Source organism: Clostridium pasteurianum, assembly GCF_001705235.1.
GTDB classification, from domain to species: domain Bacteria; phylum Bacillota; class Clostridia; order Clostridiales; family Clostridiaceae; genus Clostridium_S; species Clostridium_S pasteurianum_A.
Genome location: NZ_MCGV01000002.1, coordinates 57672 through 173014, shown reverse-complemented (window position 1 = coordinate 173014; position 115343 = coordinate 57672). Strand labels below are relative to the sequence as shown.

At 30.1% G+C, this 115343-nt stretch carries 110 protein-coding genes and 1 riboswitch (1 of these 111 only partly in view); of the genes, 42 read left to right on the top strand and 68 right to left on the bottom strand.

The window, feature by feature from the left end:
• On the bottom strand, nucleotides 1-93 hold the 5' end (the start) of the coding sequence (locus BEE63_RS20930; RefSeq protein WP_242874999.1) for an S-layer protein. It extends 1014 nt beyond the left edge of the window; only the first 93 of its 1107 coding nucleotides appear in the window; it begins with the start codon at nucleotides 91-93; its stop codon lies beyond the left edge, outside the window.
• A complete protein-coding gene (locus tag BEE63_RS21310) occupies nucleotides 74-697 on the bottom strand; it encodes a septal ring lytic transglycosylase RlpA family protein (RefSeq protein WP_081312680.1) in 624 nt (207 codons plus the stop codon). The genes BEE63_RS20930 and BEE63_RS21310 overlap by 20 nt, the downstream gene beginning before the upstream one ends.
• 418 nt (nucleotides 698-1115) lie before the next feature.
• On the opposite strand from BEE63_RS21310, the gene BEE63_RS20920 reads away from it, so the two are divergent.
• Complete coding sequence (locus BEE63_RS20920; RefSeq protein WP_066023443.1) at nucleotides 1116-1829, top strand: hypothetical protein; 714 nt, start codon at nucleotides 1116-1118, stop codon at nucleotides 1827-1829.
• Nucleotides 1830-2249: 420 nt separating this feature from the next.
• Here BEE63_RS20920 and BEE63_RS20915 read toward each other — a convergent pair whose 3' ends face one another.
• From BEE63_RS20915 to BEE63_RS20900, 4 genes are all read right to left on the bottom strand, one after another.
• On the bottom strand, nucleotides 2250-3659 hold the full coding sequence (locus BEE63_RS20915) for a glycoside hydrolase family 1 protein (RefSeq protein WP_066023442.1): 1410 nt from the start codon (nucleotides 3657-3659) through the stop codon (nucleotides 2250-2252).
• Nucleotides 3660-3806: 147 nt separating this feature from the next.
• Nucleotides 3807-4733 (bottom strand): Gfo/Idh/MocA family protein, encoded by a 927-nt coding sequence (locus tag BEE63_RS20910; RefSeq protein WP_066023441.1) that lies wholly within the window; start codon nucleotides 4731-4733, stop codon nucleotides 3807-3809.
• 209 nt (nucleotides 4734-4942) lie between these two features.
• On the bottom strand, nucleotides 4943-5293 hold the full coding sequence (locus tag BEE63_RS20905) for a hypothetical protein (protein ID WP_066023440.1): 351 nt from the start codon (nucleotides 5291-5293) through the stop codon (nucleotides 4943-4945).
• Between the two features lie 320 nt (nucleotides 5294-5613).
• Nucleotides 5614-8490, bottom strand: coding sequence for an Ig-like domain-containing protein (locus tag BEE63_RS20900; RefSeq protein ID WP_066023439.1), 2877 nt, complete (start codon nucleotides 8488-8490; stop codon nucleotides 5614-5616).
• Nucleotides 8491-9198: 708 nt separating this feature from the next.
• Between BEE63_RS20900 and BEE63_RS20895 the strand changes: the two genes are divergently transcribed.
• From BEE63_RS20895 to BEE63_RS20885, 3 genes are all read left to right on the top strand, one after another.
• Nucleotides 9199-9951 (top strand): ParA family protein, encoded by a 753-nt coding sequence (locus BEE63_RS20895; protein WP_066023438.1) that lies wholly within the window; start codon nucleotides 9199-9201, stop codon nucleotides 9949-9951.
• A 160-nt stretch (nucleotides 9952-10111) separates the two neighbouring features.
• Nucleotides 10112-10393: a ribbon-helix-helix protein, CopG family gene (locus BEE63_RS20890; RefSeq protein WP_066023437.1), complete on the top strand. Its 282-nt coding sequence runs from the start codon at nucleotides 10112-10114 to the stop codon at nucleotides 10391-10393.
• A gap of 508 nt (nucleotides 10394-10901) precedes the next feature.
• Complete coding sequence (locus tag BEE63_RS20885; RefSeq protein WP_066023436.1) at nucleotides 10902-11927, top strand: replication initiation protein; 1026 nt, start codon at nucleotides 10902-10904, stop codon at nucleotides 11925-11927.
• 1267 nt (nucleotides 11928-13194) lie between these two features.
• Here the strand turns inward: BEE63_RS20885 and BEE63_RS20880 are convergent.
• The 6 genes from BEE63_RS20880 to BEE63_RS20860 form a co-directional block, all read right to left on the bottom strand.
• The gene (locus BEE63_RS20880) at nucleotides 13195-13818 is read right to left on the bottom strand and encodes a hypothetical protein (RefSeq protein ID WP_066023435.1); all 624 of its coding nucleotides are present in this window, start codon (nucleotides 13816-13818) and stop codon (nucleotides 13195-13197) included.
• Nucleotides 13819-14017: 199 nt separating this feature from the next.
• Nucleotides 14018-14635 carry a hypothetical protein gene (locus tag BEE63_RS20875; protein ID WP_066023434.1) on the bottom strand — a complete coding sequence of 206 codons (618 nt, stop codon included), beginning with the start codon at nucleotides 14633-14635 and terminating at the stop codon, nucleotides 14018-14020.
• A 370-nt stretch (nucleotides 14636-15005) separates the two neighbouring features.
• The gene (locus BEE63_RS20870) at nucleotides 15006-15293 is read right to left on the bottom strand and encodes a hypothetical protein (protein WP_066023433.1); all 288 of its coding nucleotides are present in this window, start codon (nucleotides 15291-15293) and stop codon (nucleotides 15006-15008) included.
• Between the two features lie 88 nt (nucleotides 15294-15381).
• Nucleotides 15382-15999 carry a hypothetical protein gene (locus tag BEE63_RS20865; protein ID WP_066023432.1) on the bottom strand — a complete coding sequence of 206 codons (618 nt, stop codon included), beginning with the start codon at nucleotides 15997-15999 and terminating at the stop codon, nucleotides 15382-15384.
• Between the two features lie 342 nt (nucleotides 16000-16341).
• On the bottom strand, nucleotides 16342-16467 hold the full coding sequence (locus BEE63_RS22375; RefSeq protein ID WP_278286391.1) for a hypothetical protein: 126 nt from the start codon (nucleotides 16465-16467) through the stop codon (nucleotides 16342-16344).
• A gap of 270 nt (nucleotides 16468-16737) precedes the next feature.
• The gene (locus BEE63_RS20860; RefSeq protein ID WP_066023431.1) at nucleotides 16738-17013 is read right to left on the bottom strand and encodes a hypothetical protein; all 276 of its coding nucleotides are present in this window, start codon (nucleotides 17011-17013) and stop codon (nucleotides 16738-16740) included.
• Nucleotides 17014-17579: 566 nt separating this feature from the next.
• On the opposite strand from BEE63_RS20860, the gene BEE63_RS20855 reads away from it, so the two are divergent.
• The gene (locus tag BEE63_RS20855) at nucleotides 17580-18434 is read left to right on the top strand and encodes an alpha/beta hydrolase (RefSeq protein ID WP_066023430.1); all 855 of its coding nucleotides are present in this window, start codon (nucleotides 17580-17582) and stop codon (nucleotides 18432-18434) included.
• A gap of 57 nt (nucleotides 18435-18491) precedes the next feature.
• On the opposite strand, the gene BEE63_RS20850 is transcribed toward BEE63_RS20855, so the two are convergent.
• The 5 genes from BEE63_RS20850 to BEE63_RS20830 form a co-directional block, all read right to left on the bottom strand.
• Nucleotides 18492-18707, bottom strand: a complete 216-nt coding sequence (locus tag BEE63_RS20850) for a DUF2922 domain-containing protein (protein WP_066023429.1) — start codon at nucleotides 18705-18707, stop codon at nucleotides 18492-18494.
• A gap of 21 nt (nucleotides 18708-18728) precedes the next feature.
• Nucleotides 18729-18947, bottom strand: coding sequence for a DUF1659 domain-containing protein (locus BEE63_RS20845; protein ID WP_066023428.1), 219 nt, complete (start codon nucleotides 18945-18947; stop codon nucleotides 18729-18731).
• A gap of 198 nt (nucleotides 18948-19145) precedes the next feature.
• On the bottom strand, nucleotides 19146-21218 hold the full coding sequence (locus tag BEE63_RS20840) for a hypothetical protein (protein ID WP_066023427.1): 2073 nt from the start codon (nucleotides 21216-21218) through the stop codon (nucleotides 19146-19148).
• A gap of 175 nt (nucleotides 21219-21393) precedes the next feature.
• Nucleotides 21394-21963 carry a sigma-70 family RNA polymerase sigma factor gene (locus BEE63_RS20835; protein ID WP_066023426.1) on the bottom strand — a complete coding sequence of 190 codons (570 nt, stop codon included), beginning with the start codon at nucleotides 21961-21963 and terminating at the stop codon, nucleotides 21394-21396.
• Nucleotides 21964-21978: 15 nt separating this feature from the next.
• On the bottom strand, nucleotides 21979-22140 hold the full coding sequence (locus BEE63_RS20830; RefSeq protein WP_066023425.1) for a YvrJ family protein: 162 nt from the start codon (nucleotides 22138-22140) through the stop codon (nucleotides 21979-21981).
• Nucleotides 22141-22533: 393 nt separating this feature from the next.
• Between BEE63_RS20830 and BEE63_RS20825 the strand changes: the two genes are divergently transcribed.
• The 4 genes from BEE63_RS20825 (at nucleotide 22534) to BEE63_RS20810 (ending at nucleotide 30279) form a co-directional block, all read left to right on the top strand.
• Nucleotides 22534-24249: an alpha-amylase family glycosyl hydrolase gene (locus tag BEE63_RS20825; RefSeq protein ID WP_066023424.1), complete on the top strand. Its 1716-nt coding sequence runs from the start codon at nucleotides 22534-22536 to the stop codon at nucleotides 24247-24249.
• Between the two features lie 319 nt (nucleotides 24250-24568).
• The gene (locus BEE63_RS20820) at nucleotides 24569-26920 is read left to right on the top strand and encodes a YfhO family protein (RefSeq protein ID WP_066023423.1); all 2352 of its coding nucleotides are present in this window, start codon (nucleotides 24569-24571) and stop codon (nucleotides 26918-26920) included.
• A complete protein-coding gene (locus BEE63_RS20815; protein ID WP_066023422.1) occupies nucleotides 26920-29253 on the top strand; it encodes a YfhO family protein in 2334 nt (777 codons plus the stop codon). The genes BEE63_RS20820 and BEE63_RS20815 overlap by 1 nt, the downstream gene beginning before the upstream one ends.
• 39 nt (nucleotides 29254-29292) lie before the next feature.
• Nucleotides 29293-30279: a glycosyltransferase family 2 protein gene (locus tag BEE63_RS20810; RefSeq protein WP_081312677.1), complete on the top strand. Its 987-nt coding sequence runs from the start codon at nucleotides 29293-29295 to the stop codon at nucleotides 30277-30279.
• A 135-nt stretch (nucleotides 30280-30414) separates the two neighbouring features.
• On the opposite strand, the gene BEE63_RS20805 is transcribed toward BEE63_RS20810, so the two are convergent.
• The 4 genes from BEE63_RS20805 to BEE63_RS20790 all read right to left on the bottom strand — a co-directional run bounded on the left by BEE63_RS20805 (nucleotide 30415) and on the right by BEE63_RS20790 (nucleotide 36087).
• Nucleotides 30415-32439, bottom strand: a complete 2025-nt coding sequence (locus BEE63_RS20805) for a methyl-accepting chemotaxis protein (RefSeq protein WP_066023420.1) — start codon at nucleotides 32437-32439, stop codon at nucleotides 30415-30417.
• Between the two features lie 197 nt (nucleotides 32440-32636).
• Nucleotides 32637-33311, bottom strand: coding sequence for an SGNH/GDSL hydrolase family protein (locus BEE63_RS20800; protein WP_198507929.1), 675 nt, complete (start codon nucleotides 33309-33311; stop codon nucleotides 32637-32639).
• Between the two features lie 22 nt (nucleotides 33312-33333).
• On the bottom strand, nucleotides 33334-34719 hold the full coding sequence (locus BEE63_RS20795; protein WP_066023418.1) for a sugar porter family MFS transporter: 1386 nt from the start codon (nucleotides 34717-34719) through the stop codon (nucleotides 33334-33336).
• Nucleotides 34720-35031: 312 nt separating this feature from the next.
• On the bottom strand, nucleotides 35032-36087 hold the full coding sequence (locus BEE63_RS20790; protein ID WP_066023417.1) for a substrate-binding domain-containing protein: 1056 nt from the start codon (nucleotides 36085-36087) through the stop codon (nucleotides 35032-35034).
• A gap of 265 nt (nucleotides 36088-36352) precedes the next feature.
• On the opposite strand from BEE63_RS20790, the gene BEE63_RS20785 reads away from it, so the two are divergent.
• On the top strand, nucleotides 36353-37051 hold the full coding sequence (locus BEE63_RS20785) for a hypothetical protein (RefSeq protein WP_066023416.1): 699 nt from the start codon (nucleotides 36353-36355) through the stop codon (nucleotides 37049-37051).
• 91 nt (nucleotides 37052-37142) lie between these two features.
• Here the strand turns inward: BEE63_RS20785 and BEE63_RS20780 are convergent, their stop codons facing one another.
• From BEE63_RS20780 to BEE63_RS20765, 4 genes are read right to left on the bottom strand one after another with little or no spacing between them, the layout of a single operon-like run.
• Nucleotides 37143-38009, bottom strand: a complete 867-nt coding sequence (locus BEE63_RS20780) for a ketose-bisphosphate aldolase (protein WP_066023415.1) — start codon at nucleotides 38007-38009, stop codon at nucleotides 37143-37145.
• A gap of 3 nt (nucleotides 38010-38012) precedes the next feature.
• The gene (locus tag BEE63_RS20775) at nucleotides 38013-39398 is read right to left on the bottom strand and encodes a PTS fructose transporter subunit IIC (protein WP_066023414.1); all 1386 of its coding nucleotides are present in this window, start codon (nucleotides 39396-39398) and stop codon (nucleotides 38013-38015) included.
• Nucleotides 39399-39433: 35 nt separating this feature from the next.
• Entirely contained in the window at nucleotides 39434-39883 is a 450-nt protein-coding gene (locus BEE63_RS20770) for a PTS sugar transporter subunit IIA (RefSeq protein WP_066023413.1), read from the bottom strand.
• A gap of 9 nt (nucleotides 39884-39892) precedes the next feature.
• Entirely contained in the window at nucleotides 39893-41842 is a 1950-nt protein-coding gene (locus tag BEE63_RS20765; protein WP_066023412.1) for a BglG family transcription antiterminator, read from the bottom strand.
• A gap of 321 nt (nucleotides 41843-42163) precedes the next feature.
• Here BEE63_RS20765 and BEE63_RS20760 point away from each other — a divergent pair, with 321 nt between their 5' ends.
• Nucleotides 42164-42778: a manganese efflux pump gene (locus BEE63_RS20760; protein WP_066023411.1), complete on the top strand. Its 615-nt coding sequence runs from the start codon at nucleotides 42164-42166 to the stop codon at nucleotides 42776-42778.
• A gap of 72 nt (nucleotides 42779-42850) precedes the next feature.
• On the opposite strand, the gene BEE63_RS20755 is transcribed toward BEE63_RS20760, so the two are convergent.
• The 3 genes from BEE63_RS20755 to BEE63_RS20745 form a co-directional block, all read right to left on the bottom strand.
• Complete coding sequence (locus BEE63_RS20755) at nucleotides 42851-43762, bottom strand: EamA family transporter (RefSeq protein WP_066023410.1); 912 nt, start codon at nucleotides 43760-43762, stop codon at nucleotides 42851-42853.
• A gap of 165 nt (nucleotides 43763-43927) precedes the next feature.
• A complete protein-coding gene (locus BEE63_RS20750) occupies nucleotides 43928-44530 on the bottom strand; it encodes a hypothetical protein (protein WP_066023409.1) in 603 nt (200 codons plus the stop codon).
• A gap of 590 nt (nucleotides 44531-45120) precedes the next feature.
• The gene (locus BEE63_RS20745) at nucleotides 45121-46449 is read right to left on the bottom strand and encodes a helix-turn-helix transcriptional regulator (protein ID WP_066023408.1); all 1329 of its coding nucleotides are present in this window, start codon (nucleotides 46447-46449) and stop codon (nucleotides 45121-45123) included.
• A 230-nt stretch (nucleotides 46450-46679) separates the two neighbouring features.
• Between BEE63_RS20745 and BEE63_RS20740 the strand changes: the two genes are divergently transcribed.
• The 5 genes from BEE63_RS20740 (at nucleotide 46680) to BEE63_RS20725 (ending at nucleotide 52873) form a co-directional block, all read left to right on the top strand.
• Nucleotides 46680-47456, top strand: coding sequence for a transglycosylase domain-containing protein (locus BEE63_RS20740; RefSeq protein ID WP_066023407.1), 777 nt, complete (start codon nucleotides 46680-46682; stop codon nucleotides 47454-47456).
• A 22-nt stretch (nucleotides 47457-47478) separates the two neighbouring features.
• Entirely contained in the window at nucleotides 47479-48411 is a 933-nt protein-coding gene (locus tag BEE63_RS20735) for a glycerophosphodiester phosphodiesterase family protein (protein ID WP_066023406.1), read from the top strand.
• A gap of 1450 nt (nucleotides 48412-49861) precedes the next feature.
• On the top strand, nucleotides 49862-50017 hold the full coding sequence (locus BEE63_RS21900; protein ID WP_157797079.1) for a hypothetical protein: 156 nt from the start codon (nucleotides 49862-49864) through the stop codon (nucleotides 50015-50017).
• Nucleotides 50018-50234: 217 nt separating this feature from the next.
• Nucleotides 50235-51638 (top strand): radical SAM/SPASM domain-containing protein, encoded by a 1404-nt coding sequence (locus BEE63_RS20730; RefSeq protein ID WP_066023405.1) that lies wholly within the window; start codon nucleotides 50235-50237, stop codon nucleotides 51636-51638.
• Between the two features lie 2 nt (nucleotides 51639-51640).
• Nucleotides 51641-52873 carry a hypothetical protein gene (locus BEE63_RS20725; RefSeq protein WP_066023404.1) on the top strand — a complete coding sequence of 411 codons (1233 nt, stop codon included), beginning with the start codon at nucleotides 51641-51643 and terminating at the stop codon, nucleotides 52871-52873.
• An 83-nt stretch (nucleotides 52874-52956) separates the two neighbouring features.
• Here the strand turns inward: BEE63_RS20725 and BEE63_RS20720 are convergent, their stop codons facing one another.
• From BEE63_RS20720 to BEE63_RS20705, 4 genes are all read right to left on the bottom strand, one after another.
• Nucleotides 52957-53511, bottom strand: coding sequence for a hypothetical protein (locus BEE63_RS20720; RefSeq protein WP_066023403.1), 555 nt, complete (start codon nucleotides 53509-53511; stop codon nucleotides 52957-52959).
• Between the two features lie 14 nt (nucleotides 53512-53525).
• Entirely contained in the window at nucleotides 53526-54017 is a 492-nt protein-coding gene (locus tag BEE63_RS20715) for a hypothetical protein (protein ID WP_066023402.1), read from the bottom strand.
• 341 nt (nucleotides 54018-54358) lie between these two features.
• Nucleotides 54359-55375: a G1 family glutamic endopeptidase gene (locus BEE63_RS20710; RefSeq protein WP_066023401.1), complete on the bottom strand. Its 1017-nt coding sequence runs from the start codon at nucleotides 55373-55375 to the stop codon at nucleotides 54359-54361.
• Nucleotides 55376-55489: 114 nt separating this feature from the next.
• Nucleotides 55490-55933 (bottom strand): hypothetical protein, encoded by a 444-nt coding sequence (locus BEE63_RS20705; RefSeq protein ID WP_066023400.1) that lies wholly within the window; start codon nucleotides 55931-55933, stop codon nucleotides 55490-55492.
• Nucleotides 55934-56393: 460 nt separating this feature from the next.
• Here BEE63_RS20705 and BEE63_RS20700 point away from each other — a divergent pair, with 460 nt between their 5' ends.
• Complete coding sequence (locus BEE63_RS20700; RefSeq protein WP_066023399.1) at nucleotides 56394-58121, top strand: methyl-accepting chemotaxis protein; 1728 nt, start codon at nucleotides 56394-56396, stop codon at nucleotides 58119-58121.
• Nucleotides 58122-59130: 1009 nt separating this feature from the next.
• Here BEE63_RS20700 and BEE63_RS20695 read toward each other — a convergent pair.
• The 4 genes from BEE63_RS20695 to BEE63_RS20680 form a co-directional block, all read right to left on the bottom strand.
• Nucleotides 59131-59976: an alpha/beta fold hydrolase gene (locus tag BEE63_RS20695; protein ID WP_066023398.1), complete on the bottom strand. Its 846-nt coding sequence runs from the start codon at nucleotides 59974-59976 to the stop codon at nucleotides 59131-59133.
• Nucleotides 59977-60032: 56 nt separating this feature from the next.
• On the bottom strand, nucleotides 60033-60458 hold the full coding sequence (locus BEE63_RS20690) for a MarR family winged helix-turn-helix transcriptional regulator (RefSeq protein WP_066023397.1): 426 nt from the start codon (nucleotides 60456-60458) through the stop codon (nucleotides 60033-60035).
• Between the two features lie 624 nt (nucleotides 60459-61082).
• On the bottom strand, nucleotides 61083-61856 hold the full coding sequence (locus tag BEE63_RS20685; protein ID WP_066023396.1) for a polymer-forming cytoskeletal protein: 774 nt from the start codon (nucleotides 61854-61856) through the stop codon (nucleotides 61083-61085).
• Nucleotide 61857: 1 nt separating this feature from the next.
• Nucleotides 61858-62544 carry a YhbD family protein gene (locus BEE63_RS20680; protein WP_242874997.1) on the bottom strand — a complete coding sequence of 229 codons (687 nt, stop codon included), beginning with the start codon at nucleotides 62542-62544 and terminating at the stop codon, nucleotides 61858-61860.
• Nucleotides 62545-62751: 207 nt separating this feature from the next.
• Between BEE63_RS20680 and BEE63_RS20675 the strand changes: the two genes are divergently transcribed.
• Nucleotides 62752-63222, top strand: a complete 471-nt coding sequence (locus BEE63_RS20675) for a hypothetical protein (protein WP_066023394.1) — start codon at nucleotides 62752-62754, stop codon at nucleotides 63220-63222.
• Nucleotides 63223-63780: 558 nt separating this feature from the next.
• Here the strand turns inward: BEE63_RS20675 and BEE63_RS20670 are convergent.
• Nucleotides 63781-65016 (bottom strand): Nramp family divalent metal transporter, encoded by a 1236-nt coding sequence (locus BEE63_RS20670; protein ID WP_066023393.1) that lies wholly within the window; start codon nucleotides 65014-65016, stop codon nucleotides 63781-63783.
• A gap of 197 nt (nucleotides 65017-65213) precedes the next feature.
• Nucleotides 65214-65378: riboswitch (M-box (ykoK) riboswitch) on the bottom strand.
• A 255-nt stretch (nucleotides 65379-65633) separates the two neighbouring features.
• On the opposite strand from BEE63_RS20670, the gene BEE63_RS20665 reads away from it, so the two are divergent.
• Both BEE63_RS20665 and BEE63_RS20660 read left to right on the top strand, forming a co-directional pair.
• Nucleotides 65634-66656 (top strand): amidase domain-containing protein, encoded by a 1023-nt coding sequence (locus BEE63_RS20665; RefSeq protein ID WP_066023392.1) that lies wholly within the window; start codon nucleotides 65634-65636, stop codon nucleotides 66654-66656.
• Between the two features lie 84 nt (nucleotides 66657-66740).
• Nucleotides 66741-67223 (top strand): hypothetical protein, encoded by a 483-nt coding sequence (locus tag BEE63_RS20660; RefSeq protein WP_139111580.1) that lies wholly within the window; start codon nucleotides 66741-66743, stop codon nucleotides 67221-67223.
• Nucleotides 67224-67682: 459 nt separating this feature from the next.
• Here BEE63_RS20660 and BEE63_RS20655 read toward each other — a convergent pair whose 3' ends face one another.
• From BEE63_RS20655 to BEE63_RS20635, 6 genes are all read right to left on the bottom strand, one after another.
• Complete coding sequence (locus BEE63_RS20655; RefSeq protein WP_066023390.1) at nucleotides 67683-69026, bottom strand: 6-phospho-beta-glucosidase; 1344 nt, start codon at nucleotides 69024-69026, stop codon at nucleotides 67683-67685.
• Nucleotides 69027-69548: 522 nt separating this feature from the next.
• Entirely contained in the window at nucleotides 69549-70370 is an 822-nt protein-coding gene (locus tag BEE63_RS20650) for a MurR/RpiR family transcriptional regulator (protein WP_066023389.1), read from the bottom strand.
• Between the two features lie 96 nt (nucleotides 70371-70466).
• Entirely contained in the window at nucleotides 70467-70961 is a 495-nt protein-coding gene (locus tag BEE63_RS20645) for a hypothetical protein (RefSeq protein ID WP_066023388.1), read from the bottom strand.
• Nucleotides 70962-71024: 63 nt separating this feature from the next.
• Nucleotides 71025-71414: a CARDB domain-containing protein gene (locus BEE63_RS20640; protein WP_066023387.1), complete on the bottom strand. Its 390-nt coding sequence runs from the start codon at nucleotides 71412-71414 to the stop codon at nucleotides 71025-71027.
• A gap of 122 nt (nucleotides 71415-71536) precedes the next feature.
• On the bottom strand, nucleotides 71537-71710 hold the full coding sequence (locus BEE63_RS21895; RefSeq protein ID WP_175400901.1) for a hypothetical protein: 174 nt from the start codon (nucleotides 71708-71710) through the stop codon (nucleotides 71537-71539).
• Between the two features lie 7 nt (nucleotides 71711-71717).
• Entirely contained in the window at nucleotides 71718-72545 is an 828-nt protein-coding gene (locus BEE63_RS20635; RefSeq protein WP_066023386.1) for a pentapeptide repeat-containing protein, read from the bottom strand.
• A gap of 266 nt (nucleotides 72546-72811) precedes the next feature.
• Between BEE63_RS20635 and BEE63_RS20630 the strand changes: the two genes are divergently transcribed.
• Complete coding sequence (locus tag BEE63_RS20630; protein WP_242874995.1) at nucleotides 72812-73753, top strand: fused DSP-PTPase phosphatase/NAD kinase-like protein; 942 nt, start codon at nucleotides 72812-72814, stop codon at nucleotides 73751-73753.
• 321 nt (nucleotides 73754-74074) lie between these two features.
• On the top strand, nucleotides 74075-74206 hold the full coding sequence (locus tag BEE63_RS22370) for a hypothetical protein (protein WP_278286389.1): 132 nt from the start codon (nucleotides 74075-74077) through the stop codon (nucleotides 74204-74206).
• 159 nt (nucleotides 74207-74365) lie between these two features.
• Here the strand turns inward: BEE63_RS22370 and BEE63_RS20620 are convergent, their stop codons facing one another.
• Entirely contained in the window at nucleotides 74366-75502 is a 1137-nt protein-coding gene (locus BEE63_RS20620; protein WP_242874993.1) for a zinc dependent phospholipase C family protein, read from the bottom strand.
• Between the two features lie 551 nt (nucleotides 75503-76053).
• Between BEE63_RS20620 and BEE63_RS20615 the strand changes: the two genes are divergently transcribed.
• On the top strand, nucleotides 76054-76788 hold the full coding sequence (locus BEE63_RS20615; RefSeq protein WP_066023384.1) for a TrbC/VirB2 family protein: 735 nt from the start codon (nucleotides 76054-76056) through the stop codon (nucleotides 76786-76788).
• A gap of 198 nt (nucleotides 76789-76986) precedes the next feature.
• Here BEE63_RS20615 and BEE63_RS20610 read toward each other — a convergent pair whose 3' ends face one another.
• Entirely contained in the window at nucleotides 76987-77484 is a 498-nt protein-coding gene (locus BEE63_RS20610; protein WP_066023383.1) for a DUF1259 domain-containing protein, read from the bottom strand.
• A 158-nt stretch (nucleotides 77485-77642) separates the two neighbouring features.
• Between BEE63_RS20610 and BEE63_RS20605 the strand changes: the two genes are divergently transcribed.
• The gene (locus tag BEE63_RS20605; RefSeq protein ID WP_066023382.1) at nucleotides 77643-78320 is read left to right on the top strand and encodes a manganese catalase family protein; all 678 of its coding nucleotides are present in this window, start codon (nucleotides 77643-77645) and stop codon (nucleotides 78318-78320) included.
• Between the two features lie 280 nt (nucleotides 78321-78600).
• On the opposite strand, the gene BEE63_RS20600 is transcribed toward BEE63_RS20605, so the two are convergent.
• The 3 genes from BEE63_RS20600 to BEE63_RS20590 all read right to left on the bottom strand — a co-directional run bounded on the left by BEE63_RS20600 (nucleotide 78601) and on the right by BEE63_RS20590 (nucleotide 80878).
• Nucleotides 78601-79638, bottom strand: a complete 1038-nt coding sequence (locus tag BEE63_RS20600) for an alpha/beta hydrolase (RefSeq protein ID WP_066023381.1) — start codon at nucleotides 79636-79638, stop codon at nucleotides 78601-78603.
• A 117-nt stretch (nucleotides 79639-79755) separates the two neighbouring features.
• On the bottom strand, nucleotides 79756-80241 hold the full coding sequence (locus tag BEE63_RS20595) for a DUF2127 domain-containing protein (RefSeq protein WP_066023380.1): 486 nt from the start codon (nucleotides 80239-80241) through the stop codon (nucleotides 79756-79758).
• A 46-nt stretch (nucleotides 80242-80287) separates the two neighbouring features.
• Nucleotides 80288-80878: an undecaprenyl-diphosphatase gene (locus BEE63_RS20590; RefSeq protein WP_066023379.1), complete on the bottom strand. Its 591-nt coding sequence runs from the start codon at nucleotides 80876-80878 to the stop codon at nucleotides 80288-80290.
• 173 nt (nucleotides 80879-81051) lie between these two features.
• Between BEE63_RS20590 and BEE63_RS20585 the strand changes: the two genes are divergently transcribed.
• Together BEE63_RS20585 and BEE63_RS20580 are read left to right on the top strand one after the other, a co-directional pair.
• Nucleotides 81052-81723, top strand: coding sequence for a response regulator transcription factor (locus tag BEE63_RS20585; RefSeq protein WP_066023378.1), 672 nt, complete (start codon nucleotides 81052-81054; stop codon nucleotides 81721-81723).
• Entirely contained in the window at nucleotides 81704-83110 is a 1407-nt protein-coding gene (locus tag BEE63_RS20580; RefSeq protein ID WP_066023377.1) for a sensor histidine kinase, read from the top strand. The genes BEE63_RS20585 and BEE63_RS20580 overlap by 20 nt, the downstream gene beginning before the upstream one ends.
• Before the next feature lie 150 nt (nucleotides 83111-83260).
• Here the strand turns inward: BEE63_RS20580 and BEE63_RS20575 are convergent, their stop codons facing one another.
• From BEE63_RS20575 to BEE63_RS20540, 8 genes are all read right to left on the bottom strand, one after another.
• Nucleotides 83261-84496 (bottom strand): MFS transporter, encoded by a 1236-nt coding sequence (locus BEE63_RS20575; RefSeq protein ID WP_066023376.1) that lies wholly within the window; start codon nucleotides 84494-84496, stop codon nucleotides 83261-83263.
• Between the two features lie 289 nt (nucleotides 84497-84785).
• Complete coding sequence (locus BEE63_RS20570; protein WP_066023375.1) at nucleotides 84786-85547, bottom strand: EFR1 family ferrodoxin; 762 nt, start codon at nucleotides 85545-85547, stop codon at nucleotides 84786-84788.
• Nucleotides 85548-86198, bottom strand: a complete 651-nt coding sequence (locus BEE63_RS20565) for a TetR/AcrR family transcriptional regulator (RefSeq protein ID WP_066023374.1) — start codon at nucleotides 86196-86198, stop codon at nucleotides 85548-85550. It abuts the gene before it with no gap.
• Nucleotides 86199-86425: 227 nt separating this feature from the next.
• Nucleotides 86426-88177: an arsenical pump-driving ATPase gene (arsA, locus tag BEE63_RS20560; RefSeq protein ID WP_066023373.1), complete on the bottom strand. Its 1752-nt coding sequence runs from the start codon at nucleotides 88175-88177 to the stop codon at nucleotides 86426-86428.
• Between the two features lie 14 nt (nucleotides 88178-88191).
• Nucleotides 88192-88569, bottom strand: a complete 378-nt coding sequence (gene arsD, locus BEE63_RS20555) for an arsenite efflux transporter metallochaperone ArsD (protein WP_066023372.1) — start codon at nucleotides 88567-88569, stop codon at nucleotides 88192-88194.
• A gap of 12 nt (nucleotides 88570-88581) precedes the next feature.
• Entirely contained in the window at nucleotides 88582-88992 is a 411-nt protein-coding gene (locus tag BEE63_RS20550; protein WP_066023371.1) for an arsenate reductase ArsC, read from the bottom strand.
• Between the two features lie 2 nt (nucleotides 88993-88994).
• Entirely contained in the window at nucleotides 88995-90047 is a 1053-nt protein-coding gene (gene arsB / locus BEE63_RS20545) for an ACR3 family arsenite efflux transporter (RefSeq protein WP_066023370.1), read from the bottom strand.
• 12 nt (nucleotides 90048-90059) lie between these two features.
• Nucleotides 90060-90446, bottom strand: a complete 387-nt coding sequence (locus tag BEE63_RS20540; RefSeq protein WP_066023369.1) for an ArsR/SmtB family transcription factor — start codon at nucleotides 90444-90446, stop codon at nucleotides 90060-90062.
• A gap of 718 nt (nucleotides 90447-91164) precedes the next feature.
• On the opposite strand from BEE63_RS20540, the gene BEE63_RS20535 reads away from it, so the two are divergent.
• From BEE63_RS20535 to BEE63_RS20525, 3 genes are all read left to right on the top strand, one after another.
• Nucleotides 91165-91710, top strand: a complete 546-nt coding sequence (locus tag BEE63_RS20535; protein ID WP_066023368.1) for a helix-turn-helix domain-containing protein — start codon at nucleotides 91165-91167, stop codon at nucleotides 91708-91710.
• Between the two features lie 50 nt (nucleotides 91711-91760).
• On the top strand, nucleotides 91761-91982 hold the full coding sequence (locus BEE63_RS20530) for a BhlA/UviB family holin-like peptide (RefSeq protein ID WP_066023367.1): 222 nt from the start codon (nucleotides 91761-91763) through the stop codon (nucleotides 91980-91982).
• 238 nt (nucleotides 91983-92220) lie between these two features.
• Complete coding sequence (locus BEE63_RS20525) at nucleotides 92221-93108, top strand: peptidoglycan-binding domain-containing protein (protein ID WP_066023366.1); 888 nt, start codon at nucleotides 92221-92223, stop codon at nucleotides 93106-93108.
• A 133-nt stretch (nucleotides 93109-93241) separates the two neighbouring features.
• On the opposite strand, the gene BEE63_RS20520 is transcribed toward BEE63_RS20525, so the two are convergent.
• The 3 genes from BEE63_RS20520 to BEE63_RS20510 are packed head-to-tail and all read right to left on the bottom strand — an operon-like array spanning nucleotide 93242 to nucleotide 95026.
• Entirely contained in the window at nucleotides 93242-93739 is a 498-nt protein-coding gene (locus BEE63_RS20520) for a GNAT family N-acetyltransferase (protein ID WP_066023365.1), read from the bottom strand.
• Between the two features lie 19 nt (nucleotides 93740-93758).
• On the bottom strand, nucleotides 93759-94574 hold the full coding sequence (gene arsM / locus BEE63_RS20515) for an arsenite methyltransferase (protein ID WP_081312675.1): 816 nt from the start codon (nucleotides 94572-94574) through the stop codon (nucleotides 93759-93761).
• 11 nt (nucleotides 94575-94585) lie between these two features.
• Nucleotides 94586-95026, bottom strand: coding sequence for a MarR family winged helix-turn-helix transcriptional regulator (locus tag BEE63_RS20510; RefSeq protein ID WP_066023363.1), 441 nt, complete (start codon nucleotides 95024-95026; stop codon nucleotides 94586-94588).
• 150 nt (nucleotides 95027-95176) lie between these two features.
• Between BEE63_RS20510 and BEE63_RS20505 the strand changes: the two genes are divergently transcribed.
• The 5 genes from BEE63_RS20505 to BEE63_RS20485 all read left to right on the top strand — a co-directional run bounded on the left by BEE63_RS20505 (nucleotide 95177) and on the right by BEE63_RS20485 (nucleotide 99331).
• On the top strand, nucleotides 95177-95446 hold the full coding sequence (locus BEE63_RS20505; protein ID WP_081312674.1) for an SHOCT domain-containing protein: 270 nt from the start codon (nucleotides 95177-95179) through the stop codon (nucleotides 95444-95446).
• A gap of 138 nt (nucleotides 95447-95584) precedes the next feature.
• Nucleotides 95585-96280 (top strand): response regulator transcription factor, encoded by a 696-nt coding sequence (locus BEE63_RS20500; protein ID WP_066023362.1) that lies wholly within the window; start codon nucleotides 95585-95587, stop codon nucleotides 96278-96280.
• A 21-nt stretch (nucleotides 96281-96301) separates the two neighbouring features.
• Nucleotides 96302-97690 (top strand): sensor histidine kinase, encoded by a 1389-nt coding sequence (locus BEE63_RS20495; RefSeq protein ID WP_066023361.1) that lies wholly within the window; start codon nucleotides 96302-96304, stop codon nucleotides 97688-97690.
• A gap of 98 nt (nucleotides 97691-97788) precedes the next feature.
• On the top strand, nucleotides 97789-98544 hold the full coding sequence (locus BEE63_RS20490) for a glycosyltransferase (RefSeq protein WP_066023360.1): 756 nt from the start codon (nucleotides 97789-97791) through the stop codon (nucleotides 98542-98544).
• Between the two features lie 64 nt (nucleotides 98545-98608).
• A complete protein-coding gene (locus BEE63_RS20485) occupies nucleotides 98609-99331 on the top strand; it encodes a glycosyltransferase (RefSeq protein ID WP_066023359.1) in 723 nt (240 codons plus the stop codon).
• 105 nt (nucleotides 99332-99436) lie between these two features.
• Here BEE63_RS20485 and BEE63_RS20480 read toward each other — a convergent pair whose 3' ends face one another.
• Nucleotides 99437-100654: a YibE/F family protein gene (locus BEE63_RS20480; RefSeq protein WP_066023358.1), complete on the bottom strand. Its 1218-nt coding sequence runs from the start codon at nucleotides 100652-100654 to the stop codon at nucleotides 99437-99439.
• 385 nt (nucleotides 100655-101039) lie between these two features.
• Between BEE63_RS20480 and BEE63_RS20475 the strand changes: the two genes are divergently transcribed.
• On the top strand, nucleotides 101040-101507 hold the full coding sequence (locus tag BEE63_RS20475; RefSeq protein ID WP_066023357.1) for a MarR family transcriptional regulator: 468 nt from the start codon (nucleotides 101040-101042) through the stop codon (nucleotides 101505-101507).
• A 159-nt stretch (nucleotides 101508-101666) separates the two neighbouring features.
• Nucleotides 101667-102899, top strand: coding sequence for an MFS transporter (locus BEE63_RS20470; protein ID WP_066023356.1), 1233 nt, complete (start codon nucleotides 101667-101669; stop codon nucleotides 102897-102899).
• 183 nt (nucleotides 102900-103082) lie between these two features.
• On the opposite strand, the gene BEE63_RS20465 is transcribed toward BEE63_RS20470, so the two are convergent.
• From BEE63_RS20465 to BEE63_RS20455, 3 genes are all read right to left on the bottom strand, one after another.
• Complete coding sequence (locus tag BEE63_RS20465) at nucleotides 103083-103655, bottom strand: flavin reductase family protein (RefSeq protein WP_066023355.1); 573 nt, start codon at nucleotides 103653-103655, stop codon at nucleotides 103083-103085.
• A gap of 16 nt (nucleotides 103656-103671) precedes the next feature.
• Nucleotides 103672-104202 carry a flavin reductase family protein gene (locus tag BEE63_RS20460; protein WP_242874991.1) on the bottom strand — a complete coding sequence of 177 codons (531 nt, stop codon included), beginning with the start codon at nucleotides 104200-104202 and terminating at the stop codon, nucleotides 103672-103674.
• Nucleotides 104203-104298: 96 nt separating this feature from the next.
• Nucleotides 104299-105480 (bottom strand): iron-containing alcohol dehydrogenase, encoded by a 1182-nt coding sequence (locus BEE63_RS20455; RefSeq protein ID WP_242874989.1) that lies wholly within the window; start codon nucleotides 105478-105480, stop codon nucleotides 104299-104301.
• A gap of 133 nt (nucleotides 105481-105613) precedes the next feature.
• Here BEE63_RS20455 and BEE63_RS20450 point away from each other — a divergent pair, with 133 nt between their 5' ends.
• Nucleotides 105614-106603 (top strand): AraC family transcriptional regulator, encoded by a 990-nt coding sequence (locus BEE63_RS20450; RefSeq protein ID WP_242874987.1) that lies wholly within the window; start codon nucleotides 105614-105616, stop codon nucleotides 106601-106603.
• Between the two features lie 33 nt (nucleotides 106604-106636).
• Here BEE63_RS20450 and BEE63_RS20445 read toward each other — a convergent pair whose 3' ends face one another.
• Nucleotides 106637-107311 (bottom strand): haloacid dehalogenase type II, encoded by a 675-nt coding sequence (locus BEE63_RS20445; RefSeq protein WP_066023353.1) that lies wholly within the window; start codon nucleotides 107309-107311, stop codon nucleotides 106637-106639.
• A 119-nt stretch (nucleotides 107312-107430) separates the two neighbouring features.
• Here BEE63_RS20445 and BEE63_RS20440 point away from each other — a divergent pair, with 119 nt between their 5' ends.
• Entirely contained in the window at nucleotides 107431-108108 is a 678-nt protein-coding gene (locus BEE63_RS20440) for an ArsR/SmtB family transcription factor (protein ID WP_066023352.1), read from the top strand.
• A 22-nt stretch (nucleotides 108109-108130) separates the two neighbouring features.
• Here BEE63_RS20440 and BEE63_RS20435 read toward each other — a convergent pair whose 3' ends face one another.
• Together BEE63_RS20435 and BEE63_RS20430 are read right to left on the bottom strand one after the other, a co-directional pair.
• Complete coding sequence (locus BEE63_RS20435) at nucleotides 108131-108433, bottom strand: bacteriocin immunity protein (protein WP_242874985.1); 303 nt, start codon at nucleotides 108431-108433, stop codon at nucleotides 108131-108133.
• 101 nt (nucleotides 108434-108534) lie between these two features.
• On the bottom strand, nucleotides 108535-109533 hold the full coding sequence (locus tag BEE63_RS20430; protein WP_066023351.1) for a sodium:calcium antiporter: 999 nt from the start codon (nucleotides 109531-109533) through the stop codon (nucleotides 108535-108537).
• Nucleotides 109534-110141: 608 nt separating this feature from the next.
• Between BEE63_RS20430 and BEE63_RS20425 the strand changes: the two genes are divergently transcribed.
• The gene (locus tag BEE63_RS20425; RefSeq protein ID WP_066023350.1) at nucleotides 110142-111098 is read left to right on the top strand and encodes an endo-1,4-beta-xylanase; all 957 of its coding nucleotides are present in this window, start codon (nucleotides 110142-110144) and stop codon (nucleotides 111096-111098) included.
• Nucleotides 111099-111238: 140 nt separating this feature from the next.
• On the opposite strand, the gene BEE63_RS20420 is transcribed toward BEE63_RS20425, so the two are convergent.
• Complete coding sequence (locus tag BEE63_RS20420; RefSeq protein WP_175400900.1) at nucleotides 111239-111406, bottom strand: hypothetical protein; 168 nt, start codon at nucleotides 111404-111406, stop codon at nucleotides 111239-111241.
• A 134-nt stretch (nucleotides 111407-111540) separates the two neighbouring features.
• Nucleotides 111541-113256, bottom strand: coding sequence for a cellulase family glycosylhydrolase (locus BEE63_RS20415; protein ID WP_066023349.1), 1716 nt, complete (start codon nucleotides 113254-113256; stop codon nucleotides 111541-111543).
• Nucleotides 113257-113375: 119 nt separating this feature from the next.
• Between BEE63_RS20415 and BEE63_RS20410 the strand changes: the two genes are divergently transcribed.
• From BEE63_RS20410 to BEE63_RS20400, 3 genes are all read left to right on the top strand, one after another.
• Nucleotides 113376-114140, top strand: coding sequence for a hypothetical protein (locus BEE63_RS20410; protein WP_066023348.1), 765 nt, complete (start codon nucleotides 113376-113378; stop codon nucleotides 114138-114140).
• A gap of 118 nt (nucleotides 114141-114258) precedes the next feature.
• The gene (locus tag BEE63_RS20405; protein WP_066023347.1) at nucleotides 114259-114510 is read left to right on the top strand and encodes a hypothetical protein; all 252 of its coding nucleotides are present in this window, start codon (nucleotides 114259-114261) and stop codon (nucleotides 114508-114510) included.
• Complete coding sequence (locus BEE63_RS20400) at nucleotides 114470-115051, top strand: hypothetical protein (RefSeq protein ID WP_139111579.1); 582 nt, start codon at nucleotides 114470-114472, stop codon at nucleotides 115049-115051. The genes BEE63_RS20405 and BEE63_RS20400 overlap by 41 nt, the downstream gene beginning before the upstream one ends.
• Nucleotides 115052-115343 lie beyond the last annotated feature (292 nt).

The following is a 115343-nucleotide window of genomic DNA, read 5'->3' as shown; positions in this document are numbered from 1 at the left end:
TAAAAGACTTACTACTACAATAAGCCTTTTATGAGTAATTGTAATAGTAAGTTTTTTTAATTTCATATCTATTTTACCAGGTAATTTCACCATAGAATATGCCATCATCTAAGTTTGCAACTTTTGAAAATGATTCCTGTGACATATCTAAAATTCTTCCTCTTACATATGGTCCTCTATCTAATATTCTAACTCTAGTTGAACTCCAACTCCTATTTTCATTATAAACAGTTACTGATGTATAAAATGGAAGAGTTTTATGTGCAGCACCATCAGAAGCTGCTGATCCAGAAGCTGTACCACCTGACCATATATCATACCATGATACATATCCTTGTTGACTACCGGATGACCTATCTTTAAAATTACTTTTAATTCCTTTGCTTTCACTTGATCCGCCAACAACAATTGGTGTACCCAAAGCATCATAAGTCACAGTAGTATTAGCTTCAATATTAGGAAGTTCACTTGATACAGCATTATTATCTTTTATTGCTGCTTTAACATCATTTTTAGTAACACCTTTTTTTAGAACTTTCATGTTCTTATTAGAATCATATTGTATTACTGTTCCTGGATTCATATGTGCCGGTATTTTTTTTGCAGTAACAATATTGCTACTTGCAAAAACTGCAGTGGATTGAGTTACACATAATAAAGTAGCTAAACAAGCAATAGTAGATTTGATTTTTTTCATAAAATCCCTTCTCACCAAAAAAAATTATTAACTTATAAAATTTATAAATTAATTTGATAACATTATAACATTTAATTTCATATATGTAAATACATACCATTTTGTGCATATTTTAATAACTATATTTTTAAAATATAATTCAAAGATTTAACACTTAGTTTTATTTATAGTAGTATGATATAATACTAATACTTGACCCCAATATTATATATAGGGTCAATATTTATATACAGTTTAATCTGTGATATTAATATATAATACTGATACTAAATATTAATACTATATGCTGATTAAAAAGAAAGGGTTACATACAAAACAGTCCTAAATACAATAATTAAAAGTGTTTTTAATAAAATGCATTAATTTTAAAATTAGTTGGTACACTAATTTTAAAATACAGAAAGGAAACAACTTTAATATGAAAAAACTACTAACTAGAGTTTCAATTTTATTAGCAATTTCAATCTTATTAACTGGATATTATAATAACAAAATTACTAAAGCCATATCAGTAAGGGCAAAACAAAATAACTCAGTAAAATATAACATACTGCAAAAAAAATATCAGGTTAACAATAATGGTAAAAATATAACTATAAAATATCCTCAAATTAGCGGTCTAAGCAGTGCAGCTTTGCAGAAATGTGTAAATAATTTAATCAAAAATAGAGCCTTAGAAGTATTGTCCAGATTTTCAGGCAATACAAAATATACTATAACCGTAGAAAACAACATATCTCTAAGTACAGAAAAGATTTTAAGCATTAAGTATACAGGTTTATTTTCTTCGCCAGATACAGCCTACCCAACTAACTTATTCTATACATCAAATATAAACTTAACAAATTGTAAAGAATTATCATTAAAAAGCATTGTACGTTTAGATAAGAATTTTATAGATACTTTAAAGAATTCAGGTACAATCGTAAATAGTTCTTCTGAATCTAAAGAGCTTTTAGCTTCACAAAAATACATATTAAATAACATTAGTATTGATACTTTAAATCTTAAATCCTCATATTTCTACTTAACAAATGATTCTATTGGAATAAGCATAGAAGTACCTCATGCTTTAGGTGATCATATGGAAATTGAAATGACATATAAAAATGCAGAACTAATTAAATTTTAAAATTTAACCCCAATACTAAATATATATTCTAGTATTTATATTTAGTTTAAACTACATGGTTAATATATGGGGTTATGTCTAATTGTAACCCTTAATATTATATTTTAACCCTAATACTAAATATATAATCTAGTACTTATACTTAATATAAATTATAAGTCTAATATATAATACTATTACTATATATTAACCCTATAGTATTACTTTCCATCTAAATTCATGTGGTTATCATACTAAAAATTATTAATTTTTCTTTCTTAATTTTTAATTTCTTTTCTATGTTTTAGTATTGATACTTAGTTAAAACTACAGGGTTTATATATAATATCAATACTAAGTACTAATTTTTAGTGTAACTCTACATATTAAAATAAAAGGAAAGGGTTGTCATCAGCCCTTTCCTTTTATTTTCACAGCTTATTAAAGATCTTTCCCGTTATTTTCAATGGTCTTTTTATACCAATAGAAGCTGTCCTTTTTATATCTCTTTAAATCTTTTAAATCAAATTCATCACGGTTTACATACACAAAACCATATCTCTTTGTTATTCCCTCATGAGTTGAAACAAGATCAATAGCACTCCATGGTGAATATCCGAAAACTTCAACACCATCAGTTAGAGCTTCCTTTATTTGATGTAAGTGTTCCTTATAATATTCAATTCTGTAATCATCATGAACAGTATCATCTTCTAACTTATCGTAAGCTCCAAGACCATTTTCAGTTATTATAACTGGAAGGTGATATCTGTCATAGACTTCTCTTAAAGTTACTCTGAAACCAACAGGATCTATTTCCCAACCAAATTGTGTTTTCTTAAGATTTGGATTTGAAACTCCCTGGAATACTCCTGGATCTTTAACTGCACTCTGCTGATCTCCAGTAGAAGCTTTTACATTTTTATCATCATTATTGGCTTCAACTGTAGCTGTATTGTAATAATTAAAAGCTATAAAATCAGGATTTGCACCTTTAAGAGCCTCCATATCACCCTCCAATATTTCAGGAGTAGCGTTTCTTTCTTCAAGATACGCCCAAGCTGTTGGGTTATACCTTCCAAACACAGCCATATCAAGATAAATCCAGTTTCTTATAGCCGAAAAATTCTGCGCTGCAATATAGTCCTCTGGTTTTGATGAAGCAGGATAAATTGAACATATATTAGGTGCAGGTCCTATTTTACTATTAGGGCACATCTCATGACACAATTTCATTGCCTTCGCCTGTGCAATTAACATATGGTGATTCTCCTGATATATTTCCTTTAAAGCGTTACCAGCATTTCCACTCTTAGTTCCAATAACAGCTCCATGAAGAATCATCATGTTCTGTTCATTGATTGTGAGCCAGTACTTTACCTTTGATCCGTATTCCTTAAAAATTACTTTGCTAAATTTAAGAAAAGCATCTATAGTAGCCCTATTTTTCCAGCCACCTTTTTTCTCTAGTGCCCATGGAAGATCAAAGTGATACATGGTTACAATTGGCTCTATGTTATTTTTAAGGCAGGCATCAATTAATTTATGATAAAATTCCACGCCTTCCTTATTTACTTCTCCATCACCATCAGGAATAATACGTGTCCAAGCAATTGAAAATCTATATGCTTTAAGTCCCATTTCACCTAAAAGACCTATATCTTCTTCAACATGATGATAATGATCACTAGCTACTTTAAAATCAGTGGTACCTTCTGGAAGATCCTCTTTTGTATCCTGAACAGAAGGTCCCTTTCCAGCTTCATTCCATGCTCCCTCAATCTGATAAGCGCTTGTTGATGCACTCCATAAAAAATTCTTTGGAAAATCCTTTAACTTACTGTGTCGCATTTAACATCCCTCCGCAAAATTATTTACTACATTATTTATATCATATAATAATAGGATATCACTCTTATGGAAACCATTTCAACCATGAATTTATTAACTATGGATTTATTTGTATTGTCAAATAAATTCCACACATCACAATTAATTTTATCTATCTATATTATTGTTCCTTATAATTTCATATAAATACCTTTGTGCCTTTAATCCTTCTTCCCCATCAACTTCAGGTTTGGTATCACCTAATACGGAATTTATAAAACTCATAATGGCTCCCTCAAAGCCTTTCCTTTTTATTACGGTATCCCAGGCAGGCATAATGCCCTTTTGAATAACACCATTTTTCTCTATCTCCATAGTATCAATATTTTCCACTCTAACTATAGAATCTTCATTTATGATTTCCAATCTTTCAAGATTAGAGCCTGACTTTCTATGCATACACATAAAAACAGAAGCATCATCTTTTGATTTATAACTATGTTCTGTAAAAATAAGCTCATTTTCATTATTAACTTTAATAGTTCCTTTAAATTTCCCTTCAGGGGCACTAAGCCATATAGCTGTATCAATAACATGTATATAATCATCAAGCAAAGTATCACTAAATTTTACATTTCCTATTCCATTAGCTCTGTGTTTTTCTATCCTTATTAAAGCCGTATTTTTCATACTATTTCTGGCTTTTATGTACATAGGTGCAAAACGCCTATTAAATCCAACCATAAGTTTTCTGTTCGCTTTTATGCTCAGTTCAACTAATTCTTCCGCTTTTTCAAGAGTTTCTGCAAGGGGCTTATCTACATAGACATCCCTTCCTCTTTTTAATGCTTCACTTACAACCTCAAAATGCGAAGCTGTGGAACTGTTTACAAAAACCACATCTGATGCTTCAATAAGATCACTTAACGAGCCAAATGCCTTAACTCTATAGTATTCCGATATTCTATTTCTTTTTGCTTCAGTCGGACTAAAAACCCCAGCAAGATTCCAATCTTCTCCTCGCGATAAAAAAGGCAGATACACCTTATTTGCTATACCTCCAAGACCAACAATACCTATTTTAAGTTTGGACATAAAAATACCTCCTAAAATGCTTTTATTATAATAAAAAAATAGAGTACACTAAAAATGCGACAAAGTATTATATCAAAGGGTTACAATTAATATTATATCTACGCCCTTATATGTGCAACTAATATATAGTATTAGCCTTTAGATTTAATATATAACCCTAATATTAAATTACATACTATATTATTATTAACCGTTGATTTAACTACGTTCTATTTATTTTTGGGATTTTTACTTTCCAAGAATTTTTTACTCATATTTTCAAAAGTTATATCTATTGCTAAATACACACCTATAAAAAACCATATATATTTACTTTTATAATAGTAAACTACCATTGGCGCTATAATTGAAAAAGCAAATATCAGAACTTTATTTCTCATCTCAACAGCAGCTACATATTTATCTTCATCTAATATTTTATAATTTTCCTTTATAGCATTTAGTTTATACATAATTAATCTTTTACCCAAACTAGATTTACTTAAAAAACCCATGAACAAAAATTTAATATCAAAGATTACAATAACTACACTAGCCAAAATATAAATAATTAAACTCAAAATAACATCTCTCCCATTTTTAAATAAAATATACTTATTTAAATAATATCATTGTATACAATTTTTATAAATAAGTATTTTTCGTAGAGAAACGGAGAAAAATATTCCTTGCTATTATTCTAAGAGAAGTAATAGTATTTTGAGAACAATTTAAATAAAACTCAATAAGTTTTGTTCCAAATTATAAAGAGACTTAGAAAGTTTAATTTGTTTGAGCTTTTTTCAGCGAGTTATTAAAATTTCTTAGTATCTTTATAATTCGGAACTTAGACTTATGAGTTTTATTTAATGTTTCAAAATACTATTACTTCTCAACTTCTTTAAAAGCTCATACTACTTAATCCACTTCCATCAAGATTAGATTTGTACCATATATTATTAGCTTCATAATAAATATGATTTATAGCTGCATCAATAAAATCTGAAACACCGTTTAAAATCAATGTAGCACCGCCGCCATTCAAATCAGATCTATAAATGGAAGATGAATTCTTGTAAAATATATAGTTTCCATAAACCTGTAAATTATAATCTGTAACACTCATTAATCTGTTATTCTGAAGGGTTGTAAGATCAACCTTATGAATATACTCATCATCATTTGAACTGTAATAAAGCGAACTTCCACTTACATAAAAATTTGAGCTCCATGAATAACCTATTATAGTATTGTTATTATAACTTCCATCTAAAACAAGCTTATGAATAGAAAAGTCACCAGCATCTAAGTAATATACTGCACCATTATAAAGGTACATTTTAGTTATGTTTTTACCTACAGCTAATTTAACTTTACCTCCACCATTAGGACTTATCATATACATTATACTTTTAGTAACATTATTACTGCTATCAACAGAATCTACAGTATAATATATATACCCATTGTAATAATTTATATTTTGAGCATTATCATATGATATAGTTTTTATATTATCACTAGAATCAACACTGCAAAGGTGTGAATTATAATTTGTAAAAACTACATTTGAGTCATGTGAAACATCTGCAACTGCATAAAATTCACTGCTGTCAATGTTAGCCTGTGGATTATTATAAGTAGCCCATTCACTCTGGCTAATAGGATGATCTGAAAATATCTGCTTGTCGGATAAATTAAAGTATGTATGTTCCACTGAATCACCTGGCACATACAAATTATTTACTGAATCATATTTTACAGGATCGTCCCAGGTAGTATCTACCTGATAATAGTTTCCGTCATCAAGCTTAACCTCATTCCATGCATGATCAAGAGGATTATAATCTGCTATGAACCTACATGGAATACTTTCTAAATCGCACATTATTTTAAAAGCTCTTGCATATCCTTCACATACTGCTTTTCTATCTATTAAAACCCCGTAAGCAGTATAAACATCATCTGATACATTTGTATTATTATTATATACTTCAGTAGCATAATCCGTATTGGCAACTATATAATCATGAATAGCAAGTTCCTTATCTACAGTAGACATTCCAGGCTTTATTATAGATGAAAGAACACTTTTGGCCTTATCTAATGCGGAATTATACTTTGTATCAGTAGCGCTAAGTACACTTACACCACAGGAAGCTGTTTTATTTCCATCCTGAGTAGTAACCGTTATTACCGCTGTACCAGATCCTACTGCAGTTATCTTTCCATTAGCATCTACCTTTACCGATGAATCATCAGAGGTTGTCCATGTTACATTTTTATTTGTAGCATCTGTTGGATTAAAATTCACTGTTAAAGTGTCACTGCCTCCAAAATTTAAAGTATCAGAAGTTTTATTTAATGTTATTGACTGAGCCTGCACTTTTTGTACATTTACATTACATGAAGCTTTTACACTTCCATCTTCCGTTTCTGCTGTTATTACAGCATTTCCATCAGAGACACCTGTAACCTTACCATTTGAATCAACTGATGCAATTGAAGGATTAGAAGATTCCCAAATTAAGTTTGCATCTGAAGCATCTGATGGACTAATTGATGTCGTTAAAGTATCACTATCTCCTACCTTTAAATCATCAGAAGTCTTGTTTAGTACTATTGACTGAACTTTTTTAACTATCCTTATTCTTATAGCTTCAACTCTAAGTGATTTACCATCTGTTCCTGCTTCTGCGCCATCACTTACCCAGTTCTGCCAGCCTACATTCTGTACATGTGCTTGATACTGTACTGAATAATCCGGCATACCTACAAGCTTTATCTTTAATGCTTCAACTCTAAATGACTTTCCGTCTGTTCCTGCTTCTGCACCATCACTTACCCAGCTTTGCCAGCCTACATTCTGTACATGTGCTTCATATGAAATTCCGGCTCCCTCTGGCGCATTTAAAAGTTTTATTCTTAATGCTTCAATTCTAAGTGATTTACCGTCCGTTCCTGCTTCCACGCCATTACTTACCCAATCCTGCCATCCTATATTCTGTACATGAGTTTCATATGAAACTCCTAAATCTCCAGGTGTTACAGTAACGCTGCAAGAAGCCTTTACGTTGCCATCATCTGTGGCTGCCGCTATTACCGTACTTCCGGCAGTAATACCTGTAATCTTGCCACCTGAATCAACTGACGCAACTGAAGTGTTAGAGGATGTCCAATTTAGATTTTGATTTACTGCATCTGTTGGAGCAGTAACTGCTGATAGAGTATCTGTAGTTCCGGCCTTTATGGTATCAGAAGTTTTATTTAGTGTTATTGACTGGATCTTCTTAACAATTCTTATCCTTAATGCCTCAATTCTAAGTGACTTACCATCGGTTCCTGCTTCTGCACCATCACTTACCCAATTCTGCCAACCTATGTTCTGCACATAAGTTTGATACTGTACTGTATAGTCAGGCATATTTGTAAGTTTTATTTTTAATGCTTCAACTCTAAATGACTTACCATCTGTTCCTGCTTCCCCGCCATCACTTATCCAGTTTTGCCAGCCTACATTCTGCACATGGGCTTCATAAGAAATTTGGGCTCCCTCTGGGGCATTTATAAGCTTTATCTTTAATGCCTCAATTCTAAGTGATTGTCCTTCGGTTCCTGCTTCTGCACCATTATTTACCCAATTCTGCCATCCTATATTTTGCACATGGGCTTCATAGGAAACTCCAACTCCATTAGTAGTATCCGCCATTATATTATTTCCTGAAAACACAAGTAACAGAACAATTAAAAAATTTAAAAATCCAATTTTTTTCCTCAAAGCCTATGCCCTCCATGCGACATTATTTATTTTTGTGACAAATTAAAATTTTATATGTACCTCCTTTATAAAAATATTTAATTACTTATATATAGTATAATAATAATTTTGCGACTATGCAAAGAGAATTAACATTGATTTGGAACATAAAAAAAACTCTATAAATCTAAGATTTTTTTATCAAGATTTATTAGAGCTTTTTTAAATTGGTCCTTCATCAATGTTAATTCGCTTTTGAGGTAGAACAAGGAAAAAATTCCTCCGTACCTACGGAATTTTAAGCACAAATTACATAGATTTAACTTAATCCTTATACCACCTGTATTTTCAAATAAATTAATATATCAGTCATCATTAATAAGTTATTAATAAAATCATATACAAATCCAATTATCCTTCTACATTATATTATGTTATTTTTCGTAGGGAATATAAGAGAAATTTGCTTTGCCTTTATTATAATCAAAGCAATAGTCTTTTGTGAACAATTTAAATTAAATATTTAATACTAGTACTTAATATTAGTATCAAATACTAGTATTAAAACAAATATTAATATAAAATATTAAAATATAATACTTATATCATAAAAAATATGTTAAAATAGTAAGGTAGGATTTTCCTATATAATAAGGAAGCTATTTTTTTATAAGTGTAAAAGTTGTTACCTTTAAAAAAATAGACTGATTAAAAAAGGTTGGTGATATTATGGCTGATATAATAAGTATAATTAATGTTAAGGGTGGAGTTGGAAAAACAACCACAGCAATTAATTTAGCCGGTGAAATGGCAAAGAATAAAAAGAAAGTTCTTTTAATAGACAATGATAGCCAAAGTAATGTAACACAAATACTTAATATAAAAAGCGAATTTAATCTCTATGATCTTTATACCAATAATAAAGTTGGCTTTGAAGATTGCATAGAAGCTCATAATCCATATATATATGTACTTTCAAATACTATAGATAGCGCTATTTTAGAAAGTCAACTTACAAATAAAATGAATCGTGAAAGCATACTTAAAAACAAGTTTTTAAAATTTAATAATGACTTTGATTTTATAATAATTGATAATTCGCCCTTCTTAGGAATTACAGTACAAAACAGTTTAGTTATGAGCAACTATTTTATAGAAGTAATAGATAATTCCACAAGTGCTCTCCAGGGATTAAATATGGTAAACAAAGTAGTCGAAGAAATGTCCGAAAGTGATCTCAATGCTAACCTTACTCTTCTTGGTATTTTAAGAAACAAATTTGAAAGAAGAACTGTATTCAATAAACAATTTGATGAAGTTGTACAAGAAGAATTAAAAGGCAACCTATTTAATACTATTATATATAGTAGTGTTAAATATAAAGAAGCAGCTGCACTTCATAGGACTATACAAGAATATGATACAGACCGAAGTATGGTTTACAATGATTTATATAAGGAAATATTAGGTCGCATAAGATAACCTCAATTCTTAATTATGTATGTGATATGAATATATAATATTAGTATTTAGTATTAATACTTAATGTCAAGTTTTAATACTAAAACTATATATTATATAGTATTCTATAGCTAATGCTAATACATAACTCTAATATTAAATGTAAGGGTGGTATATAAAAATGAAAGGTAATTTTAGAGAAAGCATAAAAAACAATATTAAAAGCGAAATAAGTGAAGCTAAAAAAGAAGAGCTTAAAGAACAGCCAAAAATAACTGGCAGCGGTAAATTTAAAATATCTAAAAAAAAGGATGAGAAGGCTGTAAAAAAGACTTTTAATTTATACATGAACGAAAACTTAGTTAAGGAGCTTGATCAAATATGTAAAAAAACGGGTTACAGTAGAAATGAGCTTATTAACAAGATGTGTGATTTTTGCATAAACAATATAGATTTTGAGTAAGCTTAAAAAAATTAAAAATTAATTTATATTTTTTTCATTTCCATGCGTGGAAATGTTTTTTTTATAAAATATAGGTTTTCTAAATCAAAGCAGCAGAAAATCAACATTTTTTCTTTATTAATTTTTTTAGTGTAATAAACTATTACTAAATGAATGTTTAAAAATTGATTTGCATTTTAAAGCAAAAAAATAATTTTAAAAAAAAACAACAACCATCTCTGTTGTTGTAATATATAGTAATACAACAATTAGTAAAGATAGTAGGGTTCCGATAAAGCTAGTTATATCAACGGGCTCACAGGTTTAATTGTTACTAAATGAATGCGTAATTGTTACTAAATGAATGTTAATAACTTTTTTATTGTTACCAAATGAATGCGCAACTGTTACTAAATGAATTGTTACTATTACTTGTATGTAGTAATAGTAACAGTTATAATATATAGAGTGAAATTAGCTGGACTATAAGTTAGTTTCACTCTATATATTGCTAAAAGGTGGTAGTTCTATGAAAAAAAAATTAATAGCAATGCGCCCTGAAAAGCTTATTGAAGCAAGATATAACTTAACTTCAAAAGAGAATGATATCATAGACATGATATTAAATACTATACGTGATGATGGAAAACATGTATATAAAATTGACATTGATAAATATAAAAATTTATTTATTTCAGGCTCAACTAACGTGTATCGAGATATAAAAAAAGCAACTAAAGAGCTTTTTACAAAACACAATAAATTTATAATAAAAGACAAAAATGCAGGTAAGGAATTTTATTTTACCTGGTTTAGTATGCTTAATTATAATGACAAAGATGGATCTATTTATTTTGAAATAGGAGAAACTTTAAAGACAGCTCTTCTTGAAATGAAAAAAAGGATTTATTACGAACTTCAATACACTTTGAATTTTAGAAGTATATATTCTAAAAGAATTTATTATATGCTAAAATCTTTTTCTGATACTGGCTGGAGGATTGATAACATAGATGATTTACAGTATAAATTGAATTGCCCACCAAGTTATAAAAATTATGCTGTTTTCAAAAATAAAGTTTTACTTCAAGCGCAGAAAGAAATAAATGGCAGTGACATATCTTTTGATTTTACGCCAATAAAAACAGGAAAAAAGGTTACAGGAATTAAATTTTACATAAAGGACAGCAATACCAATAAGGGTGAAAAGGAAGTAGCTTGTACAAGTACAACCGAAAGTAAAACTGAAAAAAATAAAGAAAATGATAAGATCAAGGACGTACAAGAAATATTCAAGAACCACAAAATAACAAAAAAAGAAGCTCAAGGTATTTTGAAAGAGAGTAAGGGAGATCTTAAAGTAATAAAGCAGTGCTATGAATATGCTCTTAGCAAAAATGTGAAAAACATAGTTGGATACATAAGAACACTTGTTAAGGACTTTAAAGAACCTAAGGCAAATGTGGCAGTGGATACTTTTAATGATTACAAGCAGCGAAAATATGATTTTTCAAAAATTGAGAAGGGACTTTTAGGCTGGGAAGATGATGATTAATGAAATGTTACTAAATGAATGTTAAAAGGATATTTTGTTTTTTATAAAATAAAATTGTCATATAAGTGCCATTATACGGGGATTTGATGTATTTTTAAAAAATTTATTCTGCGAAAATTGTTACTAAAAGAATGCTATCATACATGAGTTTATAATAACATTCTTTTAGTAACAAAAAATTAAAGATGAATAAAAATTTTTCTAAGATCTACTACAAAAAAATTTAAAATTTATAACTACTAACCATCTCCATTTTTACTAGTGGAAATGGTCTTTTTTTATTATAAGATTTTCCGGAGCAAAGCCGAGAAAAATCCACCATCATTTTTAATTTTTTTCTGCTACTCAAGTGCCGTAAATTGTAGCGTTAATGCGGATTTAATGTGTTTTTAAAGTGAAAAATCTAATATGGGGAAGGAGATTTAAGGCTTATTTAAAGTTTATTGGCGTACTATTATGACCATACTAAATCAATTTTAAGCTCAATATAAGCCTTATATACATCACTTTACCTTTTTGTTGGTATAACACGACATTTAAATTCAAAATGCATTTAAAAGGCTAATAGAGTGGAAATTTTTAATGGAAGTTTTTACTAATAAATATAATTAAAAAGTGTAAGATACGGTAAAAGAAATTAAAAATGAATGAGATTTTTTCTCCGTTCTACTACGAAAATTTTTTAAAATTATAAATGTCTTCATTTCCACCATTATTCTTAATTCTTGATTTTTTACTTTTTTCTATTATCCAAGTACCGAAAATTGTAGTGTTAATGCCGATTTAATGTGGTTTTAAAGTGGATAATTTAATATGGGGAAGGAGCTGTAAGTTTTATTTTAAGTTTATTGCTGTACTATTATGATCGCACTGAATCAATTTTAAGCTCAATATAAGCTTCATATATACGATTTTGCCTTTTGACCAGTATAACATGACATTTAAACTTAAAATGTGTTTAAAAGGCTAATAGGATGGAAATTTTTGATGGTAAATTTTACCTAACGACTATAACAAAAGAAATTAAGAATTAAAAATTTTTCATAGCGAAACGTAGGAAAGGTGTCCGCCATTCTTAATTTCTTTTTTAGGGTTAGTATTAGTTATAATTAGAAAATCACAACTAAGTATTAGATTTGCATTACAGTATATAACCCTAAATCATAATATTAATATTTAATATAAATACATAACGTGGAGACTAAATATTATATTATTCATAAAGTAAGATTACAATATTGCTAGTATAAGGCGCTTATTATAGGCATCAAAAAATTCTTTTTTGTGGCAAATTAAAATCATAGCATATTTGAAATTTTCCTGTGGATGTATTTTCATTTAAGAATATATTAACGTAGCTTTGTCCCATATAATCTATTTTTGTCATAGGTGACAAGGAAGAAGGATTAAAGAAATCCTTATCTATATCAGAGTCACATATAGAAATATAAAGTGAAGGTATTATGGCGAAATTTAGTTCGCTACTAGGTCTTATATAAGCTGAAAAAATGGGATTTGAGTTTTTTAAAGCAATAACTGATACCATAGAGTTTATTGTATTGTAAATATTAACTGTGTTATTTGACGGTTTTATTAAGTTGGATTCATGTAAATCAATACCACTATTATTCATATAAATTTCGTAGCTGTGATTATAAGAAGCAGCTATTAATTTTGTTTTATATATTTCCTTAGTTCCCTTAACTTTTGCCTGAATCTCAAAATTTAAGGGTAAAGCTGTAAAAAATTCTGCACCAGAAGCAATGTAGCCCTTTTTCCATACTCCGGCCTTGAAATTTTTAGTGGTTAAATTTATATTTTGTTGATATAGTATAAAAAAGCTTGTGCTTTTAAGATTGCTAATTATATGAATATTAAGATCTGTGGACATTATTTATTCCTCCTACTATTTAAATTACGTATAGTATTATATATTAGGGTTACGGGTTAATGCGAAATATTAATATTAGAACTGTAATGTTGCATAAATAAATAACTGAGATAAGGTTACTTCTTTTCTTAAAAGAAGAGTATAATAACAAAGAATTACTATACTCTTCTAAATATAAATCAGTTTAAAAGGTTGTAAATTAATCTAAATCAAAAGCATCAAAGTTATAATCCACAGTAAACCTTCCAGTACCAACATTTTCCCCTAATATTATAGTTAAATAAGATTGACCTTCATAATTTATTTTAGTGAGTGGGGATAAAGTAGCTGCATCAAAGAATTCTTGCTGTATAAAATAATCAGAAATAGCAACATAAATAGAAGGCTTTATATTAAAATTTAATTTATTACCCGGTCTTACGGGAGCTGAAAATAGAGGTTTTGAATCTTTTAAAATAATACCATCTACTATTGAGTCAGTTGTATTATAAACATTCATAGTGTTATCTGTGGGTGCTGTTAATGTTGAGGCTTGTATATCAAGACCTTCTTGGTTCATATAAATTTCATAGCTGTGATTATATTCAGTTTCTATTGATTTTGTTTTATAAATAGTGCCATTTTGGGTTACCCTTCCCTGGGTTTGGATACTTAAAGGAAGAAGTGAGGAGAATTGTGCACCAGGAGCAATATGACCTTTTTCCCAGGCTCCAACTTTAAAGTTTTTAACATTTAAATTTATATCCTGCTGATATAACATAAAATATTCTGTGTTTTTAAGATTACTAATTACACGTATATTAAGATCCATAGACATTTGTATTTCCCCCATTTATTCTTTTGTGTTCCAAGGACTTAAAGCTTGTCCTTATAATACAGTATTATTAATACGAAAATTTGTTACAGGTTATTTTTATTGAATATAATATTGCAATTATAACTTAGGGTTATATATTAATATAACATGATAGTATATGACCCTAAAAAATGTTGATTTTTTTATTGTAGTAGTTCCAGTGTATGATAAAGTCAGGCTAAGGATATTATTGTTTGCAGGTATGGTATAGAAATAACTTAATTATATTCTAACTTCAATACCAACATTTAAATTAAACTTAAAAAGTGTCAATAGGATAGTTACTAGGGGTTGGCACGATACAACTTTCTTAAGAATAGCTAACATACATTTAATTTTGGTATTTAGGATATCTAATTTCTTCAACACTCTCAATAATATTAGCATTAGAAAGTGTCAATCTGATAGGGGTATTAGTAGCCTTAGCTTTCTTAATAACATTTGAAATGGATTCACTATTTGGCTTAGATAGATTTAAAAAAAAGTCTTGACCTTTATAAGTCCAATGCTGTTGTATTGCAACACCGTCTGTATTTTTAATATCGCCACCAAGTATAAGATCGGATAGTTCGTAAATATCTTCAGTAGTAGTAGTAGTAGCAGTACGATTTTTTTCCATTTAAGGTTACTTCCTTTCTTGAAAGAAGAGTATAATAACAAAGTATTACTATACTCTTCTAATATAAATCAGTTTAAAATGTTATAAATTAATCTAAATCAAAGGCATCAAAGTTATAATCCACAGTAAACCTTCCAGTGCCAACATTTTCCCCTAATATTATAGTTAAATAAGATTGACCTTCATAATTTATTTTAGTGAGAGGGGATAAAGTAGCTGCATCAAAGAATTCTTGCTCTATAAAATAATCAGAAATAGCAACATAAATAGAAGGCTTTATATTAAAATTTAATTTATTACCCGGTCTTACTGGAGCTGAAAATAGAGGTTTTGAATCTTTTAAAATAACACCATCTACTATTGAGTCAGTTGTATTATAAACATTCATAGTGTTATCTGTGGGTGCTGTTAAGGTTGAGGCTTGTATATCAAGGCCTTCTTGGTTCATATAAATTTCATAGCTGTGATTATATTCAGTTTCTATTGATTTTGTTTTATAAATAGTGCCATTTTGGGTTACCCTTCCCTGAGTTTGAATACTTAAAGGAAGAAGTGTGGAGAATTGTGCACCAGGAGCAATATGACCTTTTTCCCAGGCTCCAACTTTAAAGTTTTTAACATTTAAATTTATATCCTGCTGATATAACATAAAAAATTGTGTGTCTTTAAGATTACTAATCACTCGTATATTAAGATCCATAGACATTTGTATCTCCTCCATTTATTCTTTTGTGTTAAGGGATTTAAAGCTTGTCCCTATATTATAGTATTATTAATGTCAAAATTTGCTACAAATTATTTTTAGTAGATATGATATTGTAATTATAATTCAGGGTTAAATATTAATATATAGCCCTAAATTATACAATAATATTTAAAGGTTTTGTTGATATTCTAAATTATGGCAGCCGAATAGCTGAAATAATATAATTTATTCTTAATTCTGGATATCCAGGAATTGCTTCATTTTCATAGAGTATCTGAAATACGTCATTTGCACTAGCATTAAAAAGGACGTTTATAATTAGACTATTATCTACACCTTGTCTTAAATATAAATCAGGTGATAGTTTGTTATATGGTTTGCTTCGTCAAGAAGAATAACTTCGTAGCCTGGTTCTCCAGTAGCTGGATGGTTTATAATTCTTACTATTGTACAACGAATCATTAGCATATATCCATTCTCCCATTTATAAAAATTAAAGTTTTAATCTAAAAGCCTAATGGGATTATAAAATATAGACTTTTACAAAGCTTCATATGGAAAGAGAACGATTATTCTTTTGTTTAAAATAATGCTTGTCTCTATATTATAGTATTGCCATTGTAAAAATTTGTTACAAACTGTTTTTATTAAATATAATATTGTAATTATAGTTTAGGGTCATATATTAATACATAACCCTAAAAGCACATAATGATTTTTAAAGATTTTATTGATGTTTTAAATTTTATGAGCTCCAGTAATATAATTTATTTTTAATGATGACAGTGCATGATTTCCAGGAAACCTTTCCTTTTGTTCATAATATATGGCAAATAAATCATTTACAGTAGCCGAACTAAGGGTAGCTGCAATTTTCTTATAACTTTTAGTTGAATTATCAGTTTTTAAATATAAATCAAAGCATTTGTTTGTAAGAGTATTAATAACCATGTAACCCAGTTCGGTATTAAATTCAGGTATAAACTTAATTATTTTACAAGGCATCATTAGCATATTTCATTCACTCCATTTAGATAAAAAATTTTATATATTTTTAAATAATGTAAACGATTGCAAGAAGAGCTTGGTTATTTTAAAAAATTCTTTCTTTGAAGTCGTAATATGGAACAGCAACATTAAAAATTAAGTTGTTTTAGTATATTACTACTATAGTTGCCCTTTATATATATTATTTTAAAATAATATAAGTGGTTACAAATTTTCTATGTTCTTTACCTGTAAATAATACTATTTAAAGGATTGAATTTTAAAATTACAATTTACAATGAATTTTAGTATTTATATATGTAATATCACAAATTAACATTTTTCATTAATTAGTATCTATTATTGTGCATATGCATAAATATTTAAGATTATCATTTAAGTACATGCACATTGCACTTTAACGCTTACAATTTTAAAATTATAACTATAGCCATGGTCAATATAATAATATTATTATAAAATAGTAAATAAATATTTTAAACTAAGATTATAAATTCGTATGTGTTTATAAAATAAAAAAAGTAGAAAGTATGAGGAACTGATAAAAAATTAATTTTAGGGAGGATAAGTTAATGAAAAGAAGAATTATCAATTTGTTACTCAGCGGATTAATGGTTATAACATCTTTAGGTGCTGCACCAAGTGTTGCATCAGCAGCGACTACTAATCCAACACTGCCATCATGGGATTTTGATAGATATAAAAATAATATTGCTCATGGTACAGTACAATATATTTATTACCAGTCTTCAGCAACAAGAAGTCAGCGTAGGGCAAAAATTTACTTGCCACCAGGGTATTCAGCTGCTAAAAAGTATAGCGTAATGTATTTATTTCATGGTATTGGTGGCTCAGAAGAAGACTGGACTACTAGAGGAGGCAATGCCAATCTTATTGCGGATAATCTTATTGCTGAAAGAAAAATTAAGCCTTCTATAATGGTAATGCCCAATTGTAATGCAACCGGACCAGGAGTATCAGATGGCTATGAAAATTTTGCTAAAGATTTAACTAACAATTTGAAGCCTTATGTACAAAGTCATTATTCTGTTTACACAGATCGTCTTCACACAGCTATATCTGGTTTATCAATGGGAGGCGGACAAGCATTCAATATTGGTTTAACAAACTTGAATTTGTTTGCATATGTTGGTGCTTACTCTGCAGCTCCAGATACTCATCCAAATTCCGTTTTATTTCCTGATGGAGGAAATGCAGCAAGGCAGAATTTGAAACTATTATTTATTTCCTACGGAACAAACGATAATCTTATGAAGTATGGTACAGGAGTACACAATTTTTGCGATTCTAGGGGGATTGCTAATACCTACTGGCTATATCAAGGACGAGGACATGAATGGAGTGTTTGGAAACCAAGTTTGTGGAGCTTCTTGCAAATGTTAGATAGGGCAGGATATACTAATTAGAAGAAATTAAAAAATGGGGTGCTGAACTAAAAAGTTAGTACAGCACCCCATTTTTTATTACTGAAGCATATCAGTTTTTTCAGTATCTACTATTGCAGCTGAAGAAAGTTTTTTTAAGGCTTCTCCGTTTACTGTAAAAACCCCTTTTGAAATTATGTCTGTTCCTAAGGTTTTAACTTCATCTGCGGTAACTTTGTCACCTATATAAGGGACATTCATACTTAAGCTTTTTCCAGATTCATTTGAAAATTTTAATTTAAGTGTTTTTGACATATTTTAACCCTCCTTTAAGGTTTAAGCAGTTATTTTAGAATTATCTACAGTTGTGATTTCAGAGACAGTTACAGATAGAAGCTTTGCGATTTCGCTTCCAATGGCATATATGTTGTCAAGACTTGCAGCAGGATCTACATTCTTAAATTTTATGCTTTTTACTATCTGTTTGCCTTTGGAATTTACTCCATCGTAATTTAGGGTTAATTGTCTTTTGTAAATAGTTGAAGTTGCAGCCATAAAACATCATCCTTTCATTTTGTTTTCATATATCTATTATGCAGTTCTGGTGAAAAGTGTACAAATGCTTTAAAGATTTGTGAAATTTTTAAACTAATTAATAGTGTAGAAATTACTGAGAAAGTAAAAGCACCTTCCATTATCCGGAAGGTGCTAGAATATTTATATTTTGATTCATCTAGAGTTTAATAAATAGTATTAAATTTGAGTGGCAATCCCATTGGCATCAAGCTTATATTTAATAGTTGAATTTCCAACTTTTCTGCTTAAAATTATATTTTTAGCAGCATAACCAGTAGGGTAAAAGTAATATAGATTTCCATCTACCACTTGCCATCCAATTAAAGCGCTTCCATCTGGAGAAAAATAATAGGTTAAATTATTTATTGTATTCCAGCCATATAACTGAACTCCATTTTTAGAGAAACCATAATACTTACCGCTGATTTTAACAACTCCAGTAGACATTCTACCCAAATTATCAAAATAGTAATTATTTGAATCATTTGTATACCAACAGCTTGTATATCTTTTTCCATTATCTCCAAGATAGTAGGTATACCCATTAACAGAAAGCCATCCTGTTTGCATAATATGATCACTGTTGAAGTAATAGGTATTCCCGTTAAGTGCCTGCCAGCCAGTAAGTGCAGCACCTGAAGCATTAAAGTAGTAAGTATTTTCACCTATGGTTTTCCATCCTTTTGCAATCACACCATCATCATTTGCATAGTATGCGCATCCGTTAAGAGATAACCATCCTTTATACATAACTCCGGAGGTTCCTAAATAATAAATATTACCATAAATAGTTTGGAAACCTTTTAACATTACTCCAGTTGTAGATGAATAGTAGGTTTGATCATTATAATCAAAAAAGCCAGTTTGAGCAGAACCATCATCATTAAAATAGTAAGAATTAGCACCTATTGTTTGCCAGCCTGTAAGCATTATGCCGTTTGTATTAAAGCCATAATAGTTACCATATATAAGATTAACGTTAGTTGCCATTATACCGTTTGATTTAAAGAAGTAGGTATTATTAGAAATTGTAGTCCACCCTATTGCAGCAGCTCCATTTGAGTTAAAGTAATAAGTAGAATTGTTTATTTTCTGCCAACCGGTTTGCATAACACCATCAGCATCAAAGTAATAGTATAGACCACCTATATTTTGCAGGCCTTTTAATATTCTACCGTAAATGTTAGAGTAGTATGTTTTATTTGCTTCAGTAAAAAAACCAATTGCAGCAGATCCATCTGAAGAAAAGTAGTAAGAGTAAAGACCTATCTTTTGCATTCCCTTTAGCATTATACCAGTAGTACTAAAACCATAATATTTACCATTTATGCAGGCGATATTAGTTGCCATTATCCCGCTTGTACTAAAATAATAAGTATTACCAGAAATAGTAGTCCATCCAGTTGCAGCAGTTCCATCTGAGTTAAAGTAATAAAGAGAATTATTTATTTTCTGCCAACCAGTTTGCATAACACCGTTAACATCAAAATAGTAATAATGTCCGCAAATATTTTGTAGGCCCTTTAAAATTTGACCATAAGAGTTAGAATAATAGGTGTTATTATCAATGCTAAAAAAACCAATCTTTGCAGCTCCATTTAATGCAAAGTAGTAATTAAAATTTCCTATACGTTGAAATCCAGTTTGCATAATGCCATTTGGGTCAAAATAAAAATATTGACCATTGATATTTTGTAAACCAGTTTTTATTTGACCGGATGCAATTGCATAATAAGAGTTGTCATTGTATTTAAAGAATCCAGTTTTAGCATATCCTAGAGAGGTAAAGTAGTATTTAAAGTTTCCTATAGTTTGCCAACCAGTTTGCATAACACCTACATTATTAAAGTAATAATATTTACCATTAATAGCGGCTAATCCAATTTGCATAACACCATTTACATTAAAATAATATTTATTTTCGCCTATAGACTTCCAACCAGTTTGCATAACACCATCATTGTTTAAATAATAAGTTTTGTTGTTAACTATAATCCAACCAGTTTGTAAAGCACCATAAGAATTAAAGTAGTAGGAATTACCGTCAATACGCTGCCATCCGGTAACTTTTACACCAGTTGTTGTATAGTAATATGTACAATTCCCCTCAGTTACCCATCCTTTAGAAATTGTATTAACAGCTGCTGTTTTTGGATATGCAGCGTTTTGTTCGCTGGCCTGAACAGGCTGTCCTAAATAGCAAGGTGAAAGAAAAAGTAGAATAGTTAAAAAAAATACCTTTTTACGCATTAATATCCTCCTCATATCATTTTTTAGTGTGCACACTGTAATTTTATCACCAATAATAGACAATATCAATAAAATGTGAAATAAATGTAGAAATGTTGATTTAATTACATATACTGTAATAAAATCATGTCATAATTTAAGAAAAAAATAAGGACAGGTGATATTAGAACAAAAATCACCCATCCTTATTTATGAGTTTATTTTTTAGTTTTTTAAGAGCTTTTTTCCTCCTTCTAAGGCAAGTTCTGTAGTTTATTTCAGATTGCTTGGAATATTCAAGGGAGGAATAGCCTAAAAAGAAAATGTTTTTTATAAGATCTCTTTCAGTAGCAGTTAAAGAGTTTACTGCAAAATGAAGAGAAAGGCTACTAAAGGAATTTGAATTATCCTTTAAAATGTCTAGGAATGTGAAATCCTCATCAAAGGAAACTTTATTGTCGAGGCTCATTTCTTTATTTGATTTTGAATAGGTTCTTATCTTATAAAATATGTTGTTTTTAATGGAACATATGGTGTAGGCTGTGAAATTAAATTTTTTGATATCACATTTTTTTACTGATAAGATTATTGAAAGACAGCATTCCTCATATAAATCTATCAGATCAAAGTTTTTTATATAAATATTTTTGCAGAAATTTTTTATGAAAGGTTTGAAGCTATTTAAAATTTCACAAAGGGATTCTTTATTGCCAGACTTAGCTTTAAGTACAAGAGAGTTAAGATTTGTATTGTAATGATAAGACATTTAAGAACCTCCCAGTTATTTATTTTTGGTGTTTGAATTTACAATGGTGTTTGTAAGATTATTGATGGAATTTGTAAGAGCTTCCATTTTTCCTTCTATTCTAACTAAAAGGTATATAGATACGGCTATTGGAAAACCAACATTACCAATCAGTGTGATTATATCACTTCCATTCATAAAAACACCTCCTTATATTTTATATAAATTTAATATGCAAAATAATTTTAAAGTGTACTATTATATTCGAAAAAACTAATAATAAATTTACAAAAAAGGATAGTATTATAAATGTAAAAATAGGAGTTTAAGTTTAAAATTGTAAATAAGATTTAAATATATGCTATTTTCTAAGGATTTTTCACGATATGTTTTAGAACATAAGTATTTTAAATTATACTGGTAATATACATAAATTACACGAAGTAACATATATTGCTTTTACTTGTTATATGATATAATACAATTAATTCATAATCGTGCAAACGATTGCATAAACAAATAGTGAGTATACAATACAAAAGATAAAATTTAAATTTAGAGTGAACGTTTAATTATTAGAGGAGGATTTTTATGGAAAGGAAAAGCTTATCAAAAAAATTATTGGCTAGTTTAATTGGAGTTACTTTAGCTGCTTATGGTTTTGTTTTGCCAACTTCTTATGAGGGTATGTTATTAAAAAACAAATCAGTAGTATATGCTGATACTATTAATAATTTACCTAGTAATACAAAGGATGGTACTATACTTCAAGCTTTTGATTGGTCTTTTGATACTATAAAGAGTGAATTACCTAATATTAAAGCAGCAGGTTTTAAAACTGTTCAAGTGTCGCCTGTTCAGGGTACAAAAAATGGAACTAAGGATGCAAATAATTGGTGGATTTTATATCAGCCTACAAATCAAGCTATAGGTAATGCCCAGCTTGGAACTTATGATGATTTCAAATCACTTTGCAGTGAGGCAAAACAATATGGTATATCCATAATAGTTGATGTTGTAATGAACCATATGGCAAACAATGGGCAGGCAGATCAGCTTTATGATTATATAGATCCTGATTTTAAAGATCAAGCTCTTTATCATCATAATGGACAATGTAGCAGTCCTAGCGATTATACTGACAGATGGAAAATGACTCAATGTGGAACAGGTGAACCAGATTTAAATACTCAAAGTCCTGAGGTTCAAAGGAGGGCAATTAGATTTCTAAATCAATGTGTAGATGCTGGTGCTAGTGGTTTTCGTTTTGATTCTGCTAAGCATATTGAAACTAACAAAGGATTAGATGCTAATAAGCCATGGTCGGGTAATTACTGGGACAATGTTTTAGGAAGCTTGCACAATAAGTCAAACGAATATATTTGTGGAGAAGTGCTTCAGGATACAAACTGCAATATTGATGCTTATGAAAGCTTCATGGATGTTACTGCCAGTTCTTATGGCTGGAATCTTAGAAAGGCTATACATGATGATCATAATTTGGGAGAAGTAAGTACTATGGATATGGGAGGACTCGATCCATCTAAAGTAGTAGATTTTGTTGAAACTCATGATAATTATGAGCATGGTGAAAGTAAGCTTTCCGATGATCAGGTAAAACTCGGCTGGGGTATAATAGCGGGAAGAGCAAAATCTGTACCAATGTTCTTTGATAGACCTGGAGCTTTCATAGGAGCTGAGGGAGATAATTTATGGAAAAATGATGATATTAAAATAGTAAATAAGTTTCATAATGCAATGACTGGACAGAGTGAATATTTAAGAGTAGCAAACAATAATCAAGTAATGTTAATAGACCGTGGAAATAAGGGTACTGTTATTGTTAATATAGGGGGAGATACTTATATTAACTCTGCTACGAATTTAGCGAACGGTAATTATGGAAATCAAGGAACAGCAAATGCTTCATTTAACGTTTCGAATGGAATGATAACAGGAAATTTACCCGGAAATTCAGTTATTGTATTATCTAGCATCAATCTTAATAACAATAATACTAGTGTAGTAACTTGTAATCCCACAGCTCCAGTAGCAGGTAGCACTGCCACAATTACTTATGATGCTTCAGGAAGAAACCTTCAAGGTTCATCTAATGTTACTTTACATTGGGGATATGATGGTTGGAAAGGCATTACTAATACTACAATGAAATCAATAGGATATAATAAATGGCAGGCAACTATAGTGGTTACATCTGAAGCATTGGATAAATTAAATATGTGCCTTACAAATGGAAAGCTTTGGGATAATAATAATAGTAGCAACTGGAATCTGCAAGTAAGATAGAAAAGATTTAAAATTAACATTACTTTTATATAAAGCTTTTTAAAACCTCTTAATTATATATTAGGGTTAGTACTTAGTATTATAGCTAGTACTAACCCTAAGTATTATTATTTACACTTAGTATTATATAGAATAAAGTTGTGTAAGTTTTTTAACTTTTGATATGAATTTTGAAATTATATTATTATAAGTGTATAATATTTTGGATTTGATTGGTTTAAAGAAATATTATAGGTTAGATTTATTTAATTTACATAGAAGAATGAATGGGATATAATAATAATCTATATACTATTATTATTTTGGAGGACAAGCATGAATGACTAAGTTAAATTTAAAAAATTATTATGTGAAAGCATTTATTTTAGGAATCTTAACTGCTTCGATAATTATAATTCCATTCATAATATATGGACATGGAATATTACATATAGTAGACGATTTCAATTTACAGCAGATACCTTTTAATATCCAATCAAATTTGTCAATAAAGAGTGGAAATACCGGATGGAACTGGAATAATGATTTAGGCAGTAGTTTTATAGGCTCATATAGTTTCTATACTCTTGGAAGTGTATTTTTTTGGATTTCAATGTTATTTCCTGCGTATTCTTTTCCATATTTAATAGGACCCCTTTTAATTTTAAAATTTGCAGTTACAGTTTTAACAGCTTTTGCTTTTATGAAAAGATTTGTTAGAAATAAAAATTATGCAATTTTAGGGGGACTTCTTTACGCCTTCTCTGGTTTTCAAATAATAAACATGATGTTTAACCATTTTAATGATGTTACGGCTTTATTTCCACTGCTGCTTATAGCATTAGAAGAACTTGTTATGAATGATAGAAAGGTTGTTTTTGCTTTCGTAGTAGCTTTAAGTGCATTAACAAATTTTTTCTTTTTTATAGGAGAAGTAGTTTTTTTAATTATATATTTCTTTTGCAGACTTTTTGAGGTTAAGTTCAGAAGCAAAATGAATTTAAAAAAGTTTTTATTGATTATTTTTGAAGGTATTATAGGTGTAGGAATGAGCTGCATTTTGTTTATTCCTTCTATTATTTTTACTTTAAAAAATCCTAGAGTTCATGGTATTTTAAAGGGAATAGATGCTTTATTATATCCAGACTTAATCCATTATTTAAATATAATAAAGGCTGTATTAATGCCGGCTGATATAGCATCTTCTAGATCTGTATTTAGTTGTTCAAATTTTAATTCTACAGAAGCTTTCATACCTGTTTTTGGTTTGATACTGGTATTTACATATATATGGAATAATAAAAAGAGCTGGCTTTCTATAGCTTTATATGTTTGTACAATTTTTGCATTAGTACCTATTTTAAATACAGCTTTTACTGCGTTTAATCCACTATATTATAGTAGATGGTTTTATATGTTTGTGTTGTTAATGGCATTAGCTTCTGTAAAGGCTTTAGATAAAAGAAATGTGGTTTATAAAAAGGGGATTTTGTATACAATAGTATTGTGGCTAATATTTATAGGCATGATATTTTATGCAAGATTTTATAAGAAAATTAGAATTGTATACGATAGGAAGCAACTTGCTTTTTACATAGTAATTGCTTTTTTTGCATTTTTAATAACGCTTGTTTTATTGAAGTTAAGAAGTAGGCATAAAGATATTTCTAAAGTATCAATTATGTTGGTTATGATTTTTGCTGTCATTACTGGTACGTATAACATTCACGGAAATGAAAAGTTATATCCTTCACCGGGGCTTTATAATAATATTTATGAATTATCAAAGAAAAATGTAAAGTTGCCAAAATCAAATGATTATAGAATAGATGATTTAGCTTGTTATAGAAATATAAATTTAATATGGAATGTGTCTGCAATTGATTCTTTTAACAGTACAGTAGATGGGTGTATTTTTGACTTCTGTTCTTCTGTAAATGTATCTAGATATATTCAAACTCAACCACCATATGAATATTATGGCTTGAGACCGTTTTTATCTGTGAAGTATATACCTGTAACTAAGGGTTATCCTAAATTAAATAGAATTGATGATTTTGGAAAAATGAATCTTCCAGATGTTACTCTATATGAAGAGACACCAACTTATTATATATATGAAAATAATGATTTCATACCATTTGGATATACTTTTGATAAATATGTTACTCAAGAAGATTATAACAAAACAAATCCTGATACAAGGCACCTAGAAGTACTTAAAGCGTTAGTACTTAATGATAGTCAGATAAAGGAATATGGAAGTAACATGTCAAAAATAACAGATAGCGATCTTAATAATACATCTAAAGATCAGTATAAAAAGGATGTAGCAGATAGAAAAAGAGAAAGTAGTTACTATTTTAAAAGAGATAATGGTGGATTTACATCTAAGATTAAGCTTAAAAAGAGTAATTTAGTTTTCTTTTCAGTGCCTTATGATGAAGATTGGTCAGCACAGGTGAATGGTAAATGGGTAAATATCGAAAAAGTTGATTCTGGACTTATGGCCGTTAAGGGTGAAGCTGGAAACAACACTATACATTTTATGTATACAAATAAAGGTTTTAAAATTGGTAAAAAGATAACATTTTTTAGTATAATAATTCTTTTAATTTATGCATGTATTTTAAAATTTTATTATGCTCGAAAAAAGGTAGTGACCAGTACTATTTTGGAGGGCAAGCATTAATGACTAAGTTAAATTTAAAAAATTATTACGTGAAAGCATTTATTTTAGGAATCTTAACTGCTTCAATAATTATAATTCCGTTTATAATATGTGGACATGGGATACTTCATATAGTAGATGATTTTAATTTACAGCAGATACCTTTTAATATTCAATCAAATTTGTCAATAAAGAGCGGAAATATAGGATGGAACTGGAATAATGATTTAGGCAGTAGTTTTATAGGCTCATATAGCTTTTATACTCTTGGAAGTGTGTTTTTTTGGATTTCAATGTTATTTCCTGCGTATTCTTTTCCATATTTAATAGGACCCCTTTTAATTTTAAAATTTGCAGTTGCAGTTTTAACAGCTTTTGCTTTTATGAAAAGATTTGTTAAAAATAAAAATTATGCAATTTTAGGGGGACTTCTTTACGCTTTCTCTGGCTTTCAAATAATAAACATGATGTTTAACCATTTTAATGATGTCACGGCTTTATTTCCACTGTTACTTATAGCATTAGAAGAATTTGTTATAAATGATAGAAAGGTTATTTTTGCTTTAGTAGTAGCTTTAAGTGCATTAACAAATTTTTTCTTTTTTATAGGAGAAGTAGTTTTTCTAATTATATATTTCTTTTGTAGACTTTTTGAGGTTAAGTTCAGAAGTAGAATGAATTTAAAAAAGTTTTTATTACTTATTTTTGAAGGTATTCTAGGTGTAGGGATAAGCTGCACTCTATTTATTCCTTCTATTATGTTTACCTTAAAAAATCCTAGAGTTCATGGTATTTTAAAGGGGATACATGCTATACTATATTCAGGTGTTATAGATTATTTGAATATAATAAAGGCTGTATTAATGCCTGCTGAAATAGCATCTTCTAAGGCAACTTTTATGCAAGCAAATTTTAATTCTACAGAAGCTTTTATACCTGTTTTTGGGTTGATACTGGTATTTGCATATATATGGCATAATAAAAAGAGCTGGCTTTCTATAGCTTTATATGTTTGTACAATTTTTGCATTAGTACCTGTTTTAAATACAGCTTTTACGGCGTTTAATCCAACGTATTATAGCAGATGGTTCTATATGTTTGTGATGTTAATGGCATTAGCTTCTGTAAAGGCTTTAGATGAAAGACATGTGGATTATAAAAAGGGACTTGTGTCTACCATAATGTTATGGTTAATATTCACGGGCATGACGTTTTATGCACGATTTTATAAGGAAATTACAATTGTATACAATAGGAAGCAATTTGCGTTTTATATAGCTCTTGCCATTACGGGATTTTTAATAACTTTTGTTTTACTAAAATTAAAAAGTACACATAAGGATATTTCTAAAGTGTCAATTATATTGGTTATCATTTTTGCAGCTATTACTGGTATGTATAATATTCACGGAAATGAAAAATTGTATCCTTCACCAAAGCGTTATAATAATATTTATGAGTTATCTAGTAAAAAAGTAAAACTACCAAAGACTTATGATTATAGAATAGATAATTTAGCTTGTTACTTAAATATAAATTTAATGTGGAATGTACCTTCAATTCAGTCTTTTAATAGTACTATAAGTGGTTCTCTTTTTGATTTCTATTCTTCAGTAAATGTACCTAGACTTGTTATGACGCAACCACCATATAAATATTATGGTTTGAGGCCATTTTTATCTGTTAAGTATACGGCTGTAACTAAAGGCTATTCTAAATTAAAAATGCTCAGATACTTTGGCAAAATGAAGCTGCCAGATGTTAGCTTATATGAGGAGACACCATATTATTATATATATAAAAATAATGATTTTATACCGTTTGGATATACTTTTGATAAATATATTACTCAAGAAGATTATAACAAAACAAATCCTAATATAAGGCATCTAGAAGTACTTAAAGCTTTGGTACTTAATGATTCTCAGGCAAATCAATATGGAAGTAGTATGTCAAGAATATCAGATAGCGATCTTAATAATGTATCTAAATCTCAGTATAAAAAAGATGTAGAAGATAGAAAAAAAGAAAGCAGCTATTATTTTAAAAGAGATGGCGATGGATTTACATCTAAGATTAAGCTGAAAAAAAGTAATTTAGTTTTCTTTTCAGTGCCTTATGATGAAGATTGGTCAGCACAAGTAAATGGTAAATGGGTAAATGTTGAAAAAGTTGACTCTGGCCTCATGGCGGTTAAGGGTGAAGCCGGAAACAACACTATACATTTTATGTATACAAATAAAGGTCTTAAAATTGGTAAAAGAATAACATTTTTGAGTATAATAATTCTTTTAATCTATGCATGTATTTTAAAATTTTATTATGCTTTCAAAAAGGCAGTGAAAAGTTTTTAAAAATATAATTGTATTTAAAAGTTGAAAGGGGAAACTCAATTGAATAGTAGTATTTTATATCTCGTAATTCCTTGCTATAATGAAGAAAGCGTACTTAATGAAACTGCGAAACGATTAAAAGAGAAAATGACGACAATAATAGAAAATAGCTTGATTTCAGATAAAAGTAAAGTAATGTTCGTAAATGATGGCTCTAAAGACAATACGTGGAATATGATAGAAGAATTTCATGAACAAGACGATCTATTTCTTGGACTTAAGCTCTCAAGGAATAGGGGACATCAAAATGCACTTCTAGCAGGACTTATGGAAGCCAAAGAACATGCTGACATTATTATATCCATGGATGCAGATCTTCAGGATGATATAAATGTTATTGATAAATTTGTTGCAGAATATTATAAAGGCAGCGATATTGTTTATGGCGTAAGATCCAGCAGAAAAAAGGATACATTTTTTAAGAAATTTACAGCAGAAGGTTTTTATAAATTAATGAAAGCTTTAGGAGTGGATATTGTATTTAATCATGCAGACTATAGGCTTATGAGCAAAAGAGCTTTATACGCTTTAGAAAATTTTAAAGAGGTAAATCTTTTTTTAAGAGGAATTGTACCTTTAATTGGATTTAAATCTTCAATTGTAGAGTATGAAAGAAATGAAAGATTTGCAGGTGAATCTAAGTATCCACTGAAAAAGATGCTTAGTTTTGCAGTAGACGGTATTACTTCTTTTAGTGTAAAGCCAATTAGGTTTATAGGTGTTCTTGGTGGAATAATATTTACATTTAGTTTGATATTTTTAATATATTCAATTATTGAGAAGTTAACTGGTCACACGGTCGTTGGATGGACGAGCATTGTATGTTCCATATGGATGCTTGGAGGTGTACAGTTATTATGCCTGGGTGTTATTGGTGAGTACATAGGGAAAATATATAAAGAGGTTAAGGCAAGGCCTATGTATATAATTGAAAAGAAATTACTGGCTGAGGATGAAAAACAAAGTAACAGTATTTTAAAACATTAAATAAATCTCATAAGACTAAGCTCCAAATAATGAAAATACTAAGAAATTTTAATAACTCGCTGAAAAGAAGCTCAGACAAATTAAAATTTCTAAGTCTTTTCATTATTTGGAGCAAGTCTTATATAAGCCTTTATCTCAGATTTTAAACTTGCTTACTACGCTTTGAAGTTTTTCAGCATTTTGTTTATTTTGTTCTACGTTATTTTCAATAAGTTTAACCTTTTCTACAATATTAAGTGATTTTTCTGCTATATTTCCAACTTCACCTGCACCGTTATTTACTACTACTGCAATTTGTGATATGGCCTCAGAAATACTTTCTATAGATGAATTTAATTCTTTTGAGGTTGCACTGAATTCATTCATTAGGCTATTTGTTTTTTCAGCATTCTGGCTGTATTTTTCAGCAGAATTTATAAAATTATCATAATCACCATATACATTTTCGTCTACAAATTTTAGTAATTTATTTGATTCGCCGCTTAAAGATTTAACAGATGACTTTACATCTTTGACTACTCTTTGGATTTTATTTGCCATGTCACTTGACTGTTCAGCTAAGGATTTGACTTCATTGGCAACAACAGCAAAACCCTTTCCAGCTTCACCTGCTCTGGCAGCTTCTATTGCCGCATTTAGTGAAAGCAAATTGGTTTGTTCAGTTATCTGTAGAATTGAATTAGCCAAACTATCTATTTCCTTTACAGCCTCAGAACTTTTAATGGCATTTTGGAGTTCGGATTTAACTTTTACATATATATCATCAGCTGATTTCTTTGAGTTTACAGAAGAATCCTTTAGTTTTATTGACATATTAGTTATATTAGTTGTTAAATTTGTTCCTTCACTTGCTTTTGCTGATATAGACGAAACAGATGTACTTACTTCACCAGTAGAAGCTGATATTTCTTCTACAGTTGCTGAATTTTCTTCCATGCCAGCGGATAAACTTTCTGTTTCTTTTGATGTGTCATCAGCATAGGATTTAAGTTCTTTTGTCATTTGTTTTACTGAGTCAGCATTATTATTTATGTTAGCTGAAACTTCTACGAGCTGCTTTACAAGTTTTCTGAAGGTAATTCTAATTTGGGCCACAGAATTGTAAATAGTACCTATTTCATCTTTTGAGTCAGCATACTTGGCATATTTCCTATTTTCTATTAAATTCAATTTTGATGTATCATCAGCTAAGGTTGATATATCTATTATTGGATTAGCAATTCTCTTTGAAATTATCATTCCAATAACACAGGCTGCTGCCATAAGTAAAATTGAAAGAACTACTGACATGTATATTGATCTCATGACAGAGGATAACATTTCTGATTTCAATGATACAAAAACTAAAGTCCATTTTAAATTAGGAATTTGATAATAATATACAACTTTAGTGGCATAAGCGTCTGTATATTGCAAGTAATCTTTTGTAGGAGCTTCTCCATTAGCTAATTTAGCTACTATATCTTTCATTTTTCCTTTGCCTATAACTTTCCCAATATCTGTAGCTCTTTTTTTATTGTATAATATATTTTCATTGCTATCTACCATATATACGTAACTTGAAGGTGAACTATTGGTTTTAACGTCTTTTAAGTATTTAGAGAAGCTAACCCCCTCAAATGATGATGCAGCAACACCTATAACTTTTCCGTTTTTAATTATAGGACTTGCAAATATCACTACTGGTTTTTTTGATTTGTTAGAATTTATTATTCCACTTACAACAGTTTTTCCAGAAAGAGCTTTTTTTATATAAGCATTATCTCCACAGTTTTTTCCAATAAATGAAGTATCACTATCGGATATGTCTTTAAGATTTCCGTCTAAAATGCACGTATGTAATAAGTCACCCGAATTTTTCACGAAGCCCTGTAACCATTTATTATTTGCATCAACTTGAGGTGATATCTGTCCATTTGGATTTTTTTCAATTAAATCTGCTACTGAATTTGTTGATGCAATTAAGGAGGTTAATGATTTTTCTTTATCGACTACAGATAAAATATTATCTACACATTGTCTTGATACTGATGCCATTTCGCCCTTGCTTTGCTCGTTTATTGTGTTAATTTCATTTATACATATAACTGAACTTACCAAAATAATTGCGAAAGCCACTAAACCTAAAATGGTAATTGATAATTTTTTCTTTATTGACATTCAAATCTCTCCTATACTATTAATTAATTTTCATAAATTGAAATTACATGATGTTAAGCCATTGTTTACCTGTGATTTTCAACAAAAAAACCCGCTGCAGCATAAAAAATTTATAAGTCTTATGCCGCAGATGGTCTATATTTATATAAAATGCATCTAAGTTTTTGGGGGAACCGATGCACTTATATGCTTTTCTATTACAACTGTATATTACTTAAGTATCCAGCAATTTTTTTTGCAAGTCTTAGGTAACCGGCTTCACTATAGTGTAATTTATCAGGCATATATAGTGCTGCTTGGTTTTCGTTAAATGGTGAAATACCACTTTCACTATATAAATCAAGTACTGGAATACTGTAATAATCACATACATCCTTTATAGCATTTACATAATCAATTTGTTTTAAGTGAGCTTTATTAAAAGTAAATGAATTTGGATATTTTTTAACAGGATGTACAAAATCATTTTTCATAGGTGTCATGAAAATTATTACTTTATCCGGATATTTTTCAAGTAAACCTGTGATAATGGTATTTAGGGCACCATAAAAGCAATATGGATCAGTAGAAGTTATGTTGCCTAAAGGTACATCGTGCTGGAAATCATTAACACCACCTAGAACTGTAATAATATCGGCATTATTGTCCATTCTTTCATAACGTTCAATAAAGCTGTCATCTCTATCTGCAGTAATGGCCATTCTTGAACCATTTAGTCCATAGTTGCGTACAGTTTTAAATTTTAAGAATTTCTGGATTTGAGTAGTCCATGAAATTTGATTTCCACCAGTTCCAAGGCCATTATCTCCCCAGGTAGTAGAGTCGCCAAAACAGTTTATTATGGCATTTTCAAATATATTTGAGTTTATCAATTTTATCGGTCCTTTCTAGAGACTAATGAGTGCTTTTTTCTTTAAAGTACGCTTCTATCTCCTCTAAAGATTTTCCTGTGGTCTCAGGAAGCATTTTAGCAGCAAATATTGCCATAATAATGCAGAATACAGCAAACACACCAAAGGTTACAGGAGCACCAAGTTTAGAAAGCATTATTGGGAAAAATTGTGTAACAAAGTAAGATGTTAAGAACATAGCCATTGATGAAAAAGATAAGGCTCTTCCACGTATACTTGTTGGGAATACTTCGGAAACAATTACCCATGCTCCGCCGCCCCAAGATAATTCATAAGCAGCAGTATGAGCCAAAACGCCTATTAAAATTAATACATCTATAACCATGTTGAATTTTCCAATGCTGAATAGAATGCTTAGTAAAAGTAGTGCAACAACCATAGCTAAAGCACCATTTCTCAATAATTTTTTTCTTCCAAGTTTATCAATGTATAACATAAAAATAGCAACAAAAATTATCTTAATTACACCTATTCCAATAGTTTCAATTAATGATGCATTAGTACCTACACCTGTCATTTTAAATATAGCAGGAGCGTAGTAACCAACTGCAATTGTTCCAGTTAATTGTTGGAAGACAGCTGCTAGTATTGCTATTAGAAAAGCAAATCTTACACCAGGGGCAAATAATTCTGAGATTAAACCTTTCTTTTCTGATTTAATGCTGTCTTCAATTTGTAAAGCTTCTTTCTTTGCAGTTTCTTCACCGTTAAGTCTAATTAAAACAGCTTCAGCCTCTTTGGCTTTACCAACTTTAATTAAGAATCTTGGACTTTCAGGAATAACAAAAGATAAAACAAAGAAAATTATTGCAGGAACCATTCCTGATCCAAACATAAAACGCCATCCAAGTGCAACATTCCACGCAAGAGCATGAGTATTAGCGATAATTGCATTAACTATAAATACTGTAGTCATTCCAATAGCAAAAGCAAGCTGGTTTGCACTAACAAGTGTTCCACGGATTTTAGCAGGTGCTACTTCTGAAATATACAAAGGAACAACAGTTGATGCCATTCCAATGGCTATTCCAGAAAGAATACGACCTAAAATTAAAATTTCAACTGATTGAGAAATTGCTAAGACTAAACTTGACAATGTAAATAGACATCCAGCTAAAAGCATAACTTTTTTTCTACCAAGATGATCAGTTAAAAACCCAGCTAAAAGACATCCGCCCATTGCACCTAGGGCTAGAACACCAGAAACAAAACCAACGGTTGTTTGATTTAAATGAAAATGCACACTAAAAAAGTTTAATGCTCCTGAAATAACTCCTTGATCGTATCCAAATAGAGTTCCTCCTAGTGCTGCAATTACGGTTATTAGTATTATATAAGATAATTCAGAGCTGCTTTTTTTATTAGTCATATTAATACATCCCTTTCATTTTATATAGTTTTTTTAAATAATGCAAAATTTTAAAAAACGTTTTTCTACAAAAGTAAGAAGCTTTAATCGTTTACTTGGGAAAATTGAAACTATTTTAACATAATTAGTATATAAGTAAAGATACTTTGATATATAAGGTAAAACACTTTAAAATCAAAGCATAAGGCTAATTTTATTAAAAATATTTATACCTGTAATTTTAGAATAAACTATAAATATAAGTTTACTCTTATAATTTTTAATATAATTTAATAACTAAAATGAGAAACGTTTTCCCTAAACCTAAAAAAATTAGTTGTTTGTATAAAAACCAATATTATTTTTTAGAACAATTGCTACCTGATTAAATTCATATGGAATAGTTACTTCCTTCTGGATTATATAATTAAAAAGAAAGTTTACTCCCTCATAAGCCTGCATATATGGATTTTGATATATTATTGCTTGAATTACATCCTCTTTTAAAAATTTTATTGATTCATCAAAGAGGTCAGTACCTATAGCTTTAAACTTATTTTTTAGATTCATTTCAGTTATAATTTTTCCTATAAGCAGTGTACTTCTAGAGTTATTAGAATATATTCCTTTTATATCATGAAATTTTGTGAAAAAATCCTTTAGAGTTACATAGGTATTGTCGGGATTACTATCAATAATTTGTATTATATCTATTGATGGTAATTCGCTGGACATTGTTTTTATAAAACCTTCAACAATTTTTGTGTGAATAGTTGTTTCTTTATTACCACTTATAACAATAACTTTACCTGATGAACTTATCATTTTACTCATAAGTTCTCCTGCAATCATACCAATTTTTTTAGATGGGGGAGCTATACATGCAATTCTTTTACTTTGTGGAGCATCAGCATTTATTGTGACAACAGGAATGCTTGAATCAGCAAATTTATCAATTATAGGATCTAATTTTGATAAGTTCCAGGGTACAGTAATCAGTCCGCTAATTGAAGTTGAATACTTAGAGTACACATCTTCAAGAATTTGTTTTTGCAGCTTATAATCTGTTCCCTTAAAAGGTACTTTTACTATTTCTACATTAAAATCCTTTAGTGATTCTTTTGCTCCATCTATTCCATTCCATATATCCTTATAAAAGTAGCGTTCCTCACCTGATGCTTCAGGCAGTACAACGGCTATTTTTATTGCCTTTCTCTTTAAAGTAGATGCAATAATATTGATTCTGAAATCCATTTCATTTGCTGCCTCAAGTACTTTTTTACGAGTAGCTTCACTTACACCCTTTTTACCATAGATTGCTTTGTGAACTGTACTTAATGAAATATTTAACTTTTTAGATATATCTTTTAGAGTTACTCTTTTATCCATACATCCTCCCAGAGAAAACGTTTTTCTTATTTTTAATATATAATACTAAATTGAATTTGTCAATGGGTATGAGCAGGCATAATAAGTATAATTTTGCAGATAACATTACAGTTATGGGTTATTGCAAATATATTATTTTTTTTAAAAATCTACTTTTAGACAGCTTATAACAATAATTAACAACATTGAAAAAATGTTATAAATTATGTATTATATAATAATAAACCCATAGACATATAGCCAAATGGCAAAAGGAGAGTATTTTATGAAAAAAGCAGCAATTATAGTGCCCGTGGTAATTTTGGCATTTTTCTTAATAAATTTGCCTTATGAAGATATAAACCCTCAGATAAAAAAAGTTAAAGTGAAAAGTGTTAAAGTTAAAAAGAAAAAAATTCAGCATAAGTCCATGAAAACTGTTAACGCTATTGTGGATTTTGAGACAGGCTATAATAATGTTGATGATATGATAAAAGATTCTGATGTAATAATTCAAGGAACTGTTTTAAGCGTAAGTTATTTTGATGAAAATCATAAAGGTGGGCTGGAAATACCTAGTACTGAATCTAAGGTAAAAGTAACTAGAGCATATAACAAAAATATTCATGTGGGAGATGTTTTAACTTTTACTGAAATAGGGGGAGTAACCACTCAAAAGAAAATAATTGATAGATTAAGAAATGGTACTGGTAATGCCAAGTTTAAAAATAATGATATAACTCCGGTTAAGAGTTTAATTAATGGTGCAGATGTTATGAGCCCTAATCAAAATGTTATGTTGTTTGCAACTTTTGAAAGCCCCCAAAATAAGGAGGTATATAGTCCACTTTGCTCTTATGAAGGTAAGTTCTTAATAAATAAGGATGGAACCATAGAAAGAATTAAAGCCGATGATAAAGGGCTTGCTAATTTAAAGTTTACTCAGGCTGAAATGGATGAAAAATTAAAAGGATTTAATAAGTAATTATTTATCATAAATAGAAAAAAGATACAGTAAAAGTTTAACAATAGCTTAGAACTTTTACTGTATTTATATGAGATAGTATAGTTTTTTACTATTTATACAGAGCTGCTTTATCTATTGTATTTAATAATTTTAACTTATGTTTTATTACTTCGCTGGCTTTTAAAATGCAGCTAGGAAATATTTCATTTGGCTCATAGGCATTTGGATTTTCTGACATATACATTTTTAGTTCATTGAAGAAGGCGCTTTTTACATCACTTGATATGTTAACTTTACATATACCGAGCTTTGCAGCAGCTGCTACCTCCTCATCTGGATTTCCAGAACCTCCGTGCAGAACTAGAGGAATATTTGTGATAGCTTTAATTTCCTTTATTATGTTTAATTTTAGATTTGGTTTAAAGCCTTTTGGATATAAGCCGTGAGCAGTTCCAACAGCTACTGCTAATGTATCTACGTTAGTTTTTTCTATAAAGTCCTTAGCTTTTTTTGGATCTGTATAAATTACTTCACTTGCACCACCTTCGAAGGACAAGCCTGTAGTTCCGATTGTACCTATTTCACCTTCTACAGATACGTTTACACAATGAGCAATTTCACTTACTTCTTTAGTTATATTTACATTGTCTTCATAAGATAATGTAGATCCATCGATCATTACTGATGTAAAGCCACAGTTAATTGCTCTTATAATATCTTTTTTAGAACCACCATGATCTAAATGAATTACTGTAGGTACCTTTGTTTCATAAGCTGCTCTTTTTACAGTTTCTATAAAAGCATCTGTTAAGTACTGTAATTCAGATGGATGAATTTCAAGAATTACTGGAGCATTTAAGCTTTCAGCACTTTCTATTACAGATTTTAAAATCTCAAGACTTCCTATGTTAAAGGCAGGAACTGCAAATCCGTTTTCTCTTGCAACATTTAAAAGCTCTTTCATATTTATAAGCATGTCTTATTCCTCCACAGTAATTTTTTTCTTTTTTAATAGACCAACACAAAAACATGTTACAAGTGTACCTGAAACTAGAGCAACTATATACATTGGGAGGTTTCCTATTACATTAGGAATAGGGGCTATCCAAATTCCACCATGAGGTGCAAGTGAAGTACAATTAAAGCCTAATGAAATTGCACCTGCAACACCTGAGCCAAGCATTAAGGATGGAATAACGCGAAGTGGATCTGCTACTGCAAAAGGTATTGCACCTTCTGTTATATATGATAATCCAAGTATCCAGCATGATTTACCGGCTTCTTTTTCTTCATCAGTAAATTTATCTTTAAATAATATCGTTGCTAATGCAAGTCCAAGTGGAGGAGTCATTCCTGCCACCATACAAGCAGCAATCGGCGCATATATTCCTGTTGACATTAATCCAATGCAGAAGGTTGAAATTGCTTTGTTTAAAGGACCTCCCATATCTGCTGCCATCATAAGACCACATACAGCTCCAAATAATGCTCCATTGGTTGTGCCAAGTCCCTTTAAGAAATAAGTTAGTGAATCTAAGCAGTATTTTACTGGAGTACCTACAACAAATATCATTACAAAGCCTGTAATAAAAACACTTAATAAAGGAATTATTATAAGAGTTTTCAGAGATGCTACTGCTTTAGGAAGTTTAACATTTTTAATGAGAAAAGCTGTTAAGTATCCTGCAAATAGTCCTCCAACTAATCCTCCAAGAAAACCTGCTCCAAGAAGTTTAGCAAGCATACCGGCAACCATACCGGATACAATACCTTCCTTGCCAGCTATAGAATATGCAATTCCAGCAGCTAAAACAGGTACCATTAATCCAAAAGCAACATCGCCTCCAATTTTATTTAAAGCTCCAGCTATTATATTATAACTTGGATCTTTTGGATCACTTGCGTGTATACCAAAGGCGAAGCTTAAAGCTATTAAAATACCTCCTGCTATAACAAATGGAAGCATTGTGTAAACACCTGTCATTAAATGTTTGTATACTCCAACCTGCTGAGCTTTTTTCTTCTTCTTATGTTCGGCTGCCAGTTCAAAAATTGATACGTCCTCCTTATTAATTACTTCTTCAAGAACTGCCTTGGCATCTCTAACTACTTTATTAATTGAAACTTCTACTAGTTTTTTACCTTCAAACCTGCTTAAGTCTACTTTTTTAGCAGCCGCAATTAAAACTAAATCTGCTTCTGATATATCTTTTTGAGTTAAAACGTTTTCAGGCTCGGAAGCACCTTGGGTTTCTACTTTTATTTGAATACCCAATTCCTTTGCACTTTTTTCCAGTGCTGCTGCGGCCATATAAGTATGAGCAACACCCGTAGGACATGCTGATATAGCTACTATTTTTTTCATTATAATTCCCCCTTATAAAATTAAAATATATTTAATTAGATTAATTCTAATGTTGACATAATCTCATCTTTAGTAGTTGCTTTTTCTAAAGCGTTCCTAAAATCTTCATCAATAAATTTTCTTGAAAGTGTACTAAGTATTTTTAAATGCTCATCATTATTTTGTATTGGAACCGCAATCATAAACATAAAGTTTATTGGCTCATCGTCTATTGAATCGTATTTAATGGATTTTTTTAGTCTTCCAACAGCCACAGAAGCTTTAGTTACATATTTTGATTTTGCATGAGGAATGGCAAATCCAAATCCTATTCCTGTACTAAACTCTTTTTCTCTTTCTAAAACATCCTGTACATATAAATCTTTATTTGTAACAACTCCTGTTTTTTCTAATGATTCAGCTAATAGATTAAAAGCTTCTATTTTTGAATTTGCATCTATGTGGAGTAAAATATTTTCCTTTTTTATGATTTCTTTTATGTTCATGTTATTGCCTCACTCTCTAAATAAAATTTCTAATTCATTTAAATTTTCTACTTTTTTAAGCTTACTTAACAAATTTTCATCAGAAATAATTTCATACAGTTTTTTGAAAAAGTATTTAGTCTGGTCATTATTATCGAAATTTAATGATAGTAACATAACCATGTCAACTTCTTGATCTCCCCAAGGAATTGGTTTTAATAGTTTTATTATGATTAATGATTGTATATTAACTAAATCCTTTGATCCATGGGGTACTGCAATTAATCTTCCAACCGAAGTTGGTGTTTTTTCCTCACGGTCAAATAAACTTTTAGTATAGCCATTTTTTACATACTTGATACTTTCAAGATACTTTCCAAATTTATCTAAAACTTCTTTTCGTGTTTTCATATTTTCTTTAAATATAAAGACATTCTTTTTTAAAAAATCTATTCCCATATGGGAATTAGATAAGTTTAGTTGTTTATTTAGTATCCAATCTTTAATTTTATTGATTTCATTAATCTCTATAAATTCATTTATTTTTATTGAGTTTTTGCTGTCTATTGTTAATGCATTGGTTGAATCTAAAATTAAATCAAAATCACTGAAAGTTTCTTTATTTATTGAATCACTTGTTAATGTTTTAATAATATTAATTTCTTTAATTTCTTTTTTGATAACGCTTTCAAGGTATTTTGATATAGTTATTCCTCCATCGCATATTAAGCAAGTTTTTAAGTATCTTCCTTGATGTATTCTATTAGCGGCAGCTACTACATGCAAGCATATATAACCTATTTCATTGGCATCAAAGTATATACCGCATTCTTTTTCAAGTTCATCTATGGATGTCAAAACAACACTATAAACTCCTGTGTATTCATACTTAATTCTATCGAGTAGTGGATTGTCAGATTTAAGTCCAAATTTTATCCTTCTAATGGCTGGTTTTAAGTGAAGTAATAAATTTTTAAATAATTCATTATCATCAATAAAATTAATTCCTAAATAATTGCTGATACTTACTATGAATTTCTTAACCATTACCGTATTTTTTGATTTTATGTCCTCATAATTTATGTTATCCTTTTGATTTCTAGATGATAGGATATATGTTGTAATTTCATATATTTCATCTGTACTAATTTTAATTTTAAAGTTTTGCTCTAAATTAATTGATATAATTTGTGCTGCTAGAAATTCATTGATGTTTTTTAAGTAAGCATTATTATTTATAATTTTTTTACCGATTTTTATCCTTGATACCAGTATGCTTAATTTAATAAGTAAAGTGTAAAAATCATTTTCTGTAAACTTGTTGTTTAGCACATTTTCTGATAAATTTATACATCTTATAATACTTTTTATATTCAGCTCATTAAAGATAGTTTGAATTTTTGTATACATTTCTTCTGTTAGCCTAGTATCATAGATATTTTTTGTCTTTTTAGTATCCTTGTCTGAAAAAATAGTATTGATGCATAATTCCTTAAACGCTTCTCTTATAGTCCTTTCGTCACCACATATGGTAATTCCAAAATTCTTTTTTTTGATTAAATGTATATTCATTTTTTCTAAATATGCGGAAATTTTATCAAGTTCATTAATTATGCTTGTCTGACTTTTATGAAGTTCTTTAGAGAATGTTTTTGTAATGTATGGATCTTTACTAGTAAAAAGGATTCTCAATATACAAGATGTACAATCATCATTAAATACATTTTTATTTGGATTTGATAATTCTAAAACTCTTTTAACTTCTAAAATATCTTCTTCTGAGCCAATTATCTTAATTCCTTTATTTTGTTTTTTTTCAATGGAACATTTTTTTAAAAGCGTTTTCATTTCATCAGAATTAATATAATTGTAAACGGTTTTTTTAGATACATTTAATTTTTTTGCTATATAATGAACAGTAGTGTAGTCTGATTCTTGTGTAAGAATCTCTAAAATATAATTTAAATTGTCATCCTTCATATTCTACCCATCCTTGCTCTAATAAACTGTTTATTATGCATCTATCCCTATTACGTCATTAATATTATCATACAAAGAGTTCTACATTCAACGCCATAAATCGCTATTTTTTTTCCACTTTACGAATAAATGTGGCAATTCAATAGTAAAAGTTGCTGCTTTTCAATATGATAAAAATATCATGGATACCTGATATACAATACTTTTACTGATTTAAAACCTATAAAAACTAAAATGTGTGAAAAACCTAAAAGAATTTAATCAAAGTATGATTTTATAACCCATATATTAAATTGAGACTAATAAAAATGGAGAATATATATGGGACTAGTTATATCTGCAATATTATTTAGTTTAGCTTCTAATTTAGATAATGTAGTTATAGGAATTGCATATGGCATTAAAAAAATAAAAATAAATATGGCAGCAAATCTTATTATAGCCGTTGTTACATCTGTGGGAACATTTTTGTCCATGTCAATAGGAAAATATATATCGCACTTTTTGCCACATTTTATAGCTAATGTATTGGGTGCTGGAGCTATTACTATTTTAGGTGTGTATTTTGTAATTCAAAGTATAAGAAAGCTCATAAATGATAAGAATTCAAAGGAAATTGCTCTAAAAAATACTTCTGAGATGATTGAATATGCCGAGAAATCGGATTTAGATAGATCGGGAGATATTAGCCTTAAAGAGGCACTTCTAGCAGCCTTCGGGTTAACCTTTAACAATATAGGTACTGGAGTAGCTGCAAGTATAACTGGAGTTAATATAACAGTTACAGTTGCAGCTACATTTATACTGAGTATCCTTACAATTAAATTTGGTGAAAGTGTAGGAAATCACGTACTTGGTCAATTCTTTGGCAAGTATTCACCATTATTTTCAGGAATACTCTTAATACTTCTTGGTGTTATTGAATTTTTAAATTAAGCTTTTAAATTAGCCAATTGAATCTTGTGTGCAGTAAATATAGGTCTAGTGAAATTTGAAATTCAATATTCTTTATACGGCAGCACTTTTTGGTGTGTCCGTGGAATCTGCATTGTTTTTTCTAGACCTTATATTGCAGCTTATAATTCCCACTAATATAAGTATTATTCCAATTAATTGAGGTATACTTATATGCTCTGACAAAACCAGTACAGACATGGTAACCGCCACAGGAAGCTCAGAAGCAGACAGTATGCTGCCAAGGCTTGGTCCAATGTGAGGTAGTCCAATTGAAAATAAAAGTGGAGGAAGAGCTACTCCAAATAAACCGAGAATTAATCCATAAGGAGTTAATCCTTTTAATACTGAAAAGTGAAATAAAAACGTTGGTGGAAACAGTGCACAAACAACTATTAAAGAGCCAGTAGATAAAAGAGCACTTTTTAATACCGGTGGAATATCATTTTCAACTGAACTACTAAAGAACATAGAAGTTGAATATGATAAAGAAGCAAGCAGTCCAAAGATTATTCCCTTTACAGAAATAGCAGCTCCTTGATGTGTAAGCACATTTGCAGCCAAAATTGAACCTACTACTAAAATGAATATTGAAATAAGCTTTTTCTTTGTAGGTTTTTTCTTATTGAATATCCAATCGAAAAGTGTTCCAATCCATACAAATTGAAATAAAAAAATTATTGCCATTGAAGCATTAAGTGTCTTTAATGATTGATAATAAAATAAACCTGTTAAGCCGAATGGAACCCCGGCTAATAGTAGCTTTAAAATTTGTTTTATGGTTAATTTCTCTTTTTTTGTGAATATAACAACACCATAAATAAGTAGTGTCCCAAAAAAATACTCTGCACTTGTTACTTCTGGTGATGAGAAACCTGCTGAATAGGCGAGCTTAACAAAGGTTGATAATATTCCATAGCAGCAGCCGCCTAAAAAAACTAATAATGCATAATACCAATTTTTCAAAAGTATTACCCCTTTCTTTAAACATAAAAAGCCACACAATTGTTTATAAACAATTGTGTGGCGAAAATAGAATTCATCTAAAAAAATCCACATCCTAAAAGGTTTTGGTATTTAATTGACTATTAAAGTATAAAATCAATTATTTAAATTGTCAACAGAATCTAACTAAAATTGATCTTTTGAGTAAGTAAAAGCTGTATCTACATTGTTTTCAGGATTATAAGTTTCTAAAATTTTGCCATACCTTTCCCTGTAATCGTTATCTACTTCTAGCTGAGGAATTACTTTAGTTGCTTCTTCGAAGAAGTGTTTTGAGCCGCGGCCCATTTCTTTTCCACGTTTTGTGTGCTTATCTAAAGCAACATCAGGTATAACAGGTTTTTTACCCATAGCAAATCCTTTGATTATTATATTTTTTAAATAATCACTTGACCTATCCTTAGTGCTTTCACATAATATACGAATAGCATGAATGAAATATATAGGTTGGTCACCATCATCATATGGGAAGTTTTTTCTCATTTCGTTCATTGCATTAACATAAATTGAAGCATTTAAGTTGCCAAATCCTATATCTTCAACTGATATTGTAAGTAAACGTCTCCATAGTTTATCAAGTAATTGAGGAGAACTTATATACAGTTCATATGCAAATTCACAGGCTTCTTCAACCTTTGATCTTCTAATGGATTTTTGTAAAGATGATATTATTTCATCTGCTGCAAATCCATTTCTTGTTTTTATTTCTGACCATGCACTATAACTCATTATACTCACTCTCTTTCATTATATGTTTTTATTAATTTAAGATTTTATATTTGAGTTGCCAAATTAATTTTAAATTAAATTAATATGTTATTCAAGTAATGAAAGTACTATTTGATTAATTTAATATGGAAAGATATTTATAAGCATGTAATGTATTAAACAGGGTTAGTATTAATTATTAATATTATATATTAATATAAGGGCTAACCCTAATGCTATATTTTAGTACTATAATATAACTAAAAGTGAAAGATAAATGAAATTCAGATGGGGACAGTAGAAAAGGTACTAAATGGAGGGTAGAATTAATAGTTAAAAGGAGCCATTGCGCCAATGATTAACAAATAGCTCCTTTTGTTACAATATATAGATAACGTTATCATAGTTACCAAGCACTAATTGGAAGAGCTGATATAGTGCTAAAGCCTGCAAATGACATATATAGTCCTGCAATAAAAATAAATAAAAGTAAAGTTTTCATACTTAATTTATGATTTTTAAAAAACACAATAATCATATCCTTTCATATATAATTTAATGTATTTATAAATTTTTTATGGTTTTATAGTCTTATATTAAATTTGTATTTTTTATGAAACACAACAACCACGTTCTCTCACATATGATTTCATGTAGTTATGAATTTCTCTTAATGATTCATAGTCTTTTTTATCTAAGTAGTAGTCTATTAGCTTGTTTATGAATTGCAAATTTATTTTTTCACCTTTACCTATAACTGATAAAAATATGTCTTTAATTTCGTTAATTCTTTTATCATCTTCATCAATAACATATATATCAAATAAATCAGAAAGTGTATTATTCGCTATACTATATTGATTGTATAATTTAGCATAATCTAAAGATTTTAAAAAATATGCTTTTGCGAGCTTTAGATCATTTAACTTTTTACATAATTTTGCTGTTTCACAATATATTTGTGATACACGTTTTGAGGATTGAGATATTCCATCAATATTTTCTGAAATGTCCTTTAAATATTTTCTGGCCATATCAACATTATCGAGTTTAATGTAGGTATCTACTAAATTAAATAATGCTATTATGTATGATTCATGATTATCTTTGCTTAAAGAGTTAATTACTTGGTTGAATATGCTTAAACTTTTATCATATTCTTTAAGATATTGGAAACAAACACCTTCTTGCTCTAAAAGTTCATAATATTTATCCATATTTATTTCCTTAACTATACTTTCAATCTTTTTTAATTGCAAAAGTGCTATTCTGTACTCTTTTATTTCTATATAGCACAAAGAACTATTAAAAATAAATATAGAATAGTATTCCTTGCTCATGTTAGGAAATCGTTTTAAGGCAAAATCACAACATTTTATATCTTCCTCATATTTATTCATGTAATAATAGACCATTGATAGTTTCCTGAAGATAGATACTAGCTTTTCATTATGAACGTTACTATTTATTAATGCTTTGGCCTTTTCATAATACAGTGAGCTTTTGTACAAATCATTATTTCTGAAAAAATAGTCACCAGCAAGTTCAAAAATAGCAATTTTCTTATCTAATAAATCCCAATTAGCCATGAAATTTTCAACTTGGTTTAGCTTATAAGTAAAGCTATCGTCTTTATAAAAACTTAAATCCTTAAGTTCAGCTATATACTTATCTAGCATTTTATCAGCCTGTGATTTTTCATCTTCCATTAAATATTCTACAGTTTCATCAATCCTAATATGTCTTTTAGTACAAATATTTTTTAAGTTTTTTATTACAGTTTCAGCTACACTTTTAGTGAGATTGGCTTTTCCATGTTCTATTTGGCTTATTAAATTTCTAGTCACATCATTGCCAGATACTTCTTCCTGCTTTACGTTGTACTTTTGTCTTAAATTTTTAAGTTTATCAGCTACAGATATTATTCCATCAGCCCCCATAAATATCACTGCCCCTCTAGTGTAAAAATTGTTTGTTACTATTATATAATTATAGCATTAAATATATTTTATGTAAATATAAAACAAAATTAGTTATAATTTATAATGGAAAAAATTGCTCTATTTCTGCAGAATTTTAGGTACATTCGTGGTATATTTAATATTACTATTTCCTGTTATAATAAGAGTAAGAAAAAAACAGAAGAATAAATGCAGAAAGGATTTCAAAAATGGTTAGGAAAAAAGCTAAGAAAATCGGGATAATAAAACGTTTACTGTTATGGATTTTAGCACTAATTTTAATTTTTAGCGCAATTGTCTATTTTAAATATTCTTCAACAGTTAAGACTTTGTATCATAATGCTAGTGTGAAAGTAAATAATTGTTCGGATAAGACCTTTAAAGATAATGCATATTCTTTGAACAATGGTAGATCATTATACTTGCAATCTCAAGAGATTCCGGATAATGTAAAGAATGCATTTGTTTCTATTGAAGATAAAAGTTTTTATAAACATGGAGGCGTAAGCATACAAGCTGTTCTTAGAGCTGTATATTCATACTTTGCAAATGGCGGTAAGATAACCCAAGGGGGTAGTACTATTACTCAGCAATTGGCACGAAATGTGTTTTTGAATTTTGATAAAGACTACAAAAGAAAAATAGAAGAGATGTTTATTGCAATTAATCTTGAAAAAAAGTTTACGAAAGATCAAATATTGGAGTTCTACATAAACAATATTAATTTTAGTAATGGTGCATATGGTATCGAAGCAGCTTCAGAGAAGTATTTTAGTACGGATTGCAAAAATTTAAATATTTCTCAAATATGCTTATTAGTTGCTATACCTAATAGTCCGGAGTATTATAATCCTATAAAGCATTTAAATAATACAATAATGAGAAGGAATTTAATATTAAAAAAAATGAGAGAATATGATTATATAACTGAAAAGCAGTATCAGGATGCTGTAAATTATAAGATAGTTTTAACTTATAAGAAATGATGTGAATAGGGGGAATAATAAAATGAAAAGAAAATTATGTATAGTTTGTCTTATTTTTATGATTGGAATACCAATTCTTCTAACTAGAGTCAGTAAGTATGATAGAATTCCCCATAGTAGGCCTATTAAAATTGTTTTAAAGAAGGGTATTTCAGAGCAAATTAAAAGAAAAAATAGATTAAGACAGATTAGAGCTGAAAAGATTTATTTATATAATACATTACCTGAAATTAGAAGAGCAAAGGTAATTGCCCATAGGGGACAGGGATTTGGTGGACAAGAAAATTCACTAGGAGCTCTTGAAGATTCAATGAAAGCTAAAGTGGATTATGCAGAAATTGATGTCCAGGAGACAAGAGACGGAAAAGTAGTATTGATGCATGACGAGAACCTTAAAAGGCTTACTGGTTTAAGTGCGGACGTTAACCATCTCACATATAAACAAATTGAAAGATTAAATATAGCACCGCCGTTACACAGGAATGATGTAGTGAGGATTCCTACACTGGATAGAGTAATAAAAAAATGTAATAATAGGCTCAATTTAATAATAGAAATAAAACCATATGGGAATACAGAAGATCTTACTAATAAAGTAGTTAAAATTATTGAGGATAACAACTATGTCAATCAGTGCAAAATTCATTCTGTAAGCTATGGAATTCTATTACAGGTTAAAAGGCTAAATCCTAATATACAAACAGGCATTATTGTTTGTGGACGTACAAGTGGTTTATGTTCGATGAATGTGGATTTCTACAGTATAGAAGATGATGTACTAAATAAGAATTTGGTTAATGATATTCATGCTGTAAATAGAAAAGTATATGCTTGGACTGTTGATGGAAAAGCAGGCGTTAATAACATGCTAGGCTTGGATGTTGATGGGATCATATCAAACAAGCCTCGATTGTTAATGAATATAAAGAAAAAGAAAGTTATTCATAAAATATAGGATGGCAGTAACAGTGATTTGGAACATTAAAATAATTCTATAAATCTAAGGTAAAAAAATCTTAAAATCCTAAGAGTTTTCAATAACTCGCTGAGAAGATGCTCAGACAAATTGAAAACTCTAAGTATTTTAAGATTTTTTTACCAAGATTTATTAGAATTATTTTAAATCGTTCCAAATCACTGTTGCTGCCATTTAAGGAAAGGACAAGGAAGAAATTCCTCCGTGCCTACGGAATTTTAGGAAAGTTATCATACATTGAGGAATTGGTTAAATGAAAAACCAACTTCCGTTTGCTTGATTTTTGCATAATTAACTACCTCATGTCCTAATATACCATATAATTTATCTATAGCTTCTTTTACAGCTGCTTTACTGCAACTTTAGCTTTAAATATATCTTTTCACTCTTACACGTAGTTATTGTGTTGCAAGAGTTACAAACATAGGGGTAACGGTTAATCTTAGAGAATATTCATTACAAGTCCTATAACAGTTTATAAGTCTACATTTCTTATACTGCTTGCCGAAATTACTATTACACAAATTTGTTTTAATACAACTTATTCGATTTTGATCTAATCCATATTCAATTATAAGACGATCTTCTATTCTAAGGTGTTTCCTTTGCATAGCTTATTATTTTACATAATTAAGCTTCCTAATATGCTTAGAGCAAATATCAATCAAAGTTAATTATATCAAATAATTTGAAAGACGAGGCTGTCGCACTAAATAAAAAAATTGCTACCTAAGTTTGGGGTTTTAGCGGAAAAAATATGCCACTAAAAGGTTTGAGGTCGGCACGACCGAAGTGTGGGGTGCTGACATCGCTTCGCCCGTCAGCAGGTGATGGGTTTCACCTTCGGCAAAAGATTATAGATACCTTTCCTCCGTTTTACTATGGAAAGCTTTTAATTTAAATTTTAGATTTTCGGGAGCGTTAGCGGAAGAAAAACATCAATAACCTTCGCCACAGGCAAACCCCTCACCTATTAACGAACGTAGCAATGTTAATATCCCACACTTCAGCTTTAGCTGATTACAACCTTTTTCATCTCGATAGATGACGAAACCCCCCCAACTTGTGTCGCTTTATTTTTAAACTACGAATTATTAATTTTTAATGCGACAGCCTCACTTTTCAATTAACAAAAAATATTTACATATATACATTTGTTTTAATTAATATGTAATAAATAGTTTTACTTTATTTAAATAGAAACTGTTACACATATTTACATAAAACCTATTCTATGAGATAATAATACAGTTAAAAGTGGTATGAATCAACTTGCATATGGAATAAGCACACTTAAGGGGAATATGGCATAGGTTAATGATATGGAAGATAATATGGGTAACCTCAGTGATGCATTTTCAAAGTCGATCAGCCTAGTAATATCAATTATTTACATGGATAAAATTTAAAATAGAAGGAGGTGATAAATATGAAATCATTAAATAGCAAAAAAGATTTATGGACAGAATTATCAGTTGAAGAACTTGAAAAAAGAGAAGAATATGCTTCAACTTATTGCTTTGAGTGCTTCAATTGTTTTGATTGCTTCACTTTCTTTAATTGCTTCACTCTTAATACTAAATAGGACAAGCTAGTTGTGAAGTATGGTATTTGAGATGAATTATTTCTATTTTTATTAAAAAGTTCATGCTAAAGTGCATTATAACAAAGATAGCAGAAGAATAAGTGATAATATATTTAGTTGTATTTTGGAAATTAAGGTCTTTCAAAATACAATTCTTCTGCTTTTTTATTTTTAGCAATATTTTTATCAAGAGAATTATAATAAGGGGGAAATAAAAGTGATTTTAACGAAGAACATACTAAAGTATTCTTTAAATGATAATAATACTTTAGTAATTAATACTATGTCGGGTGCATTCGATATAATAGATAATGAAACAAAGAAGAAGATTGAAATGATAAAGAATGGTACATATGAAAGTAATAGTGATGACAAAGATTTAATAAATACTTTAAAATCACGTGGATACTTATATAATGATGTTGATGAAGAAAATAATACAATAAATAAATACAGAATTTTAAATAATAAATTAGAAATGCTTACAAAAAACAATAGCTTTACTATATGTCCAACTATGGGATGTAATTTAAGATGTACATATTGTTTTGAAACGAATGATTTACATAAAGAGTTTCAGGTTATGTCAGATGGGCAGCTTACTACTATATTAAATTACATAAAAGAAGTAGTAAATGAAAATAGAAAAGCAGACAATCAAGCAAGAAAAAAAACAGGAAAAACTTCCATTTCTCTTTTTGGAGGAGAACCACTCTTAAAAACCAATTATGAAGTTGTTAAAAGGATACTACAATTTTCAAGTGATTTAGGAGTTGAAGTGAAAATAATTACCAATGGAACAACAATTAAATTTTACGAAGGGTTGCTATCAAAGTACTCTAAAATTATAAAAATACAAATTACATTGGATGGAAATAAAGAAATACATGACAAAAGACGTATTAGAGCTGATGGTACAGGCTCATTTGATGAAATATGTGACAGTATAGATGAATTGGTTAAATTAAATATTTGTGCAGCTCTTAGGATAAATATAGATAAGGAAAATATAAAATCATTATACAAATTGATAAATCTAATTAAAGATAAAAAATGGAATGAAGCTAAGAATATCATTACATATGTATCACCAGTATTGGACTTTAGTAAAAATGATACAACATTTAAAGAAAGTGAATTACTTACTAAGATAAATGAACTTTGTCCTGATTTAGGCAAATCAAATGCGGTAATTAAAAGGATAGTATCTCCTGTAATAAATTATTTGGATACATTTCTTAACTTAGATGTTAAAATGAAACCCTGGAAAGTGAACTATTGTGAGGCTACATCTGGAACTAGTATCATTTTTACACCTAATGGTAGAATAAGTACATGTTTACTGATAGCTGGAAAATGTAAAAGTGACATAGGAACATTTGATGAAAAAGGCATTTATTTCGATGAGCATATGACGAAATTATGGTTTGAAAGAGATGTATTTAGAATACCAAAATGTAGAGAATGTAAATTTAGATTTATATGTGGAGGAGGATGTCCAGTAGAAGCTATTGACGTAAATAATGATATAGACTGCGCTGTTTGCAGTGATATTGAGAAAACATTACAAGTCTATATAGATTCTATAAAAGATAAGATATTAGAGAAATATGGAGTATAATTATGGAATATGACTTTTTGAAAATCAAAAGCTATCAGGAAAGAATTGAAAAGGAATCAGGTGGCAAGAAAGTATATATACTGTCATTTGGTGAGGAACATCATATGAAAGTATCTCCATTAGCAAAAGAAATAATGGATTGCTTTGATGGAAAAAAAACTGGTAAAGAAATAATTAATGAACTTCATTCTAAAAATATAATGTTTGAACACTCAGACTTTATTAAGTTTGTTAATGACATATTGATAAAAAATTCACTGCTGGAGGGAATGAATTTCAATTCGGTAAGAAAAAGCAAAAGTAGGTTGTGGATTCATATACCGCTGATTTCTTCAAGTAAGTTTAAGAAATTATATAATATCTTAAAGTTTTTTTATCAGAAAAATGTATTCATTACAACAGTAAGTTTAATTGCAATATGTATTGGATATAATTTAGTTAATGATATACTGAATGGTTCATTAAGGATAAATGTAAAAGAAACTAATTCAGTAGGAATATTATGCTTTTTATACTTTTCGCTAATAGCTCACGAATTTGGGCATATTACTGCGGCTTCAAAATATAACGTGGAATCTGGGGATATTGGAATAGGTATGTACTTATTTAATCCAGTAGTATATGTTGACATGACAAACTCATGGAGATTAAGTAAAAAGGCTAGAGTATTAACAGATATCGGTGGGGTGTATTTTCAAAATATAATGGTAGTTCCATTGACATTATTAGCCATTATTACAAATAGCTATACAATAAGGGTATCAATAATGGCAGTGGTATTTATGTCTTTAATAAACTTCATGCCATTTTTAAAGTTAGATGGTTATTGGTTATTAACAGATTCTTTAGCACTAATAAATGTAAGTGAGAAGTCCGTGAGCTTTGTAAAAAATTCAATACATATGATTTTTAAGGAACATAAGCTTAATTTTATTAGCAATAAAAGTAAATTAAATAGTAAGGATTTAGTCTATTTTATATATGGTGTGTTATATTTAACCTCAACATTAATTATGTTTATTTTGGGAATTTCAATGAGCATAAGTTTAGTAAAAAATTATACAGAATTAATTAGAAAAATACATTTAATTATTTACGATATATGCAACTTTAATATAAGAGCTTCTCTTTCGAATATTAATAATATATTCTTTTCGATTTTGCCATTATTTTTTATAGTATATTTTATTTGTGAGTTTATTAAAGGAATTTTTAGTAAATTAATAAAGGAATAACTATTACTTAGGAATACTCATCACATCTTGAGAAGCAGAAGGAAGCTGTTTACCAAATCCTTATGCTTCTAATTATTCATTTTTTAACTCTTAACTTTTAATTCTTCATTTTTTATTTCTTTTATAACGTTGTTCAAAAATGATTTTATGCTTGTGTATACAGCAGAAGAAAGATCCCTTGCGTTTAGTTCGTTGCGTGCAAGTAGATGTTTAAGAACATTAATCATGCATTCCTCATTGTATGCTGGCGCTTTATCATTATTATCTTGATACTCAATTGCTGCGTCTAAAAGACCTAGTGAATCCCTGTCAGATGGAGAAAGAGTCTTTGAATAATCCAGAAACTCCTTTATTACATGCCCTGGTGCTGAGGGTGGCGGAAACATTACAAGTCCACAATTTTGTTTGACCCACTGGAGGGATTTTCCTTTAAAATTTTTGTCAAAAAGCTCATATAGAATCATATCTCCTTCTCTGTCACATTCAGGTTCACTTTCAATATCCTTTAACATCAAATCTTCTGAGTCAGGCTTATTAATAGCATTTTCTAATTTAGTTGAAAAACCTGTACTAGGGACTTTATTATTTTTGGTTACTCTATTAAAGGTTGGAGAAGTACTTGTAGGTCTTATTTCCATATTGTCGCCTCCACTTATTGAACCGTTATTGTAATAGAATCACTAAATGATGGATATACAAGAGAACCACCTCTATATGTTGGATTTGATGATTCAGTACATACTTTAATAGTATGTTTGCCTGGAGTTAAATTATCAACAGGATAAGCATTTATACTACCATAAGCCTCTTGGCTGTCTTGATATGTCAAAAAATAATTAAAATCTTCAACAGGATTTCCGTAGTATTTACCATCTACAAAAAAGCTCGGTCTGTTTCCGTAACCTATTGATTCTGTATATATATAAGCAGTTGATCCATATACAGGGTCTTTTTCAGCTACGGATGTTGGTAAATATTCGTCCTTTCCATAGCTATTTCTGACAGCATCATAAGAATACCCTATAATATTAAAACTACTTAAAGCTGGTGCTTCTTCTGCAAATACTTTTTGATTGCCGCATGTTGAAAAAATTCCAACGAATAATAATAAACTCATACAAAAAATTGAAAAAATTCTTTTCATGTAAATTACATCCTATATTTTATAATTAATTACTAATATACATAATCGTATTCTATATGTAAAACTTAAGGTGATTTACAATGACAAATGGCTATTGAGCATTATGTAAAGAAATTAAAAGCTTTGGATATTAAAAACACTAAAATTAGGGTTAGATTCTGGCAAAACATTAAAAATAATAACCTTTGCTAGAGTCTAACCTTAATTTTACATATTGAACTTTTTTTATATTGACATATTTTTCTTTTAATAAATCCAGAACTTATAGTATTTATGCTTATAAAATACTGTTTTGTTCCTTAAATTCCTAAAAGTGTATTTTTACTGGCATCAATATTTAATTATCTATCATAGTAAAAATGACTTCCACGTCGATCTGGCATAATCCTTTTAAATCTTCTTACGTTATAATCAGAAGACTCATTAGAACTTAACGTTGTAGTACTAAAGGATTCTCCATCTGAACCAAGCGAAGAAGGTGAAATCATAATGGTATTATCGTTACTTGATACCATAGCAACAGGTTTAGCATTATTAGCTGAGGCATTTAAAGGTTGTCCATTAACTAATGCTGATTGATATTGAATGGTACCCATATTGGCTAAAGGAAATAATTGATCATCTTCACTAGAAGGATCTTCACTAATCCACTCTGCTGATGTTCCAATTCCTTGAATGTAAGAAGGATCTAAGGTTACTGATATAGTTTTTGTTTCAATTTTATTATCAGGAGTATTGGCTGTAAAAGTTAAATTCCATACTGAGCTTGAATCCTGGGCTTTAGATATATTAACATTAATTTTTGATCCAATAGGAACACTCATCACTTCTTGAGAAGCAGAAGGAAGTTGTTCCCAAAATACTTCTGCTACTGGTTGTCCATTTTCTAGCTGCTCCATTGTACCCATCTGAAGGAGGTCTGAAGATGTTACCCCGCCTAAACCAATCCATTGTGCAGCTGCTGAATTTGAGCTACCTTCTGAAATATTAGGTACTATCCAACTACCAGAAACACTATTATAACTGTTATTGGAATTAGGAGTATCTATATATCCTGCCCAATTTTTTGACCCCTCTGTACTTGCGGGTAAACTTGTAACTGTCGATGTATTCTGAGGTTTAGCATTTTGAGTACTATTATTTTGCCAATTATTAGAATCACCTGTTGTATGCAATTGCCAGCTAGTTTTCTTGTGTATTTGTCTTCTAATTAAATTTCGCTTAGGAAAATAGCTAGATAAAACATACTGTTTTTGTGAAGGATTTTTGTAAGAAAACTTATTTATAAACGCTAAATTTCCCAATACTACTAATGCTGATAATGATAGCATTAAGACTTTCTTTGATGAATTTCTCATTGAATATCCTCCCTTAAAGTAAAATTAAGAATTAAGAAAGAAGAATTAAAAATGAAGAATGATTTTCTGCCGCTTTGCTCTGGAAAACCTACATTCACTCTTAACTCTTAACTTTTACTGATTATTTGAATTATTATTTTTACTGAAGCTTCCGTGCAGCTCCTGCCATACAGTATTTGCTTGATCTTGAGTAATTGTGCCATCTTGAACTAGTTTATTTAATGGATTAAAGTTTTGTCTATTTCCATTAGTATTATTTTGATTATCTTTATTTTGTCCACCTCTATTATGTTGTCCGCCGTTACCACGTTTTCTTGTTGTCAAGGTTGTTAGGATTTTATCTGATTGAGTTTGATTGATTGTTCCCTTTGATACAAGGTCCTTTAGTTTTTCCTGATATTTTTGTTTCATCTGCGATACATCAAATTTTTTTGAACTATTTGATGATCCATTAGAGGCAGAAGCACTATTTTTTTGGCAGCCAGCTAATAGAAATATAGCTAAACTGACAGTAAATAAAAGCATGACTATTTTTTTAAAAGATTTTGATTCCTTCATGGGAAATTCCTCCTGATACAGCCCCTAATATATGTAAGAGCATTTAATTTAATATGAGAATATTATATTTTTATTTTGTGACGGTTATTTGTCAGGGCAGTTAATAAAGTATTAATAAAATATTACAATATATTGCAGCTCAATTTAAAAGAGTAACATGCATAAGAAGTTAGTATTTTGTTTATAAATTATTAATGCTTTTTATAAAAGTTTTATAAATACGGTTTTTTACGTATTATCCACTATTTCCTTTACTTTTAAATACATTTATATAATTTTAAGACAATATTTTTCGAATATTTTTAATGATGGCTCTTATTATTAAAATATAGTATATATCGTATATATCAGTGCCCAATTAACGTTAAATAGGCATAATTTACTTAATTAAATCAAGTAAAGTTGTGTCAAAAAATGTCGATAGTATAAATACTTAAAAAAGCTTAGGAGGAATAAATTCATGAACTTCAATAAAATAAAGCTGTCAAACAAGTTAATTATTGGTTTTTCTTTAATGACTATTTTGGTAATGAGTGCATCTTTATTATCAATATTTAGGCTACATCAAATTAATGGAACAATTGGTAAGATGGCTAATACGGAAAATAAGAAATTAAGCTTGTCGTACAATATGAGAGGTAATATTAATAAAATAGCAATAAGTTTGAGAAATATAGCCATTTCTAATGATAAGGATTACATGGAAAAAGAAAAAAAAGTTATGGATGAAAGTATGACAAGTTATACTGAAAGTGAAAAACAACTTGGTAATCTTGTTTATACGGAAAAAGGTAAACAAAAGTTCAGCGAGATACAAAAAAATCGCGAAGCTGCATTTACAGTTTTTAATGATGCATTATTAAAAAGCATGAAGGTTGGAGTAACTAATGAGGAGCTTCAAGGCATTCTTGCTGAATTAGATAAGCCACAGAATAATTTGATTACAAGTATACAGGATATGATAAACCTGCAGGATAAATTAACACGCAGCGAAGCACAGGTTTCACAAGATATAACAGCGGCTTCTACTACACAATTAATTATATTTTTAATTGTAAGTATTATTTTGGGTATAGTACTTACATACCTTATTAGAAAAAGTATTGTAAATCAAGTTAAAGAAGTAATGGAGGGTGCATCAAAATTATCTAAAGGTGATCTTAATTTTGAGATGAAGGTAGCTGCTCAAGATGAAATAGGGAAGACTATTACTGGATTAAATAGTGCTGTTGAAAAACTTAACGAAAGCATGCACTCAATTAAAGATGAAAGTGAGAGTATTTTGAAAAGCAGCGAACTTACAAATGAAATGTTTTCCGAAGTAAGTGGTCAAATTCAGCAGATATCAGCAGCTACAGAAGAAATATCGGCAGGAATGGAAGAATCTTCCGCAGCAGTTGAGGAAGTTACATCAATGGCAACTACAGTACAAGAAGAAGTTAATGTTTCTACCCAAAATGCACGTCAAGGTTTAAATGTTGCACTTGATATACAGGAAAGAGCAGTGGCGGTAAATAATGATTCTATAAGGGCAAGAGGAAATGCAGAAAATATATACCAGGATGTAAAGGCAAAATTGGAACAAGCATTGGAACAGGCAAAGGTTGTAAGTGAAATATCAGAAATGGCAAAGAGCATAGATGAAATAGCCAATCAAACAAATCTTCTTGCATTAAATGCAGCAATAGAAGCTGCGAGAGCTGGAGATCAAGGAAAGGGATTTGCAGTTGTTGCTGAGGAAGTAAGAAAACTTGCTGAACAATCGTCAAATACAGTTTCTGAAATTGAAGGTAAAATTAGTACAGTATTAAGTGCAGTAGGAAAACTTTCAGATTCGTCACAAAATATTTTGGTATTTATTGAAAAAGATGTTCTTAAAGATTATGATAAATTAATTTCAATTACTAGTGAATATAAAAAAGATGGAGATACATTTAAAGACATAATAGAGAGGTTTGCGGATATTTCTAAAAATGTCTCTGATTCCATAAATCAGATTACAAAAAGTATGGAGGATGTTTCAGTTTCAGTTTCAGAAGTAGCAAAGACCTCTGGAGACATTGCATCAAATGTTATGAAGGTAAATAATAAAAATGATTCTATAATTGTTGAATCAAATAAGAATGCGGAAATTGCTTTGAGATTAGAAAAGCTTATTGATGGATTTAAAATAAAGAAAGGGAAGTAACCTTGATTTGGAACATTAAAAAAATCCTATAAATCTAAGACTTAAAAATCAAAAAATCCTAAGATATTTCAATAACTCGCTGAAAGGATGCTCAGACAAATTGAAATAACTAAGTATTTTATGATTTTTAAGTCAAGATTTATTAGGATTTTTTTAAATTGTTCCTTCATCAAGGTTACTTCCCTTTAGGAGTAAAGCAAGGAAGAAATTCCTCCGTGCCTACGGAATTTTGGACGTAAATAATGTGTATTAGGCATAATTAGTTTGTGAGGTGCTGACATTGCTTTGCTCGTCAGCAGGTGATGTGATGGTGGCCAAAGCCTTGTATATGATAATAACTAAGTATTTTATGATTTTTAAGTCAAGATTTATTAGGATTTTTTTAAATTGTTCCTTCATCAAGGTTACTTCCCTTTAGGAGTAAAACAATGAAAAAATTCCTCCGTGCCTACGGAATTTTGGGCGTAAATAATGTGCATTAGGTATCACTGGTTTAGAGGTGCTGACATTGCTTTGCCCGTCAGCAGGTGATGGAGATTAGCCAAAGCCTTGTATATGATAATAACTAAGTATTTTATGATTTTAAGTCAAGATTTATTAGGATTTTTTTAAATTGTTCCTTCATCAAAGTTACTTCCCTTTAGGAGTAAAGCAAGGAAAAAATTCCTCCGTGCCTACGGAATTTTGGGTGTAAATAGAGTGTACTGGCCGTTATTAGTTTGTGAGGTGCTGACATTGCTTCGCTCGTCAGTAGGTGATATGTGCACCCAAGTCTTGTATATGATAATATGTAAGTATTTTATGATTTTTAAGTCAAGATTTATTAGAACTCTTTTAGGCATCTGAAAGAAAATAACAAGTTCATATTGTGAAATAATTTTGTGTAATACGAGGAAACTGGTTCTGCTAATACTAGACAGTCTTAGTGGGGTCAGTTGACGAAATGTTACGCAAAATTAGTCACTAGATGGACTTATTATTTTTTTGAAGATGACTTCAATCATCAATGTTAATTTGCTTTTGAAGTAACGCAAGGTGAAAATTCTTCTACTCTTTCAAGCCATTCTTTAATCAAGGAATCGAATAGTTCCTTTTGTTCCATTTGCAGGCCGTGTCCTGCCATGTCAAGTACTGCGAAGGTTGCTCTAGGATAGTTTTCTAAAATGCTCCAGGCATCTTTATATCCTACATGATCATCCTGGCGACCTAGGAGCATGAGAGTTGGTTTTGTAAATTTTTTATTTATGTCATCAACTTTAAAAGAAAATTCAAATCCGCCGGCATCAAGGTTCTCTAGAAAATCAATGTCTGCTATTTTTATCCCTGAAAGTACTTCATCTCTATATCTTTCCCATTTAGGTTCATCCTGTACAACCTGTATAGAATCAAAGGATTTTGCATCTCTAGGATCTAGCTTCGATAATAAATCAGTATCCCTTTTTAAAACAATATGTGGTGGGACATTTCGTTTCTTTTCATCTAAAAAAATGGCTGGACATATTAATAGTAAACCATCTATTCTTTCTGCCATTTTGTAAATTACACCTCTTGCTAAGAAGCCACCAAAGGACTGACCTGCAAGTAAAAAGTTTTCACCTGGGATAACCTTATTTATGAAATCAATTATGACTTCTAGCATGTCATCTAAATTTACAATCCAGTCTGCTCCTTTAGTTTTTCCCATACCTGGCATGTCTATATATATTCTCTTATAATCATTTCTATTTTTAAATATTGGTTCCATACAGCCTTCCATTATTCTGTGATCTACTGGAGATCCATGCAGCATGATAATTGGCTTTCCTGAACCATAAACTTCATAATTTACTTCTAAATTTTTTAATTTGCATTTCATTTTTAATTCCTCCAATTTACTTTGATATAAAAGTATTTTTTTAAAAAAAGAGAGTCTTAGAAGTTTTTATAGATTCTCTCTAAAAGACTCTGAAATAAAGCTTTTTCTTCATCTGAAATTCCCTTGTATTCAACCTTATATAGCTTATATGAAATTTCCCTGAAACCTGATTTTAAGTTCTCTCCTTTTTCTGTTAAATAAACGATGGTAGACCTGCTATCATTAGGGTCTTTTCTAGTTGAAATATATCCAAAGGTGGTCAGCTTATTTACTAAAGCTGTTACAGTAGATCTATCCCTGTGTATAATATCTGCCAGTTCTGTCATGGTTGCTTCTTTACGTTTAAAAAGCACTGATAAAATATCTCCATGTGAAGGTGCAATATTTTTTAGACCTAATGCTTCAAGCTCTTTAAGTATAAATTTATTAGCTTTTTCTCTGATTCTTGCAATTAAATTTATGGAATTATCTATATTATTCATATTAAATATAATACATTGATGTCAAAGTAATGTCAAATTAAAGCGAATTAACATTGATTCATAACATTAAAAAAATTCTATAAAGCTTATCATACATGGGGTTTGGGTCGTAGACCCATTATCCTTCTTTATAGAATATAGGCAATCTTAATATTTACGGTTAATAACTTTTATTCTTTAATATTAATGATTATTTAAACAAGTATTCTCATAATATAGAGAGTGCTTTTATTAGGTTAAGAAGGATAATGGGCTAAAGCCCAAACCTCATATACGATAATATTGAAAACTCTAAGTATTTTATGATTTTTCAACCAAACTTTATTAGAATTTTTTTAAATCGTTACTTCATCAATGTTAATTCGCTTTTTGAGTAAAACATGGATACCTTTCCTCCGTTTCACTATGGAAAGCTTTTAATTTAAATTTTAGATTTTCGGGAGTGTTAGCGTAAGAAAATTATCCATAACTTTTGCCGCAGGCGAACCCCTCACCTATTAACGAGCGTAGCAAAGTTAATACCCCGTACTTCGGCTGCGCCGATTACAACTTTTTTTCGTCTCGTTAGATGACAAAAAACCCCCAACTTGCTTAGCAATTCTTATAAATTACCAATTAAGGTTTTTAGTCTATTTTCTTGCAGATTGTTTTGGAGTTTGAATCCATATTTACTTTATTTCTGTATTCTATTGTATCTATAGTGCAGTCAGGTCCTATGGTGATGTTATTTCCTCTTACTATTTTCGCTGTGGTGCTTTCTAGGTAAATGTTATCTCCTTCTATGACATTGGTTACAAGACCTTTATAGCCTAAAAACATAGCTGCCATGTTAATAAGAGGATGATATTTACCAAGCTGTACTTTTATGTTTTCTCCGCCTATGTCTTTTACCCTACATTTGCCGTAAATGTCTATATTTATATCACCTGCATTTAAGAGTCCACCTATATTAAATGAGCCTGTTCCATCAAAGGTTTCTGCTTCACAATCACCGTTTATAGCTGCAGTACCGGATATTTTTATGATGTCTGTATGAAGACTTCCATCTATATGTCCAGAACCGCTTATTTTAATTTTTTTTGCGTTTACGTCACCTTGTATATGAGCAGAACCGCTGAACCTAGCATTGCCCGTAGTAATATTTCCTAATATATTTGTGGAGCCGCTTACTGTTATATCTTCAGTGTCTACATTTTTTAATATTTTAGTAGCACCGCTTATTTCAACTATTTTAGCCTTTATATTTCCATTAGCGGTGGAGGCACCAGAACATTTAAAGGAATTGCATTCTATATCACCATCTATTTTACTGGAACCGCTTGATCTTACTTCATTATATCTTCCTCCGCTAATGGTTCCGACTCCTGAAATTTTCGCATCTGATAGATTATTTTCCATACTAAAAACTTCCTTTCAAATAAGTTAATTTTGATTTTAATTCTTCGGCACATTTACCGGCGTCTATATTTAATACAAGTAATGCCTGTGATTCAAGGTACAATTCGTTTGGCAGTGCTACAAGGAAGCATACGGCCACTCCAAGCTTTCTTATAAGTACTACATTATAATATTTTCCCTCAAAGTTTTTGTGATTTTTTTCTAGAGTATCTAGTATTAATTTGCACTCTTCAAGGCTTGCTTTATCTGACTTAATAAACTTATCTATTATGATCATAAATAATACGTCATTAAATTGAAACATATTTATATTTTTATGTTTATTCTTATATAGGTTTATTACAGTTTGGGAGATTATAGTAAGTTTTAATAAGTCATCTTCCTTTAAAAGTACTTTTGAAAGTTCTGGAGAAAATATTTTTGCAAGTTCATCCAAGGATATATCATCCTTGAAGCTCTTTATTTTGTCTATTCTTTCGAGTATTTCTTTTTTAGGAAAGAAGGTTTCCTGTCCTGTAAAGCTTGATTTTTTTATAAACCATTTTTCTGGTATGAGTGTCTTCCTTTTCCATCGGTACAGCTGTCCGTAGGAAATTCCAGTTATCTTAAGTAAATCTTTTTTAGAAATTAATTCTGAATCCTCCATACTCTTAGTCCTTTCATTGTTATCATGTATATAGTGTAACATAACATTGTTACACAGGCAAGCGAAATATAAATTTTTAATCAACACATATGTACATATTCCATATATTAAAATTAGAACGCAAATTTATGTAAATTATAAAAAATGAGAGAGATAGTATACTGATGATGATACGACAGTAAAAAGGTTAAGGATGAACATGTAGGCTTTCATACATATTACTAATGTTAAAAGGTAGGTATTTTTATTATGTATTCGAAATACAGTTTGCCACTATATCTAAGAAAAAATTATAAAAATGATGATTTGAACAATGATTCTATGAGTAGGGTACCATGTTCAACGGTTGTCCTAAAGCGCATATGCTTAATACTTAATCAGTATGCTGTTAGATGGAAATCAAGTCAAGAAAATAGTTTAGTGTATTATGTCTACATTATAAATAATCTTAGACATGATATATTTAATATAAAATTAAAAGATACTTTACCGGATGGTGTGAAATTTGCAAATACCCGTATTGAACATGGGAGATATAAAAAATATAATAATAAAATTTTTTATTATATTAATAGAATAGAAGCATTTTCTTTTTGCAAAATTACTATATGCGTATATCCAGTAACTTTAGGAAAAAAAGTTAATTCAATAGAAGTTATAGGTGAAGAAGCAAAATGTACAGTTAATAACCCATGTAAAGTATGCAGCAAAGTGAATTAACATTGATTCGTAACATAAAAAAGTTCTATAAATCTAAGGTAAAAAAATTTTAAAATACTAAGAGTTTTGAATAACTCACTAGCGTTCAAATAGATTCAAAACCCTAGTATTTTAAGATTTTTTAGAACTTTTTTTAATTGTTACTTCATCAATGTTAATTCACTTTTGGAGTAAAGCAAGGAAAAAATTCTTCCGTATCCTTCTTTACCTTAATCAGGCATTCTCTATATTAATAAGAGTTCTAAATAATCATTACTATTAATAAATCAAAATTATTAATAGTAGACATTAAGGTAGTGTGTAATAATATAGTATGGACTTTTTCGTAGAGAAACGGAGAAAAATTTACCTTGCATTACCTCTATAAGAGAAATAAGAATTATGTGGAACGATTTAAAAAAATCCTAATAAATCTTGGCTAAAAAATCGTAGAATACTTAGATATTTCAATTGTTTGAGGATCTTCTCACCGAGTTATTGAAATATTTTAGCATTTTACGATTTTTTAACCTTAGATTTATAGAATTTTTTTAATGTTCCACATAATTTTTATTTCTCTTAAATGAATTTCTCTATTATAGGGAATGCAAACAAAATTATTGAAAGAGTAGCAATAAAGATAACTGTAATCCATATTACAATGTTTTGTAATTTATTATTTACGTACTTTCCCATGAGCTCTTTATTGTTTGTTAGTAAAACCATGAAAACCAATATAATAGGACATAGTATACCCGCTAAATCCTGTGATATTAGCATTATCTGTACAAGTGCAATTTTAGGTATTAATATTAGTGCAGCACTTACAAAAATCATAAAACCAGTAATGCTATAAAAGGCTGGTGCTTCTTTAAATGAGTGATCCATTCCGCTTTCGCATCCGAAAGATTCGCATATTGCGTAAGAAGTAGATAGTGGAATTACCATGGTTGCTAAAACTGAAGCTCCAAAAAGTCCAATACCAAATAATACTGCTGCATAGTTTCCAACTAGTGGCTTTAGTGCAAGAGCCGCTTGATCCGCACTAGTTATAGTTATATGAGCTTTAAAAAGCGTAACTGCAGTACATACTATTATAAAAAACGCTACCAAATCGCCCCATAGAGCGCCTAAGTAAACATCCAATTTTTCATATTTAAGTTCTTTTATGCTGATACCTTTATCAACTACAGATGATTGCAAATAGAACTGCATATAAGGTGTTATAGTTGTACCTATCATGCCTATAAATGTTAATATGTAATCTTTATTAAATTTTAAGGTTGGAGTAACTGCAGATGTAAGTACATTATTCCAATCCGGTTTAGCTGCAAAACAGGTTATTATATATGTAAAAAACACTAAGGTGAAAGCTAAAAATACTTTTTCAGTTTTATTATAAGAGCCTTTTGTAAGTATAAACCATATTATGAGTGCCATAATTGGAACAGATATATACTTGCTTATGTGAAAGAGCTCAAGACTTGCAGCAATGCCGGCGAAGTCTCCAATGCATACTCCAAAGTTAGCGATAAATAATACAACCATGGCGAAAAGAGAAAGTTTAACTCCAAATTGTTCACGTATTAAGTCTGCAAGGCCTTTTCCTGTTACTACGGCCATTCTTGCGTTCATTTCCTGTATTACTCCTAAGCTGAAGGTTATGAGAAGAAGTCCCCATAACATGCTGTAGCCATAGGAAGCTCCAACAGTGGCATATGTAGCTATTCCGCCTGCATCATTACCTGCATTTACAGTGATTAGGCCTGGACCTATTATGCCTAGTATAAAAAGAAGTTTGTTTTTTTTCTTCATTTAAATTACCTCCCTAACAGGCTTGCGTTAGAGAATGCCTTTTAGGCATACCAATGGATACAGACATTCTCTGAAGCTAATATTCTTTTGTATGAAATTTTAATAATACATAAATGACCAGGGTCTGCGTCCATTGATACTCACCTCCAAATGAAAAAATAAAAAGAGCCCCAAAAGGCTCTAAAACTTCAATTAAAAATCATATTTTTTATTGAGCTTTAGCACTATACAGCTTTGAGAATGTCTCAGCTTCGTTAGATAATACCTTATTCGATAATATCTGTTCACCCATTGGTATCTTTCGATATTTCTGGGCAGAAGCGTATATCTTGTATAGGAGCCTCGCTTAAATGAATATTTATTTACGTTACAAGTATAGTGTCTTTGAATAGGCTTGTCAATAGTAAATATAGTTTAATAAGTATGAAAAAGTTTAATATTAGTTTTAATTATATTTTAATAAATAAAAATAAAATGGGATTAAAATTAAAATATAATTAAAAAATATGTTAATATATACATAACTTAACATATTGCAAAACATAAGAATTAAATTGTTAAGCAGGTTTTAATAAAATCATAACTTAGAAAAACGTAGCTAAAGGAAGCAATAAGTAATGCCTGAAATAAAAATGGACACCGACAGCGTTGAAGCTTTTGTAACATTGGTTAAAGAAATGATTGCGGCGGAAAATGAGAGAACTCAAAATTTATTTAATTTAATTTTACATTTTGATGAAGTATCAACACAGATGTTCATTCTTAAAGATAAAATGAGCCAAGCAATAAAGGTTGGCAGAAATGAAATACATATGTTAAATAACATAGCTAATGAAGCGGAGAAGGAGAAACGAAGGTTCATAGCTGCCAATGAAAGTACATCAAGTGTAGTTAGTTATGCCAATAGTAATATCAAGAAAAGGACAAGCACCTATTCCAAATTATATAAAAATGGAAAGTATGATAGAAAGGCTATACTAAAATATGCTACAAACTCCAAGTATAACAATGGCAACGGTAAAAGTTCTGAAAGTCATTCAGCACCATACAATCACGATTACATAAGATTCGATAATGATGCATATATCGAGCAACTTCAAATTTTAGCTAGGTTACTATTTGATAAAATAAAGGGCAGTGGGGCAGGCAGCTCAGATTGTGCAAATTTTACGTCACAGGTACTATGTGCTGGAGGCGTAAAAATGACTAAGGACTGGTATTATAAGCATGATAAAAGCACAAAAGAAGGAAAAGAAATTTCAGGTGAATTTAATCTTGTAACTCCTTATAATGCTGAATACGAAAATGCCAATGATACTTTTTCAACATCATGGGTAAGACCTAAAGAGCAGCTTCAGTATTTACAGAAAAATGGGTATATCAATGGAGACTTAATAAAGCTAAATTCAGTATCAGATGTAAAAAAAGCAATTAAAAAATATAATATACAACCAGGGGATTTATTGTATGATGAAAATAAGAATGAGGGTATACATCATGCTATGGTAATCACTACGGTAGGTCATGGTGAAATAAAGTATTCATCTCATCCTGTTGATAGAAACGATTGGCCAATATCATCAGATTCTTTTAAAGGACAGCGTGGTAAAGAGACATTTATTATAGCAAGAATGAAATAAAACGGAGGATGAACGATGTCAAAAAAATCAAAAATATTAAGTCTGATAATGATAGTAATTTTATTATTGGGGGTCATTATATTTGTGCATAGGAAAGTAACACGTAAAAATTTATTATCATTTACTTTAAGTTCTATAGAGTTTGAAGATGAAGATGAAGATATAACTATAGATACTATGAGAAACTTTGGAATATCAAATTCAGTGCTTGAAGATGCTAAAAAGCATAAAGATAAATATGTAGTTATGTCATATTGTTTTAAGGTTCACAAGAAATTAAATAATGTAAATGCAGGTAGTTTACATCTGGAACCTAATTTTCCTAACGTAGGTGCAGATGCAACTGACAATATAGAGGATATGAATGATTTTGAGAATCCTGTTACCGATACAAATTATGATCACATTCAAATAGTTGTAATAAAAACCAATGGTTTGTCTAAAAAGGAACTTATAAAGCGTGCTAAAAAATATAACACATTTACGGCTACGTATAAAACATATGGCAGCAGTGGTTCAATATTAACATATTTTCCAGAATCACAGACTGTAAAGTGCAGCAAATAGGGAGAATGAGGCTGGCGCATTAAAAAAAATTAAGGATGATGGTGACTTTTTATCCATTTCGCTAAGAAAAGCTTATAAACTTAAATTTTAGATTTTTGGGAGCGTTAGCGTAAGAAAATATTCCTTAACCTTTACCAAATGTAACTTTCGCGCCTATTAACGAGCGGAGCAAAGTTAATACCCATACTTTGAATGTGTCGCCCCCATGTTCTTTTATAAAATGTAGATTTTCCAAAGCAGAGCGGCGGAAAATCCTCCTTGCATTACTCCCCCCAAGAGAAATAAGAATGATGTGGAACGATTTAAAAAAAGTCTAATAAATCTTGGCAAAGAAATCTTAAAAGACTTAGATATTTCAATTTGTCTGAGCATCTTTTCAGCGAGTTATTGAAATACCTTAGTCTCTTAAGATTTCTTTACCTTAGATTTATAGACTTTTTTTAACGTTCCACATCATTTTTATTTCTCTAGCTCTTTGATTTTTTCTGCAAATTGAGGAAGATATTTTTTATGTGCAAGCAGCATTTCATCTAAAAGATCCTTTGCAATGTGACCACTTGGTACTAAAGGATTGATTGTGAAAGCATGTAAAGCTTTATTGTAATCTCCTGTAACAGCAGCTTTAATTACTGTTTCCTCCATACCCTTCATGTGTTGCAAAAGAGCTCTTGGTGCGGAATCAAACTTACCCCAGTTAATAGGTACTGGTCCATTTGCAGTTATAACTGATGATACTTCAGAAATACAGTCATAAGGTAAATCTGAAATTGTTCCGTTATTCTGAGTGCTTACTACCATGGTTGTACCCTTATCGTTGTAAATGGAATTAATTATTTCACAGGCTGCATCTGAATAATAAGCTCCACCTCTTTTTGAAAGCTCTTCTGGCTTGTAATCCAAATTAGGATCTTTATATAATTCAAATAACTTCGCTTCTAGTCTTTTAACTACTTCAGCTCTTGTTTCACCCTTTTTAAATTCTTCTAATTCATTTTTAAGCATATCATCTGAAGCATAATAATAACGATGATAGAAACAAGGAAGTAAGCCCAAGTCCTTAAGCTGTTCATACTGCATTTTTATGTCCTGTATATTGGATACACCTTCAAATTTCTTAGTGCTCTTTGGATTATAAATTATATCAATAGCATCTGCTGTTCTTTCTTTTCCTGTTTTATCCCAGACCCTGTGCCAGTGGAAGTGATTAATGCCTGCAAACTTAAAGGTTAAGTCGTCAATTGGAATATCTAGAGCCTCACTTACCATCATCATGCATTTTATAGGGACATTGCAAAGTCCTACGGTTTTCCTCCATCCGCCGTATTTAATTGCAGCTTCTGTAATCATGCCTGATGGATTTGTAAAGTTAATAAGCCATGCATTAGGGCATAATTCTTTCATATCTTTAATAATATCAAGTATAACTGGTACGGTTCTAAATGCTTTAAACATTCCTCCTGCACCATTTGTTTCCTGACCTAATATGCCGTGGCTTAATGGGATTCTCTCATCCTTTATTCTAGCATCTAAAAGACCTACTCTGAATTGTGTTGTTACAAAGTCCGCATCTTTTAAAGCTTCTCTTCTATCTAACGTTAAATGTATTTCACATGGGTAGCCTGAAGCCTTCCACATTCTTTTTGCCATAGCTCCAACTATTTCAAGTTTCTCTTTTCCATCTTCAATATCTACCAGCCAAATTTCTGTAACTGGAAGTTCTTTATATCTTTTAATAAAACCCTCCATCAATTCTGGAGTGTAGCTGCTGCCTCCGCCAATAGTAACGATTTTTAATTTTTTCATGTACTATACCTCCTCTAAATGGATACGATATTTTTAATTGTAATCTTTTTATAGTGTCAGTGTAGCATAACATGAAAAGGTTTAACCCATCTAAATAAGCCGTTTTTTTCAGATTGTGAAAATAAGGGAAGTAACAGTATTTTGAAACATTAAATAAAATTAATAAATCTAAGAGTGATATTTTAAAAATTCTAAGAAATTTCAATAACTCACTAACGTTCAAACAGATTGAGATTTCTAAGCCTTTTTAAAATATCACTCTAAGATTTATACAATTTTATTTAAACAGTTTCCAAAATACTGTTACTTCGCTTAGAATAAGGGCAAGGAAGATTTTCTTCCGCTCTGCTACCGAAAATTCGAATTAAAAGCTTATATGGAGGTAAGCTTTTAATAATGAAAATACTAAGAAATTTTAATAACTCGCTGAAAAAAAGCTCAAACAGATTAAAATTACTAAGTCTTTTCATTATTTGGGGCAAAGTCTTGTTGAGTTTTATTTAAATAGTTTCCAAAATACTGTTACTTCGTGTCAATTAGGTCATCTTTATAGTAGGTTACATAATATCTATTAAGAAGCATCTCTATAAATATCATTAATTTATATCTGCCGCTTTTGGGAGAATCACAATTTCCCATATACAAAATTTCATCAAACATATTTGATAGTCTCATTCTTGGATTTTGAGTTATGAGTACAAGTTTTTCGTTATTTGCCTTTGCTTTTACTATAATATCCCTAGATGATTCTATAAAGTTTCCATCAACGGAAAAAAATAAAGAAAGCTTACTCTTTTCGGAAGTTACATTTGAAGTTGAATCTGACAAATCGTAATACTCACAGTACTTACCTAAAGAAAGCATAGATAATTGATAATACTTGGCTAGTGAACCTGGGAGCAAAAATGCATATATTGATATGTGCTCTGAGGAATAAATCATCTCATTTATTTTGTCTATTTTTTTAAAATCTACAGTTTCTTTTAAGCCCTGAAGGGAGCTGCAGATCATATCTATGTAATTATTAAAAATATCTTTATCATGAAGCTTATCAAAATTTAAATCTTCAAGGTTATCATTCATGCTCATAAAACGACAAAGTTTATTTGATTTAGAATATTCCTTTAATTCAATGAAGTTCTTGTATCCAAGAAACTTAACAAATCTAGATATAGTAGAGATCGAAGTAAAAGATAATTCTGCAAGTTTTTCAATAGTAATATGCTCAAAATTATCTATATTTTGAATTAAAGCTTTTGCAATAGCCTTGTATGGATCATTTATCTCCGACTGGTTGATTATTTTTTGAAGCTTTATATATAATTCGCTGCTATAATTTCTCATATGTACCTCCAATACTAAACTAATTATATTTTATCACATGAAGTATATTAGTATGAATAATTTAAGGTAAAAAAAATAGACTAATTAAGTCTATAATCACCTACACAAGATATCATCTGAACTGATAGTGCCACATGCTTTACATGGATTATTAATAATGACTCTATCTTTTCTATAGTTAGCTTGTATTGAATTTATTTTTTTACCGGAAGTTATTGGACGTACACTTAAAATAATTTTACTAAAGGAATGAGCTTTTATATGGTGAATATTATAGAAAACCTTATTTTTGCACATTTTATATTTTCCATTTATAACACAAGTGCCTGAGAGCTTTACTCCTTTTGGCAAAAAATCTTTTAAATATATATTATATATATTATGATTGAGATTATTTAAAATATAGATGTAATAAATCAATCTAGTTCCGGAACTTAAAGTTTTTTTAACAACATATTGATTAAGAACTAACCAAACAGGTTCAACTAAAATAACTGAGCAGGATAGATTACACGAATAAGTATTGCTTGAGTTAACAGTTAAAGAATTTTTCATTAAAGCTACGGGAAAATAACAATTTGAATCTAGCATAAAAAATACCTACCTTATTAATGATAACTGAACCTAAATTAATAGGCTCAGTTTTAATCAAATTTATGATGTTGGAGTTGCTGCTTTACCTGTTAAAGTAACTGTAACTACAACTGACGTAGTAGCTGTAATGTCTCCAAGAGAACCAATAACTGAGTGTGAAGTAGCATCATAACTAAGCTCGTTATTTGGTGAAGTTACTGTTCCAAAGGTAAAGTAGGTAGTGTCAATAACATCGGAAAATTGTACAGCTTGAGCTGTAGCTGTGCCAGTATTTTTAACTGTTATAGTGTAGGTTACTGGATTATTTACCAATACTCTAGTAGCAGTTGTTTCTAAAGTAACGGTCAAAGTGGTATCCGCAGTAGTGATAACTTCAACTGCTTGTGCGCTGCCAGTAGCCTCAGCTATATTAGCACCTGTAGCATTTACAGTATTAATTGAACCAGCCATTCATATCTCTCCTAATTTATACAAATATTGGGCGACATAAATGTCATACCCTAATGTTAATATATGTATATGAGCATTAAGGGTTACATTTAATATTAATAAATTAATTATTGCTAGTACTTTTATACATCACATTTATAATAAATAATGTTAGCAGTAAATATTATAAGCAAAACTCCTATATAAAAGGATGTAAGTGGATCTCTTGTTACTATAAATCTTCTAATGCATATGCTGAGTACAAATATTGTGCATGTGCAAGTTATAAGTGTTCCTATGAGTCTATTGTCTTTCAAGTGAAAATCACCTCGTTTTTTCCCAGTGTTCTGGATAAGATAACTTTTCTGGCAGCTTTGTCTTTGAATTGCCTTTTGCTGCATTAATTTGCCCTTGAGTTAAAAAAATACTGTTTTCTAGAGTAGCTCCACTAAAATCTGCATCCCTAAGGTCTGCACCTATGAAATCAGCACCGTTTAAATCTGCTCCTTTAAGATTTGCGGCGATAAGACATGCTCCTCTTAAGTCTGCCCCCCTGAGATTTAACTTTCTGAGATCTGCACCAAAGTAATCGAATCTTTTAGATTTTTTTCCATTAATTTTAGAACGTATCATTTCGCTGGTATCTCTAAGAAAACCATTGACTTTATCTCTATGTGAGTCCACATCAAGGTTTATCAAATCTTGAGCAGAAAGATATGTAAGCTTTTGCGTATCATTTATAAGTAAATCTATTTTTCTTTTAATATCCATATTTGTTTGCAGCGAGAATGCCTCAGTTAAATACCACAGCATTTCATGAAGTTGTCTCATAATAAGAAAAGCTTCAAACATTTCTTCTTTTATTTCAGGATGCTTCTGCCAATCATGTTCCTTAAAAGTAATTTGAGCTATTTTCTGACCGGCACCAAAACAGTCATAGGATATGCAGCCTTTAAGTCCATTTTCTCTAAGATTTTTGTGAACAGAACATGCAAAGCTAGATTGCAAGTTTATACACGGTTTACCAGCAGCCTTATCTTCAGGAAAGCCATCGCATACTGAAAAGTAAAGTGCTGTGCAGCACAGGCCAAAACATTTTTTACAATCTATTTTCAATTCTTTATTAATCATATCTTCATATGTATCTATCATATATTACCTCGCACTAGATTTATATTTTTTATTATATCATATGAAAATACTTTAAACACTCGTTATATGAACAAGGGAGTAACTGCATAAAGTTTAATAAGAAAAGTATATTAGTAGATATTATAATTTTAGACATATCTGTAATTATAATATTTTATTAAATTACTATTAAAATATTTTTAATTTGTTTATGGTAGTATAATGGCAAGTAAATTATTTACATGTTTGTTTTAATATACATTAGTGCTAAAAAAGGAGATGTACAAGTGAAAAGTAAAAATTTAACTTTAGTTTTAGTCTTATCAATAGTAGTACTCTTAATTAGTGGTTGTAATTCAAATGTAGCAAAAAAACAAAAAATTAAATCTTCAATGTATTCGAAAGGTGTAAAGTTAGTAGTTGATAATGATAATAAAATTGCATTGCCCAAGAATTATAGAAGTACAAGTACAAAAATAAATAAACAAACTTCCATAAATTTAAATGGACTTTCAACAATGAATATGTCTGGAAGTGGCGCAGTTTCTCAAAACAGTCTTAAGTTAATAAAAGAAAATATTGGAAAATATCCTACTATAGATGTGGATTTAAGGGAAGAATCACATTTATTTGTAAATGGAATTGGTGTCAGTTGGTATGGCAAAAAGGACGATGAAAATATAAATCTTACACAAGATCAAGTTGTAAACGATGAAAAAAATAAATTGAATACAATAAAAGCATCTAAAGAATTAAAGATTAATAGTAAAAGCAAAAAGTCTGTTGGAAATATCTCTAAAATTAATGATATTAAAAATGTTCAAACTGAAGAACAATTAGCAAAATCTCTAGGTATTGGATATGTAAGATTTGCAGTTCCGGATCATAAAAGGCCTCAAGATGTTGAGGTTGATTCATTTATATCATTTATAAAAAAACTTCCTAGTGGTACGTGGCTAAATTTTCATTGCAGGGGTGGGGTAGGAAGAACTACTACATTTATGGCAATGTATGATATGATGAAAAATGCAAAAAACGTAAGCTTTAATGATATTATGAAAAGGCAGCAATTAATTGGTGGTGCAAATTTATTATCTGGACAAGATGCATCCAGTGCATCTGATGCAAAAACGCGTTCTAAATTTTTAAAGGACTTTTATAATTATTGCTATGAAAATAATGATAATTTTAATACAACATGGAGTCAATGGATAAAAACTCATAAATAAAATATGTAAGGGATTATAAATATATGTGTAGAGTGAAAAGCAAATACTGATAGTGGCCTTTTAGATCATTGTCAGCATTTGCTTTTTTATATTATCTATAAAATTTATTATACTTTATTTTAGTATATTGCTTACTATTGAAAATTTCTAGTTCTCTTAATAGTGGTACCTTAATGTAATAATACACTTGGCGCTATAATAATAAAAAATATTTCTAATAGTATAAGTACTAAATTTATTGTTAAGCCACATAGAGCTATTAGATTCTTATTTTTTATTAAAGATAATATAGCAATTATAACCCCTAAAGGTGATACATATATGGGAATTAACAGTGGAAATTCTCCCTGCTTAATAAATGGAATAAATCTAAGAAATATATTTAAAATTAGAAGAACACTAGAAACACCTATGATAAAGGATAAAATTTCTAAGGACTTCTTTAATGTATAAACTTTATTACTAATCATAATAAAACTTCCTTTTAATTAAATACTGGATCTGATGTATTTGTTACACTTGACCAATCTGTATTGAAAATTACTTGGGTATTTCCATCAAGCCATTTATTTGGTGAAGTATCTAAAACATCATTACCATTAGCATCAACCTTTATAGATTTAAAGAACCAATTTGAACCAAAGGAACCTGTGGATTTTTTCTAATCCATACATTATCAACCATTTTAGGCATGAAGTCTACATTGTTTATATATAGATAGTATTCGTCACAGGCTCCATTTTCAAAATCATTGTAGGTTTGTTTATCTAGTAACCATTCTTTTTTTTCACCGCTTTTAAGATGAATACCAAAGTAAATATCATCATCAGTTCCAGCTCCTAATTTTGTTCCCGTAGTAATTATTGCAGTAAGTGAACTTATAGGCGAATTACTTCGTCCAACATCTAAATTCCATCTGTCGGTAAACTTGCTATAATCACCAGCTTCAGAATAAGATAATAATTTATAGCATTGGTCTTCACCTTCATTAAATGCATTTTTGAGTCGTTCTTCTCTAGTACCATTTGATAAAAACTGTTTTGATTCATTATAATTAACGTAATTATAGCCTATGCCTGTTTTAAATCCAGTAAATAAAGTTTTAGCCCACAATTTTTCTTCAGCAACCGAAGGGCTAGTCCCGTAAATTTGTTGTGATGTTGCATTCATTAAATCAAAGGGTATACTGTCCACATTTTTAAAAATATTATTTGGTATGTTAGTAGAATTATAATCATTTATAGAATGTCCACCTATGTTTACCCAAGCATAAGGCTCTGCTTCTTTTTCCATTTGAGCATGCATCTTTCTTCCATTAATATTATCAAGATATACTCCACACTCTGGGTTTACATAAATTCCGTGACATGCTAAATCACCACTGATATGCGATACCCATCCTGCAGCAAAAGCTATTTTTTTCATATCTCCTGACTGAAGTGCATTTTTAAGCTGTGTAGAAGCATAACTACCAACTTTATAATAGTGATATCTATCTGCCCAAGGAGAATAATTTCCAAGTTGCCCTACTTGCATATAACCTAAATCGGGACCAACACTTCCCCAAGCTGCAATGTTAGGATAGTTTTCTATAGATTTACGTATTATAGAATTATCTGATAAGTTTTTTGACGCTTTTTCAATAATAACATAGTGTGAAACTGGTTGAAATGCTTTTACATTATTGCCGCAAATCAATATAATGCTCAATGATAGCAAAAACGTTATAAATTTATTTATACTTTTCATTATAAAGTCCCCCAATATTTTTATATATACCATTCCTTAATAAAAGTGGTATATATATCATTCTATATATTGTAATATTATCCTTTCTTACATAATTTTGAATGAACTTTTTAATAAAAGTATCAATTTGAAAATGTAATTATGTTATATAACTAAAAATCTCATGGTTTTTAGTATCAGTATTCATATGAGTATATGTGGCTCTTGTAACGATTTTATGCCATCTATAATATTAAGAGTTAAATGGCAAATTTACTTTTACATATTGCGCATATACAAATCTAGTGGTACAATTTAACTTGCTTGCAATATAATATATAATTATAAGTATTTAGGATTAGCAGCCATGATAAAGATAAAATTTAATGACCTGGTTTTTGTATTAATGGTAAGAAGTTTAACTATACAAGCTAAGTTATTAGAATTTAATAATATATCAATAGCTCAATCCTATAATATAATGCTGTAAAAAATTATTATATAGGACAAGCATAAGGCATAAAAGGGAATATATTTAATGCATTAAAAAAATTGCTAAGGGAGATTTAAAAATGAGAAAAATCAAAACAAAAATTATTACTTCGTTTCTATCGTTACTTATTGTTGCTGCTACTTTATTTACACCATTTTCTGCATTTGCAAGAACAACTGGTGATCCAACAAACCAACTTGATGGTAAATTAAGTACAATCTATCAAGGAGATGTTGGTGATTGTGGTGCTATTTCTGCAATACAGGCACTAGATAACAGTAGATTTGGTAGAAGTCTTTTTAGGAGAATGATTTCAGTTAATAATGATTATAGTTATACACTTAACTTTGGAGCAGGAAGGCAAACAGTATCAGAGGAAGATGTAGACGATGCATATGTAACTGGAGACCTTGATGCTAGAGTTGTAGAAGCTGGATTGCAAAAAGCTATGAATATTTATAATGGTTGTTTTGCTTGTGATGTATTTGTACAGTTCACAGGATTTAGGAAAAATACTGTTTATGGAGCTACTAACAAAACTAACATAATGAATACTATGGCTTCAAGATGTGCATCTGGAAATGGTATTACAGCTGCTTGTGATTTTACTAAAGCAGATGAAAGCAAAGGTATTATAGGAAATGGAGAACATTCCTATTCAATAAAGAGTGTAACTCCAAGTACTGTAGTAGTAATAAATCCATGGGATACTTCTAAATATATAAGTATGTCTAGAAGCCAGTTTGAAGATTCTATAAGATATATGACATATGTAGATGAAACAACAAAACAAGTTGTAGTTTTCTGGAATTAAGTCATGTTGATGCTATGCTAAAAAATTGATAGTTTTTAGTGTATAAATATTTTAAAGCAAAGATATTAAAAAAGAAGAATTAAGAATGAGGAAAGATTTTCCGTCATTCTTAATTCTTCTTTTATTCTTAATTTTTAATGTATTGTCCTTTTGCTTTGTGTAAAATTTTTCTATATAAAAGCATAGGAATAGATAATTTCACCTAAGAACTTTGAGTGCTTCAGACACTTTTCTTGCAAAATTTAAAGGATTGTCTATTGATTGAAAATGAACATATAATATTCTAGGGTTGTCGTATATCCAGTGATTGTGAACTGCTGAAATATCAATTCCGTTCCTTTTGAGAACAGTTAGAAAGTTATTAAGTTCATCTTGGAGTACAACTATTTCGCCTAGATTCAAAGCCCTTCCTGATGGGTTCATACCTTGATAAGAAAATTCACCTTTAAGAACTGATTTTGCAGGAATTCCCCAAATTGTTACGTTTAAATTATCCCTGTCTTTTTCTACGGAACATGAACCGGGCTTAGATTCTGTTACCTTGCCTCCAAGAATGTTTGCAAACTGCTGGCATACATTGTTTCCGGAGTTTGGCATCATTTTAGTTTCAGAGTCATCATCATCATGTCTAGCACTATTTTGCCATAAAAAATTCCTCATATAGGGGCAGTAGCCATAATTATTACGTATATACATTATTGACCTCCTAAAAGTACAACCATTTGTATTTTATGAAACATGATGAAATATTGTCACTATTTTATGCTAATTTATTTTTTAAAATTAGTGATTTAAGTATAACTATATAGTTAATGCAAATATTAATTTATATAACATTTTGGAGGTGTTTTAATTTGTTTAAACATGAAAAACAATTTTTGAATAATTTGCAAGTAAAAGTTGAAAGGCCGAATCCACAATATGCAGTTCTAATGCAGGAACAATTAGGTGGAGGAAATGGAGAATTAAAAGCTGCACTTCAATATTTATCACAGAGTTTTAGAGTTAAAGATCAGACAATAAAAGACTTGTTTCTCGACATAGGAACTGAAGAACTTAGCCATATGGAAATAGTTGCTGAAACTATTAATTTATTAAATGGTCATACTGTAAACCATGAAAGTGTTGGATCAGGGGAAATTGAAACTCATGTACTTTCTGGATTAGCTCCAGTTTTAGTAAATTCATCCGGAGCTCCATGGAGTGGAAATTATGTTACTGTTACAGGTGATCTTGTAGCAGATATACTTTCCAATATAGCATCAGAGCAGAGAGCTAAAGTTGTATATGAGTATTTGTACCGTCAGATAAATGATAAGGAAGTAAGGAACACTATAGATTTCCTATTAAACCGTGAGGAAGCTCACAATGCTTTATTTAGAGAAGCATTAAATAAAGTCAAAGATACAGGTTCAAATAAAGATTTTGGTGTAACAGAAGATTCTAAATTATATTTTGATTTATCAACACCAGGTAAATATTTTGATAAGCCTAATCCAACTGAACCAAGTTTTGCTAACCCAAGAAAATAAACATTGGGAAGTAACAGTATTTTAAAACATTAAATAAAACTCATAAGACTAAGCTTCAAATAATGAAAAGACTAAGAAATTTTAATAACTCGCTGAAAAAAAGCTCAAACAAATTAAAATTTCTAAGTCTTTTCATTATTTGGAGCAAGTCTTATTGAGCTTTATTTAAACAGTTTGCAAAATACTGTTATTTCGCATAGAGGTAAAAACAAGGAAGATTTTCTTCCGCCACGCTGCGGAAAATCATCATTCATTCTTAATTATTAATGCCAGAGCCTCTTTATTTATATTCATGAAATTCTTTCTTTAGGTATAAAGTAATCTCATTTAATGCTTTGTCAGCTTTTGGTGTGATTTTATCCATTTGAATAAATCCATGACAAACACCATTATATTGTTTGAAATCTACTTTGACTCCTGCAGCTTTTAATTTTTCACCATAAGCTTTTCCTTCATCACTAAGGGGATCTATTTCAGCAGTTATTATAAATGCATCTGGTAATTGCTCGAAGTTTTTAGCTAAAAGTGGTGATGCATAAGGATTTTTTCTATCTTCCTTTTTAGGGATATATAAGGATATATATTTTTGCATATCCTTTGAATTAATATTAACACCTTTAGCGAAGAGAGACCATGACTTACTGTTTAGTTTAAATATGTTTGTAGAAGGATATATTAATACCTGACAAGTTATTGGCGGGCCATTTTTATTTCTTGCCATTAACGAAACTGCAGCGGACAGATTTCCACCTGCACTATCTCCAACGAGGGCTATGCGCTTTCCGTCACCATTTATAGTGCTTGCATTTTTGTAAGTCCACTGAAGTACATTATATACATCATTAACTGCACTGGGGAATGGATTTTCTGGAGCAAGACGATAATCTACAGACACCAGGACTGCATTTGTACCTAGAGAAAGTTTTCTACAGATATTATCTTCAGTATCAAGATTTCCTGCTGCCCAAAATCCAGCATGGGAGTAAATAATTATCGGCATATTACTGCCGCTTTTGGGTGTATATATACGTACTGGTATTTCTTCTAAGTTTTCTCTTATAGTAAAATTTTTAATATCCGAAAAGGGAATAGCTTTTTTAGACCATTTTGTAGACTGGGTGTTTAAGTTCCCTCTGATTTTTTTAATTGATTTGTTAGTAATTGAAGTAGGATTAATTATATTGTTTAAATGTAAGCACAATGAAATATATGTATCAAGCTTGGTGGTGTTCCGTTTATATAAGCTTATAATAAAAGCTGACAATACAATTACCAATAAAACTAAGGGGATTAAAACTTTTTTTGTTATTTTTTTCACTGCAGCCGCCTCCTAGGTGACAAGTTTTAGTACAGGCTATTTTTTAAGTGAACTTTAATAAAAAACTAATCTTATATAGAGTATTCTTTACATATTTTGCTTTAGTATACCGAATGCTTAATTTTTAACTCTTCTATACTCTATAAAAGTTAATATTATCATTATAAAATCAAAAATAGTCAGTAGTACTAGCCCCATTGAAGGATTAAGCATATATCTATAAATTTGATACATTATAAAAACAATTAATGATACTATTGTAACTGGATAAGCCCAGGTCTTTCCCTTCCATAAAAAAATTATAAGAATTAATTTAACTATTCCATGAGAAACCAAATAAAAAACTCCAAAATATTGTGTATTTATAGTGAATTTTGAACTTAGCTTTATCATAAAATTTGCAATAACATCCCTTGGATCTTCTGATAGCTCATGCTGTGTTAACCAAATAACTAAATTATTCAATCTACTTGGATTTAAAAAGACTAATAAAACTCCACCTATAATTTCTAAAATACTATCAATAGCCTTTATTAATATTCCAAGTTCAAAACCCTTGTGAAATATACTGCTATTTGCATTGATTTTTTTCGAACCTGACATAATAATAAACACCTACTCTCACTTAAGGTTAAAATAATACTGCCAATTAATATATCTCACCTGAGTTTTTATGAAATCCTGTTTTATTTAGTAATAACTTTTCAACCTTCATATAAATTTCTTCAATTCTATTTTTTAATAGTAAATTATATAAGTAGTTTGTAACGAACACCATAATATATGCACCAATAACATCTAAAGGATAATGATTTCCAACATATACTCTTGAAAAACCTACGATTAATGATAACAGTGTCAGTATAATTCTAATTAGTCTATTATACCTTCCGAGGCCTAAGGCTATGCTCATTGTTCCCGTAGCATGGTCACTTGGGAAAGATGCATCTTTAACATGGGGAACTAATAAGTTAACTTTATTATGGACAAAGGGTCTATCTACATAATATATACTTCCAAGTATAAAGCTTAATATTAAGTTAATTACTGTAATAATAACTGTGCTTACAGATGCTTTTCTATAGTTATCATTTCCCTTAATAATGCCTAAAATAAATACTAATGCAACAATGCCCATAAATATATAAGTCACATCCTTTGAAAAGAAAATCATTATCTTATCCAAAACTATATTTTTATTTGCTAAGTTGTTTATTAATCTAAAAAGCTCCATATTCATATTTAAATATCCTCTCTATTTTATGTTTTTGTATGTGTTATAAAAATTTATTATTATATTAACTTTAGAATATTAAAATTGCATTAAAATTTTTTTTAGGTTTTAATGTGATTTTAATTTAAAATGTAGATAATATATAATATAACGAATGAAATGGGCATGGAGATGATAACTTGAAGAACTTTAAAATACTTTTAGTAGAAGATGAAAAACAGATGTCAATGTTTATAGAAATGGAGCTTACCCATGAAGGATACGTGGTTGACACTGCATATGATGGTAGAAATGCTTTAGAGAAAGCAGAAAAAGGTGATTATAATTTAATACTTCTTGATATTATGATACCAGGTTTAAATGGTATTGAGGTTTGCAGGAGAGTACGTAAATTTTCGGAGGTGCCGATTATAATGTTAACTGCTAAAAGTGATGTTCCTGACAAGGTTTTAGGTTTAGATGTAGGTGCAAATGATTATATGACGAAGCCCTTTGAAATAGAAGAATTATTTGCAAGAGTGAGAGTGTATGAAAGAAATACTATTTCAAAGGATGCGATTAAAATTAAAGATGTTGTTATGAACGATAAAACCCATGAGGTTTTAAGAGAAGGAAAGAGAATTGAACTTACTAAAAAAGAGTATGATATCCTTAAAATGCTTATGACAAATAAAAACGTTGTCCTTACAAGAGAGCAGATGATTGAAAGATTGTGGGGATATGATTATGAAGGAGATACTAATGTAGTTGATGTATTTATAAGATATTTGAGAAGTAAAATTGATGATGGATTTCAAGATAAGCTTATAAATACCGTACGGGGTGTAGGATATGTTATTAAAGAAGATTAAATACATAACTAATAAGCTTAAAAACACAAAAATTTCTATTTCTATAAAAATAACTGCGGTTTATGCAATTCTATTTTCACTAGTGCTTCTTATCTTAAATGCTTCAATTTTATTTGGAGTTAAGCATTATCTTTATAGTGAAGCAAGTAAGCAAATTGAAGATGTACAGGTAATATTAGTAAATAAAGCTAAATCATGGGATTTGTCCAGCAAGACGTTTTTTTCAGATATTCCTTCTACGGAAAATATGGAAGCTAGGGTAATTGAAAGGAATGGAAAGGTGTTAAATTCATCTGAAAAGTTTGAGTATAAAATTATGAAATGGTTAAGGCATCATAAGATAGCAGCAGATAGAGAAAAGCGTATTGAAGATGATGAAAAGCATTTAATCTATAAAAAAGTCACTGCTCAGAGCAAAAAAAATGGCACTATATATATTGAAATAATTAAAAACATGAATAATGAATACTGGTTTATGAAGGTGTTATTTGGTTTTATGGCTGCTGCTGATTTTATTGGAATTATTGCTTCAATTTTACTAGGATACATAGTAAGTAAAAGAATGCTTAAACCTATTGATTACATAACTAAAACTGCTGAAAATATAAGCATTAGTAATTTAAATGATAGGCTACAAGTAAAAGGTCCTGATGATGAGCTCAAAAGACTTGCAAGTACCTTTAACAAAATGATAGAAAGACTTCAGGAAGCTTTTGATAGACAAACACAATTTGTGTCTGATGCTTCTCATGAACTTAGAACCCCAATTGCTGTAATACAGGGATATGCAAATTTGCTAGATAGATGGGGAAAAGACGATAGGGAGGCTCTAGAAAAATCAATTTCAGCAATTAAACTTGAGGCTTCTAGTATGGGAGATTTAATTGAAAAACTTCTTTTTCTAGCAAGAGGGGATAATGATACGCAATTAATTGAAAAGAAAGAATTTTATCTTAATGAATTAATTGATGAGATTGTCAGGGAAAGCAAAATCATAGAGAAAAATCGCACCATAGAAAGTTGTAGAAATGATGATGTAATGATTTTTGCGGATTATAAGATGATAAAAGAGATGATTAGGATATTTATTGATAATAGCATTAAGTTTACTCCGGGGGGTGGTAAAATAGACGTAAGTTCAATGGTGTATAATGATACTGTTCAAATAATAGTTTCAGATAATGGCATTGGAATTCCAAAGGATGAAGCCCAAAAAATATTTAATAGATTTTATGTTGTTGATAAATCAAGATCAAAGGAAAAGGGTGGCTCTGGACTTGGACTTTCTATTGCTAAGTGGATTGCTAATATGCATGGTGGAGCCATAGATGTAAAAAGTAAAGAAGGTAAAGGGACAAAAATAATTGTAACATTAAAATTAGACTGAGAGCTAGATAAAGTAAATTCATTAAGATTACTTTAAAATATAAAAATGTAAGTTATTTATCAGCACTTTACTTTAATTTATTAGTTTTACATAATGTAAGGCTAATAAATTAAGGTAAACCATTGCTAATATATAATGATTAAGTAATAATTAATTGCTACTAAGGGTCTCATTCTTTTGGTTAACAGTTATTGTATAAAACATTACAGTTGAAAATATAAAAATCATGATAGTACTTGCTACGACTACATACCTTATATTAAAATATTCTGATAATGCTCCAATACAAACTATAGAAATTATAGTTAATATACTTTGAAAAAACGAAATACTGCTGAGTATTCTTCCAAATATTTTTATAGGAATAATTTCTTGTAGAATAGATATATAACCTGTGTTGAACATAGATTGAAAAATACCTAAAATAATAAATCCAATTATGGCCATTATTAATGAATTTGAAATTGAATATATGAAAAAGCCTAAAGCGCTAAATATGATTCCGAATTTCAACAAGTTATTAGTTGATATCTTATTTGCAAATGCCATAATTATAATGGAACCTAAAACATATCCAACTCCAGCAATCATAAATAATATACTATATTCCGAAGAACTCAAATTTAAAATTCTTGTAGCAAAAACAACTTCTTGCGAATCTAATGCTACACCTATAACTATAATGGCTACAGCTAGAAAGTTAAAAATAGCAAATTTAAAGTTTTCATAAATCATGAAAGTATAGGATTTTTTCCAGTCATCTACTAAACTTTTTAGTATGTTTTTATGAACTGTTTTTTGGGATTCAATTACTATTTTATATTTAGGCATGAAAATTAATAAAAATGCGGATATAAAAAATGATATTGCATTAATTATAATTGCTGTAGATGCTGAAGATATTGCAAGAATAATACCTGAAACTGCAGGTCCTATAACAACAGAGCCATTTGTTAACATTCCCCTAATAGAATTAAAGCGTTTCCTTCTATTTTCTGATATATTTTCTGTGATATATGGCAGTGATATTGAATTGTATATTGAGATACCTATGTTGAGCAAAAACATTAATATATAAATAATTAATATATTTGGAAAGGCTACCATTAAAATTAATACAGCACAATTGAGTATATTGATTAATATCATAATTACCTTTTTATTACATCTATCTGCTACACTTCCCGACCAAAATTTTGTTAATATCGATGTTATATAAGGAATTGCCCATATGGTTGATACTAATAAAGCAGAGTGAGTTCTTTTTAAAATATCAATATTAATAGCAACTAAATATATATAATCACCTATTGAGGATATGCCATTGCTCAATAGTAATAAAGAAATTTTAAAGTATTCTTTATTTCTTATGCTATTTTTGTTCATATTTATCTTCTGACTTTGATATTAAAATTAAATAAGATGAATTCCTTGTAAAACATTGCTTATTCATATTAATTGCCTCCCTTAATTACCCAATATCACTTTATATTTTAAAAAACTAACTTTAATGTAATTATTTTCTATAATTATAGTTCTGTATATTATTAATGTCAATATTGATTTGCATAAATTTTGATAAATTGGGAATAATTTTATGCAAAATTTGATAAATTACAAATTGCAAGGATTTGAAAAAGGACCACTATATAAAAGTTTATATAGTGGTCCTTTTTTATAAATATTTCTCTATCCGTACCTGCTGAGCTACATGTTTACCAATCAAAGTGATAGCCTGCTTAGGGCAATGGTTTATGCATCGATAACACCATGTGCATTTATTTGAGCTACAAGCTTTTCCACCTTCTATTGTAATATTCTTCATAGGACATTTTTTAGCACATAAGCCACACCCAATACATTTGATTGTATCAATATTAATAGCATCTGTATAGTGTTGTGTTTTATTATAGAACCACAATCGTTGACCTAGTAAGCCAGCAACATGATTAAAGATATTTAGCCCATCTTTAGTGGGATTTCCATTTTTTAATTTACTAGCAGCTTCTTTAAGTTTAGTCTCTGCATTTTTTACAATTTTTTTGTTTTCAGCTAAAGTTTTTTTGAGGGCCTTAGAGTCTGCAACAGTATCTGGCATTCTTATATGTAATCCACCTGTTATTTTTGCTCCATATCTTTTAAGTATTCGTGCTGAGAGTCCAGTACCATCTCCACTAAATAGACCCATTGTAGCAATGATAAACACATTTTTATTTTTAAAATGATTACTGTTTTTATTAATAAAATCTTTAACAATCTTAGGAATATTGCTAAATTGAATGGGATATGCTAATAATATTTCTTTATTTTCATCAATTTTTTTTATTACATCAGGATCTGTAATGGAAAAGCAATTACTTGTCCCATTATAATATTCCATAAATTTATTTATTACATATTTTGTATTGCCCGTTCCACTAAAATACACACCAACCATTTATTTTACCTCCTGCATAGGTTTGCTAAGCATAAATGTCTTAAATAAATCCTCAAAGCCCTTATGTAGAAATTCGGATTTAGACATATTCATACTTTTTTTAATATACTTTTCTTTATTATCTGCAAGAATAATTAGTCCATAAATACTTCCCCATTGCAGAAAGATTTTTCTTATCATTTCCTGTTCATTATCATATATTTCATCCCTCATTAAAGTATCAATAATAAGATGATTTATTTTTTCACCAGTATCATAGATTTTATGAAGTATATCATTTTTCTTTACATACTTGTCTTCAACATAAAGTTCTTTCATAATTACTTGATAGTTTAAAGGATAATGAGCTTTAAATTCTACCATAACATCACATATTGCCATATATTTATCATGTATAGAGTAAACTTCATTGGATAGTTTTTTCTCTAACTCTTTGTAAAAATATATCATTGCTTCTAATGAAATGTAATTTAAGATTTCATCTTTGCTTTTAAAATAGACATACAAAGTTGATTTACTCATATCAGCAACCTTAGCAACATCATCCATTTTAACTTTTTCTATTCCATTTGCCTCAAATAAAGCTTTTGCAGCTTTTATTATTCTGTTTCTATTGACTTCAATTAATTCAGGTTCTTTTTTTCTTGCCATTATATTACCTCCTAATTAATCGAACTGCGAGTTTAATTAATTATTTATATTGTACTCACAGTTCGATTAATTGTCAAGGAATATATTAATACTAAATGTACTTTAGTTGCGTTCCCTATATAATAAAGGATAAACTGATTTATAAAGTTATTATCATATCAATAAAAAGAACCACTATAGTAATATAAAAAAATTTACTATAGTGATTCTATTTTTTGTCATTCAAATTATTCTATCAATTCTTTGAGTCTATTTCCTTTAAGTTCATCACTGTGCCATGCAGCGACAGCAAAGTTTCCAGATGAAATTTCATTTACTTTATTTATCCATTGAATTTCACTTTTAGCTTTTGTTCTCAAAAAATCACTTTTGGTATCAGTAACAAGTAAACTTGAATTAATTATCCACCATTTATTATTGATTCCAGCCCTTTTTAAATCCTCACGAAGTCTTTCAGCCTCATATACAGGAGTTGCTTCTGGAAGAGTTACTATTATAACTTCTGTCTCTTTTTCGTTTTTGAGTCTTGGCAGAAGTTTTAAAACCGATTTTGGAATATCTCCTTCAGACCTTGAAATCTCTTTGTTATAGCTTTCGGTTGAATCCAAAAGCAGTAAAGTGTGTCCAGTAGGTGCGGTATCTATGACTACTACCTGATTTTCTGCTTTATCTACTATATCTGCAAAGGCTCTAAACACTGCAATTTCTTGAGTGCAGGGTGAACGTAAATCTTCCTCTATATAGGCAATATCAGCATTTCCCATGGTTTCCCTAGTTTTTTTTAATACTTCTTCTTTATACTTTTCTAATTCTTTTTTCTCATCTATTCTACTTAAAGTTATATTATTTCCTTCATTAATAACAAACTTCAAATGAGCTGCTGGATCAGTTGTAGCTAAATGCACCTTAACTCCCTTTTCTGAAAGACCTAAAGCTATAGCAGCAGCCAAAGTGGTTTTACCAACGCCGCCTTTTCCCATAGTAAAAATAACTTTCTTTTTACTTAAATACAGATCATCAATAAGGTTCTTAACACCCTTTAAGTTTTTCACATTAAGACTCATGTCACTTATTTCTTTAAAATCCTTTTTTAAGAGCATTCGTATATTTTCTATGCCTGTGACGTTATATGATCTTAAAGGTATTTTATAAGTTTCAAGATTTCTTAAATGTTCTGGAATGCTTTTAAGAGCTTCATTTTGTTTTTTATATAAACTATTGGATATTTCATCGTTCTTGCTGTCCTGACTAAGAATTCCGTTAATAATAAGCATTTGATTGTTAATACCTATATCCCTTAATTCAAGGGAAGCTCTTTCAGCCTCTTTAAGCGGTGAGTATTCTGGTCTTGCAACTAATATTAAAGTAGTAGTTTTATCATTTGATAAAGCTTCAACAGCATTCTTATACATTTCTTTTTTATCTTCTAGTCCTGCTAGTTGACCTAAACATGAAGCACCATGAGTACTTTCACTTATGAAATTGCTCCAGGCTGAAGGCAATTGAAGCATTCTTAAGGTATGCCCTGTAGGTGCTGTATCAAATATAATATGATCGTACTTTTCCTTTATACTTTCATCTGTTATAAAAGACGAAAATTCATTAAAAGCTGCTATTTCCACAGTACATGAGCCTGAAAGTTGCTCTGCCATATTATTTATTACAGTCTCAGGAAGTTTTCCCTTGTAAGGAGCTAAAACGGATTCCCTGTAATCTTTAGCTGCTTCTTCAGGATTAAGATTTACTATAACAAGGCCTGGAACATCTTCTATGGAAGTACCTTTATTATTAAGCGGTGTATTAAATATATCCTGAAGGTTAGATGCTGGATCAGTACTTATTAGAAGCACCTTTTTTCCACTGTCTGCAAGGGTAACTGCTGTTGCCGCCGCCGTGGAAGTCTTTCCAACTCCGCCCTTTCCTGTGAAGAATAAATATTTTGTTAGCTTAATATCTTCTAAATTAAATGTTTTATCCATTATAAGCCTTCCTTCTAGCAGCAGCCTTTATTATTACAACCGCAGCTTTTTTTAGGTTTTTTTATAGTTATGGTAGATAAATCCTCCTTGGATATTCCTGACCAATTGGAAAATTCCTCATTTGTTGGGTATGCCTTAAGCTTTTTAACCTCACCATCAACAAGTGTTATTGGAAGTACTTCTGCACCCTTTGAGTTTAAATATTCATTAACCTTCTTGTTATCTATAAATGCCTGTGGTTCACTTGAGAGGTTATGTCTTGTCACATCAGCACCTTTTTTAATCATATTATTTATAACTGTTGCAACCCTTAAAAGTTCTTTATTTATACTTGGTCCGCAGACACCTGTTGAGCAGCACATAGCTGGATCAAAAATTTCTATTTTACTCATATTTATCGCTCCTTATAATTTAATTTCATTATTTTTAATTCTTTTAGATAGGTCTTTAACTTTCTCTTCAATAGCTTTTGCTGTTTTTATAAATTCCTCATCACTTTTTCCTGTAGGATCCTCAAGACCCCAATCTTCTGTATGTTTTGCAGGTAAGAAAGGACACACTACATTACAGCCCATTTTTATTACTATATCAGCCTCTGGAATATCCTTTAAAAGTTTTGATTTATAAGTTTTATTCATATTAGTGCCATATAAATCCTTTATAATCCTTACGGCATCCTGATTTATTGTATCCCTTAGTTCTGTTCCAGCAGAATATGCCTCAAATACATCATTTGCAAATAATTTAGACAGTGCTTCTGCCATTTGAGATCTACAGGAATTGTGTACGCATATAAACGCCACTTTAGGTTTCATAGTTAAATTCCTCCGTTATTAAAATATTTTTTCTTCCAGTGAAGAGCTACATTTACAAGGGCTATCATAACAGGTACTTCTACTAATGGACCTATAACCGCAGTAAATGCCTCCTTTGATTCTATTCCAAATACGGCAACTGCAACAGCTATGGCAAGCTCAAAGTTATTACTTGCAGCGGTAAAGGAAAGTGTAGTAGTTCTTTTATAGTCTATTCCAGCTTTACGGCTTATAAAGAATGAAGCTGAGAACATTATTACAAAATACACTAAAAGCGGAACTGCAATTCTTATAACATCAAGTGGAAGTTCAACTATATATTTGCCCTTATAAGTGAACATAATTATTATTGTAAAAAGTAAAGCAATTAATGCTAATGGGCTTATCTTCGGTATAAATTTTTTATTATACCATTCTGTTCCACGTTTAGGCTCTAAAATTAACCTTGTAAGTAGGCCAGCTGCAAATGGAATTCCAAGATAAATTGCCACAGAGATAGCTACCTTACCCATAGAAATATTAACCTTATAGCCTGTTAATCCAAACATAGTTGGCAGGACAGTTATGAATATATAGCAGTATACTGAATAAAAGATAACCTGAAAAATTGAATTAAAAGCTACAAGTGCAGCTGCATATTCTGTATCACCATCAGCCAGGCCATTCCATACAATAACCATGGCAATGCACCTTGCAAGACCGATTAATATAAGTCCGGTCATAAATGCTGGATATGATTTTAAAAATATAATTGCAATTAGAAACATTAAAATTGGTCCTATAATCCAGTTCTGTAAAAGTGATAATCCCAAAACTCTAGGATTTTTAAAAACTTTATGAAGTTCTTTATAATTAACCTTTGCCAGTGGTGGATAGAGCATAACTATAAGTCCTATAGCCATAGGAATAGATGTTGTTCCTATGGATAAATTTGATAGTGTACTTGCAAGGCCTGGAAAAACCCATCCTAAAAATATTCCAAGTGCCATTGCTAAAAAAATCCATACTGTTAAATAGCGATCAAGCCACGATAATTTTGATGATTTATTATTCATATTAATCAACTCCTATTTTGTGCAGCAGTTATCATTAAAGCATACCTTGCCTGACTTTAAATCCTCACAGCCAAGTCCACTTTCTCTATAACTTTTTAGCCTTTCAAAATCTTTCTTACACGAATCTAAGTTAGTTGCATGTTTTCTTATTATTTCATCTATAAAGGGAAATTCTTTAATTGTATCTTGATCCATTTTGTAATATACATATTTATTAACCTTGTAGTAATCAACTATTTTAGCTGTTGTAAGTTTGGTTAAGTGGCGGGAAGCATTAGATTGACTAATATCAAGTACTGCTTCTATTTCACAAACGCACATTTCACCGCTTTCAAGTAAATTTAATATTCTCATGCGTGTTTCATCAGATAATGCTTTCATCACTTGTATTAAATCCATTTTTTTCACTCCTTATATGAACATATTCAATTATAATCATATGACTTATGTTTGAAATTTGCAACATTTTTTTTCATTATATTAAAAATATAAATATTATATGGCACTTCACTTAAATGTTTTTTATTAATATTAATGGTTAAAATTAGTAGATAATTTTACAAAATAGTACTATAATAATATAAGAAATATTTACTTTTAATCAAATAAAAGGATAACTGTAAATAAAAAGCAAATATTTAGTAATATTTTCACAAATAACTTTTAAAGTCTGTTTATTTAAACCTCTAAACTGATGTAAAATAAAATTACTCAGTTTTTGAGGCTTTTTTAATAAGAAGAGAAAAGCAATAACTACATTTTATTTTAAAAGTATCATTAAAATTCTTAAATATATCTAATTGTATCTACCTATAATAAATTATTAAAAAAACTTTGTATTATATGAGTATTTTTACATTAAAGTTTTACAATACACTTAATTCAGATTCTACTTCCAAATTAATAACCTTACTATTAAATGGTTGTCACTATCAATATCCATAACCAATTAGTAAGTGTAATATGTGGCACACATAAATTAAAGGCATTGGTATTTTACCAATGTCTTTTTTATTTACAAATTATTACTAAATATTAGGTTTACAAATTACAGTAAATTCCTTTTCTTTATTTATAAAGTAAATTTTATGAAATAAAGAAGTGGGGATGAAAATTTATGAACGGTAATTTATATGATTTAATTGTTATGGCTAAAGGCAATAATCAAGATGCATTATTAGAAATCATAAATAAATTTAACTTATTGATTAAAAAACTTTCTAGAAAGATGGTTTATGATGATGCTGAAACGGATTTAATAATATTTTTTATAAAAATGATAAAAAATTCAGATTTGAATAAACTAAAAAATTTTTCAGAAGGTGCATTAGTTAAATATATACAAGTTTCTCTAAATCATAAAGCAATTGATCATTGTAGAAAATATTATTTAACCAAACATAATGAAATAGCTTTAGATACTGATATTATTAAACAAGGTTTTGATAATAATAATAACATCGATAATAAATTGCTGGTTGATCAGTTATTAAATTTAAACTTTTTAACAAAACATCAAGTGTTAATTCTAAAATATTATTATTTGTTAGAATATTCAGATATACAAATAGGAAACAAACTTAAAATAAGTAGACAAGCAGTGCATAAATCTAGAATTAAGGCATTAAATATCATCCAAAATCATGTGATATTGAAACATTGATAAAGAAAAATAATACGAATTAAATCTGATTTAGATTGGGAGGTGAATGTATGTTTAACGAATTAATTAAAATAGCTGCTACCCAAGGAATATGGGCAATCCTTAGTTGTGTGCTTATAGTATACATATTAAAAGCACAGGAAACTAGAGACTTAAAGCAAGAAGAAAGAGAAAAGAATTATCAAGAAATAATAAAAGAACTTACGGATAAGTTGAATCTTTTAGATTCAATAAATTCCACTATTAATGAAATAAAAAGCAAAATTAATTGAAATTTATAACAAACACTTTTTTTCTATATTAATATATTTCTTTAAATATTTAAGCTGTAAAAGAAAGCTTTCAAAAAATATTAGCTTTCTTTTTTTGATTTTATATTAAGTATATCTCCAAAAATTTTCTTATTAAAACCTTATAAATTAGTTTACATATCTAGGAACTAATTTGTATTTAATAGACGAAGTTATTCAGCGCTGATGATTTTATAAAAAAATATTTGGAGGTTTTATTATGGGAAAAATTGAAACAGCAACAAGATGGATGATTAATTTGGCAAATGATGATACACACGGTTATGATCAGGAATATAGATGGGGACCTAATTACGACTGTTCGTCTTCTGTTATTACTGCATGGCAGACTGCTGGTGTTCCAGTAAAAAGCAATGGTGCTACTAGTACTTATAACATGAAAAGAGTTTTTCTAGAATGTGGTTTTTCTGATGTAACATCATCTGTAAGCTTGTCAACAGGATCTGGATTAATACGTGGAGATGTATTACTAAATGAAACTCACCACACTGTAATGTATATCGGGGATGGACAAGTTGTAGCTGCTAGATGCAATGAAAATGGTGGAGTAACAGGAGGACGAAGTGGAGATCAAACAGGTCGTGAAATTTGTATTCAAAATTATTACAATTTCCCTTGGGATTGCGTTCTAAGGTACAATGAAGATGGTCCTACACCTACACCTACTCCAACACCTACAGATACAAATACAGTTGTTCAATCTGGACAAGAACAAGCGAATAGATTTGTTGGCTGTAATATTGATACTGATGGAATTAGGGGATATGAAACAAAAAAAGCAGGAATTAAAGTTTTACAACATGCTATGAACTTGGATTATGGTGCTGGTCTTTCTGTAGATGGAATTTGGGGACCTGCATCAAGAAGTGCTTTAGGCAATCATTATGTAACTAGTGGAGAAACTCAATATATGGTTACTGCAGCTGAAATTTTAGTAATGTTAAGAGGGTATAATCCAAATGGTGTAGAATATCCAGGAACATTTGGTTCAGGACTAAGATCTGCAATAAATTCATTTAAAAGTGATAATGGTTTATCTGCAAATGGATTATGCGATCACAACACATTCCTTTCATTAATTGACTAGTAAATATATAACAGTTTTTTTATAAGAATGTGATTATTCTGTTTTGTGTAAGCCTCCAAACTGATGTAACATACAATTACTCAGTTTTGGAGGTCTTATTAATGTTAAACAGGTTACATATTTTAAGATATAGTTACTTTCCAATAATATTACTTCTACGTTCCATTAGTACTGTATCGTGCCATACTCCATCGGGCATTTTTGCAATTTTCTCTCTTATTCCTATTTCTCTAAAGCCGCAGCTCTTATGTAGTGCTATACTTGAACTATTTTCTCTTACAATTGCAGAATATAAGCTCCAAATTCCATTTCCTTCTGATAGTTTTACTAAAGAATTTAATATGCTTTTTCCTACGCCCTTACCCCTGTATGCTTCTCCTATATATATGCTAACTTCTGCAACACCTTTATAAACACATCTGCTGGAAGTAGGACTAAGTGCAGCCCACCCTAATACATTTTCACCATCAAAGGCTACTAGCCTACAGTTTTTCATATGTCCCTTGTCCCATTCTTCAAAGCTTGGACATTCTGACTGGAAAGTAGCTTTACCTGTATTAATTCCCTCCATGTATATTTTAGCTACAGCTTCCCAATCATTAGGTTTCATTTCTCTAATACTATAATTCATTCGTATCAATCCTTTCTAATTATTTATAAGCTTTTACATGTGCTCCTGCAAACGCAGCATCAATAACTTCTGTATCTATACTGTTATATAATTCACTGAGGTTCTTCTTCTCAGCTATGTCTTTCATAGTTTCTTTTGTATATATATTCACTGGTATAATTTCAACTTCTGTGAATCCCACACTTTCAAGTATTTCCTTATATTCTCTAATAGATAATGCACCAGCTATGCAGCCAACCCACATTTCTACACTCTTTTTTATATCTTCAGGTATATCTTTAAGTGACACTATATCTGCAATTGCCAGTCGTCCACCTTTTTTTAAAACCCTATAAGCTTCAGACAGAGCTTTTTTCTTACTCTCACATAAATTTATAACACAATTTGAAGTTATAACATCTACTATTTCATCTTTCAATGGGATATTTTCAATATATCCTTTTATAAATTCTACATTTTTTACTTCCATTTTTTCTTTATTATTATTGGCAAGTTCAAGCATTTCATCAGTCATATCAAGTCCATATACTTTTCCAGTATCACCTACATATTTAGACGAAATAAATACATCTATTCCCCCACCACTTCCTAAATCCAATATAGTCTCGCCCTTTTGAGGATTAGCAAGTGCCACTGGATTAGCACACCCAAGCGATGTATTTACAGCTTCATCAGGTAACCCATCAATGAAATCTTTTGTATATACATTTGAATTATTAGTTACAGATGAGCAGCAAGATCTAGTACACTCACAATTTGAACTAGATTGTTTAATTGCCTTACTTGCTATCTTTCCGTAATATTCTTTAACCTCTTTCTTAATATCACCCTTCAAGTGATCATCTCCTAACAACATTTATTTTCATGTATAACGTCAATAAGTACTTTTAAACTGTCAAGTATTTGTTCTCTTTTATTTTCTGGAATGGCTATAAATATATTTTTATAGTATGTACTCATATTTTCTTCTATAGTTTTAAATACCTTCATCCCCTTTTCAGTAAGCTTTATAACAATATAACGTCTATCTTCTGGGTGGGTTTCTCTAAGTACTAAACTATCTCCCACTAATTTATTTATAGTTCTGCTCATTGTACTTTTATCTAATTCCAAAATCCCCGCAAGTTCATTTAAGGAAATTTCTTTTGCTCTGCCAATTTCTACAATAGCATGACACTGGGATATAGTAACTCCCTGGCAGCTTGAATCAGATTTTTCTAAAAGACCAAGATCTCTTACTAATATTCTAATTAGTTCACGTAAGCAATCACTTTTCTTATTTTCCATAAAAACACCTCAATACAATTGTACTATGAAACAGTTGCAATATGCAACTATATTTTAATACATAGTCAATGAATATTATCTTCATTTTTCCTCCACAATTACAATATATAATTAACTCATAAAAAAGTTTTACAAAGAAAGGTGATTAATATGTTATATCAGGGATTTCTTAGCAGTTGCAATTATGGACAGTTTACTAGATACCATGGGGATGGAGGAGGAATGTTTTTTATGATGGGTTTTGGCGCATTAATACTTTTAGTAATAGTTTTTATGATTTTAAGAATGACAAGACAAAATACGATGCCTAATGCTCCAAAACATGATAATTCGGCACTAAATATACTAGATGAAAGATTTGCAAAAGGTGAAATTAGTGAAGAAGAATATACTAAAGTAAAGACTATGCTTAAAAAATAACATATGGTCATTATAATATGCGGCGCAGCTTGTAAAATTAATAAAAGTTACGCCGCAATTTTCTTATGCTTAAAACTTGAATAGTTAAGCTCGTAACCCTTATACTATATATTAATTAATATTACTGGAGTGATTGCCATGGATAATAAACTTAAAATTTTAGTAGTAGATGATGAAGAAAAAATACTGAAGGTAATTGAAGCCTATTTAATAAAAGAAGGTTTTGAGGTTTTAACGGCTAAAGATGGAGAAGAAGCTTTAAACATATTTAATAAGGAATCTGTTCATTTAATCATACTAGATTTAATGCTTCCTAAAGTTTCAGGTGAAGAAGTCTGCACTAGAATTAGAGCTGCTTCATCAGTGCCGATTATTATGCTTACAGCTAAAATCGAAGAAGATGACAAAATAGAAGGTCTTACCATTGGTGCTGATGATTATGTAACAAAACCTTTTAGCAACAGAGAGCTAGTGAGCAGAGTTAAAGCACTTATTAGGCGAACTTATAGGAATAATAAGCCCCTTGCAGAATTGCTTATTATAAATAATGGTGATCTGGAAATAGATATTGAAAAGCTTATTGTAAAAAAGCAGGGAAAGAACGTTAATTTAACTTCTAATGAATTTAAAATTTTAATGGCTCTTTTAAGTAATCCTGGTCAGGTTTTTTCAAGAGATCAATTGGTTAACAAAGCTTTTGGAATTGATTATGACGGTTTTGATAGAACCATTGATACCCACATAAAAAACATTAGGCGTAAAATAGAGGATGATCCTAAAAACCCCAGGTACATTGTGTCCATATATGGGATTGGATATAAATTTAATAGCTGAACAATTTGAGGTGATTTATAAATGAAAATATCTTTAACGAAAAAATTATCCTTAGCCTTTTTACTTACTGCAATTATATCCATTATAGCAGCAAGTTTAATTTCAAATTATATGATTGGCAAAAAATTTAATACATATTTAATTAGTGAACATAAAACTGTGGAAGCTAAAATTACCGCAAGGATAAATAGTTTATATAGTGAGCAAACTGGCTTTTCGGCAGCTAATAAGGACGAGATATTAAGGTATTCTTCAGCTGAAAAGCTATATATTGAGGTTAAAGATATTAGTGGAGCAACTATATTTACATCTAATAATTTAAAGCCTATGTCAAAATCAATGATGCATTCTATGATGGGACCAATGATGAACGGTGCTTCAATCAATGCTGGGGAATACACTGAGGATAAGTATCCATTAAAAAAGAATAATAAAAAGCTTGGTACAATAACCCTTGGATATTATAATTCATCTTACTTTAATAGCTCTGCACAAACTTTTATAAGGACACTCAATCGGTCTTTCTTTTTATCCATTTTTATAGCGTTAATTTTTGGACTAATAATAAGTATCTTTCTTTCAAGACAAATATCTTTGCCTTTAATTCAAATAACTAATATAGCTAATAAAATGAGAACTGGAAATTTAGAAGCAAGGTCTCTTGTCATATCTAAAACAAAAGAAATAGACGATTTATCTACATCTATAAATTATTTAGCAGAAACCTTAAAAAAGCAAGAACTTTTAAGGAAGCGTCTAACCTCTGATATGGCTCATGAACTTAGAACACCTTTAACAAATTTAAAGTCGCACATAGAAGCCTTATTGGATAAAGTCTGGGAACCAACAGAGGAAGTACTTACAGGTTTTTATGATGAAATTGAGAGACTGATAAAACTGGTAAATGGACTTAATGACATAGCAAAATTAGAGCAGACAACTTCAGTTTTAAACAAATCAAAATTTAATTTATCTGTAGAACTAGAAAAAATTATAGCTTCCTTTAAGCCCATATACCAAACTTCAGGTTTAAAGATATATTCAAAATTAACTCCTAACTTAGAAATACTAATGGATAAAGATAAATTTAAGCAGGTAATCTATAACCTATTAACAAATGCTCTTAAGTATTCTAAAAAGAGTGGTGAAGTTTTAGTAACCCTAAGCTCTTTAAAGGATACCATCATTATAGAAATTAAAGATAATGGAATTGGAATTTCAGATAAAGACTTACCTTTTATCTTTGAACGTTTTTATAGGAGCGATGAGTCCCGTAATAAAGATACTGGTGGTACTGGCATAGGGCTAACTATTGTAAAAAATATTGTTGAAGCTCATAACGGTACTATTAAAGTCACAAGCTCTTTAGGGGTTGGTACTACGTTTATCATTAACTTGCCACAAAAATAAACTAATGAATTAAATATTAACAATAGCTTATCAATGTATCATGAAATTGTGTGGATTCATATTATAATAAAAGAGCAATTCAAATAGAAGGGATTAATTTGAATATCTCACGGGAAAAATCATATGTCCTGAATTTAAGAAATAAATTTAAGAATTTAAAAAAACCTAATGTTTCAATAATAGTACCAACGAATAAAAGAAATTATATATCCAATATTGCTAAAAACTATATGAATTTAAATTATCCCAATAAAGAATTAATAATAATTATAAACAAAGATAATATTAAGGCGAAAGAATGTGGAGAATTAACAGATAAATATGATAATGTAAGAATATTTAAATTAAAAGAAAATACTACATTAGGAGAATGTTTGAACTTTGGTGTTTCTGTGGCCCAATATGATTATATTGCAAAAATGGATGATGATGATTATTATGGTCCTAATTATTTAACTGATCAAATGAATGCTTTTAATTATACAAGAGCAGCTATAGTAGGGAAGGCAGCTTATTTTATATGCTTTGAAGATGACTCCAGCATTTATATAAATAATCCTACTTTTGTTCATAGATATGTACGAGGTTTAGCTGGTGGCACATTACTGATAAAGAAATCGGTATTTAAAAAATGTAAATTTGAACATTTGAATGTTGCAGAAGATACTAGTTTTTTGACTAAATGTTATTTTGATGGAATTAAAATATATGCAACAGATCCATTTAATTATTTGTATATAAGGCATAAAGATATGGGCAATAATACCTGGAAAGTTAATAAAGATATTTTAAAACAAGGTTATGTTTTTTTAACTAAGAGAATTAATTATAAGGAAATGATAGATGTACTATAAATAAGGAGAATAAAAATGAATAACAATTTAAATGAAGTATACTTAAAAAAAAAAATTAGAAATCATGAAAATCAGAAAAAAGTTTTCATCTGCATATAAACCGGGAGTAACTATAATAACTGTTACTAACAAGGCAAAATTTAAAAAAAATATTAAAGAGAATTTCGTTAGATGCAAGTATCCTGAAGTGGAATTTATAATTATTTTAAATTCTAATAAATTGAATATAAAAGAATACAAAAGCTATTTTTCTATTTTACCCAATATTAAAATATATAAGTTAAATGAAGATATATCTTTGGGGGAAAGCATGAATTTTGGAATAGAAAATTCAAATTATGATTACATTTCAAAAATGGATGATGATGATTATTATGGAGAAAACTATATTGGAGATTTAATGAATATTTTCAATTATACAAGTGCTGATATCGTTGGCAAAGCATCACATTTTATATATTTTGAAGAAAATGAATCTCTGAATCTTTGGTGCGGTGGGAATGACAGCTGTTATAGTAAAGCTGTAGCTGGAGCAACGCTAGTGATGAAAAAGTATATTTTTGACAAGGTCAAATTTAACAGGTTAAATAGTGGCGAAGATTTAGATTTAATAGCTCAATGTAATTCACTTGATTTCAAAATATATTCAGGAGATATATTCAATTATGTATATAATAGGCATAAAAGAATTAAATATCACAGCTGGAAAGTTAGTAATTTGAACTTAATGCTCCGAAGCCAAAAAATTTGTAGGACTAATAATTATAAACAAATAGTGTCTATGTAGGATGTAGGCGAGTTTGCTTCAAGTTCTGTGCAAACCTTCAAACTGAGTAATTGTATCTTACACCGATTCTGAGGTTTACACAAACTTTAGAATAGGCTTCTTAAACTAGGATTTACAGCTTTTAGGCAAAAATTTTCTTATAAAACAGTTTGAAACCTTATTGAGCTTAGCAGTTATAAACACAGTAATTGGTATAGTAAGTACAATGCCAATACCACCAATTAAGGCTTTTAAAATTTCGCTTGATACTATATCTTGATTTATGATTTCTATAAAAGACATACCATCTGAAGCAAAAATTATTAGCATTATCATTGCACTTCCCCAATATGCAAGTATAAGAGTATTAGACATAGTTCCCATTATATCTTTACCAACATTCATACCAGATTTAATCAATTCTTTCTCAGAAATATTGGGATTACCCTTTTTTATTTCATACATGGTAGACGATATTGTTATTCCGATATCCATAATTGCTCCTAAAACACCCAGCATAACACAACAAAAAAATATTCCCTTAATGTCAACGGTTTTACCCATTAGTACTTCTGAAAGGGTTTGATTATCCTCATAACTCATGCCAGTAACTCTTAATACACTTCCGGAAATATGAAATAGTATTCCTGAAAGTATCATTCCGAGTGACGTGCCGCAAATAGCTCCTAAGCTTTTTTGATTGAATCCACTTACCAGTACGAAGTTCGTCACCAAGGTTATAATGCAAATTATTATTGTTGGCAGCACTGGATTATTTCCTTTTAAAATTAAAGGCATTATAATGGTTATTACAAGAGTCATTGTTAGTATTAGAGTGAAAAGTGATATTAATCCTTTTTTGCCGCCAATCAGTATTTGTAACATAATAAATATGCCGGCTATTACTATAAGGTTTTTATATCGTATAAAATCATTTATATATGCACCAGTAATATTGCCATTCTTATTAATATCATAATGCAGTATTACCTCATCATTTTTTTTAACATTGTAATACTCAATATCATTTTTATTTGTATCTGTATTATCAATTAAGTTATTAACTGTTACTATCTGACCTTTATATTTACCAGCTATTATTTTTACTTTAACTTTATTACTTACTTTGTTACTTCCACTTTTATTGGGAATTAAGTCTATTACCTTTGCTTCAGCTGATTTTGATTGCATATATTTTGAAATATTGTTTCCCTGTCCAGAATTTAATTCAAAGTTTCTAGTCTCCAGTGAAACAGGCATTATATCTGTGTTAAAAAAGGGATATGATCTAAATATTAGAATAATAACAACTAGTATAGCTCCTAATAAAATGTTCTTTTTCATCTATTTCCTCCTTAAATGCTTGTCCAAGTTCTAATTTATTTTATCAAGTATACCATATTATATATTTTCATTTCAAAAACGCTTAAAAGCTAGGTTATACGGTATTTATTGCAGCTTTGTCGTATTTAAATGATCATTTTCATAACAAATTCTCCAATATTTAATAATATATTAATATTTATTTAGAGCTTTATAGTGGTTATGTTAAAAAGAAGAATATCGGAAAGCCGTGTGCGAGAGAAGCGCATGCACGGTTTGATGAGGAGAAGGTGGTAGTATGCCACCGACTTATTCTTACTGAAATAATTATATTAAACTATTGTTGAAATGGAAACAATAGTTTAATATAATATTGTTAATATATAAGCAAGTGGGAGGATAGGTTATGAACAAAGAAGAACAGATCATGATGAGTTTAAGGGAATTATTTAATAAGATGGCTTGGCTTAATAAGTTTAGGATGGAAGACAGTCTTAAGGGGTTTAAGTCTTCTGAAGTGCATTATATCGAATGCATTGGAAAAAATGTAGATTCTAACGTGACACAACTTGCAGAGCTCCTTTATATGACTAGAGGTGCCATAAGTAAAATGACCAAGAAGCTCATAAAAAGTGGAGTCATTGAAAGCTATCAGAAACCAGATAATAAGAAAGAAATTTATTTTAGACTTACTGAACAAGGGAAAAAAATTTATAAAATCCATGAGGAATTGCACAAAGAATTTCAAGAACGTGATAAAGTCGTATTTGACGAGATGACTGAAGATCAATTTGATAGTATGCTTAATTTTTTGGAAAACTATATTAAGCATTTGGATAAAGAAATAAAGAAAAGAGATCTAGGTATTAATTAAGTTGAAATAAATTTGAATAATGAAACTACATGTAGCTTAGCTCTATTAAGAGTAGGCTATATTTTTTTATCATTATTTTGTTGACTAAGAAACAAAATAATGATATGATAAACATGTTTCCAAGGAAACAAAATGATAACTTTTGAGAGGAGAATTTGAATGTTCAAATTTAAATCATACAATAAACATGACACGGAACAAACATTAAGTAAAAATGCTTTAACATTCGGTCTTGTATCTGTATTTCTTTGTGGATTAGGCTTCACTATCATATCACCTGTCATCCCGTTCTTAGTTCGGCCGTATATCAGTAATCCTAAAAATCAAGCTATAGTTGTTACACTACTAACCTCTGTCTATGCCGCCTGTGTGTTTTTTGCAGCTCCCGGACTTGGAGCTTTGAGCGACAAATATGGACGTCGTCCAGTTCTTTTAGTATGTTTTTTAGGCTCTGCCATAGGTTACTTAGTTTTTGGTATAGGAGGAGCTTTATGGGTACTGTTCGTTGGGCGTATAATAGATGGTATAACTGGCGGAAATATAAGCACTATCTTTGCATATTTTGCAGATATTATTCCTAGTGAAGAGAGAACCAAGTATTTTGGGTGGATAAGTGCTACTGTAGGTGTAGGTACCGTCATTGGTCCAACTTTAGGCGGATTACTTGCCAAGTTCGGTTATTCTGTACCCATGTATTTTGGAGCAATAATAACTTTATTAAATGTTGTTTATGGATTCTTTTTTATGCCTGAAAGCCTTGACAGAAATAATAGATTAAAAGAAATTACTTTTATGAGACTAAATCCATTCACACAGCTTGCAAGTATACTTTCCATGAAAAACTTAAAGAGACTGCTTGTTTCAGCATTCTTACTTTGGATACCAAACGGATCTTTGCAAGCAGTTTTCTCGCAATTTACAATGGACACTTTCAGTTGGAAGCCTGCATTAATCGGACTTATGTTTTCAATTATGGGCATGCAAGACATTATTTCACAAGGTTTTATAGTACCAAAACTTTTGATAAAACTTAGTGATAAAAGGATAGCAATTCTTGGAATGATTTCAGAGATTATGGGATATATTTTTATTGCAGCATCAGCGTTCTTCCTATTCTACCCTGTTTTTATTGCTGGAATGTTTATATTTGGTTTTGGTGATTCAATATTTGGAACTTCATTCAATGCAATGGTCTCCAAGTCTGTAAATTCTAGTGAACAAGGAAGGGTTCAAGGAGGTAGCCAGTCTATTCAATCTTTAGCAAGAATAATCGGTCCTATAATTGGAGGTCAAATCTATGTATCACTTGGTCATGCATCACCAGCTTTTATGGGTGCAATCCTTATAGCAGTAGCAATACCAGTTTTGGCGAAGAGTACATATGTAAATTAGTGTATTTAGGCATATGTTAATATTGCCATAAATATTTTATTCTTTTGGATGAGAAATTTATTTTTTATATCAAAAAACTGTCGCACTAAGAAATTAGTGCGGCAGCCCCATTTTTTGTATGATTTAGTGATAGATTTGGAATAATATACTTTAAAAAGATAAGGGAGAATTCTAAGCGAGGATTTACAGATACTTTTTTCCTTCGCCCCATGCATTTCCAGCTTTCTCACCTAATGAAAAATAGCTGTTGCTGAACGGATCAAAAAATAACATTCCTGTTTTCTTGGCATCAATTATGCCGGTTTTATCTAATACTGACTCATCTGCTGCTACATTGACAATCCTGGCAAGTACAGTAGTGAAATAATTTGTTCTTAAAACCTCTATGAGTTCGCATTCGATGACTAGTGGACTGCCTTCGATGATAGGGGCATTGATGCGTTCACTCTTTACAGCCTTCAAGCCTGTTTTTGCAAATTTATCAGGAACTCTATGACCAGTTACAGTTCCAAAGTAATCCACTTCCTTTATCAAATTCTGATTAACCAGTGCAACAGTAAATGCGCGTCTCTTTTCAATGTTCTCATGCGTCTTACTACGTGGACCAATACATAATGCGAGATCACCGGCATTTGTTCTTGTACACTCATGCAAATTCATCACGTTGACTGTTCCATCATCATTATAAGTGCCAACCATTAAAACCGGAACTGGATAACCATACCCAAAAGCGTTTGAACCTAAATTTTTCATCATAATAAGCAACCTCCCCTTATTTGTTCTTTCTCAACTGAAGTCCGTCACGGTAAGCATTACCCACTTTCTCACCAACGGATAGATATGACTTATTCATCCAATCGAAAGTGATCGGATGGAATTTTTCAAATGATACCTTGCCATCTTCTCCAAGAATACGTTCATCCAGACTTACATTGATGATTTCGCCTACAAGTCTCCAGGTTTTCTCATCATAGCTCTTCACTCTGCACTCAACGGCAAAAGGAAGCTCATCGATAATTGGTGCATCTACGAATTCGGACTTTGTTGTATGGAATCCGGACTTCTCAAACTTATCTTCCACTTTATTTCCTGTTGTTATACCAAGGTAATCGCAGGCAACTTGATTTTCCACATCCCCCATACTTACAACAAAAGAACCTCTGGCAAGAATCCCTTTTAAAGTATTTCTCTTAGCTGCTACGGTAATAGTAATTTCTGTCTCATTCGTGATTCCGCCCCATACTGCTAACATGGCGGTTGGCTTTTCAGCCTTATCATAAGATGAAATCATCAAAACCGGCATTGGTGTGATGTATGGCTTTGCTCAGATATTTTTTCTAGACATATTTATCCTCCTTAAATTAAGTAATAAATCACAGTTATCCGATGCATTAAGCTCTTAACGATATGATTTCTTATAGATTTCAAGATAGTCTTCATCTGTAAGTGGTAACGGGTCTGCGGTAATGTCGCCGCCGAGCACCTCGTGTATTCTCTTTGGATACTTTGAGAGCTCTTCTTCCTTGATTCCTGCATCACTCATGCGAAGATCTTTACATCCCACTGATTCGATCAGTTTATCCAATGCTCTGATAAAATCTTTTCCGGATGTCGGATTCTGAGCTCCCATTGCTTTTGCCATTTTGATCATTTGTTCTTCTGCAGCCTTACGTTCTGCAAAGAAATTATAATAGGCATGAGCAATCATAATTAAACCAGCACCGTGAACTAAATTTTTGTGGTAGGATCCCATGGCATGTTCCATTGTATGTGCTGATGTGACAAGCATGTAGTAGCCTGCAAGTGAATTAGCCAGTGCCATATTTGCTCTTGCTTCCTTATTGCTTCCATCACGATATGCAATCGGTAGATTGGCGGCAATCAGTTCAATAGCTTTAAGAGCAAACATTTCTCCCATCGGATGCTCATTCTTATTAATCACAGATTCAGCTGCATGGAAAAAAGCATCCATTCCCTGAAAAGCTGTAAATTTAGGCGGTACACTCATCATCAGATTGGAATCAACAACAGACAGTACAGGGAACATTGATGGAACTAAAAAACCGGATTTTTCATTTACTTGGTCATTGCTGAGCACCGCGCAACAATCAACTTCACTTCCTGTTCCCGCTGAAGTAGTAATAGCAACAATTGGGGCGGCATCTTTTCCTGGATTCTTTTTTCCTCCGCTTACCGAATAACTGTAATCCCAGATATTACCTGTGTTGGTCATCATAAGTGCAATACATTTGCTGGAGTCCATGACGGATCCTCCCCCAAGTGCAACAACAAACTCACAGTCTGTCTCCTTTGCTTTCGCTGCACCATCCATAATATTACGGTTTGTCGGATTTGGACGGATCTCATCAAAGATCTCATAGGTAACTCCAGCAAGATCCAGTTCCTTCTCAAGTGCGTCCAGATATCCGAACTTCTTTGTAGATGAACCGTTTGATGTAACGATCAAGGCTTTCTTTCCTGGAAGCACTTCTGTATGCATCTCCTGAAGTTTTCCTGCTCCAAATAATACTTTTGTTGGCATATAAAAATCAAAATTATACATATCATCTATTCCTTTCAATTTTAACTTTCTTGTTACGATCCATTATATAGATTTTCACCTTTCAAATCAGCGCTAAATGTTAACTTGAATTGTTGCTTATTTTAACCTACAATTAGATATAAGTATATCTGAGTTACCAAAAAACGTTGCAATGCTTGAAAAAATTGCTCAGAAATTTGAAGAAAGGAATGTTGTTATGTCTTGGAATTGCGATACCGAAATCGATTATGCATTAGAAAAACTCGGTCAGGACTTTCCTCACCTAAATTGGGACTTTAGCCCGGATCCGTCCTCAGGAAATAACGAACTGATTTCGCATTGGTTGGGAGAGAAATCCGAGGAAGTTATGGTGTGTGCATTTAAAGGGAAAAAAATTGAGGAGAGTTTTCACCGCCAGGACTTTTTTTTCATTCATTTTGCTTACCACGGAGATTATGATGCATTAAGCTTCAACTATAACAATAGGATCACGGTAAAAGAAGGAGACTGCTATATTGGTCAGCCCTACAGCGGCTATGCTGCTAAGCGGGATTCTGATGACGAATGTATTATTCTCGGAGTACTGATTCGTAAGGAAACCTTTTTCCGGGAATACCTGAGTGCGCTCTCAGCGGATAGCTCCATGCTTAATTTTTTTTTGGAACCACAGAAAAACAAATATGCAGAAGAGTTCGTTCATCTTAAAATTCCAGCTTCTTCTCCAATCTGGCAGCTGCTGAATGTAATGATTCTTGAATATGCTCATAAAACAGAGGATTCACAGAAAATTTTAAAACCTATGGTCATGTCCCTTGCAATGTATCTTTCCTCTGAGTACAAGCGTCAGCATCTACCTACTGGCACGACATTAATTGATCAGATTATAGAATATATTGAATCACACTCTGATTCTGTAACATTGAAAGACATTGCATCCCATTTCGGATATCACCCCGTCTATATTTCCCGTCTCTTGCCGGAAAAGACAGGGAAGACATTTTCTGCTCTGCTAGCTGAATCACGTATGCGAAGAGCAAAGCTATTATTGGATCATACGGATCTTTCCATTGAAAAAATTGCTGATATGCTCGGATACAGCAATAGCAGCAATTTCTATAAGACCTTTAAACAGTATTATGGTACTTCTCCTCGTCAGCTTTGATAATCAATATTAGCGGAGAACCCAAACAACTATTTATAGTACCTTAGGTAGTTCAATTAAAGATTTAAACTCAATATCTGGCTCAAAAGGCAGCACTTCTTTTTTACCGTTAAAACGGTTTATCCAGGATACATTAAATCCAAAGCTCTTTGCTCCGACTACATCCCAGGTATTACAGGAAATAAATAATACTTCATTCTTTTTCAGGTTATATTTCTCAATAACCAAATTATAAACACTAGTATATGGTTTATATATTTTAAGGCTATCTGCAGAAAATGAATTATCAATATACTCATCTATTTTAGAATTTTTAACTGCCTTACTTAACATATCTGGTGAAGCATTGGATAATATTGCAGTGGATATTTTTCTTGTCTTTAACTCAGATAAAACTTCAGAAACTTCTTCATAGCAATTAATATTCTCATATGTGTTCAAAAGTTCTAATTTTAAATCTTCATCTTTAATATTAAAATAATCCATAGCATAGTCTAAAGATTCTTTAGTTATATACCAAAAATCTTCATATCTACTCATAAGACTGCGAAGCCAAGAATACTCTAATTGCTTAGATCTCCAAAGGTCTGAAAAAGGTTTTGCTATATCCTCTAATTTTTCGCAATTAATTTTTGTAACCGAATTAATATCAAATAATGTACCATATGCATCAAAAACGCATAGTTTAATGTCTTGAAATTTTTTCATCAAAAGCCTCCATGCTAAATAAGATTTTAAGCTAGCTTATGATATAATTATAAAATAGGATTATTTCCATGAACGTGGAAATGATATTTTTAGCGTACATGAATTAGGAGGAGATTATTTTGAAACCAGATCCTATGGTAAATGATATAGCCTCATTAATAGCAGAGCCTTCTAGATGTATAATGCTTATGAGCCTCTTAGGAGGGCAGCGTACAGCGGGAGAATTAGCTAAGACAGCAGGTATTAAACCACAAACAGCAACCTTTCATTTATCTAAAATGGTTAGTGCTGGAATAATTGAAAAACATGCATATGGTAAATATAGATACTTTAAACTAGCTAATGAGGATATTGCAAAGTTACTTGAATTACTTATGAAACTTTCAAAATCACCTAAAATAAACTCCTTAAAGCAATCTATACATTCACATACTTTAAGGAATGCAAGACTTTGTTATGACCATGTTGCGGGGAAATTAGGAGTAGAGCTTAAAGAAACTCTTTTAAAAGCTAAATATATTCAATTAGAAAATGATATATTTTATATTACTGAATTAGGGTATAAAAAATTTATTGAGCTAGGAATTATAAAAAATAAATTTAAAGATATAAGATCCTTAAATGGTGTTAAATGCTATGATTGGAGCGAAAAAGATTATCATATAGCTGGTAAATTGGGATATGCAATTGCTGCTGGATTGATTGGATTATGCTGGATTAAAAAATCTCCAATAAGTAGGGAGTTAGAGATTACAGAAATAGGCAAAGTACAGTTACATAAAAATTTTTGCCGCTAAAACCCCTAACTTTATAAATGCCTTAAAACCAATTAAAAAAAGAAAGAATACCTCTATATTTATTTGCAGCATGAGCTATATTATTATATAAATTTAAAACTGATTTAGGAGCTTTAAGCTTATTTGTGTCTAGGTAAAATGTTATGGCACCACTTAGTTTTGTGCAAGTAAGTTTATACTCTTCGCCATGCTCAAGCTTTGTTTTATATGGGATAAGGACATTAGTTAATTCTTGATTATTTTTAACTTCAGGATCATCCAAAACATCTTTCAATTCATTTAATAAAAGTTGAGTCTTTTCATCTATCTTTATTTTTTTCTTCATTAAAAAATCCCCTCTATAATAATCTTAGAAAGTACAATATTTCATTATATATCATTATACTTTTATGTATTTAAATTGCAAATTAACTTAATGGAAATTTATTAGACTCTTTTCACAAATATTATCAGTATAATAAAAATAACATATAATAAAGCATTAAAAGCTAATCTTTTATCAGAGAGACAATCTCTTTTTAAAGTTGTCCATAATGAAAAAATAGCTACAAATGTTATAATAGCTGAAATTATAAGATACTTATCGAGAAGCCACGGTGTAAACATAATACCAAGAGCACTTGGAACTGTAGCTTGTATCATCATAGAACCGCTGATATTTGAAAGTGCTAGTTTCTCTTTCCCCTGTCGTACCCATATAATTGCATTTAGGGTTTCTGGCAATTCTGTTGCAACTGGGCTTAATAGCAAAGCAACCATATGTGGTGCTATTCCAAGTGAAATACTTAAAGTCCCTAAATTATGTACAAACATTTGAGAACCTACAAAAATAAGTATAAGTGCACCTATAGTTTGAATAAGTATCAATGACTTCTTAGGTTGTACACTTTTAGGACTGATTTTTAATGGTTCCAAAGTCTCAGTAACCTCCACATTTTCAGCATTCATTTCTCTATAAAAGTAAACTCCATAAGCCACTAGAAATAAAATTCCCAGCCAAGGTTTTATTGCAAAGGCTACAAGTCCTAATCCAATCTTAAATACAAAAATGCACATAAACCAAACTTGATCTCGTGCTAATTTGTTACTATCAAATTTAATACACTCACCGTACTTTCTTTTCTTGCTAAAAATAAACATGCTTATACCAACAACAGCATATGCAATTGTGCTTAAGACAAGAGGTCCACCTAAAGCTGCTCCAATGCCAATATCTTTTTGCTTTGAATTGGTGCCGAAAACTACTGCTATAAACGTTACAACACTTTCAGGTAAAGCTGTACCGAAGGCAGCTAAAATTGAACCTACTGCACTTTGAGAAATATTAAATGTCTTACCTACCCATTCAATCCCATTTACAAAAAATTCACAGCTAAGGTAGATTAAAATTGCTGCAATAAACATAATTAAAATTGTTATTATCATTTTTCTCCCCCTAAACAAAAAAATAAAAAGACTCCTAGCATGTCAAAAACATGCCAAAAGTCTCGTTTCGCATTTTTGCGGATATTGCCAGGCTTTTTTAACCACTATGTTGACAATACCTATCAAACTACTCCCTTTTGTAAATATACAATTATGTTAATTATAATAGGGACAATTTTTTATGTCAATAAATAATTTTATTTAATGGTTAGCACCCCTTTATAGTATTTGCAACATGCAAAAAACTATATTTTTATGAGAATTAAGGATTATTTCTATTTATAAGCTCAAAAAAATAAGTATATTATGTATATTTAAATCTCTTATGTAAATATATTCAATGCAATTACATATATGCGTTTGTAAGTAAATATATTTACATGATATAATATATTAAAGTTAAATAATATTGCTATAGCATATGCTAGCTAGTATACTGTGTTAAAAATTAAAATTACTATAATGATTTACTATGTTTTGCTATTTAGCTAATATGACACAATAAATATATCTTGCATCTTATTATCAATCTTAATAGTGATAATTTAAGTACACTTGTAAATAAGTTTTTATGGTAAATATGAGAGATTAGAAAAGGAGTGGTAATTATGTTAAAATCAAAACTTTTAAAAATTTGTACCGGAGTATTGTCCTTAGGTTTTATGCTTTCAGTTTCTAATGTTGGGAGTGCTAAAGCAGCAATGTCCCGAAATAAATTTGTAGGAAATATTATTAGTTACAGCGTTCCAAGTAACTTTAGTACTTACTGGAATCAGGTTACTCCTGAAAACGCTACCAAATGGGCTTCTATTGAACCAAACCGTGGAAGCATGAATTGGGGTAATGCAGATACTATTTATAACTATGCAAGAAGCAAAGGAATGCCTTTTAAATTTCATACTTTAGTATGGGGAAGTCAGCAGCCTCAATGGTTATCAAGTCTTTCGCCATCAGCTCAAAAAACAGAAGTATCCAATTGGATTCAAGCTGCAGGTAGAAGATATTCAGGATCAGCTTTCGTAGATGTTGTAAATGAACCTTTACACACACAGCCTGCATATAAAAATGCTATAGGTGGAAATGGTTCTACAGGCTATGACTGGATTGTATGGTCTTTTCAGCAAGCAAGAAAAGCTTTCCCTAATTCAAAGCTTTTAATTAACGAATATGGAATAATCGGCGATCCTAATGCAGCAGCTCAATACGTTAGAATTATAAACATTCTTAAAAGTAAAGGCCTTATAGATGGAATAGGAATACAATGTCATCAATTTAATATGGATTATGTTTCTGTAAATACTATGAAATCAGTTTTAAATACTTTATCCTCAACAGGATTACCAATATACGTATCAGAACTTGATATTACAGGCAATGATTCTATACAACTTGAAAGATATAAGGAAAAATTTCCTGTTCTATGGGAAAATCCTAATGTTAAAGGTGTAACTTTATGGGGTTATATGCAGGGACAAACTTGGAAACAAAATACTCATTTAATTAACTCAAATGGTACTGAACGTCCTGCACTTAAATGGTTAAAATCATATTTGGCAACACATTAATCAATTAATTTTTTTAATTTCAAATATGTTTATTTTTACCCTATAAGTGTTATAATATATTTATAGAGTAAAAAGCCATTACGGTTTTTATTAGTTAAATAGTTTGGTTTGTCAGCATATCTAGTCGCATAGATATGCTGCTATTTTTTTTGAGTTTTTTTATTACCATCATTAACAGTAATAGATATTTCATCTTCCCTTAATTTAAGAGAAGCTTTTTCTTTTAAGTAAGCTAGTGTAGAAAATATGCCTACAATGCTTATTGCAGTAATACAAACTATGGCTGTTACAATCACATCATCACTCAAATTGTCACCCCCTCTGTTGTCCATATTCCGTAACGGCTCTGGAAGAGAAGTATTTCTGGAGAGTGACCAAATCAAACTTTTTTTCTCTCAATTTTATTATATCATATATTGGAATCTCTTAAATATTCTGTAACCTACTTAATAGCCGTAATAATAAATGCTTCCCAGGCTCCGGCAATAGATGAACTAGCAGCATAAAGTGTACCATTATTATTTAAATCAGCCTTTACATAATTATTATTTGCAACTGATTTAAGAGCATATTGATTATCTGTTATTTTATAAGGAATAAATTTCTCCCAGGTATTTATCTGTGAACTTCTAGCAATTAGTTCATTCTTTGAATCAATAACAGCACAAACATACTTTCCATTTGCACTTGACTTCAATGAAATAGTTCCATCCCAATTATTAACGACAGTAAAGGCTTCCCAGGCTCCATTACAACTAGGTCTGTTTGCAATTAACGGATCCTTTCCGGAGTTATCAGCACAAACAACTTTATTATTTGCTATAGCTGTCAAATAATATTGTCCGTCTGTTATATTGCTAGGTTCTGGTGCTGTAAAGTAAGGTTTAATTGCATTAATTAAATCAGTATTAGGACTAGAAGTTCCAACATTTGACCACTTGGAACGAATTGTATCAGCAGAATCTGCTGCTACATTTGCCTTTGGTACATTTTGGCGATATAATCCCCAATTATTATTGTTATTGTTTACTTTATATGTCCATTCTGTCCAACTTAAATTTGAACTATTAAGCAAATCAAGTCCTTGCTGCCATGCAGAAATATTATCCATAAGTGAAAATTCACCCATATAGCTTGGTACATTATAACCTTGATTAACAATTTCATTTACTTTATCTTTAATACTTTTAACTTGAGCCCCGTTTTCATTATTATAATCAGCATATTTATAATTATGATATTCATACATTATATTTGACCAAGAATACTTTGATGGATCTGGAAGATCACAAGGATCCCAAGTTGCCTCCATAATAATAGTGTGATCTTTATCTACTGAACGAATTGCGTTATATGCATTATTATAAATATTCCATAATGTTGTATGCAGCGTATCTTCACTTTCACCTGATTTATAACGATAGGTACAATATGGCTCATTTAGTAAGTCATAGCCTGCAACGGTTGGATTGCCTTTATAATGTGCTGCTATTTTAGACCAAAGATCATAATAAAGCTGCTGATTTCTATTAGCGTTGTTCCCAAAGAAGAATTGTGAAGCTGCTTCCTTTGCATCTCCCCCATCAACGCCAGAATGATCGCTTCCATTTTGTGATCCTGGTGCTCCATGCATATCTAAAATTACGTAAATCCCTCTTTTACCTGCCTCATTAACAAACCAATCAACACGATTAAAGGCATTTGAGAGATAGTTACCATTAGAATCCATGAAATTCATATACCATAAAGGAAGACGTATACAATTAATTCCCATTGACTGACAGTTATCAAAATCTTTTGTTGTCCAATAGTTATTTTGATAAACTCCAACTAAGTCTCGCATTGTTTGTTCACCAAAACGGCATGTTAAGGTTTTGTAGATATCCATTTCGCAAGTTACGTTGTACTGACCTGAACTACTTTCGGTAGGAGTCATCCAGAATTCTTGTAACATATATCCACCAGCATTTGTCCCTCTAAGTTGTACTATATTACCAGTACCCCAATTCTTACATAATGCTTTTCCGTTAGCCTTTAAAAAGTCATTTGAAGTGATCTCTGCAGCTTTTACTGCATTTGACGGCATCGCTATCAATACCAACACTGAAGCTGTAAATATTAAGGTCAATAAAGTAAATATTAAGCTTTTTCTTTTCATACTCAATTTTACCCCCACTATATTAATACGATAATATTTCCCTTCTTTTAAAAGTATGTTATTTTTTACAATAAAAGTACAACATTATATAATATAAGAGTAATAATGGAGGTGTTTATATGAAAAAAAAGAAGATTATTATTAGAAGCTTTGTAGTATTTATATTTATAACCATGTTAACTCTATTTTTTGTATTATCGGATAGATCCACCGTTAATGCATTTAATTGTTATACAGTGAATTTTTCGGATTTCAAAGAGATATCTAAAAATGTTTATGTTAAACCTAATGCTTCTGGCATGGATACAAGTAATATATTAAATATTATTTCTAAATCTAAGAATAATGTGGCTCGGCTATATGGAAGTTTTAATGCTAAATCTATCTTTATAATTAGCAAAGATTCATCAGCTTTGAAAAGGTTTGGTGTTAAAAATAAAACGGGAGCTACAGAAAAAACTACCTTTGGTACTTATATAGTTTTAGGCCCAGATGGCATGAATACTGATGTAATTTCTCATGAACTCACTCACAGTGAATTGGCATATAGAATTAATAAAATCAATAATATTCCTGTGTGGTTTAATGAAGGGATGGCAACGCAAGTAGATAATAGGCCCAGATACTCTGAAAAGCAATGGATAAAGAGAACTCAAAATGGGCTAAAGGTACCTAGTATGCGAAGTTTAGACTCGGATAAACAATTTTATGCAAGTGATTTAAATACTAGACGATTAAATTATACTTTAGCAAAACATGAGGTACATAGATGGTTATCCATTGTAGGGCAAAAAGGTCTATTGCAGTTAATACAAGATGTTAATAACGGTCAAGATTTTTATAAGGCTTATAAGGCTATTGAAACGGCTGCTAAATCTAAATAGATATCTAAAATTTTAGGAAATTGCATAAAAATGTAGTTAAATTTATAAATAAAGTATTTGATAATTTAGTAAAGAGAGCTATGACTAATGTTAATTAATATTGAAAGAAAGCTATATTATGGCTATGAATTCTATAAATTCATTGTCGCAGTATCAAAGTCCTAATACTTATAATAAAACACAGCTAAAATCTAAACCTTTAGAAGATCCTATCTCTTTATCAGATGGAATTGGATGTCTAGAAACTGATTCAACTACCGGTAAAGTTATGGAAAAAGCATTGCATTTTGACACTTTTGAATCAGCCCATTTAGATAAAAATAAAATTTATGTTGATTCATGTACTTACGAACATAATACCGATAAATGAATATCAAACTGCTCTACATAAATATGACGGGTATTCAACTCCAATAGCTGATTCCATGATGTCTTATCTTTATATTTTACAGCAAAATGCAAGTCCATCCTGTGGATGCGGTACATATACTTATAATTTAGAGGCTGTACCAGGAGGAGACGGAAATTATCTTGCTGAATCCGTTACTGCATATGAAAAAGCAAAAACCGAGATAGAAAATACCTACTCTAGCGATAGCATATCCCAGCGTGCAAAAAGTCAAGGAATTACAGATATAGATGCTTATACTAAACAGCAGCAAACCTCAAAAAGTGCAGAGCTACAGAAACTTAACCTGGACTATACGCAAAAAACTGGAAGTAATATCATGACCCAGGCTAATGGTCTAAATAAATTTTTTAATTATTCGAATTGGGATGGTGACAGTAATTCACATGACAACAGTTTTAATAATTTAGTGAAAGATACATTTGATAATGGCTATACTAATATTTATAGTATAAAGCTTCAAGATATTTTCAATTCGTTTGAAAAACATTTTCTAAACTAAACCTGTATAGTTCACACTCATTTTGGTAAGTACTACTTGTCAGACAAATAATATAAAAAAAATGACAGAAGCCTTATTTCATGAAGTTTCTGTCATTGCTTATATATGCTTTTCTTACATGTCTTTGTAATATATTATTTTGTATGTTTATTGAACGCCATCAAGTATCCTATTTTGTTTTAGCTTGTCACAAAAATCAAAAAAATTATCAGGTATATGTAATTCCTCCATAAAACTTTTTAATAATTTCTTTATATCTATTAGTATCCACCATGATATAAATTTGACATGA

Bases quoted from the DNA above. Each gene is read 5' to 3' on its own strand.
- BEE63_RS21310 (WP_081312680.1), bottom strand. From the start codon at position 697: ATGAAAAAAATCAAATCTACTATTGCTTGTTTAGCTACTTTATTATGT.
- BEE63_RS20920 (WP_066023443.1), top strand. From the start codon at position 1,116: ATGAAAAAACTACTAACTAGAGTTTCAATTTTATTAGCAATTTCAATC.
- BEE63_RS20915 (WP_066023442.1), bottom strand. From the start codon at position 3,659: ATGCGACACAGTAAGTTAAAGGATTTTCCAAAGAATTTTTTATGGAGT.
- BEE63_RS20910 (WP_066023441.1), bottom strand. From the start codon at position 4,733: ATGTCCAAACTTAAAATAGGTATTGTTGGTCTTGGAGGTATAGCAAAT.
- BEE63_RS20895 (WP_066023438.1), top strand. From the start codon at position 9,199: ATGGCTGATATAATAAGTATAATTAATGTTAAGGGTGGAGTTGGAAAA.
- BEE63_RS20890 (WP_066023437.1), top strand. From the start codon at position 10,112: ATGAAAGGTAATTTTAGAGAAAGCATAAAAAACAATATTAAAAGCGAA.
- BEE63_RS20885 (WP_066023436.1), top strand. From the start codon at position 10,902: ATGAAAAAAAAATTAATAGCAATGCGCCCTGAAAAGCTTATTGAAGCA.
- BEE63_RS20880 (WP_066023435.1), bottom strand. From the start codon at position 13,818: ATGTCCACAGATCTTAATATTCATATAATTAGCAATCTTAAAAGCACA.
- BEE63_RS20875 (WP_066023434.1), bottom strand. From the start codon at position 14,635: ATGTCTATGGATCTTAATATACGTGTAATTAGTAATCTTAAAAACACA.
- BEE63_RS20870 (WP_066023433.1), bottom strand. From the start codon at position 15,293: ATGGAAAAAAATCGTACTGCTACTACTACTACTACTGAAGATATTTAC.
- BEE63_RS20865 (WP_066023432.1), bottom strand. From the start codon at position 15,999: ATGTCTATGGATCTTAATATACGAGTGATTAGTAATCTTAAAGACACA.
- BEE63_RS22375 (WP_278286391.1), bottom strand. From the start codon at position 16,467: ATGCTAATGATTCGTTGTACAATAGTAAGAATTATAAACCATCCAGCT.
- BEE63_RS20860 (WP_066023431.1), bottom strand. From the start codon at position 17,013: ATGCTAATGATGCCTTGTAAAATAATTAAGTTTATACCTGAATTTAAT.
- BEE63_RS20855 (WP_066023430.1), top strand. From the start codon at position 17,580: ATGAAAAGAAGAATTATCAATTTGTTACTCAGCGGATTAATGGTTATA.
- BEE63_RS20850 (WP_066023429.1), bottom strand. From the start codon at position 18,707: ATGTCAAAAACACTTAAATTAAAATTTTCAAATGAATCTGGAAAAAGC.
- BEE63_RS20845 (WP_066023428.1), bottom strand. From the start codon at position 18,947: ATGGCTGCAACTTCAACTATTTACAAAAGACAATTAACCCTAAATTAC.
- BEE63_RS20840 (WP_066023427.1), bottom strand. From the start codon at position 21,218: ATGCGTAAAAAGGTATTTTTTTTAACTATTCTACTTTTTCTTTCACCT.
- BEE63_RS20835 (WP_066023426.1), bottom strand. From the start codon at position 21,963: ATGTCTTATCATTACAATACAAATCTTAACTCTCTTGTACTTAAAGCT.
- BEE63_RS20830 (WP_066023425.1), bottom strand. From the start codon at position 22,140: ATGAATGGAAGTGATATAATCACACTGATTGGTAATGTTGGTTTTCCA.
- BEE63_RS20825 (WP_066023424.1), top strand. From the start codon at position 22,534: ATGGAAAGGAAAAGCTTATCAAAAAAATTATTGGCTAGTTTAATTGGA.
- BEE63_RS20820 (WP_066023423.1), top strand. From the start codon at position 24,569: ATGACTAAGTTAAATTTAAAAAATTATTATGTGAAAGCATTTATTTTA.
- BEE63_RS20815 (WP_066023422.1), top strand. From the start codon at position 26,920: ATGACTAAGTTAAATTTAAAAAATTATTACGTGAAAGCATTTATTTTA.
- BEE63_RS20805 (WP_066023420.1), bottom strand. From the start codon at position 32,439: ATGTCAATAAAGAAAAAATTATCAATTACCATTTTAGGTTTAGTGGCT.
- BEE63_RS20795 (WP_066023418.1), bottom strand. From the start codon at position 34,719: ATGACTAATAAAAAAAGCAGCTCTGAATTATCTTATATAATACTAATA.
- BEE63_RS20790 (WP_066023417.1), bottom strand. From the start codon at position 36,087: ATGGATAAAAGAGTAACTCTAAAAGATATATCTAAAAAGTTAAATATT.
- BEE63_RS20785 (WP_066023416.1), top strand. From the start codon at position 36,353: ATGAAAAAAGCAGCAATTATAGTGCCCGTGGTAATTTTGGCATTTTTC.
- BEE63_RS20780 (WP_066023415.1), bottom strand. From the start codon at position 38,009: ATGCTTATAAATATGAAAGAGCTTTTAAATGTTGCAAGAGAAAACGGA.
- BEE63_RS20775 (WP_066023414.1), bottom strand. From the start codon at position 39,398: ATGAAAAAAATAGTAGCTATATCAGCATGTCCTACGGGTGTTGCTCAT.
- BEE63_RS20770 (WP_066023413.1), bottom strand. From the start codon at position 39,883: ATGAACATAAAAGAAATCATAAAAAAGGAAAATATTTTACTCCACATA.
- BEE63_RS20765 (WP_066023412.1), bottom strand. From the start codon at position 41,842: ATGAAGGATGACAATTTAAATTATATTTTAGAGATTCTTACACAAGAA.
- BEE63_RS20760 (WP_066023411.1), top strand. From the start codon at position 42,164: ATGGGACTAGTTATATCTGCAATATTATTTAGTTTAGCTTCTAATTTA.
- BEE63_RS20750 (WP_066023409.1), bottom strand. From the start codon at position 44,530: ATGAGTTATAGTGCATGGTCAGAAATAAAAACAAGAAATGGATTTGCA.
- BEE63_RS20745 (WP_066023408.1), bottom strand. From the start codon at position 46,449: ATGGGGGCTGATGGAATAATATCTGTAGCTGATAAACTTAAAAATTTA.
- BEE63_RS20740 (WP_066023407.1), top strand. From the start codon at position 46,680: ATGGTTAGGAAAAAAGCTAAGAAAATCGGGATAATAAAACGTTTACTG.
- BEE63_RS20735 (WP_066023406.1), top strand. From the start codon at position 47,479: ATGAAAAGAAAATTATGTATAGTTTGTCTTATTTTTATGATTGGAATA.
- BEE63_RS21900 (WP_157797079.1), top strand. From the start codon at position 49,862: ATGAAATCATTAAATAGCAAAAAAGATTTATGGACAGAATTATCAGTT.
- BEE63_RS20725 (WP_066023404.1), top strand. From the start codon at position 51,641: ATGGAATATGACTTTTTGAAAATCAAAAGCTATCAGGAAAGAATTGAA.
- BEE63_RS20720 (WP_066023403.1), bottom strand. From the start codon at position 53,511: ATGGAAATAAGACCTACAAGTACTTCTCCAACCTTTAATAGAGTAACC.
- BEE63_RS20715 (WP_066023402.1), bottom strand. From the start codon at position 54,017: ATGAAAAGAATTTTTTCAATTTTTTGTATGAGTTTATTATTATTCGTT.
- BEE63_RS20710 (WP_066023401.1), bottom strand. From the start codon at position 55,375: ATGAGAAATTCATCAAAGAAAGTCTTAATGCTATCATTATCAGCATTA.
- BEE63_RS20705 (WP_066023400.1), bottom strand. From the start codon at position 55,933: ATGAAGGAATCAAAATCTTTTAAAAAAATAGTCATGCTTTTATTTACT.
- BEE63_RS20700 (WP_066023399.1), top strand. From the start codon at position 56,394: ATGAACTTCAATAAAATAAAGCTGTCAAACAAGTTAATTATTGGTTTT.
- BEE63_RS20695 (WP_066023398.1), bottom strand. From the start codon at position 59,976: ATGAAATGCAAATTAAAAAATTTAGAAGTAAATTATGAAGTTTATGGT.
- BEE63_RS20690 (WP_066023397.1), bottom strand. From the start codon at position 60,458: ATGAATAATATAGATAATTCCATAAATTTAATTGCAAGAATCAGAGAA.
- BEE63_RS20685 (WP_066023396.1), bottom strand. From the start codon at position 61,856: ATGGAAAATAATCTATCAGATGCGAAAATTTCAGGAGTCGGAACCATT.
- BEE63_RS20680 (WP_242874997.1), bottom strand. From the start codon at position 62,544: ATGTTACACTATATACATGATAACAATGAAAGGACTAAGAGTATGGAG.
- BEE63_RS20675 (WP_066023394.1), top strand. From the start codon at position 62,752: ATGTATTCGAAATACAGTTTGCCACTATATCTAAGAAAAAATTATAAA.
- BEE63_RS20670 (WP_066023393.1), bottom strand. From the start codon at position 65,016: ATGAAGAAAAAAAACAAACTTCTTTTTATACTAGGCATAATAGGTCCA.
- BEE63_RS20665 (WP_066023392.1), top strand. From the start codon at position 65,634: ATGCCTGAAATAAAAATGGACACCGACAGCGTTGAAGCTTTTGTAACA.
- BEE63_RS20655 (WP_066023390.1), bottom strand. From the start codon at position 69,026: ATGAAAAAATTAAAAATCGTTACTATTGGCGGAGGCAGCAGCTACACT.
- BEE63_RS20650 (WP_066023389.1), bottom strand. From the start codon at position 70,370: ATGAGAAATTATAGCAGCGAATTATATATAAAGCTTCAAAAAATAATC.
- BEE63_RS20645 (WP_066023388.1), bottom strand. From the start codon at position 70,961: ATGCTAGATTCAAATTGTTATTTTCCCGTAGCTTTAATGAAAAATTCT.
- BEE63_RS20640 (WP_066023387.1), bottom strand. From the start codon at position 71,414: ATGGCTGGTTCAATTAATACTGTAAATGCTACAGGTGCTAATATAGCT.
- BEE63_RS20635 (WP_066023386.1), bottom strand. From the start codon at position 72,545: ATGATAGATACATATGAAGATATGATTAATAAAGAATTGAAAATAGAT.
- BEE63_RS22370 (WP_278286389.1), top strand. From the start codon at position 74,075: ATGGGAATTAACAGTGGAAATTCTCCCTGCTTAATAAATGGAATAAAT.
- BEE63_RS20620 (WP_242874993.1), bottom strand. From the start codon at position 75,502: ATGAAAAGTATAAATAAATTTATAACGTTTTTGCTATCATTGAGCATT.
- BEE63_RS20615 (WP_066023384.1), top strand. From the start codon at position 76,054: ATGAGAAAAATCAAAACAAAAATTATTACTTCGTTTCTATCGTTACTT.
- BEE63_RS20610 (WP_066023383.1), bottom strand. From the start codon at position 77,484: ATGTATATACGTAATAATTATGGCTACTGCCCCTATATGAGGAATTTT.
- BEE63_RS20595 (WP_066023380.1), bottom strand. From the start codon at position 80,241: ATGTCAGGTTCGAAAAAAATCAATGCAAATAGCAGTATATTTCACAAG.
- BEE63_RS20590 (WP_066023379.1), bottom strand. From the start codon at position 80,878: ATGAATATGGAGCTTTTTAGATTAATAAACAACTTAGCAAATAAAAAT.
- BEE63_RS20580 (WP_066023377.1), top strand. From the start codon at position 81,704: ATGTTATTAAAGAAGATTAAATACATAACTAATAAGCTTAAAAACACA.
- BEE63_RS20575 (WP_066023376.1), bottom strand. From the start codon at position 84,496: ATGAACAAAAATAGCATAAGAAATAAAGAATACTTTAAAATTTCTTTA.
- BEE63_RS20570 (WP_066023375.1), bottom strand. From the start codon at position 85,547: ATGGTTGGTGTGTATTTTAGTGGAACGGGCAATACAAAATATGTAATA.
- BEE63_RS20565 (WP_066023374.1), bottom strand. From the start codon at position 86,198: ATGGCAAGAAAAAAAGAACCTGAATTAATTGAAGTCAATAGAAACAGA.
- arsA (WP_066023373.1), bottom strand. From the start codon at position 88,177: ATGGATAAAACATTTAATTTAGAAGATATTAAGCTAACAAAATATTTA.
- arsD (WP_066023372.1), bottom strand. From the start codon at position 88,569: ATGAGTAAAATAGAAATTTTTGATCCAGCTATGTGCTGCTCAACAGGT.
- BEE63_RS20550 (WP_066023371.1), bottom strand. From the start codon at position 88,992: ATGAAACCTAAAGTGGCGTTTATATGCGTACACAATTCCTGTAGATCT.
- arsB (WP_066023370.1), bottom strand. From the start codon at position 90,047: ATGAATAATAAATCATCAAAATTATCGTGGCTTGATCGCTATTTAACA.
- BEE63_RS20540 (WP_066023369.1), bottom strand. From the start codon at position 90,446: ATGGATTTAATACAAGTGATGAAAGCATTATCTGATGAAACACGCATG.
- BEE63_RS20535 (WP_066023368.1), top strand. From the start codon at position 91,165: ATGAACGGTAATTTATATGATTTAATTGTTATGGCTAAAGGCAATAAT.
- BEE63_RS20530 (WP_066023367.1), top strand. From the start codon at position 91,761: ATGTTTAACGAATTAATTAAAATAGCTGCTACCCAAGGAATATGGGCA.
- BEE63_RS20525 (WP_066023366.1), top strand. From the start codon at position 92,221: ATGGGAAAAATTGAAACAGCAACAAGATGGATGATTAATTTGGCAAAT.
- BEE63_RS20520 (WP_066023365.1), bottom strand. From the start codon at position 93,739: ATGAATTATAGTATTAGAGAAATGAAACCTAATGATTGGGAAGCTGTA.
- BEE63_RS20510 (WP_066023363.1), bottom strand. From the start codon at position 95,026: ATGGAAAATAAGAAAAGTGATTGCTTACGTGAACTAATTAGAATATTA.
- BEE63_RS20505 (WP_081312674.1), top strand. From the start codon at position 95,177: ATGTTATATCAGGGATTTCTTAGCAGTTGCAATTATGGACAGTTTACT.
- BEE63_RS20500 (WP_066023362.1), top strand. From the start codon at position 95,585: ATGGATAATAAACTTAAAATTTTAGTAGTAGATGATGAAGAAAAAATA.
- BEE63_RS20495 (WP_066023361.1), top strand. From the start codon at position 96,302: ATGAAAATATCTTTAACGAAAAAATTATCCTTAGCCTTTTTACTTACT.
- BEE63_RS20485 (WP_066023359.1), top strand. From the start codon at position 98,609: ATGAAAATCAGAAAAAAGTTTTCATCTGCATATAAACCGGGAGTAACT.
- BEE63_RS20480 (WP_066023358.1), bottom strand. From the start codon at position 100,654: ATGAAAAAGAACATTTTATTAGGAGCTATACTAGTTGTTATTATTCTA.
- BEE63_RS20475 (WP_066023357.1), top strand. From the start codon at position 101,040: ATGAACAAAGAAGAACAGATCATGATGAGTTTAAGGGAATTATTTAAT.
- BEE63_RS20470 (WP_066023356.1), top strand. From the start codon at position 101,667: ATGTTCAAATTTAAATCATACAATAAACATGACACGGAACAAACATTA.
- BEE63_RS20465 (WP_066023355.1), bottom strand. From the start codon at position 103,655: ATGATGAAAAATTTAGGTTCAAACGCTTTTGGGTATGGTTATCCAGTT.
- BEE63_RS20460 (WP_242874991.1), bottom strand. From the start codon at position 104,202: ATGCCGGTTTTGATGATTTCATCTTATGATAAGGCTGAAAAGCCAACC.
- BEE63_RS20450 (WP_242874987.1), top strand. From the start codon at position 105,614: ATGCTTGAAAAAATTGCTCAGAAATTTGAAGAAAGGAATGTTGTTATG.
- BEE63_RS20445 (WP_066023353.1), bottom strand. From the start codon at position 107,311: ATGAAAAAATTTCAAGACATTAAACTATGCGTTTTTGATGCATATGGT.
- BEE63_RS20435 (WP_242874985.1), bottom strand. From the start codon at position 108,433: ATGAAGAAAAAAATAAAGATAGATGAAAAGACTCAACTTTTATTAAAT.
- BEE63_RS20430 (WP_066023351.1), bottom strand. From the start codon at position 109,533: ATGATAATAACAATTTTAATTATGTTTATTGCAGCAATTTTAATCTAC.
- BEE63_RS20425 (WP_066023350.1), top strand. From the start codon at position 110,142: ATGTTAAAATCAAAACTTTTAAAAATTTGTACCGGAGTATTGTCCTTA.
- BEE63_RS20415 (WP_066023349.1), bottom strand. From the start codon at position 113,256: ATGAAAAGAAAAAGCTTAATATTTACTTTATTGACCTTAATATTTACA.
- BEE63_RS20410 (WP_066023348.1), top strand. From the start codon at position 113,376: ATGAAAAAAAAGAAGATTATTATTAGAAGCTTTGTAGTATTTATATTT.
- BEE63_RS20405 (WP_066023347.1), top strand. From the start codon at position 114,259: ATGGCTATGAATTCTATAAATTCATTGTCGCAGTATCAAAGTCCTAAT.
- BEE63_RS20400 (WP_139111579.1), top strand. From the start codon at position 114,470: ATGTTGATTCATGTACTTACGAACATAATACCGATAAATGAATATCAA.